This window comes from Rhodobacter sp. SY28-1 (assembly GCF_005222785.1).
GTDB lineage: Bacteria > Pseudomonadota > Alphaproteobacteria > Rhodobacterales > Rhodobacteraceae > Tabrizicola.
In genome coordinates this window covers 111,990-224,886 of the sequence record NZ_STGH01000003.1, presented here as the reverse complement: position 1 = coordinate 224,886, position 112,897 = coordinate 111,990, and the positions used below count along the sequence as shown (strand labels likewise).

General features: G+C 65.8%; 109 protein-coding genes and 2 tRNA genes (2 of these 111 only partly in view). 73 read left to right on the top strand and 38 right to left on the bottom strand.

The genetic code is table 11. From position 1 onward, the window contains the following. The 3 genes in view from E8M84_RS15195 to E8M84_RS15185 are tightly spaced (at most 16 nt apart) and all read left to right on the top strand, a layout consistent with a single transcriptional unit that may run on beyond the window. Positions 1–774, top strand: partial view of a hypothetical protein gene (locus tag E8M84_RS15195; protein WP_137112064.1) — the end only. Its footprint begins 801 nt before the window's first position; only the last 774 of its 1,575 coding nucleotides appear in the window; the start codon falls outside the window, past its left edge; its stop codon occupies positions 772–774. Positions 775–777: 3 nt separating this feature from the next. Next, the gene (locus tag E8M84_RS15190; protein ID WP_137112063.1) at positions 778–1,722 is read left to right on the top strand and encodes a site-specific tyrosine recombinase XerD; all 945 of its coding nucleotides are present in this window, start codon (positions 778–780) and stop codon (positions 1,720–1,722) included. A gap of 16 nt (positions 1,723–1,738) precedes the next feature. After that, the gene (locus E8M84_RS15185; protein WP_137112062.1) at positions 1,739–3,043 is read left to right on the top strand and encodes an HlyC/CorC family transporter; all 1,305 of its coding nucleotides are present in this window, start codon (positions 1,739–1,741) and stop codon (positions 3,041–3,043) included. Here the strand turns inward: E8M84_RS15185 and E8M84_RS15180 are convergent. Together E8M84_RS15180 and E8M84_RS15175 are read right to left on the bottom strand one after the other, a co-directional pair. Further along, the gene (locus E8M84_RS15180; protein ID WP_137112061.1) at positions 3,018–3,581 is read right to left on the bottom strand and encodes a flavodoxin domain-containing protein; all 564 of its coding nucleotides are present in this window, start codon (positions 3,579–3,581) and stop codon (positions 3,018–3,020) included. The two genes, E8M84_RS15185 and E8M84_RS15180, sit on opposite strands and share 26 nt — an antisense overlap. Positions 3,582–3,649: 68 nt before the next feature. Then, positions 3,650–4,468 (bottom strand): gamma-glutamyl-gamma-aminobutyrate hydrolase family protein, encoded by an 819-nt coding sequence (locus E8M84_RS15175; RefSeq protein WP_276607125.1) that lies wholly within the window; start codon positions 4,466–4,468, stop codon positions 3,650–3,652. A 168-nt stretch (positions 4,469–4,636) separates the two neighbouring features. Between E8M84_RS15175 and E8M84_RS15170 the strand changes: the two genes are divergently transcribed. Together E8M84_RS15170 and denD are read left to right on the top strand one after the other, a co-directional pair. Beyond that, positions 4,637–5,005, top strand: coding sequence for a DUF305 domain-containing protein (locus tag E8M84_RS15170; protein WP_137112060.1), 369 nt, complete (start codon positions 4,637–4,639; stop codon positions 5,003–5,005). Positions 5,006–5,059: 54 nt separating this feature from the next. Beyond that, positions 5,060–6,013 carry a D-erythronate dehydrogenase gene (gene denD / locus E8M84_RS15165; protein WP_137112059.1) on the top strand — a complete coding sequence of 318 codons (954 nt, stop codon included), beginning with the start codon at positions 5,060–5,062 and terminating at the stop codon, positions 6,011–6,013. Positions 6,014–6,097: 84 nt separating this feature from the next. Here denD and E8M84_RS15160 read toward each other — a convergent pair whose 3' ends face one another. Beyond that, entirely contained in the window at positions 6,098–7,300 is a 1,203-nt protein-coding gene (locus E8M84_RS15160; RefSeq protein ID WP_137112058.1) for an alanine--glyoxylate aminotransferase family protein, read from the bottom strand. A 125-nt stretch (positions 7,301–7,425) separates the two neighbouring features. Here E8M84_RS15160 and E8M84_RS15155 point away from each other — a divergent pair, with 125 nt between their 5' ends. From E8M84_RS15155 to E8M84_RS15145, 3 genes are all read left to right on the top strand, one after another. Next, positions 7,426–9,177, top strand: coding sequence for an ABC transporter ATP-binding protein (locus tag E8M84_RS15155; protein ID WP_276607124.1), 1,752 nt, complete (start codon positions 7,426–7,428; stop codon positions 9,175–9,177). A gap of 42 nt (positions 9,178–9,219) precedes the next feature. After that, the gene (locus tag E8M84_RS15150) at positions 9,220–9,984 is read left to right on the top strand and encodes a folate-binding protein YgfZ (RefSeq protein WP_137112768.1); all 765 of its coding nucleotides are present in this window, start codon (positions 9,220–9,222) and stop codon (positions 9,982–9,984) included. A gap of 234 nt (positions 9,985–10,218) precedes the next feature. Continuing rightward, positions 10,219–10,545, top strand: a complete 327-nt coding sequence (locus E8M84_RS15145; protein ID WP_128514362.1) for a DUF6280 family protein — start codon at positions 10,219–10,221, stop codon at positions 10,543–10,545. A gap of 89 nt (positions 10,546–10,634) precedes the next feature. On the opposite strand, the gene E8M84_RS15140 is transcribed toward E8M84_RS15145, so the two are convergent. The 4 genes from E8M84_RS15140 to E8M84_RS15125 form a co-directional block, all read right to left on the bottom strand. Beyond that, on the bottom strand, positions 10,635–11,645 hold the full coding sequence (locus E8M84_RS15140; RefSeq protein ID WP_137112057.1) for a hypothetical protein: 1,011 nt from the start codon (positions 11,643–11,645) through the stop codon (positions 10,635–10,637). A gap of 72 nt (positions 11,646–11,717) precedes the next feature. After that, complete coding sequence (locus E8M84_RS15135; protein ID WP_137112056.1) at positions 11,718–13,091, bottom strand: TolC family outer membrane protein; 1,374 nt, start codon at positions 13,089–13,091, stop codon at positions 11,718–11,720. A 95-nt stretch (positions 13,092–13,186) separates the two neighbouring features. Beyond that, on the bottom strand, positions 13,187–13,840 hold the full coding sequence (locus E8M84_RS15130) for a protein-L-isoaspartate O-methyltransferase (protein WP_137112055.1): 654 nt from the start codon (positions 13,838–13,840) through the stop codon (positions 13,187–13,189). Positions 13,841–13,956: 116 nt separating this feature from the next. Continuing rightward, positions 13,957–14,883: a hypothetical protein gene (locus E8M84_RS15125; protein WP_137112054.1), complete on the bottom strand. Its 927-nt coding sequence runs from the start codon at positions 14,881–14,883 to the stop codon at positions 13,957–13,959. 149 nt (positions 14,884–15,032) lie between these two features. Here E8M84_RS15125 and E8M84_RS15120 point away from each other — a divergent pair, with 149 nt between their 5' ends. Beyond that, positions 15,033–15,212 carry a hypothetical protein gene (locus E8M84_RS15120; protein WP_137112053.1) on the top strand — a complete coding sequence of 60 codons (180 nt, stop codon included), beginning with the start codon at positions 15,033–15,035 and terminating at the stop codon, positions 15,210–15,212. Positions 15,213–15,237: 25 nt separating this feature from the next. Here the strand turns inward: E8M84_RS15120 and E8M84_RS15115 are convergent, their stop codons facing one another. The 8 genes from E8M84_RS15115 to E8M84_RS15080 form a co-directional block, all read right to left on the bottom strand. After that, positions 15,238–16,599, bottom strand: a complete 1,362-nt coding sequence (locus tag E8M84_RS15115; protein ID WP_137112052.1) for a phosphomannomutase — start codon at positions 16,597–16,599, stop codon at positions 15,238–15,240. A 4-nt stretch (positions 16,600–16,603) separates the two neighbouring features. Next, positions 16,604–17,476 (bottom strand): DmsC/YnfH family molybdoenzyme membrane anchor subunit, encoded by an 873-nt coding sequence (locus tag E8M84_RS15110; protein WP_137112051.1) that lies wholly within the window; start codon positions 17,474–17,476, stop codon positions 16,604–16,606. A 1-nt stretch (position 17,477) separates the two neighbouring features. Continuing rightward, positions 17,478–18,206: a 4Fe-4S dicluster domain-containing protein gene (locus E8M84_RS15105; RefSeq protein WP_137112050.1), complete on the bottom strand. Its 729-nt coding sequence runs from the start codon at positions 18,204–18,206 to the stop codon at positions 17,478–17,480. Further along, positions 18,203–21,058 (bottom strand): molybdopterin-dependent oxidoreductase, encoded by a 2,856-nt coding sequence (locus E8M84_RS15100; protein WP_240790410.1) that lies wholly within the window; start codon positions 21,056–21,058, stop codon positions 18,203–18,205. Before E8M84_RS15100 ends, E8M84_RS15105 begins: the two co-directional genes overlap by 4 nt. Continuing rightward, positions 21,055–22,131: an acetate/propionate family kinase gene (locus E8M84_RS15095; protein ID WP_137112049.1), complete on the bottom strand. Its 1,077-nt coding sequence runs from the start codon at positions 22,129–22,131 to the stop codon at positions 21,055–21,057. The genes E8M84_RS15100 and E8M84_RS15095 overlap by 4 nt, the downstream gene beginning before the upstream one ends. After that, on the bottom strand, positions 22,131–22,871 hold the full coding sequence (locus E8M84_RS15090) for a sulfite exporter TauE/SafE family protein (RefSeq protein WP_137112048.1): 741 nt from the start codon (positions 22,869–22,871) through the stop codon (positions 22,131–22,133). The genes E8M84_RS15095 and E8M84_RS15090 overlap by 1 nt, the downstream gene beginning before the upstream one ends. A gap of 36 nt (positions 22,872–22,907) precedes the next feature. Further along, positions 22,908–24,686 carry a sulfoacetaldehyde acetyltransferase gene (xsc, locus tag E8M84_RS15085; RefSeq protein WP_137112047.1) on the bottom strand — a complete coding sequence of 593 codons (1,779 nt, stop codon included), beginning with the start codon at positions 24,684–24,686 and terminating at the stop codon, positions 22,908–22,910. A gap of 87 nt (positions 24,687–24,773) precedes the next feature. Beyond that, positions 24,774–26,231, bottom strand: a complete 1,458-nt coding sequence (locus E8M84_RS15080; RefSeq protein WP_137112046.1) for a PLP-dependent aminotransferase family protein — start codon at positions 26,229–26,231, stop codon at positions 24,774–24,776. Positions 26,232–26,801: 570 nt separating this feature from the next. On the opposite strand from E8M84_RS15080, the gene E8M84_RS15075 reads away from it, so the two are divergent. Continuing rightward, the gene (locus E8M84_RS15075; RefSeq protein WP_137112045.1) at positions 26,802–27,833 is read left to right on the top strand and encodes a Hint domain-containing protein; all 1,032 of its coding nucleotides are present in this window, start codon (positions 26,802–26,804) and stop codon (positions 27,831–27,833) included. 74 nt (positions 27,834–27,907) lie between these two features. Here E8M84_RS15075 and tpa read toward each other — a convergent pair whose 3' ends face one another. Together tpa and E8M84_RS15065 are read right to left on the bottom strand one after the other, a co-directional pair. Further along, positions 27,908–29,287 carry a hypotaurine--pyruvate aminotransferase Tpa gene (tpa, locus tag E8M84_RS15070; protein ID WP_137112044.1) on the bottom strand — a complete coding sequence of 460 codons (1,380 nt, stop codon included), beginning with the start codon at positions 29,285–29,287 and terminating at the stop codon, positions 27,908–27,910. 92 nt (positions 29,288–29,379) lie between these two features. Beyond that, positions 29,380–30,393, bottom strand: coding sequence for an SDR family NAD(P)-dependent oxidoreductase (locus tag E8M84_RS15065; protein WP_137112043.1), 1,014 nt, complete (start codon positions 30,391–30,393; stop codon positions 29,380–29,382). A gap of 165 nt (positions 30,394–30,558) precedes the next feature. Here E8M84_RS15065 and E8M84_RS15060 point away from each other — a divergent pair, with 165 nt between their 5' ends. Then, entirely contained in the window at positions 30,559–31,815 is a 1,257-nt protein-coding gene (locus E8M84_RS15060) for an FAD-binding protein (protein WP_240790409.1), read from the top strand. An 83-nt stretch (positions 31,816–31,898) separates the two neighbouring features. Next, positions 31,899–31,972 (top strand) — tRNA-Cys (locus E8M84_RS15055). A gap of 438 nt (positions 31,973–32,410) precedes the next feature. On the opposite strand, the gene E8M84_RS15050 is transcribed toward E8M84_RS15055, so the two are convergent. Beyond that, the gene (locus E8M84_RS15050; RefSeq protein WP_137112041.1) at positions 32,411–33,520 is read right to left on the bottom strand and encodes a Gfo/Idh/MocA family protein; all 1,110 of its coding nucleotides are present in this window, start codon (positions 33,518–33,520) and stop codon (positions 32,411–32,413) included. Positions 33,521–33,529: 9 nt separating this feature from the next. Continuing rightward, positions 33,530–34,231, bottom strand: coding sequence for a GntR family transcriptional regulator (locus E8M84_RS15045; protein ID WP_137112040.1), 702 nt, complete (start codon positions 34,229–34,231; stop codon positions 33,530–33,532). A gap of 87 nt (positions 34,232–34,318) precedes the next feature. Between E8M84_RS15045 and E8M84_RS15040 the strand changes: the two genes are divergently transcribed. Genes E8M84_RS15040 through dctP form a run of 6 tightly spaced genes read left to right on the top strand, consistent with a single transcriptional unit; the run spans position 34,319 to position 39,892 of the window. Next, positions 34,319–35,476 (top strand): LLM class flavin-dependent oxidoreductase, encoded by a 1,158-nt coding sequence (locus tag E8M84_RS15040; protein ID WP_137112039.1) that lies wholly within the window; start codon positions 34,319–34,321, stop codon positions 35,474–35,476. Next, positions 35,476–36,366: an aldo/keto reductase family oxidoreductase gene (locus E8M84_RS15035; RefSeq protein ID WP_137112038.1), complete on the top strand. Its 891-nt coding sequence runs from the start codon at positions 35,476–35,478 to the stop codon at positions 36,364–36,366. The genes E8M84_RS15040 and E8M84_RS15035 overlap by 1 nt, the downstream gene beginning before the upstream one ends. Continuing rightward, entirely contained in the window at positions 36,366–36,875 is a 510-nt protein-coding gene (locus tag E8M84_RS15030; protein WP_137112037.1) for a flavin reductase family protein, read from the top strand. Before E8M84_RS15035 ends, E8M84_RS15030 begins: the two co-directional genes overlap by 1 nt. Before the next feature lie 32 nt (positions 36,876–36,907). Next, on the top strand, positions 36,908–37,504 hold the full coding sequence (locus E8M84_RS15025; RefSeq protein WP_170971960.1) for a TRAP transporter small permease: 597 nt from the start codon (positions 36,908–36,910) through the stop codon (positions 37,502–37,504). Next, on the top strand, positions 37,505–38,794 hold the full coding sequence (locus E8M84_RS15020) for a TRAP transporter large permease (RefSeq protein WP_137112036.1): 1,290 nt from the start codon (positions 37,505–37,507) through the stop codon (positions 38,792–38,794). A 36-nt stretch (positions 38,795–38,830) separates the two neighbouring features. Beyond that, on the top strand, positions 38,831–39,892 hold the full coding sequence (dctP, locus tag E8M84_RS15015) for a TRAP transporter substrate-binding protein DctP (RefSeq protein WP_137112035.1): 1,062 nt from the start codon (positions 38,831–38,833) through the stop codon (positions 39,890–39,892). Positions 39,893–40,135: 243 nt separating this feature from the next. Here the strand turns inward: dctP and E8M84_RS15010 are convergent, their stop codons facing one another. After that, complete coding sequence (locus tag E8M84_RS15010) at positions 40,136–42,040, bottom strand: MFS transporter (protein WP_205914630.1); 1,905 nt, start codon at positions 42,038–42,040, stop codon at positions 40,136–40,138. On the opposite strand from E8M84_RS15010, the gene E8M84_RS15005 reads away from it, so the two are divergent. The 8 genes from E8M84_RS15005 (at position 42,024) to E8M84_RS14975 (ending at position 50,293) form a co-directional block, all read left to right on the top strand. Next, positions 42,024–43,184 (top strand): ester cyclase, encoded by a 1,161-nt coding sequence (locus E8M84_RS15005; RefSeq protein WP_240790408.1) that lies wholly within the window; start codon positions 42,024–42,026, stop codon positions 43,182–43,184. The genes E8M84_RS15010 and E8M84_RS15005 overlap by 17 nt on opposite strands. Positions 43,185–43,382: 198 nt before the next feature. Beyond that, positions 43,383–44,630 (top strand): ABC transporter substrate-binding protein, encoded by a 1,248-nt coding sequence (locus tag E8M84_RS15000; protein ID WP_137112033.1) that lies wholly within the window; start codon positions 43,383–43,385, stop codon positions 44,628–44,630. Between the two features lie 133 nt (positions 44,631–44,763). Continuing rightward, a complete protein-coding gene (locus E8M84_RS14995; RefSeq protein WP_137112032.1) occupies positions 44,764–45,795 on the top strand; it encodes a carbohydrate ABC transporter permease in 1,032 nt (343 codons plus the stop codon). Position 45,796: 1 nt separating this feature from the next. Beyond that, the gene (locus tag E8M84_RS14990; RefSeq protein ID WP_137112031.1) at positions 45,797–46,675 is read left to right on the top strand and encodes a carbohydrate ABC transporter permease; all 879 of its coding nucleotides are present in this window, start codon (positions 45,797–45,799) and stop codon (positions 46,673–46,675) included. A 4-nt stretch (positions 46,676–46,679) separates the two neighbouring features. Then, on the top strand, positions 46,680–47,720 hold the full coding sequence (locus E8M84_RS14985) for an ABC transporter ATP-binding protein (RefSeq protein ID WP_137112030.1): 1,041 nt from the start codon (positions 46,680–46,682) through the stop codon (positions 47,718–47,720). 58 nt (positions 47,721–47,778) lie between these two features. Beyond that, the gene (locus tag E8M84_RS14980) at positions 47,779–48,795 is read left to right on the top strand and encodes a LacI family DNA-binding transcriptional regulator (RefSeq protein WP_137112029.1); all 1,017 of its coding nucleotides are present in this window, start codon (positions 47,779–47,781) and stop codon (positions 48,793–48,795) included. Continuing rightward, positions 48,792–48,941: a hypothetical protein gene (locus tag E8M84_RS21530; protein ID WP_170971959.1), complete on the top strand. Its 150-nt coding sequence runs from the start codon at positions 48,792–48,794 to the stop codon at positions 48,939–48,941. Before E8M84_RS14980 ends, E8M84_RS21530 begins: the two co-directional genes overlap by 4 nt. Further along, on the top strand, positions 48,938–50,293 hold the full coding sequence (locus tag E8M84_RS14975) for an amidase (RefSeq protein ID WP_205914629.1): 1,356 nt from the start codon (positions 48,938–48,940) through the stop codon (positions 50,291–50,293). Before E8M84_RS21530 ends, E8M84_RS14975 begins: the two co-directional genes overlap by 4 nt. Positions 50,294–50,432: 139 nt before the next feature. Here E8M84_RS14975 and hisD (E8M84_RS14970) read toward each other — a convergent pair whose 3' ends face one another. After that, on the bottom strand, positions 50,433–51,728 hold the full coding sequence (gene hisD / locus E8M84_RS14970; RefSeq protein WP_137112027.1) for a histidinol dehydrogenase: 1,296 nt from the start codon (positions 51,726–51,728) through the stop codon (positions 50,433–50,435). 209 nt (positions 51,729–51,937) lie between these two features. Here hisD (E8M84_RS14970) and hisD (E8M84_RS14965) point away from each other — a divergent pair, with 209 nt between their 5' ends. The 13 genes from hisD (E8M84_RS14965) (at position 51,938) to E8M84_RS14905 (ending at position 66,448) form a co-directional block, all read left to right on the top strand. Continuing rightward, positions 51,938–53,248, top strand: a complete 1,311-nt coding sequence (hisD, locus tag E8M84_RS14965) for a histidinol dehydrogenase (RefSeq protein ID WP_137112026.1) — start codon at positions 51,938–51,940, stop codon at positions 53,246–53,248. Then, positions 53,245–54,009, top strand: coding sequence for an SDR family NAD(P)-dependent oxidoreductase (locus tag E8M84_RS14960; RefSeq protein WP_137112025.1), 765 nt, complete (start codon positions 53,245–53,247; stop codon positions 54,007–54,009). Before hisD (E8M84_RS14965) ends, E8M84_RS14960 begins: the two co-directional genes overlap by 4 nt. A gap of 10 nt (positions 54,010–54,019) precedes the next feature. Then, the gene (locus tag E8M84_RS14955; protein WP_137112024.1) at positions 54,020–54,997 is read left to right on the top strand and encodes an ester cyclase; all 978 of its coding nucleotides are present in this window, start codon (positions 54,020–54,022) and stop codon (positions 54,995–54,997) included. Between the two features lie 5 nt (positions 54,998–55,002). Continuing rightward, on the top strand, positions 55,003–55,971 hold the full coding sequence (locus E8M84_RS14950; protein WP_137112023.1) for a cupin domain-containing protein: 969 nt from the start codon (positions 55,003–55,005) through the stop codon (positions 55,969–55,971). Positions 55,972–56,023: 52 nt separating this feature from the next. Next, a complete protein-coding gene (locus tag E8M84_RS14945; RefSeq protein WP_137112022.1) occupies positions 56,024–57,145 on the top strand; it encodes a cobalamin-independent methionine synthase II family protein in 1,122 nt (373 codons plus the stop codon). A gap of 54 nt (positions 57,146–57,199) precedes the next feature. Beyond that, positions 57,200–57,883, top strand: coding sequence for an alpha/beta fold hydrolase (locus E8M84_RS14940; RefSeq protein ID WP_137112021.1), 684 nt, complete (start codon positions 57,200–57,202; stop codon positions 57,881–57,883). 12 nt (positions 57,884–57,895) lie between these two features. Further along, positions 57,896–58,681: an HpcH/HpaI aldolase/citrate lyase family protein gene (locus E8M84_RS14935; protein WP_137112020.1), complete on the top strand. Its 786-nt coding sequence runs from the start codon at positions 57,896–57,898 to the stop codon at positions 58,679–58,681. 305 nt (positions 58,682–58,986) lie between these two features. After that, positions 58,987–59,550, top strand: a complete 564-nt coding sequence (msuE, locus tag E8M84_RS14930; RefSeq protein ID WP_137112019.1) for an FMN reductase — start codon at positions 58,987–58,989, stop codon at positions 59,548–59,550. 82 nt (positions 59,551–59,632) lie between these two features. Beyond that, a complete protein-coding gene (locus tag E8M84_RS14925; RefSeq protein ID WP_137112018.1) occupies positions 59,633–61,000 on the top strand; it encodes an LLM class flavin-dependent oxidoreductase in 1,368 nt (455 codons plus the stop codon). A gap of 3 nt (positions 61,001–61,003) precedes the next feature. Continuing rightward, positions 61,004–61,843: an ABC transporter permease gene (locus E8M84_RS14920; protein WP_137112017.1), complete on the top strand. Its 840-nt coding sequence runs from the start codon at positions 61,004–61,006 to the stop codon at positions 61,841–61,843. A gap of 27 nt (positions 61,844–61,870) precedes the next feature. Further along, the gene (locus E8M84_RS14915) at positions 61,871–62,842 is read left to right on the top strand and encodes an ABC transporter substrate-binding protein (protein ID WP_240790407.1); all 972 of its coding nucleotides are present in this window, start codon (positions 61,871–61,873) and stop codon (positions 62,840–62,842) included. A 7-nt stretch (positions 62,843–62,849) separates the two neighbouring features. Beyond that, positions 62,850–63,620 carry an ABC transporter ATP-binding protein gene (locus tag E8M84_RS14910; RefSeq protein ID WP_137112015.1) on the top strand — a complete coding sequence of 257 codons (771 nt, stop codon included), beginning with the start codon at positions 62,850–62,852 and terminating at the stop codon, positions 63,618–63,620. 740 nt (positions 63,621–64,360) lie between these two features. Beyond that, entirely contained in the window at positions 64,361–66,448 is a 2,088-nt protein-coding gene (locus E8M84_RS14905) for a divergent polysaccharide deacetylase family protein (protein ID WP_137112014.1), read from the top strand. A gap of 92 nt (positions 66,449–66,540) precedes the next feature. On the opposite strand, the gene trpE is transcribed toward E8M84_RS14905, so the two are convergent. From trpE to E8M84_RS14890, 3 genes are all read right to left on the bottom strand, one after another. After that, positions 66,541–68,049, bottom strand: a complete 1,509-nt coding sequence (gene trpE, locus E8M84_RS14900; protein ID WP_137112013.1) for an anthranilate synthase component I — start codon at positions 68,047–68,049, stop codon at positions 66,541–66,543. Then, positions 68,049–69,920 (bottom strand): peptidylprolyl isomerase, encoded by a 1,872-nt coding sequence (locus E8M84_RS14895; RefSeq protein ID WP_137112012.1) that lies wholly within the window; start codon positions 69,918–69,920, stop codon positions 68,049–68,051. Before E8M84_RS14895 ends, trpE begins: the two co-directional genes overlap by 1 nt. 97 nt (positions 69,921–70,017) lie before the next feature. Next, positions 70,018–71,196, bottom strand: a complete 1,179-nt coding sequence (locus tag E8M84_RS14890; protein ID WP_137112011.1) for an aminotransferase — start codon at positions 71,194–71,196, stop codon at positions 70,018–70,020. A 139-nt stretch (positions 71,197–71,335) separates the two neighbouring features. Between E8M84_RS14890 and E8M84_RS14885 the strand changes: the two genes are divergently transcribed. Together E8M84_RS14885 and E8M84_RS14880 are read left to right on the top strand one after the other, a co-directional pair. Beyond that, positions 71,336–71,593 (top strand): type II toxin-antitoxin system ParD family antitoxin, encoded by a 258-nt coding sequence (locus tag E8M84_RS14885; RefSeq protein WP_137112010.1) that lies wholly within the window; start codon positions 71,336–71,338, stop codon positions 71,591–71,593. After that, a complete protein-coding gene (locus E8M84_RS14880; RefSeq protein WP_346763694.1) occupies positions 71,562–71,789 on the top strand; it encodes a type II toxin-antitoxin system RelE/ParE family toxin in 228 nt (75 codons plus the stop codon). Before E8M84_RS14885 ends, E8M84_RS14880 begins: the two co-directional genes overlap by 32 nt. Positions 71,790–71,882: 93 nt before the next feature. Here E8M84_RS14880 and gpt read toward each other — a convergent pair whose 3' ends face one another. The 3 genes from gpt to fabI are packed head-to-tail and all read right to left on the bottom strand — an operon-like array spanning position 71,883 to position 73,860. Then, complete coding sequence (gene gpt, locus E8M84_RS14875; RefSeq protein ID WP_137112009.1) at positions 71,883–72,407, bottom strand: xanthine phosphoribosyltransferase; 525 nt, start codon at positions 72,405–72,407, stop codon at positions 71,883–71,885. An 11-nt stretch (positions 72,408–72,418) separates the two neighbouring features. Continuing rightward, positions 72,419–73,033, bottom strand: a complete 615-nt coding sequence (locus E8M84_RS14870) for a LysE family translocator (protein ID WP_137112008.1) — start codon at positions 73,031–73,033, stop codon at positions 72,419–72,421. Further along, positions 73,030–73,860 (bottom strand): enoyl-ACP reductase FabI, encoded by an 831-nt coding sequence (gene fabI, locus E8M84_RS14865; RefSeq protein WP_137112007.1) that lies wholly within the window; start codon positions 73,858–73,860, stop codon positions 73,030–73,032. The genes E8M84_RS14870 and fabI overlap by 4 nt, the downstream gene beginning before the upstream one ends. A 119-nt stretch (positions 73,861–73,979) precedes the next feature. Between fabI and pdxH the strand changes: the two genes are divergently transcribed. The 16 genes from pdxH to lexA all read left to right on the top strand — a co-directional run bounded on the left by pdxH (position 73,980) and on the right by lexA (position 86,642). Beyond that, complete coding sequence (pdxH, locus tag E8M84_RS14860) at positions 73,980–74,582, top strand: pyridoxamine 5'-phosphate oxidase (RefSeq protein ID WP_137112006.1); 603 nt, start codon at positions 73,980–73,982, stop codon at positions 74,580–74,582. A gap of 116 nt (positions 74,583–74,698) precedes the next feature. Beyond that, positions 74,699–75,232 (top strand): cold-shock protein, encoded by a 534-nt coding sequence (locus E8M84_RS14855; RefSeq protein WP_137112005.1) that lies wholly within the window; start codon positions 74,699–74,701, stop codon positions 75,230–75,232. Then, on the top strand, positions 75,229–75,705 hold the full coding sequence (locus E8M84_RS14850; protein ID WP_137112004.1) for a DUF192 domain-containing protein: 477 nt from the start codon (positions 75,229–75,231) through the stop codon (positions 75,703–75,705). The genes E8M84_RS14855 and E8M84_RS14850 overlap by 4 nt, the downstream gene beginning before the upstream one ends. A 40-nt stretch (positions 75,706–75,745) precedes the next feature. Then, positions 75,746–75,822 (top strand) — tRNA-Pro (locus E8M84_RS14845). Between the two features lie 143 nt (positions 75,823–75,965). After that, a complete protein-coding gene (locus E8M84_RS14840) occupies positions 75,966–77,372 on the top strand; it encodes a YdiU family protein (RefSeq protein WP_137112003.1) in 1,407 nt (468 codons plus the stop codon). 116 nt (positions 77,373–77,488) lie between these two features. Then, a complete protein-coding gene (locus tag E8M84_RS14835) occupies positions 77,489–78,040 on the top strand; it encodes a helix-turn-helix domain-containing protein (protein WP_137112002.1) in 552 nt (183 codons plus the stop codon). Positions 78,041–78,125: 85 nt separating this feature from the next. Beyond that, positions 78,126–79,319 carry a glycine C-acetyltransferase gene (locus E8M84_RS14830; RefSeq protein WP_137112001.1) on the top strand — a complete coding sequence of 398 codons (1,194 nt, stop codon included), beginning with the start codon at positions 78,126–78,128 and terminating at the stop codon, positions 79,317–79,319. Then, a complete protein-coding gene (locus E8M84_RS14825) occupies positions 79,316–79,921 on the top strand; it encodes a bifunctional 2-polyprenyl-6-hydroxyphenol methylase/3-demethylubiquinol 3-O-methyltransferase UbiG (protein WP_137112000.1) in 606 nt (201 codons plus the stop codon). The genes E8M84_RS14830 and E8M84_RS14825 overlap by 4 nt, the downstream gene beginning before the upstream one ends. 20 nt (positions 79,922–79,941) lie before the next feature. Then, positions 79,942–80,967: an L-threonine 3-dehydrogenase gene (gene tdh / locus E8M84_RS14820; RefSeq protein ID WP_137112764.1), complete on the top strand. Its 1,026-nt coding sequence runs from the start codon at positions 79,942–79,944 to the stop codon at positions 80,965–80,967. A 244-nt stretch (positions 80,968–81,211) separates the two neighbouring features. Further along, positions 81,212–81,586, top strand: coding sequence for a phosphomannose isomerase type II C-terminal cupin domain (locus tag E8M84_RS14815; protein WP_170971958.1), 375 nt, complete (start codon positions 81,212–81,214; stop codon positions 81,584–81,586). Positions 81,587–81,811: 225 nt separating this feature from the next. Further along, the gene (locus E8M84_RS14810; protein ID WP_137111998.1) at positions 81,812–82,399 is read left to right on the top strand and encodes an aminodeoxychorismate/anthranilate synthase component II; all 588 of its coding nucleotides are present in this window, start codon (positions 81,812–81,814) and stop codon (positions 82,397–82,399) included. Beyond that, positions 82,396–83,409, top strand: coding sequence for an anthranilate phosphoribosyltransferase (trpD, locus tag E8M84_RS14805; RefSeq protein WP_137111997.1), 1,014 nt, complete (start codon positions 82,396–82,398; stop codon positions 83,407–83,409). The genes E8M84_RS14810 and trpD overlap by 4 nt, the downstream gene beginning before the upstream one ends. 12 nt (positions 83,410–83,421) lie before the next feature. After that, positions 83,422–84,234 (top strand): indole-3-glycerol phosphate synthase TrpC, encoded by an 813-nt coding sequence (gene trpC / locus E8M84_RS14800; protein ID WP_137111996.1) that lies wholly within the window; start codon positions 83,422–83,424, stop codon positions 84,232–84,234. Further along, the gene (gene moaC / locus E8M84_RS14795) at positions 84,231–84,707 is read left to right on the top strand and encodes a cyclic pyranopterin monophosphate synthase MoaC (RefSeq protein WP_137111995.1); all 477 of its coding nucleotides are present in this window, start codon (positions 84,231–84,233) and stop codon (positions 84,705–84,707) included. The genes trpC and moaC overlap by 4 nt, the downstream gene beginning before the upstream one ends. Next, positions 84,707–85,876, top strand: coding sequence for a gephyrin-like molybdotransferase Glp (gene glp / locus E8M84_RS14790; RefSeq protein ID WP_137111994.1), 1,170 nt, complete (start codon positions 84,707–84,709; stop codon positions 85,874–85,876). Before moaC ends, glp begins: the two co-directional genes overlap by 1 nt. 79 nt (positions 85,877–85,955) lie before the next feature. Beyond that, on the top strand, positions 85,956–86,642 hold the full coding sequence (lexA, locus tag E8M84_RS14785; protein WP_137111993.1) for a transcriptional repressor LexA: 687 nt from the start codon (positions 85,956–85,958) through the stop codon (positions 86,640–86,642). On the opposite strand, the gene E8M84_RS14780 is transcribed toward lexA, so the two are convergent. Beyond that, positions 86,636–88,762, bottom strand: coding sequence for a ComEC/Rec2 family competence protein (locus E8M84_RS14780; protein WP_137111992.1), 2,127 nt, complete (start codon positions 88,760–88,762; stop codon positions 86,636–86,638). The genes lexA and E8M84_RS14780 overlap by 7 nt on opposite strands. Positions 88,763–88,826: 64 nt before the next feature. On the opposite strand from E8M84_RS14780, the gene gltX reads away from it, so the two are divergent. The 3 genes from gltX to E8M84_RS14765 all read left to right on the top strand — a co-directional run bounded on the left by gltX (position 88,827) and on the right by E8M84_RS14765 (position 92,374). After that, positions 88,827–90,230 (top strand): glutamate--tRNA ligase, encoded by a 1,404-nt coding sequence (gene gltX / locus E8M84_RS14775; protein ID WP_137111991.1) that lies wholly within the window; start codon positions 88,827–88,829, stop codon positions 90,228–90,230. A gap of 97 nt (positions 90,231–90,327) precedes the next feature. Beyond that, positions 90,328–91,617, top strand: coding sequence for a citrate synthase (locus tag E8M84_RS14770; protein WP_137111990.1), 1,290 nt, complete (start codon positions 90,328–90,330; stop codon positions 91,615–91,617). 133 nt (positions 91,618–91,750) lie between these two features. Continuing rightward, complete coding sequence (locus E8M84_RS14765) at positions 91,751–92,374, top strand: alternative oxidase (protein ID WP_137111989.1); 624 nt, start codon at positions 91,751–91,753, stop codon at positions 92,372–92,374. Between the two features lie 56 nt (positions 92,375–92,430). Here the strand turns inward: E8M84_RS14765 and aguB are convergent, their stop codons facing one another. From aguB to E8M84_RS14750, 3 genes are all read right to left on the bottom strand, one after another. Beyond that, on the bottom strand, positions 92,431–93,303 hold the full coding sequence (aguB, locus tag E8M84_RS14760; protein WP_137111988.1) for an N-carbamoylputrescine amidase: 873 nt from the start codon (positions 93,301–93,303) through the stop codon (positions 92,431–92,433). 31 nt (positions 93,304–93,334) lie between these two features. Further along, entirely contained in the window at positions 93,335–94,378 is a 1,044-nt protein-coding gene (locus E8M84_RS14755; protein ID WP_137111987.1) for a DUF2235 domain-containing protein, read from the bottom strand. Positions 94,379–94,567: 189 nt separating this feature from the next. Further along, positions 94,568–95,713 carry a type III PLP-dependent enzyme gene (locus E8M84_RS14750; RefSeq protein ID WP_137111986.1) on the bottom strand — a complete coding sequence of 382 codons (1,146 nt, stop codon included), beginning with the start codon at positions 95,711–95,713 and terminating at the stop codon, positions 94,568–94,570. Between the two features lie 214 nt (positions 95,714–95,927). On the opposite strand from E8M84_RS14750, the gene E8M84_RS14745 reads away from it, so the two are divergent. After that, on the top strand, positions 95,928–96,359 hold the full coding sequence (locus E8M84_RS14745; RefSeq protein WP_128516412.1) for an Lrp/AsnC family transcriptional regulator: 432 nt from the start codon (positions 95,928–95,930) through the stop codon (positions 96,357–96,359). Positions 96,360–96,384: 25 nt separating this feature from the next. Here the strand turns inward: E8M84_RS14745 and E8M84_RS14740 are convergent, their stop codons facing one another. Then, positions 96,385–97,968, bottom strand: a complete 1,584-nt coding sequence (locus tag E8M84_RS14740; protein ID WP_137111985.1) for an NAD(P)H-hydrate dehydratase — start codon at positions 97,966–97,968, stop codon at positions 96,385–96,387. Positions 97,969–98,138: 170 nt separating this feature from the next. Between E8M84_RS14740 and E8M84_RS14735 the strand changes: the two genes are divergently transcribed. From E8M84_RS14735 to E8M84_RS14725, 3 genes are all read left to right on the top strand, one after another. Further along, positions 98,139–98,477: a P-II family nitrogen regulator gene (locus tag E8M84_RS14735; protein ID WP_103255696.1), complete on the top strand. Its 339-nt coding sequence runs from the start codon at positions 98,139–98,141 to the stop codon at positions 98,475–98,477. Positions 98,478–98,547: 70 nt separating this feature from the next. Then, positions 98,548–99,957, top strand: coding sequence for a type I glutamate--ammonia ligase (glnA, locus tag E8M84_RS14730; protein ID WP_137111984.1), 1,410 nt, complete (start codon positions 98,548–98,550; stop codon positions 99,955–99,957). Between the two features lie 196 nt (positions 99,958–100,153). After that, positions 100,154–100,876: a hypothetical protein gene (locus E8M84_RS14725; protein ID WP_137111983.1), complete on the top strand. Its 723-nt coding sequence runs from the start codon at positions 100,154–100,156 to the stop codon at positions 100,874–100,876. Between the two features lie 15 nt (positions 100,877–100,891). On the opposite strand, the gene E8M84_RS14720 is transcribed toward E8M84_RS14725, so the two are convergent. Both E8M84_RS14720 and E8M84_RS14715 read right to left on the bottom strand, forming a co-directional pair. Continuing rightward, entirely contained in the window at positions 100,892–101,767 is an 876-nt protein-coding gene (locus tag E8M84_RS14720; RefSeq protein ID WP_170971957.1) for an alpha/beta hydrolase, read from the bottom strand. A 25-nt stretch (positions 101,768–101,792) separates the two neighbouring features. Continuing rightward, positions 101,793–102,590: a DUF3445 domain-containing protein gene (locus E8M84_RS14715; RefSeq protein WP_240790405.1), complete on the bottom strand. Its 798-nt coding sequence runs from the start codon at positions 102,588–102,590 to the stop codon at positions 101,793–101,795. 121 nt (positions 102,591–102,711) lie between these two features. Between E8M84_RS14715 and dddP the strand changes: the two genes are divergently transcribed. Beyond that, on the top strand, positions 102,712–104,046 hold the full coding sequence (gene dddP, locus E8M84_RS14710; protein WP_240790404.1) for a dimethylsulfonioproprionate lyase DddP: 1,335 nt from the start codon (positions 102,712–102,714) through the stop codon (positions 104,044–104,046). Positions 104,047–104,217: 171 nt separating this feature from the next. Here dddP and E8M84_RS14705 read toward each other — a convergent pair whose 3' ends face one another. The 3 genes from E8M84_RS14705 to E8M84_RS14695 form a co-directional block, all read right to left on the bottom strand. Continuing rightward, positions 104,218–104,553, bottom strand: coding sequence for a hypothetical protein (locus E8M84_RS14705; RefSeq protein WP_137111981.1), 336 nt, complete (start codon positions 104,551–104,553; stop codon positions 104,218–104,220). A gap of 74 nt (positions 104,554–104,627) precedes the next feature. Continuing rightward, complete coding sequence (locus tag E8M84_RS14700; protein WP_137111980.1) at positions 104,628–105,521, bottom strand: endonuclease/exonuclease/phosphatase family protein; 894 nt, start codon at positions 105,519–105,521, stop codon at positions 104,628–104,630. Between the two features lie 33 nt (positions 105,522–105,554). Then, the gene (locus tag E8M84_RS14695) at positions 105,555–106,127 is read right to left on the bottom strand and encodes a TetR/AcrR family transcriptional regulator (RefSeq protein WP_137111979.1); all 573 of its coding nucleotides are present in this window, start codon (positions 106,125–106,127) and stop codon (positions 105,555–105,557) included. A gap of 75 nt (positions 106,128–106,202) precedes the next feature. Between E8M84_RS14695 and E8M84_RS14690 the strand changes: the two genes are divergently transcribed. From E8M84_RS14690 to E8M84_RS14665, 6 genes are all read left to right on the top strand, one after another. Beyond that, positions 106,203–106,571 carry a hypothetical protein gene (locus E8M84_RS14690; protein ID WP_137111978.1) on the top strand — a complete coding sequence of 123 codons (369 nt, stop codon included), beginning with the start codon at positions 106,203–106,205 and terminating at the stop codon, positions 106,569–106,571. Then, positions 106,568–107,137 carry a hypothetical protein gene (locus E8M84_RS14685; protein ID WP_137111977.1) on the top strand — a complete coding sequence of 190 codons (570 nt, stop codon included), beginning with the start codon at positions 106,568–106,570 and terminating at the stop codon, positions 107,135–107,137. The genes E8M84_RS14690 and E8M84_RS14685 overlap by 4 nt, the downstream gene beginning before the upstream one ends. A gap of 61 nt (positions 107,138–107,198) precedes the next feature. Next, positions 107,199–108,503: an adenylosuccinate lyase gene (purB, locus tag E8M84_RS14680; protein ID WP_137111976.1), complete on the top strand. Its 1,305-nt coding sequence runs from the start codon at positions 107,199–107,201 to the stop codon at positions 108,501–108,503. Between the two features lie 98 nt (positions 108,504–108,601). Continuing rightward, positions 108,602–109,150 (top strand): tetratricopeptide repeat protein, encoded by a 549-nt coding sequence (locus tag E8M84_RS14675; protein ID WP_240790403.1) that lies wholly within the window; start codon positions 108,602–108,604, stop codon positions 109,148–109,150. A gap of 38 nt (positions 109,151–109,188) precedes the next feature. Beyond that, on the top strand, positions 109,189–109,353 hold the full coding sequence (locus E8M84_RS14670) for an adenylosuccinate lyase (RefSeq protein ID WP_137111975.1): 165 nt from the start codon (positions 109,189–109,191) through the stop codon (positions 109,351–109,353). A gap of 63 nt (positions 109,354–109,416) precedes the next feature. Further along, entirely contained in the window at positions 109,417–110,493 is a 1,077-nt protein-coding gene (locus tag E8M84_RS14665; protein WP_240790402.1) for a flagellar motor switch protein FliG, read from the top strand. Between the two features lie 33 nt (positions 110,494–110,526). On the opposite strand, the gene E8M84_RS14660 is transcribed toward E8M84_RS14665, so the two are convergent. Beyond that, entirely contained in the window at positions 110,527–111,093 is a 567-nt protein-coding gene (locus E8M84_RS14660) for an outer membrane beta-barrel protein (protein ID WP_170971956.1), read from the bottom strand. A gap of 182 nt (positions 111,094–111,275) precedes the next feature. Here E8M84_RS14660 and E8M84_RS14655 point away from each other — a divergent pair, with 182 nt between their 5' ends. Together E8M84_RS14655 and E8M84_RS14650 are read left to right on the top strand one after the other, a co-directional pair. Then, positions 111,276–112,157, top strand: a complete 882-nt coding sequence (locus E8M84_RS14655; protein WP_137111973.1) for a DMT family transporter — start codon at positions 111,276–111,278, stop codon at positions 112,155–112,157. An 8-nt stretch (positions 112,158–112,165) separates the two neighbouring features. Further along, positions 112,166–112,897: the 5' portion of a lysophospholipid acyltransferase family protein gene (locus E8M84_RS14650; protein WP_137111972.1), read on the top strand. The gene runs 174 nt beyond the window's last position; only the first 732 of its 906 coding nucleotides appear in the window; the start codon lies at positions 112,166–112,168; its stop codon lies off the right edge, out of view.

Here is a 112,897-nt window from a genome sequence, read left to right as displayed (position 1 = left end):
GTCACGCCGCTGGACTGGATGATCTATTCCGCGATTGGCGAACCCCTGCCGACCGAGGGCCTGCCGATTGCGTTTTCCTATGCCGAGATCAGCCCCCGGTCGGGCTGGAAGGCGCGGATCGAGGCGGCGGAGCGGCTGACCAGGGCGGGGACGATCCCGCCGAACGTGATCCTGGGCCTCTATACCGAGCATGACCCTGCGGCCTCGGGCGGGGTGTGGGACCGGGTAGCGGCCTTCCAGGCCTTCGAGGCGGCGATCACGGCGAAGGATGCGGCGCGAGTGGCGGCCACGCTGCCTGCCGTCTGGGCAAAGATGCAGGAGGTGGAGCTGGAAGTGCCCTTCGCCATCCTGTTCAGCAAGGCGCTGATCGAGCTGCCGCTGGAGGGCGAGGCAGCCGACATCGCCTTCCGCGTCGGGCTTCTGTCGCCCTATGCCGAAACCGTGGCGAACCGGGCGCAGCCAGCCTCGGCCGAAGACGCGTTCCTGACGGCGATTGCGCTTGGCAAGGCGGCCTCGGCCCTGCCGCCCGACAGCCTGGCGCGGGCGATTTCTGCCGCGTTCCGGGCCCCGGCGGTGTCGGCCGAGGCGCAGGCGCTGCTGGACGGCAACCGCAAGGGCGAGGCGATCATCGCCGCCATGGACGACATCGGTCGGGGTGTGCAGGGCGATCTGCGGGGGGTGACCGAGGGGCTGTCGCTGCTGCGGCTGGCCGGTCAGGAAAGCGTGGCGCGGCGCACGGCGCTGGAACTGATGATCCTGGAACGGCGGGGCTAGCCCATGCCCGAGCCTGAGGCGAGCCGGTGGATCTCGACCTTTCTTGACGCAAGGGCGGCCGATCTGGGCGCGGCGCGGAACACGCAGCTGGCCTATGGGCGCGACCTTGTGGATTTCGCCGACTGGCTGGCGCGGCGCGGGGGCAACCTGGCGACGGCGGACCGCGCATTGGTCGAGGACTATCTGGTCCACTGCGATGCCCAGGGACTGTCCAAGGCAACCCGGGCGCGGCGGCTGTCCTCGATCCGGCAATTGTTCCGCTTTGCGTTCGAGGAAGGCTGGCGTGGCGACAATCCGGCGCTGCGGCTGACCGGACCGGGCAAGGCGCAGGGCCTGCCGAAAACCCTGAGCGAAGCCGAAGTCACCCGGCTGATGGAGGCCGCCCGGACCCGGGGGCGCAGCCAGGGCGACCGGCTGCGGGACACGGCGCTGTTCGAACTGCTTTATGCGACGGGCCTGCGGGTCAGCGAACTGGTCGGCCTGCCGGTGGCCGCGGTGCGGGGCGATCCGCGGATGATCCTGGTGCGCGGCAAGGGCGACAAGGAGCGGATGGTGCCGCTGTCCACCCCGGCGCGCGCGGCGTTGGCCTCCTGGCTGGCCCACCGGGACGCCGACGAGGAGGCCGGGCGCAAGGCGGGGCGGGTGCCGTCACGCTTTCTGTTTCCCGGCGACGGGCGCGAGGGGCATCTGACGCGGCAGTATTTCCACAGCCTGGTCAAGGACGTGGCAGTTCTGGCGGGCCTGTCACCTTCGCGGGTCACGCCGCATGTCCTGCGCCACGCCTTTGCGACCCATCTTCTGGCGCATGGGGCCGATCTGCGGGTGATCCAGACGCTTTTGGGGCACGCCGATGTTGCCACGACCGAGATTTACACGCATGTGCTGGATGACCACTTGAAGGACCTTGTCCTGACCAAACACCCGCTGGCCCGCAAGGGTCAGGCCTGAACACCATAAGGACCCCATGCCCGACGCCTCGCTTGACACTGCATTCTGGCTGACCTGCGCTGCCATTGTGGCGCTTCTGGTGATGTCGGCCTTCTTTTCCGGTTCCGAGACAGCGCTGACGGCGGCGTCGCGCGGGAAGCTTAAGGCGCAGGCGGACAAGGGGTCGATCGGGGCGAAGGCCGCGATGAAGGTGACCGAGGACCGGGAGCGGATGATTGGCGCGCTGCTGCTGGGCAACAACATCGTCAACATCCTGTCGGCCTCGCTGGCCACTGCTCTTTTGACCCGGCTGTTCGGCGACAGCGGGGTGGCGCTGGCCACGCTGGCAATGACGGCGCTGGTGCTGGTGTTCGGTGAGGTGATGCCGAAGACAGTGGCCATCACCTTCCCGGAGCCGGTCGCGACCAAGGTTGCCCCTCTGATCCGGTTTCTGATCATTCTGTTTTCGCCCATCGTGACCGTGGTGCGGGCGCTGGTGCGCGGCATCCTGCGGCTTTTCGGGCTGAAGGCCGACGAAGGCAGCGCGATGCTGGCGCTGCGCGAGGAGATTGCCGGGGCCATCGCGCTTGGCCATTCCGAAGGCGCGGTGGAGAAAGCGGACCGTGACCGCCTGCTTGGCGCGCTGGACCTGTCGCATCGCACGGTCGACGAGATCATGCGCCACCGCCGCCAGGTCGAGATGATCGACGCCGACCTGCCGCCGGGAGAGATCATCACCCGGGTTCTTGCCTCGCCCCACACGCGTCTGCCGATCTACCGCGAAAGCGACGACAATATCCTGGGCGTTGTCCATGCCAAGGACCTGCTGCGTGAGGTCGACCGGCTGGTGAGGGGGGAAGACGGATCGGTCCAGGGGATCGAGGCGCTGGACATCGTCAAGGTGGCGATGAAGCCCTATTTCATCCCCGACACGACCAGCCTTGACGAACAAATGCGCGAATTCCTGGCGCGGCGGACACACTTTGCCCTGGTCGTCGACGAATACGGCGCGCTGCAGGGGCTGATCACGCTGGAGGACATCCTTGAGGAGATCGTCGGCGACATCACCGATGAATTCGACGTGGTGCAGAAGGATTCGGGCCTGACGATGACCGAGGACGGCGCCTATCTGATCGACGGGGCGATGACGATCCGCGACCTGAACCGTGCGACCGACTGGCGGCTGCCGGACGACGAGGCGAACACCATTGCGGGCCTAGTGATCCACGAGGCGCAGATGATCCCGAACGAGGGCCAGGTGTTCAGTTTCCACGGCTTCCGCTTTACCGTGATCGCCAAGCGCGAGAACCGCATCGTCAAGCTGAAGCTGCGCCCGCTTTGACCCTGGGGGTGAGGCCTGCGACCCAACCGTCCAGCGTCTGACCCAGCGCTGCCCAGTCGGTGTATTCCTTGTCGCGGCCGGGCTCGACCGGTTCCCCCTTCTGATCCGCGATCCGGCGCATCGCCCAGGCACGGAAGAAATCGTATTCGGTAAAACGGAAGGCGCCGACGACATGTTCGACGCGACCGGGCGTCCAGCCGGTGTCGGCCTCGAACCCGGCAAGGCATTTGCGCAATCCCGCCCAGTCGTCAGGGTCCTGCCCGGCGGCCGACAGCGAGACGGCCAGGAACAGCGTCGGCATCAGCGCAAGGTCGATACGGGCTGCGGTGGCAAAGCGGGCGAGGGATTTCTGGTAACCCCCGGCGTGCAGGGACCCCGCCAGGATCGCGGCATCGAAGCGCGACAGGTCCAGCCCCTCGGCATCCTCGACGTTCAGAAGTTCCACCGCGTGACCCTGCCCCGCCAACCGGTCCGCGGCAAAGCGGGCGATCTTGCGGGTCTGGCCATCGGTCGTGGCATAGGCGATGAGCAGATACATCGTGGCCTCCTTTTGCGAAGGCCCTCTCTTACACCTTGCGGGACCCTCCCGCCCTGATCCGTGTCAAATCAGGCCGACCGCGCCATCGCGGCGGGGCGCTTGCCCGAGGCCCAGGCGGCGACCGCAGTGCCGAAGGCCTGGAACAGCGGGCGCGAGACCGGGTCGTTGCCTGCGTTCCATTCCGGATGCCATTGCACGGACAGGGTAAAACCTGGCGCGTCCTTGACATAGGTCGCCTCGGGCGTGCCGTCGGGGGCATGACCATCGACGACGATGCTGCCCGCCGGACGGGCGATGCCCTGCCCGTGCAGCGTGTTGGTCATCACCTCGCGCGCGCCCATCAGGCGGTGGAAAACCCCGCCCTCGGTGAAGGTCACCGTGTGGCGCAGGGCAAAGCATTCCTCAAGCGTGCCGTCGGGCGGCATACGGTGGTTCATCCGGCCCGGAAGCTCGCGGATTTCGGGGTGGAGCGTGCCGCCGAGGGCCACGTTCACCTCCTGAAAGCCGCGGCAGATGCCGAGGAAGGGCTGGCCCCGGTCTACACAGGCGCGGATCAGGGGCAGCGTGATCGCATCGCGGCCCCGGTCGAAGGCGCCGTGGGCGGGGGTTTCCTCCTCGCCGTATTCGCTGGGATGGACGTTCGGGCGGCCCCCGGTCAGAAGGAAGCCGTCGCAAAGGTCCAGGAGTTCGCCCACACCGACATAGCGCGGGTCCGAGGGGATGATCAGCGGCAGGCAGCCTGCGACCTCGGCCACGGCGGCCGTGTTCATCGTCCCGGCGGAATGCGCCGGATAGCTGCCGTTGAGCATGTAGCTGTTGCCGATGATCCCGACGACAGGCCTGCACCCCTTGCGCTTCACCTCAAGCACCGCATCCTTGGTTCCCACTTTGACAAGGATACTCTTTGACCCGGGCAGCGGAAAGGGGGGCAAGGCGCACAGATCGCCTGAGGTCGTGCACAGCTGCGGCACAATCGCGCTTCACGGCGAAATGAGTTTCCTTCCCATGCGGGAAGGTCGGAAAAGAGGCGAAAGAGGAATGGAAGGAGATCCAACATGCTGAAACCGATGACCTTGGCCCTGGCCCTTGTTGCCGCCGCCGCTGGCGTTGCCGCCGTTGCGCAAGATACGACAACCGGCCACGAGGGCCACACGATGATGGGCGACATGGGCCCGGCGTCGATGGCTTTCATGGACGCCAACACGCGGATGCATGAACAGATGGCGATCGAATACACCGGCAATGCCGATGTCGACTTCATCAAGGGCATGATCCCGCACCATCAGGGCGCGGTCGAGATGGCGCAGATCGTGCTGGAGCATGGCACGGACCCCGAGGTCCGCAAGCTGGCCGAGGGGATCATCGCGGCACAAGAGGCCGAGATCAAATGGATGGAGGAGTGGCTGGCCAAGAACGGCGGCTGATCCGCTTGGCTTTGGGCGGCTGATATGGTCCCCTGCCGGGAAACGGAGGGGACCATGCATATCCTGATCCTGGGCGCGGCGGGCATGCTGGGCCGCAAACTGACGGCGGCGATCACCGGCGGCGCCCTGCCCTTTTCGCGGCTGACGCTGGCCGACTTGGTGGCCCCGCCCGATGTGCCCGGTGCCAGCTCAGTTGCGGTGAATCTTGCCGATCCCGGCGCAGCCGAACTTCTGCTGCAGGACCGTCCGGACCTGATCTTCCATCTGGCCGCCATCGTCTCGGGCGAGGCGGAGGCGGACCTTGCCAAGGGCTATGCGGTCAACCTTGACGCGTCACGCGCCTTGTTCGACGCCATCGCCGCCCGGCAAGGTTACTGCCCCCGGCTGGTCTTCGCCTCGTCGCTGGCGGTGTTCGGCGCACCGTTCCCGAAGGTCATCCCGGATGATTTCCACCTGACCCCGCGCACGAGTTACGGCACGCAAAAGGCAATGACCGAGCTTCTCTTGTCCGACTATTCGCGCCGGGGGCTGCTGGACGGGGTAGCACTTCGCCTGCCGACGATCTGCATCCGGCCGGGCAAGCCGAACCGGGCGGCCTCGGGCTTCTATTCCTCGATCCTGCGCGAGCCGCTGAACGGGTTGCCCGCCATCCTGCCGGTCCGCGATACCTTGCGCCACTGGTTCGCCAGCCCCCGCGCTGCCACCGGGTTCTTCCTGCGCGCGGCTACGCTGGACACCGGCAAACTTGGCCCTAGCCGCGCGCTGTCGATGCCCGGCCTGTCGGCCAGCATTGCCGAGATGATCGAGGCTCTGCGTCGCGTCGCCGGACAAGGGGCGGTCGACCTGATCCGCCGCGAACCCGACCCGGTGATCCAGGCCATCGTCGAACCCTGGGCCGAGGCCTGCGAGGCCACGACGGCCCGCGCCTTGGGCTTTGCAGCAGAATCCAGCTTTGACGAGATCATCGGAGTCTATCTGAAAGACGACTTTCCGACGCGCAGCATCTGAGTCAAATTGTCTTTCTCTTCTCAAAATATCCCACCGGAGGTCCGGAGGGTGTGAAACCCTCCGGGGTCTGCCAAGGGTGCGCGGTCAGGCGTTTGCGGCGATGATCCGGGCCGCGTTTGCCAGTGCGCCCGGCCCATGCGGGATGTCCAGCGCGACCAGTCCAGCCTCCATCACCGCCAGCGCGCCCAGGGTCATGTGGGCGTTGACGTGTCCCATGTGGCCCACCCGCAGGAAGCCGTGGTAGGCCGGGTCGGTCGAGGGCGCCATGCCAAGGCCGATGCCCAGGGTAAGGCCCGCCTTCGTCTCGCACCACTGCCGCAGGCGCGTGGCATTGGGGGCACCCAGACGGGCGGCGGTGACCGACCAGCCGCGATTCACGGGGTCGGCGACGTTCATCGCAATGGCCGGGTTTCCCGCGCCCCAGGCGTCGAACGCCGCCCAGACCGCGCTGGCAAGCGTCTGGTGCCGCTTCCAGACCTGCGGCAGGCCTTCTTCGTGGATCATGTCCAGCGCCTCGCGCAGGCCGTAGAGGTGGCTTGTGGGCGCGGTGCCGTCCCAGATCTGCCAGAACTCCTCCGGCTCGGCGCGCGGACCCCAGGCCCAGTAGGGTGTGGCAAGGTCGGTCCTGCCGCAGCGCTGGCGGGCGGCTTCCGAGAACCAGACAAAGGCGAGGCCCGGCGGGGTCATCAACCCCTTCTGGCAGGCGGCGACCATCACATCGACGCCCCAGTCGTCCATGCGGAATTCGTCACAGCCCAGCGAGGCGATGCAGTCCACCGCCAGAAGCGCGGGATGGCCTGCCGCGTCGATGGCCTTGCGCAGGGTCGGGATGTCGGTCTTGATCGAGCTTGCTGTATCGACATGCGTCGTCAGCACCGCCTTGATCTTGTGACCGGTATCGGCGCGCAGCGCGGCCTCGACCCTTTCCATGTCGGCGGGCGATGACTTGCCGAAATCCAGCACCTCGACCTCGATCCCCATCGCGCGGGCCGAGTTGGCCCAGGAGAGGCCGAATTGCCCCACGGCCAGCACCAGAGCCTTGTCGCCCCGGTTGAATAGGTTCGCGTTCGCCGCCTCCCACCCGGCATGGCCGTTGCCGATATACAGCGCCACATGCCCCGTGGTCCCGGCGACCATCCGAAGGTCGGGCATCAGGCTGGCCACCATCTCGATCAGCGGGCCTTCGTAGATGTTGGGCGATCCGCGGTGCATCGCCTGCAGCACGCGGTCGGGGATCACCGAGGGTCCGGGAATGGCCAGATAGGGGCGACCGGCGGCAAGGCTCATCTGTTTCTCCAAAAGCTGTCCGCCATGGCTAGGCCCGCCCGCCGTCAGCGTCAACCGGCCCGGCTTGAGACGGCGGCGCTTTCCGGATAAACCCCGGGCCTGATCCCAAGGCAAGGCAGGCGGTTTTGCAGCCCACGCGCGACTATCCGACAAAAGACCTGCTGCGTCGCTTCTGGCACCGTTACCTGCGGCCGCATCTTCCGGCGCTTCTGCTTGCGACGCTGGTCATGGTCATCGAAGGGTCGACGCTGGGGCTTCTGTCCTACATGCTGGAGCCTCTGTTCGACGAGGTCTTCAAGCCGGGCGGATCGGCAGGGCTGGTCTGGGTCGGCGGCGCGATCCTGGCGCTGTTTCTTGTCCGCGCGGTGACCTCGATCATCGGGCGCAGGATCACGGCGCAGGTCAACCTGCAGTCGGCAGGACGCATGCAGTCCGATCTTGTGCGGCATCTTCTGACACTTGATGCAAGCTTTTTCCAGGCCAACCCGCCCGGCACGCTGATCGAGCGCGTCCAGGGCGATACGCTTTCGGCGGCGACCGCGACCATCGCGGTCTTCGGCGGGGTCGCGCGGGACCTGGTGTCGCTGGTCGGCCTCTTCGTCGTTGCCCTGATGATCGACCCGGTCTGGACGGCGGCGGCGCTGATCGGGGCACCGCTTCTGTTGCTGCCGGCCTTTGTCCTGCGACGCTATCTCTATCGCAAGGTGATGCTCAGCCGGCAGCAGGCAGGGTTGCGGGCCACGCGGCTGGACGAGATTTTCCACGGCATCCAGGCGGTCAAGCTGAACCGGATGGAGGCCTACCAGAGCCAGCGGTTCCAGCGCATCGTCGACACCATCGTGCGCGCCGAAGTGAAGGCCGCCACGGCGCGCGCGGCAATGCCTGCGCTGGTGGATGTGATCACCGGCATCGGCTTTTTCGCCGTCCTGATGCTGGGCGGTGCGGAAGTGGCCGCCGGGGATCGCACCATCGGGGAATTCATGTCCTTCTTTACCGCCATGGCGCTGACCTTCCAGCCGATACGGCGGCTGAGCGATCTGGCCGGGCTCTGGCAGGTCGCGAAGGCCAGTCTGGCGCGCATCTACACGCTGTTCGATACCGAAAGCACCAGCACCCGCCCGGCGCAAAGCCGTGCTGTCCCTTCACCCGGCGCGCCGGAGATCCGGTTCGAGAACGTCAGCTTCACCTACCCCGACCGCCCCGTCCTTGACGGGCTGACCTTCACTGCCGAGGCCGGGAAGGTCACCGCACTGGTGGGCAGTTCTGGGGCGGGGAAAACCACCGTGTTCCAGCTGATTTCCGCCCTGATCGAGCCGCAGGCGGGCCGCATCCTGATCGGCGGGGTTGATGCGCAGGAGATGAGCCTTTTCGACCAGCGCGCGCTTCTCGCCTCGGTCTCGCAGGATTCGGCCCTGTTCGATGAGACGCTGCGCGAAAACCTGCTTCTGGGACGGACCGGGATCGGCCCCGACCGGCTGGACAAGGTGCTGGCGGACGCCGAAGTCACCGGCTTCACCGAGGCGATGCCGCAGGGCCTTGATACCCCGGCCGGAACGCGCGGGTCGGCCCTGTCGGGCGGCCAGCGCCAGCGGATCGCCATCGCCCGGGCGCTCTTGGCCGATGCGCCGGTCCTGCTTCTGGACGAGGCGACCTCGGCGCTGGATACCCGGACCGAGGCTGCCGTGTCTGAGGCTCTGGCGCGCGCGCAGTCGGGCCGGACGACGCTGGTGATCGCGCACCGGCTGTCGACGGTGAAGGGGGCGGACAAGATCATCGTCCTCGACCGCGGCCGCCTGATCGAGGAAGGCACCCACGACAGCCTGATGGCACTGCAGGGGGCCTATGCCCGGCTGCAAGAGGCACAACTGCGTGACTGACCCTTCCCCCCTTCGGCACTGCACCCTATCCTGCCGCGCATGATGACCGGAGAGACCGCCCCCGACCGCACCGTGCTTGGCCTGACCGGCAAGGATGCCCTGACCTTCCTGCAGGGTCTGGTGTCAAATGACTTGCGGCCGCTTGAGACGGCGTCCGGCATCGTCTGGGCCGCGCTGCTGACGCCGCAGGGCAAGTATCTGGCGGATTTCTTCGTGGTCCGGCTGCCGGACGACCGGCTCTTGATCGACATCGCTACACGGCTGGCGGGAGACACGCTGCGCCGCCTGACGATGTACCGCCTGCGCGCCGATGTGCAGATCGCCCCGACCGGCCTGCATGTCCTGCGCGGGCTGGGCCAGCCCCCCGAAGGCGCCCTGCCCGACCCGCGCCATCCCGCGCTTGGCTGGCGGGCCTGGTCCGAGACACCCGGCACCGATCCGTCGATCGACTGGGATGCGATCCGGGTCGCGAACCTGATCCCGGAAAGCGGCGTCGAACTGATCCCGGACGACAGCTATATCCTGGAACAGGGGTTCGAGCGGCTGCACGGCGTCGACTTCCGCAAGGGCTGCTATGTCGGCCAGGAGGTCACGGCGCGGATGAAGCACAAGACCGAACTGCGCAAGGGGCTGGTCCGGGTGGTGGTGGAAGGCGCAGCACCGGTCGGGACCGAGATTCTGGACAGCGCGGGCAAGCCCGTCGGCACACTTTTTACGCAAAGCGGTGGAACCGGATTGGCGCAGCTGCGTTTCGAGCGGGCTGTGGGCGTTCTGCAGGCCGGTCACGCCCGGCTTCGGATGGCTTAGGCGCGCAGCGCGCGGATGCCCAAGAATATCTTAACCAAAGGTTGAAATCCTTCCGCCCGCTCCTAAATCTCGTCTCTGCCCCCGGCTGCGACCGACTATATCCTGATCTGTTCTGCATAAGCCATGCACGCAGCGCATGGCAGTCATTCCAAACCGGTAACCCCCGAATCGTCTTCAAACCGCTACAAACCCCGGACGCCCGGAAAGACAAGAGCAAGAATAAAGGAAAACATCATGCGTGACACCATCGACAGCACCGCCTTCAACTTCGAGCAGGGCCAACGTGCACGCAAACTTTTTGCCGCCGTCGTTCTGGCGGCTTTGGACGATGCCATCGCCGACGACAAGAAGTATGGCAACGGCCCGGACCAGATCGCCCGCTGGGCGCGGTCGCGCGATGGGCGCGAGGTTCTGTCCTGCGCCGGGATCGACCCGAACGAGCGGGTGGTCAAGGGCCTGATGGAATTCGTCGCCAAGGGCGTGCGGACCTCGGTCGCGCTGTCGCGCGAGGAATCCGAACGCCGCCACGCGCTGGAACTGGAACAGGCTGAAGCCGCCTGATCCGGCGGACAGCCACAATGACCGCGCGCCCCATCGGGGCGCGTTTTCATTTCCGGGGATCAAGGAAGCAAGCGGCGGGACGCCCGGGCCTAGTCCAGGTCGCGGGCCATCAGGGCGCGGTTGATCTCGGCCCGGACCAGCTTGCGGACATTGCGGGTGATGCGCTCGCCCAACTCTCCCTGCAGTTCGGCGCGCAGGGTCTGGCGCACGATCTCGTGCAGGGCGGCTTCGTCCAGCACAGCCAGGGCCATCCCATCAGCATCGACAAACTCGGTCGCCACGGTTCCGACCGACGCCTCTACCGAAGCCGCTGTATGAGGCGTGGCGGCCGGTTCCTGCGGCGTGTCGACCGTCAGCGAGACAATCTCGGCCTCGGCGTCGGCCTTCGGGGTTTCCATCACCTCGCCCGCCGCCAGCCGCGCGGCAAGATGCTCGGCCCGACGGCGCAGGGGCACAAAGGGGATCGGCTCGTCATCGCCAAGGTCGCTGCCAGCCTGGGCCCAGGGTTCCGCAGGATCGTCCATCACGTCCCCGCTGGGCATCGCGTCATCCGGCGCGGGTCCAGTCAGCACCTCGGCCTCTTCGGCGGCAAGGGCTGCCTCGCCCAGAGACACGGTCGCGGGCTCGACCCAGATCTCGTCTTCCCATTCCACTTCCGGCTCTTCGGCAACGGCCTCGGCCAGATCGGCGGCAAGCTCGGGGTCGACACCGGGCAGGACGACATCGTCGGGATCGGCATCCGGGTCGCTGTCGGCGGCCACATACAGCAGGGTCGTGCCCTCGTCATCCTCGGCCGGCGTTTCGGCCAGACTGTCGGCCTCAGTGGCAGGTTCGACGGGCGCCTCCGCAGGCGCTTCCGTGACATCGGACGCCCGCGCCTCTTGCAGCGAGGCGTCAAGCATCAGCGGGGCCAGCGGGCTGGTTTCCGGCATCACCCGCTGCGCCGGGGTCAGGAGCAGCCGTTCGGAATTCAGGTCGCGGCTCAGCGTGCGGGGGCGTTGTTCGTTCGACACAAGCCGACGCACCGAGGAAACGACATCCTCAATCTCTTCCGAGCTTAGGGGTCCGGCCATCGAGAAGATCCGCTCGCCTGCGCGCATTGCGGCCTCAACTTAGCGCCACAAACCCCGGAATAGCAACACTAATCACGGATTCCCGTGACAGATGTGGCTTCAGTTCCCGATCTTTTCCAGAATCCGGTCAAGCTTCTTGCCCTGTGCACTGTGCGAGGGCGCTTTCTCGACGGCGCCGAAATAGGCTTCGGGATCATAGGTCGGAATACCCAGTTGCAGGTGGTCGACCGTCAAAAGACCCATGGTCGCCAGCACCTGATAGACCGCCACATAGCGCTGCGCTTCGGCCTCAAGCCGGGCGTTGCGGGCATCGAGAAGCTCCTGTTCGGCGTCCAGCACGTCAAGCGTGGTGCGGGTTCCGGCGGCGGCCTCTTCGCGGACACCGTCAAAGGCCGCCTGCGCGGCACGGATCTGCAGGTCCGACGCCTCGATCGACGCGGCAGCCACGGCAAGGTTCGCCCATGCGACGCCCACGTTCTGCAGGATGCCGACTGCGGTCTGCCGCAATCCGGCCCGCGCTGCATCCTTGCCTGCCAACGCCTGCCGTTGCAGGGCTGACAGCCGACCCCCGGCGTAAAGTGTCTGGTTCAGCGTCAACCCGTAGGACTGCGCCTGCTGGTCTTCGTCGTCGGTGCGCAGTGTCGCCCCCAGCCCCAAGGTCGGCTTGCGGTTCGCGTTCGCCAGTTCGACCTGCAGGTCGGCAATCGTCACCTGATGCTGGGCCTGCTTCAGCAGCGGATGGGTCGCCCGCGCGACAGATTGCGCCTCTTCCTGGGTGCGCGGCAGGGCCGGAGCGCGCGGCAGCGCGGCCAGGGAATGCGGGTAGGCCCCGGTCGCAGCCTTGTAGGCCTCGCGCGCGATCATCAGCTGCCCCTCGGCCGAGGCCAGCGCGGCGCGCGACGCAGCCAGGCGCGCTTCGGCGATGGACACGTCGGTGCGGGTGATCTCGCCCACGTCAAAGCGGTCCCGCGCGGCGCGCAGTTCCTGGGTGATCAGGCGCAGGTTGCTTTGCCGAAGCGCCACGACCTCTTGCGCCAGGCGCACGTCGACATAGGCGCCGACAGCCGCGAGCAGCACGTTCTGTTCGACATCGATCAGGGCCTGGCGCGTGGCAAGCACGCTTTCCTTCGCGATCTCGATCCCGATGCGACGGCGGCCAAAGTCGAGAAGCGTCAGATCGGCGCTCAGCGTCAGCGAGGCCGACAGGCCCTCGGACACGCTGGGGCCGAAAATCGTGGTGATATCGGCGCGCTGCCATTGGCCCGACAAGGTATAGGACACGACCGGACGCAACGAGGACACCGCGACAGCCACATCCTCATCAGCGGCGCGCAGCACCGCGCGGTTCTGATCCAGCAGGTTCGAGTTCTTGTAGGCCGCGATCAGGGCATCCGCCAAGGTCTCGGATCGGGCCGTCGGCGCGGCCACCACGCCCGCCAGAGCCACGACTGCCGACAGAAGCCATGCACGCATCTTGATTGCCTTCCAAGGGCCCGCACATCCGGCGCAGGCGTTACGAACAGGGTCCGGACGGCTTGGGGCCGGGCCGGACAGGGCCCACTCGGGCCTTACAACACGAAACTGCGCTTGGCCTGAAAGCCCGGCAGGACCGGCGCCGAGGCGTTGAACACCGGGCGCCAGGACACGCGGCCTTCGGTCTTGTAGCCGATCCGGGCGGTTCCAACGGCGCCTTCCATGAAGACGGCGCCGATCCGGCCGCCGTCCTTCAGTTGCGAAAGGATCGTCTCGGGCATGGTTTCCACGCCGCCCTCGACGGTGATCACGTCATAGGGCGCGCATTTGGCCGAGCCTTCGGTCAGCTTGCCAGCAATCACCACCGCGTTGTCGACGCCCTCTTCGGACAGAAGCCGCTGCGCCTCGGCGGCAAGGGCCTCGTCCTCTTCGACGGCGACCACGGTTTCGCCCAACCGCGCGATGACGGCGGCCGAATAGCCCAGCCCGCAGCCGACATCCAGAACCAGCTCACCCGGCTGAATATCCAGCGCGTCCAGCAGCTTGGCCAGCGTCCGCGCCTCAAGCACGACACGCCCGGGGGCCAGCGGCAGGTTCTCACCCATGTAGGCGGCCTCGCGCTTGTCTTCGGGCACGAAGGTCTCGCGCGGGACAGTCAGCATGGCATCGATGATCGGGAACTTGGTCACGTCCGAGGGGCGGACCTGCGTATCCACCATCATCACGCGTCGGGTGGCGAATTCGCTCATTCTGAACTCATCGGTCTGATTGGCTGTTGCCGTGAGTCTTGCCACAGTTACCGGGTTGCCGCAACCGGCCTTCGGTGCATTTTCATGGGCTTGGAACCGGCAGTAGAGGCCAGTTTTCAGGGGACTGCCGCCAGGTCCGGCGACCAGCCGACTGCCTGGTCGCCGAGATCGCGAAACGGCGCCGAAACCTGCGTCAGGCGGCCGCGCCATTCACCCAGCGGCTCTTGCCCCGCGGTGATCCGCAGGAAGGCCTGCCACAGACAGGCGAGTGTGAGGGGCTGGATCAGCGCGGCACGCAGGGCCAGCGCGGCAAGACCGGCGGCGATGGCACCTGCGGTGGGCCCGGCGGCGGGCCACAGCGCGGCAAGACCGACAAACGGCGGCAGCAGCAGCAGGAAGAGTGTCAGCGTCAACAGCCAACCCACACCGTTGATCCGCCCCGCCGTCCCCAGAAGGTCGCGGGCGTTCTGGGTGGACATGACCAGACCGTCATGCGCGGCTTCCCATGCGTTTTCCGGCCGCGCGCGGTAGGCATGGGCCAGCACGGCCTGGGTCACCAGCCCCCCGCTTGCCAGCCGCCCCAGAAGCGGCATCGACATCAGCGGTCCGACACCCTCGGCCACTGCGGGGACCTTGCCCGCGACACCGCGGACGAAGCGGTGGATCGCCCAAAGCTGGCTGGAGGAGCCGAACCGGGCAGCGACCGCACTGCGCGCATGGGCAATCTGCCCCTGCCCCATCGGCACCCGCACCCCGTCCACGAGGTCAACGACAAGCGCCAGAAGCTGTGACCGCAGCATCTGCAACCGGGCCCGACCCCAGATGGCCAGCGCCACCGCCGCCAGCAGAAACGCGGCCGACCCGCCCAGGACCGCATCCGCCGTCCCGCCCACGAGCTGAAAGCGGATGCCGATCCAGGCCCCAAGACCGATCGCGATCCCCAGTACAAGCGCGACAAGGCCGAACATGACAAGGCGGACCACCATAAGCGGCGCAAGCCTGCCCCAGACAGCCAGGGCCTTCAGAAGGCTGAAATTCCACATGCAAGCAGTCCAGTATTTTTTCCCAGAGTGGCCGCGCCAAGCTGCCAAGACAAGCCATCAGGATGGAAACAGACTGCAAACGCTCTGGCGCTTAGGAAAGTCTTCAGATTTCGAGTCGATGCTGACCGGGAAGAACAAAGGAGGACCAAATGGCTGCTTCCCGCCTGACACTCGCCGACGAGCTTGTTGAAATCCGTGCCGAAATTGCGCGGCTCAAGCGGCGTGAGGCGTCGCTTCAAGCCCTCGCCGACGATCTGCCGCCGATCCCGGTGTTCCGGCGCGGCTGGCCGATCCTGCGCAAGACCGGCGCGTCCGCAGTGAACGCCTAAGGCTGTCGGGCGCTGGCATCGGGGTTCAAGCCTCGATCAGCGCCCGCACCCCGGTCACCGCCTCGGCGACCAGACCCGCGTCGCCCCGGGCCTCGACATTCAGCCGGAGAAGCGGTTCGGTGTTCGAGGCCCGCAGGTTCAGCCGCCATTCGCCGAAATCAAGGCTGAGGCCATCGGTGCGGTCGACGCCGCGTGCCTGTCCAGACAGCTCTGCCTCGACCCGTGACACCGTTCCAGGCACATCGGCGACGCGGAAGTTGATCTCGCCTGACGACGGGAAATCCCGCCGCATTGCCCCCACAAGATCCGTCAGGTCGCGCCCGGACTGCGACACCAGCCGCGCCACCAGAAGCCAGGGGATCATTCCGGAATCGCAGGCCATGAAGCCGCGGAAGTAATGGTGGGCGCTCATCTCGCCCCCATAGACCGCGCCCTCGCGGCGCATCGCGGCCTTGAGGAAGATGTGCCCCGTGGGCGTCAGGACAGATCGCCCCCCACCCCGACGCACCGCATCCTGCACCGCCCAGATGACACGCGGGTCGTGGATGATCGTCGCCCCGGGTTCCGCCGCCAGATGGGCTGCGGCCAGAAGCGCGACCACATGCTCGCCATCGACAAAGCCGCCCGCGCCGTCGAACAGGAAGCAGCGGTCGAAATCGCCGTCGAAGGCGACGCCGAAATCGGCACCCGCCGCCGTCACCGCCTGGGCCGTTGCCGGACGGTTTTCCGGTAGAAGGGGATTGGGGATGCCGTTCGGAAAGCTGCCATCGGGGTCGTGATGCATCCGGACAAGATCAAGCCGCGCGCCGCGGCTGGCCAGCCCTTCGGCCAGTGCATCCAGCGTCGGCCCCGCCGCACCGTTCCCGGCATTGACCAAAAGCCGCAAGGGGCCAATCCCCTGCCCGACCAGCCCAGACACATGCGCCACATAGTCCGCCCTGACGGCCGAGCGATCCTCCCGCGCGCCGCCCTTGGCCGTGGCGAAGTCCGAACTGCCTTCCGTCAGCGCCCTGATCCGCGCGAAATCGGCATCTGGCAGCGGCACCGCACCGCGGCCGACCAGCTTCATCCCGTTGTATTCGAGCGGATTGTGCGAAGCAGTCACGCAGATCCCACCCCCTGCCCCAAGATGGGCAGTGGCGAAATACATCTCCTCGGTCCCGGCCATCCCAAGGTCGAGGACACGGACGCCTTGCGCCATCAGCCCCGCCGCCACCGCATCGGTAAGCGAAGGTGAGCTTTCCCGGCAGTCGCGCGCCAGCACCACGGCATCCGCGCCAGTCACCGTGGCGAAGGCGCGGGCGATCCGGTGGGCAATGGCTTCGGTCAGGTCCGTCCCGAGACGGCCGCGGATATCATAGGTCTTGAACGCGCTCATGGCGCGCAAAGGATCATCCCCGCGCGCCGTAGTAAAGCCCCACGACGTGCTCGGCCTCGGCGAAGAACAGCCAGCGGGCGGCAAGGGCTCCGGCAAGGTGCAGGATGGCGGCCAGAGCGATCCCCCAGATGCCGAAGGGCATGAGCAGGACCAACGCGGGCAGGACCGAGGCCAGCGCCAGCGCGATCTTCCGCAGCTTCGCCGCATGCTTGCGCCCCACGACGAAGATCATCTCGCGTTTCAGGTAGTTCCCGGCGGTATGGGCTGGATCAAGCACCGAGGGAACGCCCAGCCGGTCCAGCCCCGTCGCCGTCCCCATCGTCTGACCGGCGCGCGCGAAAGCTTTGTCGCCGACCCGCCAGACCGCCCAGAGGATCGCACCCACCGCCAGCAGAAGCACAGGCGCAAGCCCCATACCGGCCAGCATCGCACCCCCGGCGACAGCGAAGGTCAGGAACATCACCGGCGTCAGCCAGTGATGCCAGCGCGGGACCGCCTTGATCTGCGTGTAGATCATCGCCGTGGTGAAGACGGTCAGGATCGCGAGCGTCCCGCCGATCTGGCCGATGATGCGCGGCAGGCCGAGGGTGAAAATGTCCGAGAGCGCGACCGGCGCGAGGATCAAGAGGGTGGCGACCGAGGCCCAGGCCTCACGGCTCAGCCAGCTGGTGCGGCATTGCGTGAAGGCTTTCAGGGCGTTCTTCGGGTTGCCGAGGTGGAAGGTGGCGGCCAGCAGCCCCGCCACGGCCAGCCCGTAGCCGAGGCCCCAGAGAAAGAACGCATGCCAGCCCGAAGGCAGCAGCGCCCCCCAGCCGAGGAAGGCGAGGAAGCCGAAGCCCAGACCCGAGAGGGTGGAAAACAGGATGACCGAGGGCGCGGGATGCATCTCAGAGCTTCCCCAGCATCCGGTCGAGCCACCCTGCGATCCCGGTGGCCTTGATGTCGAGTAGGGGCGCGAGCGGGCTTGCCGTTCCCGGCCCTTTCTTGCGCGGCGGCAGGTACTTGTTGGTGGGCTTCGTGCCCATGTCGGGCATCAGGTCATAGCCGCCCCTGCTCGCCACCAGTTGCGACACTGCGCTTTCCGGGTCCGCCAGGTCGCCGAAATGCCGCGCGTTCGTGGGGCAGGTGCGGACGCAGGCGGGCTCACGATCTTCTTCGGGCAGGGTCTCGTTGTAGATCCGGTCGACGCAGAGCGTGCATTTCTTCATCACGCCTTGCGCTGCATCCATCTCCCTCGCGCCATAGGGGCAGGCCCAGGCGCAGAGGCCGCAGCCGATGCAAGCGTCCTCGTTGACCAGCACGATGCCGTCCTCGGCCCGTTTGTAGCTGGCCCCGGTCGGGCAGACGGTGACGCAGGGCGCGTTGTCGCAGTGGAGGCAGGACCGCGGGAAGGTCACCACCTGGGCGGGGGCATCAGGGATCGCCACCTGGTAGGAGTGGACCCGGTTCAGGAACGTGCCCGAGGGATCGGCGCCGTAGGGGTCCTGGTCGGACAGGCCGATGCCCCCATCGTTCCAGCCCTTGCAGGCGGTGACGCAGGCCTGGCAGCCGACGCAGGTGTCGAGGTCGATCACCAGACCCAGACGTTTTTCGGTGGACTGCGGGAGGGACGTCATCGCTCCGCCTCCCCGCCGGGGACCAAAAGTTTTCGAAAACTTTTGGCAAAATTCTTCGAAGAACTTTGGCCTCGGCCGCCACCGGCGCGCGGCGGGTCGGGAAGGCGTTCGAACATCGGCTCCACCGTGCTGCGCGGGTGATCGGTGGCCGCAACGCGTTCTACCCGCACCCGCTGGTCAAACCAGGCGGCCTGCCCCGTGACCGGGTCAGAGTTCGACAGCCGCACCCCGTGCCGGTCGGGCAGAAGCTCCGAGATCAGATGGTTCAGAAGGAACCCCGTCGTCGCCTCTGGCGCATCAGCATCCAGCGCCCAGGCCCCCTTGCGCTTGCCGATGGCGTTCCAGGTCCAGACGGTGTTCTCGTTCAGCGCCGCCATATGGGCAACGGGCACCACGATCGTTCCGGCGCGCGAGGACACCCGCGCCCAGTCGCCGTCCTCAAACCCCTGCGCCTCCCAGATCTTCGTCGGCAGATACAGATAGTTATGCCCCTTGATCTGCCGCAGCCAGGCGTTCTGGCTGCCCCAGGAGTGGTACATGTCCATCGGCCTTTGCGTCAGCGCGTGGACCGGATAGCCGAAGGCCGCGTCCTCGTCGCCGAAGGGGGCATACCAGATCGGCAGCGGGTGCATCGCCTGTTTCAGGCGCTCGCGCAGGTGGTCGGGCGGCTGGCGGGGGCCGAAGCCCTCGGCGGCCAGCTGGAAGCGGCGCATGGGTTCGGACCAGATGTTGAAAAGATAGGGCTGCGGAGTCTCGTAAAGCCCGAGCTTCACCGCCCAGTCCTGGTAGGCCGTGTTCCACGGTTTGTAGAAGGCCGCTTCCTCGGGGACATGGGCCTGGTAGAAGGCTCCGTTCTGGATGTAACGGGCCAACTGATCGGGGTTTGGGGCACCCCGCCCTTCCGCCTCGCCATCCCCCCGGAAGCCCATCAGCGGACCCACACCCGGGCGGCGTTGGTGGTTGGCGATGTAGTCGGCGTAGTCCTTGAACTTCGCCGTCCCATCCTCGTTCACCATGCCCGGAAGTCCGAGCCTTGCGCCCAATTCCAACAGCACTGACTGGAAGCAGCGGACGTCGCGGTCCGGTTCCAGCACCGGCCAGCGGATCGCATCGCCCGCTGCGTCGGGCTCGCTGATGGGGCGGTCCAAGAGGCTGATGCAGTCGTGGCGTTCGAGGTAGGTCGTGTCGGGCAGGATCAGGTCGGCATAGGCCACCATTTCGGAGGCATAGGCGTCGGAGTAGATGATCCGGGGGATGACGTATTCGCCATCGCGCTGTTCCGTCAGCATCTCCATCACGCGGGCGGAGTTCATGGATGAGTTCCACGACATGTTCGCCATGTAGAGGAACAGCGTGTCGATCCGGTATGGGTCCCCGGCATGGGCGTTGGGGATGACCATGTGCATCATCCCATGCGCCGAGAACGGGTTTTCCCAAGAGAACCCCTTGTCGATCCGGGCCGGCTGGCCATCGGGCAGAAGGCACAAGTCGTCGGGCGAGCGGACATAGCCCAGATGCGGGCCAGTCAGGGGCTTGCCGGGGGTGGTGACGAAGTGGGGCGTCGGATGCGCCTCGATGGGTTTCGGATACGGCGGTTTCAGCCGGTAGCCGCCGGGGGTTTCCAGGCTCCCAAGGAGGATCTGAAGGAGATGCAGCGCGCGGGCCGTCTGGAACCCATTGGAATGCGCCGAAATCCCGCGCATCGCGTGGAAGCTGACCGGGCGACCGGGCATGTTCGGATGCTCGTTGCCGCGGAAGTCGGTCCAGGGGCGGTCGAGGGTGATCGCCTGATTGAAGGCCACATCAGCCAGTTCGGCGGCCAGTTGGCGGATGCGGGTTGCCGTCACGCCGCAGCGCGCAGCCACCGCCTCGGGCGCGTAGTCGGGCTTCAGATATTCCTCGACCATGTGGCGAAAGACAGTGCGGCTGCCCTGCCATTCGGCCCCGAGGTCCGGTTGTACCCCCTTGCCGTCCCAGGGCGCGGGGTGGCCCGTGCGGCGATCGATGACAAAGGGCTGGCTTTCGGCGTTGCGGACGAAAAGGCCTTTCTCCGCCCCCTCCGCCTCGGTCACCAGCAGCGGCGCATTGGTCCATTGTGCGAGGTAATCGAGGTCGATCTTCCCCGCCTCCAGCAGGCAATGGATCAAGGACAGGATCAGCAGCCCGTCGGTCCCGGGCGTGATCCCGATCCAATCGTCGGCTACAGCGGAATAGCCCGTGCGCACAGGGTTCACGGAAATAACCCGCGCGCCCCGGGCCTTCAGCTTGCCAAGGCCGATCTTGATCGGGTTCGAGTCGTGATCCTCGGCCACCCCGAACATCACGAAGAGCTTCGTCCGGTCCCAATCCGGCTGGCCAAATTCCCAGAACGCCCCACCGATGGTGTAGATGCCGCCCGCCGCCATGTTGACCGAACAGAAGCCCCCATGCGCCGCATAGTTCGGGGTGCCGAAGTTTTGCGCCCACCAGCCGGTGAGGCTTTGGCTCTGGTCGCGGCCGGTGAAAAAGGCCAGCTTCTCGGGGGCCGTTTCGCGCAGCGGCTTCATCCAGGAAACGGCGGTGGAGAGCGCTTCCTCCCAAGTGATCTCCTCGAAAGCCCCCGAACCGCGCGGCCCCACGCGCCGCAGGGGTGCCTTCAGGCGGCTGGGCGCGGTGACCTGCATGATCCCGCTGGCCCCTTTGGCACACAAGACGCCCTTGTTGATCGGATGGTCCCGGTTGCCCTCGATATAGGCGACGCGGCCGGACTTCAGATGCACGTTGATCCCGCAGCGGCAGGCGCACATGTAGCAGGTGGTCTGGCGAACTTCGTCGCCAACCTCGCGCTGCGTCTCCACTCTCGGCTGGTTCACGCGCCCTCCCCGGCCATGACGGCCTGCGCTTCAAGGGCAATCTGCCGTTCCTCATCAGCTTGCACAAGAAGGATAGCGACACCGGATGTCGCATCATGCAGGGTGGTTTCGTTCCGGGCATTCGCCTCCGGGTCGGAAGAAACTCCCAGATAGGCGAGCCCGGTCAGGATTTCGTTCCGCATCCACGCGTCGTTTTCCCCGATCCCGCCGGTGAAGACCACGGCGTCAAGGCCGCCCATCGCCGCCACCATCGACCCAGCATGGCGCACCGCCCAGTAGGCGAAATGTTCCAGCGCGAAGCGGGCCTCAGGGGTTCCTGCGGCATGCAAGGCCCGCAGGTCGCTGGCCCCGCCAAGACCCAGGAGCCCGCTTTGCCGGTTCAGGATGCGCCCTGCCCTTTCCACGCCGTGCACCTCGGCCAGACGCAGCACGGCATTGCCGTCGATGCTGCCCGTCCGCGTGCCCATCGTCAGCCCGTCCAGCGGAGAATAGCCCATGGTCGTCGCAACCGAACAACCGTTCACAATCGCCGCAAGCGAGCAGCCATTGCCCAGATGGCAGGCCAGAATCCTTTGCGGCAGTTCCCCCCTGCCCCGCAGGATGCGGACCAGCGCGGCATAGCTGATCCCGTGAAAGCCATACCGGCGCAGGCCCCGGTCGCGTTCCGCCTTTGGCAGGGCATAGGTCACCGCCACCTCAGGGTTCGTCGCATGGAAGGCCGTGTCGAAGGCCGCAAATTGGGGAAGATCCGGAGCAAGGGCTGCAACAGACTGAATTCCCACCAGATTCGCCGGATTGTGCAAAGGAGACAGCGGCACACAGTCCTGGATCTGTTGCACCACGGAAGGTGTCACCCGACAGGTTGCCGTCAAGCCCGCCCCGCCATGCACCACCCGATGCGCTGCGGCCGTCAGCCGGTCAATGGACACCCCGGCCTGAGCGAGCCCCGCTGCCATCGCGGCCGCGTGACCGTCCGGACCGATCTCGCTGATGCTGGCCTTTGCAACCTCGCGTTCGCCTTCAAACACCTTCAGCTTCAGCGAAGACGAACCAGCGTTCACAATCAGCCACATCAGAGCAGCGCCTTCCCAAGGCCGAGTGCCGCAAGGCCTGCCAGAAGGACGATCGCAAAGCGGCGGAACTCCTGCGGGTCGGTGCCGAAGAAGTGCCGCCCGCCCAGCCAGTTGCCCAGAAGTGTGACCGGAAGGGCGATGAGCGCGGCCCAGAGCGTGTCCCAGTTCACCAGCCCTGCCAGCCAGTAAAGCGGCGCGGAGTAAAGGTCGAGAAGCGGGAAATAGGCGATCAGTGTCGCCCGAAAGACGCTCGCCGACATCGGTTGCGCGGCGAAGAATGCCGCCACCGGCAGCCCCCCCATTCCGGGCGCGTTGGAAAGCCCTGAGATCACGCCCGCCACGCCGTTCGGTGCGCCCCTGACTTCCGCCGCAAGCCGCCACCCCGCGAGCAGGACGACGCACATGAGGAGGACATAGCCCGAGATGACCGCCCGCGCCGTGTCCTCGCTGACCCCGGTCAGGACCCACAACCCCAACGGCAGTCCGATCGCCGCCCCACCCAGAAGCCAGCCGACACGTCGCCAGTCGACGTCCGGCCCGGCGCCCTTTGCGTGCTGCAGAGACATCACTGTTTCAAGAATGACGACAACAGCCACGAAATTCAGTGGATTGGTCACTAAGCTGGAGGCCGCGATCAGCAGGGCCGAGAAGCCAAAGCCAGAGTAGCCCCGGACGAACCCGGCGACGAGGCAGGCCACGGCGAGCCAGGCCAGCGCGCCGGGGCCAAGGTCATAGGGCACCGGTCAACTCCAGAATTCTCGACGAAGATTCGCGCTTCACCCCACCACCTGCGGCCGCATGTCGGCCTTCGAGATCCCCGCGACCTCGACCGGCTTCTTCATCGCGTCGCGGCGGAAAGGCTCGCCCAGTTCCTGGTTGATCAGCGCCTCGATCAGCGTGGTCTTGCCGTGGTGCATCTGGTCGTCGATGGCCTTGTGCAAGGCCGCCGTCAGCTCCTCCATCGTCCGCGCCTGCACGCCCTGCAGCCCGCAGGCCTTGGCGATACCGGCGTAGCTGACGTCGGTGTCAAGCTCGGTGCCGACGAAGTTGTCGTCATACCAGAGGGTCGAGTTCCGCTTTTCCGCGCCCCACTGGTAGTTGCGGAAGACGACCATGGTGATCGCAGGCCATTCCTTGCGGCCAATCGCCGTCAGCTCCGTCACCGCAATCCCGAAGGCCCCGTCTCCAGCGAAACCGACGACAGGGGTGTCCGGGCAGCCGATCTTGGCACCGATGATCGACGGCAGGCCATAGCCGCACGGCCCGAAGAGACCGGGTGCCAGATACTTCCGCCCCGCCTCGAACGACGGATAGGCGTTGCCGATGGCGCAGTTGTTGCCGATGTCCGAAGAAATGATCGCCTCTTTCGGCAGCGCCGCCTGGATCGCGCGCCAGGCCATGCGGGGGCTCATCCACTCCGGCTTGGCCTTGCGGGCACGTTCGTTCCAGGTGGTGCCGGGATCATCCTGTTCGTGATCCATCGACGACAGTTCCTGCGCCCAGGCGGATTTCTTTTGCGCGATCAGCGCCTTGCGCTCCGCCCGCCCCGCGTCGCCCGCAGTCTTCGACAGCCGCGCCAGGATCCTCTCGGCCACCTTCTTCGCGTCACCGACAATGCCCACAGTCACCGGCTTCGTTAGCCCGATCCGGTTCGGGTTGATGTCGACCTGGATCACCTTGGCCGCCTTCGGCCAGTAGTCGATCCCATAGCCCGGCAGGGTCGAGAACGGGTTGAGTCGCGTTCCCAGCGCCAGCACCACGTCGGCCTGGGCGATCAACTCCATCCCCGCCTTCGACCCGTTGTAGCCCAGCGGCCCCGCGAACAGCGGATGCGAACCGGGAAAGGCGTCGTTGTGCTGGTAGCCGACGCACACCGGCGCCGTCAGCCGTTCCGCCAGCGCCATCGAGGCCGGGATCGCGCCGCCGATCACCACGCCCGCGCCGTTCAGGATCACCGGGAACTTGGCCGACGACAGCAGTTGCGCCGCCTGGGCGATGGCCTCCTCACCGCCCGAGGGCCGCTCGAACTCCACCACGGCCGGCAGGGGCACGTCGATGACTTGGGTGAAATAGTCCCGCGGCATGTTGATCTGCGCCGGGGCCGACTGGCGCTTGGCCTGCAGGATGACGCGGTTCAGCACCTCGGCCACGCGCGAGGGATCGCGGACCTCCTCCTGGTAGCAGACCATGTCCTTGAACAGCGCCATCTGCTCGACTTCCTGGAAGCCGCCCATCCCGATCGTCTTGTTGGCGGCCTGTGGGGTAACCAGAAGTAAAGGCGTATGGTTCCAGTATGCGGTTTTCACCGCAGTGACGAAGTTGGTGATCCCCGGTCCGTTCTGGGCAATCATCATCGACATCTTTCCGCTGGCGCGGGTGAACCCGTCTGCCATCATCCCGCCAGAGCCTTCATGGGCGCAGTCCCAGAAATGGATACCGGCCTTCGGGAAAAGATCCGAAATCGGCATGAAGGCCGAGCCGATGATCCCGAAGGCGTGCTCGATGCCGTGCATCTGCAGGACTTTCACGAAGGCCTCTTCGGTGGTCATCTTCATCGCGCTACTCCATGTCCCATGCGGCCCGATAAGGCCAGTTGCGTGCAACCTATCCCTGCGGCGGGCCCGGCCTTAGGGCCAGTTTCATCAGCCCGCTAAGGCCAGCGCTTTCGCGATCCGCGCCACACCCTCGGGGATGCGCTGCGGGGCGATGGAGGAATAGGCGAGGCGGTAGAAATTGCGGGGTCCGTCCCCGGCAAAGAAGGCGCGGCCGGGTTCGATGAGGACGCCTTCGGTGCGCAAGGCTAGCGCCAGTTGTTCGGCGTCCACCCCTTCGGGCGCGCGCATCCAGAAGCTCGATCCGCCAAAGCCGCCCTGCCCGGCCACGGTCAGGCCTTCGGCCGAAATGGCCTCGGCCATGACCTGGCGGCGGCGGCGGTAGGCGTTCTTCATCCGGTTGACCAGCGCGTCGTAGTGGCCGAGGCCCAGGAAATAAGCCATCGTCCGCTGGATGTGGCCGGGCGGGTGCTTCAGCATCAGGCCCCGCAGGGCGCGCGCCTCGGCGATGAAGCCGGGGGGGCCGACAAGGTAGCCAAGGCGCAGGCCGGGGAAGACGGATTTCGAGAAGCTTCCGGCGTAGATCACCCTGCCCCCACGGTCGAGCGACTTCAGTGCGGGGGCGACGGGTTTCAGGAAGGACATCTCGAATTCGTAGTCGTCCTCGATGATGACGAAGCGCTTGGCCTCGGCGGCCTCCAGCAGCGCCACGCGGCGGTCCACCGGCATGGTGGCGTTGGTGGGGCACTGGTGCGAGGGGGTGGTGAAAACCACATCCGCGTCAAGCACTTGCGGCGGCAGGCCTTGGGCGTCGACATCTACCGGGACGGCGGTGGCTCCGGTGGCCGCGACAATGGCGCGCCAGGCGGGGTAGCCGGGGTTTTCGACCACCGCGCGGCGACCGGGGGACAGGAGCGCATTGGCGGCGATCCAGAGGGCGTTCTGGGCACCCATCGTCAGCAGCACCTCATCCTCGCGCGCCGCGATGCCCCGCCGGGGGAGGATGGTGCGGAGAAGCTCCTGAATCAGCAGGGGGTCGTCGCGTTCGTAATAGTCGGTCGTCAGCGCCGCGAAGTCCCGCTTGCCGAGCGCGCGGAGGGCGCATTGCCGCCAGTTCTGGTGGTCGAACAGCGTCGGGTCGGCTTGGCCGTAGATGAAGGGATAGGGGTAGCGGTCCCAATCCTCGGGCCGTTCGACCTTGGGGACAAGGGTGAAGCGGCCTTGCGTCAAGCCCTTGAAATCGATGGCTTCCGCGCGGGGTTCGGACTGTGGGAATTCGGGCGCGAGGGGGGCGGTGTCCGAGACGAAGTAGCCCGACCTACCTTGCGCCGTGAGGTAGTCCGAGGAGACGAGGTCGGCGTAGGCGAGCGTCACGGTGATCCGGCTGACCCCGAGGTGTTCTGCCAGCCCCCGCGACGACGGCATCCTGGCGGCGGGGCGAAAGCGCCCCGTGAGGATGCCCTGCGTGACCATCGCGCGGATCTGCTGTTGCAGGGACCCAGTGGCCCCTGGGGTCAGGTAGAAAGCTTCGACGGGGATGGTGGCCATGAGTCCAGATTAGGGGGTTCCGCGCACTGGATCAACGGGGCGGAATCCGGGATTTCGCGGTGTCTGGAATGCGTCTGGCATCCGTCTGGCATGCGTCGGGCGCTCTGTCAGGCGTTCGGGGGCTACCCATGTCGGGTCAGTCGTGAGAGAAGGTGCGCTTTCGCGCGCCTTATGATGCAACGCAATGCGTGAGCCCCACGTTTCAAATTGTTATATTTATATGTGAATTTGGTGTCAGACTACATTTACACACTGAGTTTTGGGCTTTCCCGCGCCGTTCGCCCATGGAACCGGTCAGTACGCGGAAGCAATCGTCTAGAATGACATGTTTCACTGTTGATTTCGTCAAAATTGAATCGCCCGCCTCTCGCCCAAATCCGAAAATCGGCTGACAGATGGCTGTGTCAACTTCGATTCACATACATTTGCCGAGCAGACAAAAATATTAATATTTTTCCAATACTTGCAGATCATATCACAATTATCTTGGCGCAATTCGTTGTGATAATACTCAACCTCGGGTATAGTGATTCCATCAACACAGTGAAACCATGATTTGAAGGAGGGCCTATGGCTACTCAGTCATACGCATTATTTACTCCGGTAATCGCGATTGGCTCTGGCGTTGCAACGTTAACGTTGACCGATACAAATGACGGAACTTTCGAGGTTCCCGATATCAATCCCGGCGGCCAATCCGCCTTGATCAATGGCAGCCCGGTCGTAATCAACTCGGTTGAGGCCGCAATAGGGCCGCAGATCATCATTGCAAATGTCGGTGGCCTTGTTGTCGAGCTGAGCATTACGCCAGTTAGAATCGTCGTCGAAGATGGGCTCTTCGACGACGTGTACATCGTGTATCCGGGCCTGCCACCCGGTGCCGAGGTCATCAGTGTGTCAGTGCCCCTGATCTTCCCCAATCCGGTTGGCCTGCCCGTCTGCCTGACCGTCGACACCCGGGTCAAAACCAGCAAGGGGTGGGTGAAGGCAGGGGACCTGCAATTGGGCGACCTTGTGGTCACACGCGGCGCCGGACTGCAGCCAGTGCGCTGGATCGGCAAGCAGCAGCTGCGGTTCGTTGACAGCCCCTTGCTGGAGAAGTTCCGCCCGATTCACTTTGACGCCGGCTCTTTGGGTGACGGGGTTCCGCGTTGGCCACTGACCGTATCTCCGCAACACGCAATTCTTCTGCGCGACCGATTTGCCAGCTTGCTGTTCGGAGAATCGGAAGTGCTTGTCGCAGCAAAGCATTTTGTGAACGGCACAACCGTACGGGTTGATGCAGAGTGTGACGAAATCACCTACTGCCATATCCTGCTGGATCTGCACGCAATAATTCTGGCAGAAGGTGCAGAGGTTGAAAGCCTGTATCTGGGCGAACAGACACTTGCATCAATCGGATCGGAGGCCCGTGCCGAAGTGTTGGCGATCTTTCCCGAGCTGGCCAACCGCTCTGACACGAGAATGGAACGGGCGAGGATGCTACTCCGCGAGTTCGAAGCCCGAGTCTTGATTGACCGGATGTTTGGTTGGAAGAAGCCAGCAACTGATCAGACAGAGGCACCACGACAGCAGCTGCGCCTGGCTTCTGGGAAAGGCTGAGCCGGTATATCAGTCCCCACGGGGAAGATGTGCACCACCGCACATCTTCCCCAAGCGGCAAAGGGCCTCAGTGCCTACCCGAACACCCTTCCCAGCGCGCCATCAATCGCCGTGGTGATCTCGTCGATGTCGTCCTTCGTCGCGATCAGCGCGGGGCTGAGGCACAGCGTGTTGTTCAACCCCGGCAGGCTCCGGTTCGTGGCCCCGATGATCACCCCCTGCGCCATGCAGTCGGCAACGACGGCCTGGACCATCTTCTCGGGCGCGGGTTCCTTGGTTGTGCGGTCATTCACCAGCTCGGCCCCGAGGAACAGGCCCTTGCCGCGGACGTCGCCGATGATCTTGTGCTTGTCCATCAGCGCCTGCAGGTTCCCAAGGCAGTAGTCGCCCATGTCGAGGGTGTTCTGCAGCAGCCCCTCTTCCTCGATGATCTTCATGTTCTCCAAGGCCGCCGCCGGGCCGGAGGTGCAGCCGCCGAAGGTGGAGATGTCGCGGAAGTAGCTCATCGGGTCCGAGGGGTCGTCCTTGAACATCTCGAAGATGGCTTCGGTGGTCACGGTGCAAGAGATCGCGGCATAGCCCGAGGCGACGCCTTTGGCCATCGTCACGAAGTCGGGCTTGATGCCGTAGTGCTGGTAGCCGAACCAGGTGCCGGTGCGGCCCACGCCGCAGACGACCTCGTCAATCGCCAGCAGGATGTTGTATTTCTTGCAGATTTCCTGAACGCGGTCCCAGTAGCCCTGGGGCGGGACGATGACGCCGCCGCCGGCGGTGACGGGTTCCAGGATCAGGCAGCCGACGGTGTCGGGGCCTTCGCGCAGGATGACTTCCTCGATGGCGTCAGCGGCACGCTGGCCGTAGTTTTCCACGTCCCACTGCTTGCGATATTCCAGGCAATGCGGCACGCGGACGAAGCCGTCGGGGAACGGGCCATACTGCATGGCGCGCTGGTCCTGCCCGGCGGAGGCAAGCGCGGCAATGGTGGTGCCGTGGTAGTCGCGGTCGCGATACAGGATCTTCCACTTCTTCCCGCCGTGGTGCCGGTGCGCGATCTGGCGCACCATCTTGTAGACCTTTTCGTTCGCCTCGGACCCGGAGTTGTTGTAGTAGACGCGGGAGAGGCCCGGCATCTTCTCGATCAGCGCCTTGGAAAACATGGCACCCGGGATCGACCCGGCAGAGCCTGCGAAGTAGTTCAGCTTGACCAGCTGGTCGCGGACGGCGTTGGCGATGCTTTCGCGACCATAGCCCACGTTGACGGTCCAGACCCCGCCGGAGACGGCGTCGATGTGTTCCTTGCCCTTGGCGTCCCAGACCCGCATCCCCTTGCCTTCGACGATGACGCGGGGGTCGACGGTTTCGTACTGCTTGTGCTGGGAAAGGTGGTGCCAGACATGGGCGCGGTCGGCCTCGACCACGGCGCCGATGTCGTTCATGCCTGCATAGTCTTCCATGACTCGTCCTTTCGGTTCGATTTGCGCGGCATGATCCTGCATATTGCCGGTCGCCGTTAGGACCAGACACATGCCGCCGTTATAGCCAGGTTCTACACCCGGTAGTAGTCGCGATACCAGTCGACAAAGGGCTTGAGGCCGGTGGCAAGGTCGGTGCGCGGCTGGAACCCGGTAAGCTGCTGCAAAAGCGAGCAATCCGCCCAGGTTGCGGGCACGTCGCCAGGCTGCATCGGCATCATGTTGAGAGTGGCCTTGCGGCCCAGGAGGCCTTCCAGCGTGTGGATGAAATCCATCAGGTGGACCTTGTTGGTGTTCCCGACGTTGACGATCCGGTGCGGCGCGACGGGGGACAGGCTGTCGCCCTCGACCGGGGTCCCCCGCGCGCCGGGGAGTGGCGGGGCAAGCGGGAGAAGACGGCTTACGCCTTCGACCAGATCCTCGACCGCGGTGAAGTCGCGCCACATCTCGCCGTGGTTGTAGACGTCGATGGGCTGGCCTTCCAGGATCGCCTTGGTGAACTTGAAATAGGCAAGGTCGGGGCGGCCCCAGGAGCCGTAGACGGTGAAGAAGCGGAAGAGCGTAACCGGCAGGCCCCAGAGATGGGCGTAGGAATGGGCCAAGCCCTCGACCGCTTTCTTCGTCGCTGCATAGACGGTCAGGGGGTGGTCGGTTTGATCGGTCTCCTGGAACGGCATCTTCGGGTTGGCGCCGTAGACCGATGAGGTGGAGGCGATCATCAGGTGACGCACGCCTTGCGCCTTTGCGACCTCCAACACGTTGAAACTGCCAGTGAAATTCATCTCGATGTAGGATCGGGGATGTGTCAGGCTGTAGCGGACCCCGGCCTGGGCAGCCAGGTGGATGATTGCGTCGGGTGCGAAATCGGCGGCCACGCGGGACAGCGTCGCCATGTCCTCCAGCATCGCCTCGGTGGCGGTGAAGCCGGGCAGGTCGGCCAGCTTCGCATGGCGTTTGCGCTTCAGGGACACGTCGTAATAGGGCGTCATCCCGTCATAGCCGTGCACCTTGTGCCCCGCAGCCAGCAGAGTCTGCGCAAGGTGGAAGCCGATGAACCCGGCCGTTCCGGTGATGAGGATCTTCTGCACCAAAGCCCAACCTTCCGCGCCTGCAGCGGACAATCCCCGCGCCCCCCGGTCAAGTCAACCCTGCCCGCGCCACCGCCTCAGCCCCATGGGCTGGGGATGGCGATGGCGGGTCCGGCGCGGAACATGCAAGATCGGCACAAGTGAATCGGAACCAGAGGTCCCATCTTGCGCACGAACTGGGCGGGCAACGTCATCTTCACGGCCCCTGACCCGCGGACAGCGGGGACGGTGGCCGAGGTCCAGTCCATCGTGGCGGCGGCGCGTCAGGTCCGGGTGCTGGGGTCGGGGCACAGCTTCAACGACCTTGCCGACAGCGCGGCGGTGCAATTGTCGCTGCAGGGCATGAACCGGGTCCTGTCGATCGACCCTGACCGGCGGCGCGTCACGGTTCAGGGCGGGATCCGCTATGGCGAGCTTGCGCCCGTCCTGCATGCGGAAGGCTGGGCGCTGAAGAACCTCGCCTCGCTGCCACATATCTCGGTCGCAGGGGCGGTGGCAACGGCGACGCATGGGTCGGGCTCGCGCATCGGGAACCTGGCGACGGCGGTCACGGGGCTGGAGATCGTGACGGCCGGGGGCGAAGTCGCCAGCCTGTCGCGCGACCAGGACGGCGACCGCTTTGCCGGTGCCGTGGTCAGCCTTGGCGCGCTTGGCGTGGTCACGGCCCTGACGCTGGAGATCGAGCCGACCTACCAGGTGCGCCAGAATGTCTACACCAGCCTGCCCTTCGCCGTGATCGAGGGCGATTTCGACGCGGTCTTTGACGCGGGCACCAGCGTCAGCGTCTTCACCGACTGGCGCGGAGCAGCGGCACATTCAGTCTGGGTGAAGGACCGGGTTGCGGACCACGAAGCTGCGTCCAGACCTGACTTCCATGGAGCGCTCCCGGCGACGCGCAAGATGCACCCGCTTCTTGGTGTCGACGGCGCGGATTGCACGGATCAGATGGGCATCCCCGGCCCATGGCATGAGCGTCTGCCGCATTTCCGCATGGGCTTTACCCCAAGCAACGGAGCAGAGATCCAGACGGAATACTTTGTCCCACGCGCCGCTGCGCCCGAGGCCGTGGCCATCATGCGCAGGCATGGCGACCGGCTGGCACCCATCCTGATGACATCGGAACTGCGCAGTGTGGCAGCCGACGATCTGTGGCTGAGCCCCGGCAACCGGGGGCCTTATGTCGGGCTTCACTTCACCTTCCGACGGGACAGCGCCGCCGTGAGGACGGTGCTGCCGCCCATCGAGGCCGATCTGGGGTCCCTTGGCGCGGTGCCGCATTGGGGCAAGGTCACGACGATGAGCCCGGCCACGATCCGGTCGCGCACGCCGCGGCTGGCGGCTTTCCGTGATCTGGCGCAAAGCTTCGACCCCGAGGGCAAGTTCCGCAACGCCTATCTTCGCCGCCTGTTCGACGAAGCGTGAGACGCGGGCAGCGACGCGCCGGACGGCCACGACAACCGCCTTGACCCCCCCGGCAGGACCCTCTAAGGAACGCTCACCTTCGCGGCGGGTTGGCGGAGAGGTTACGCAGCGGATTGCAAATCCGTGAAGACCGGTTCGATTCCGGTACCCGCCTCCAAGGTTCCACTCAATCTCCAGAAGACACACGCTTTCTTCCAGTTGGAACCAAAGCACCCATCACAGGCCAGCCAAAAGTTCTGCGCTTGGTTGCGCCCCATGGCGACTGAATTTCGGACATCACTTCCTGATGTCGTGACGACAACCTGAATTCGCTCGCCGCCCTCGGCTCCTCATTGAAATCACACAAGGCGGGGATTCTTCTCCCGAAGAAGGGCAGCTTGCGCCTGAACCGTGCGCTCCAGTCGTGAGGACAAATGCAGGCGTGTCCGGCAACAAGGTGAATGAACCGAGGCGCTGCCTGTGTTTGCCAAGAGCCCACAGCGGATATCGCACAGGTCACCGCTTGGGGCCGCACGACAGCACAGGTCGCGGACAAGCACCATGTTCAGCGTCCCTCGGCCAGTGCGAGTGTTTACCGAGAGCCTTAACCGGCAGGTTAGCCACCCGGGGCGTAGTCGAGATTGCCAAGACCAACCACTTCGCCCGTCTCGGCGCTTTGCTGGGCTGCCAAACCCATCGTGACCGCCCACCAGCCATCTTCCAGCGACACCTCGGGTCGCTGCAGGCCGGTCGCTGCCCGCTGAAAGCCCTGGTGCTGGAAGAAGGTCGATCCGTTGTGGTCACCCGCCGCCAGCAAGGCAGGATCCACGGGGATGTCCAGTTCCACCGGGCCCGCAGGGTTGCGCGGGCTGACGATGACCTTGGGCACGGGAGGCGCGCCCAGATGCATGGGCCAGAACCGGCCCGGCCCGGGCACCAGGCATTCGATCTTGCCCTTCGATCCGACGGCCGAGATCTCCTCCTGATAGCGGCTGCCTTCCGCGAACATGCACAGTTCCAGCATCGCCCGCATGCCGTTTGCGAAATCGACGATGACATAGGCATGGTCCCAGATGTCGGACCGCTGTCCGTCATAGACCTCGTCCAGATGGTTCACCGCCTGCCCGCCACTGGCCATCACGCGGACCGGGTTGCAGCCGGCGACCAGCCGCATCAGGTCGAAGAAGTGGCAGCACTTTTCCACGAGCGTCCCGCCCGAGTTGCGGTTGAAGCGGTTCCAGTCGCCGACCTTCTGCAGGAAGGGAAAGCGGTGCTCGCGGATCGTCAGCATCTTCACACCACCCGTCGCTGCCTGTGCCTCACGCAAAAGGTGGGCCACGGGCGGCATGTAGCGGTATTCCATCGCCACCCAGATCGGGGCCGGGTAGGCCGCGCGCAGGGCCGCCAGACGCGGCGCATCGGCCGGGTCAGTGAACAGCGGCTTCTCGCACAGCACCGGCAGCGGGCGGATGCGGGCGATCTCTTCCAACTGGCCAAGGTGCAGGTGGTTCGGGCTGGCGATCAGCAAGCAGTTCACCTCGGGCACGGCCAGGACGTCGGCCACCGACCCCACCATCCGTGCCCCCGGCACCAATGCCGAAGCCGCGGCGCGCATTCCCGGGTCGGGTTCGAAGATCGCGGCGACTGAAGCCGCCTCCAGCAAAGCAATGTTGCGCAGATGCTCCTGCCCCATCATTCCGCAGCCGATGATCCCGTAGCGCAGCATTTTGAAATCCTATTTCAGGCGCGCCACATAGCGCACGGTTTCAGGGTCATACCAGGTCAGCGAGGCCTCGACCGACCGGCCATCCTGCGCCCAGCTGACGCGGGTGATCAGCGGCAAGGGCGTGCCGGGCGGGTGCGGAAATTCGGACGGCGCCCAGTCCGGCAGCGGGCCTTGGCCGATGCTGTCCTCGGCCCGCGAGATCCAGATGCCCAGGCGTTGGCGATAGAAGAGATAGAGGGACTCCAGCAGGTCGCCGGGGGCGATCCGGTCGACCTCGGCCCCATCCAGCCAGATTTCCTCGACCGCCGCGACCTGGCCGGACAGAAAGCGCAGACGTCGGATGCGATGACCCTCGGCACTGGCGCCAAAGGCCGGAAGGACGGGGTTCTTGGCACCGCGATCGACTGAAAGGACCCGCGCAGTGGGCAGGCCGCCGCCTTCCACCCGCTCCAGCCGGAAGAGGGCATAGACCGACGCCGCGTCGGCCTTGGCACGGATATAGTTGCCCGACCCCTGCACCCGGTCGAGCAAGCCCTTTTCCGTCAGCGACTTCAGCGCCTGACGCAAGGTCCCCACGGCAATTCCCATGTTTGACGCCATGTCCCGTTCCGGCGGCAGGCGTTCCCCATCGATCAGGCGGCCCGCGGCGATGTCGCGGATCAGAAGTTCGGCGATCTGCTGATACAGCGGCAGCGATCCGGGGTGAGCCATTACGTCGCATCCGAAATTGATACATGATTGATCTACATCAAAGCCAGTGCTACGCAAGAGGAAAGCAACCGCCGGAGACACAGAATCATGTCGGTCGTGCCGATCACCTCACCTGACCTGGATGCCTGCGAGGTCAGCTGGTTCGCCGCGCTCTGTTCCGACGACTACCAGTTCCTTGGCGTGCCGGACGGCGACCTGCGGTCCAGCTGGGCGCATTGCTCTGACATCGTGAAACGCGCCGAAAGCCACGGATTCCGCAACATCCTTTGCCCATCGTCGTATCAGGTGGGGCAGGACACGCTCTCCTTTGTCGCGGGCTGCGCCCCGATCACCGACCGCATCAATTTCCTCGCCGCCATCCGCTGCGGCGAGATGCAGCCCGTCATGCTGGCCCGCACGGTCGCCACTTTGGACCACATGCTGCAGGGCCGCCTGACGCTGAACGTGATTTCCTCGGACTTCCCCGGTGAAGTCGCCGACAGCGCCTATCGCTACAAGCGCAGTCATGAGGTCGTGGAGATCCTGCGCCAGGCCTGGACCCGCGACCACATCGAATATTCGGGCGAGGTCTACCAGATTTCGAAGATCACCACCGATCCCGCGCGCCCCTACCAGCAGAACGGTGGCCCGCTTCTGTACTTCGGCGGCTATTCCCCCGATGCGCTCGAACTCTGCGGCGCGCAGTGCGACGTCTATCTGATGTGGCCCGAGCCGATGGAGATGCTGGCCAAGCGCATGCGGGACGTCCACGCCCGCGCCGAAGCGCATGGTCGGACGCTGGACTATGGTCTGCGCGTCCACATGATCGTCCGCGATACCGAGGCCGAGGCACGGGAGTACGCCGATTACATCGTGTCGAAGCTGGATGATGAGTACGGCAAGCTGATTCGCGACCGGGCGCATGACTCGATCAGCCTAGGCGTCGCGCATCAGGCCCGCGCACGGGAGCTGGCCGACCAATTCGGCTATATCGAACCCCACCTCTGGACCGGGATCGGCCGTGCGCGGTCGGGCTGCGGCGCGGCGCTTGTCGGATCGGTCGATCAGGTTATGTCCAAGCTTGAGGAATACCAGGCAATGGGCATCCGGGCCTTCATCTTCTCAGGCTATCCGCATCTGGACGAATGCGACCATTTCGGCACGAAGGTGATGCCCCAGCTGAAGACCTGCTCACTGCCCCACGCCTACGGCCGGGTCCCGGCCACGACCCCCGCCACCCCCCTGGGCACCGGAGTGCGCCGCTAATGGAACGTCTCACCCTTGGTCCGATCACCATGTCGCGCCTCGTCTACGGCATGTGGCGGTTGGGCGATGACCCCGACACCTCTCCCGCCCATGTGCAGGCCAAGGTCGAGGCTTGCCTCGCGCAGGGCATCACCACGATGGACCAAGCTGACATCTATGGCGGCTACACAGCTGAGGCTTTGCTGGGTGCGGCCCTCCGCGCGGCCCCTGCCCTGCGTGACAAGATCGAGATCGTCACCAAATGCGACATCGTCGCGCCCGTGGGTCGCCACTCGGCGGCGCGGGTCAAGTACTACGACACCTCTGCCGCGCATATCACCGCCTCGGTCGAGGCCTCGTTGCGCGAGATGGTCACAGACCGGATCGACCTGCTGCTGATCCACCGCCCCGACCCGCTGATGGACCACCACGAGACGGGCCGCGCGCTGGACGCCCTTGTCGCCAGTGGCAAGGTCCGTGCTGTCGGCGTGTCGAACTTCCGGCCCTGGGATTTCACCCTGCTGCAATCGGCCATGACGCAGCCGCTTGTCACCAACCAGATCGAACTGTCGCTGAACTGCCGCGCGCCCTTCACCAACGGCGACCTTGCCTTCCTCCAGGAACGCGGGATTGCGCCAATGGCCTGGAGCCCGCTGGCCGGCGGCCATCTGCGGGCCGAGGCGAACGACGGCCTCAGCGCCCGGATGGACGCCATCGGCAAGGCCGCTGGCACCGACTGGACCGCCGTGGCGGTAGCCTGGCTCTTGCACCATCCGGCAAAGATCATCCCGGTTCTGGGCACCAACACCCCGTCCCGCATCGCCGCGATCTCGGACGCCGCCCGCGTCCCGATGGACCGCCAGACCTGGTTCGAGCTTCTGACGCTCGCCCAGGGGCATGAGGTCGCGTGATGGCGGATGGCGGCCTCCAGTCCACGGGGATTGTGCCGGACGCGGGCAATGCGCGCCTTTTCCGCGATGCGCTGGGGCGCTTTGCGACCGGCGTGACACTGGTCACGATCCAGGGTCCGGACGGGCCGATGGGCTTTACCGCCAACAGTTTCGCAAGCCTTTCTCTGGACCCGGCGCTGGTCCTGTGGTCGCTGGCCCGCTCATCGCGGCGCTACGACTTTTTCGCCGCGGCCCGGCACTATGCCATCCATGTGCTCGCACAGGATCACGCGGACCTGCCGACCCGGTTCTCCAGAACCGGCGCGGGGTTTGCTGGCCTCAACTGGCAGCCGAACGCCGAGGGCGTGCCGGTCCTGCCCGGGGCGCTGGCGCGGTTCGACTGCGCCCAGCATGCGACGCATGATGGCGGCGATCATCTGATCATCGTGGGACAAGTCCTGCGGCTGGCCCTGGAGGAGGGCGAGCCGCTGGTCTTCGCGAAAGGCAGGTACGGAAGATTTGACGGCTGACCCCCGGGGAGAGGGGGGCAAAGGGAGGAGACGTGACCGCACTTCTGGCCATCTGCAACGGCCTGGCCCTGGTTAACGGCGCGCTTCTGGCGCTTGGCCGCTGGATCGGGGCTGTCTGCCTTGGCCTGATGGTGGTGGCGATCCTGGTGCAGGTCTTTTTCCGCTATGTCCTGAACAACGCGCTGCCCTGGCCCGAGGAGGCCTCGCGCTTCCTGATGCTCTGGTCAACGGGTCTCATGGCCCCGACCGCCTTTCGCCGGGGCGGGTTCGTCGCCATCGACATGGTGATCCGCATGCTGCCGCGCGCCGTGGCGACCGGGCTTTCGGTCTTCCTGATGGCGGTGACAATCCTCGTCCTCTGGATCGCCCTTGGCATTGGCTGGTCCGAGGTCACCGGTCTGGGTGGCCGATTCGAGACGGACTCTCTGCGCGTCCCGGTCAGCCTGGACCTGACGACCTGGATGAAGGTCCCGAAGTCCTGGATGATGGCATCCCTGCTGGTCGGCGTGGCACTGTTGCTGCTGGTCGCCATCGAACTGGCCTTGCGCAACATCTATGCGCTGATCCGGGGGCCGGAGGGCCTGCGCGACATTCCCGACGCCGTCATGCTTGGATCGGGGGCCGAATAGATGCTCAGCTTCTTCCTGCCTCTCTTCCTCGTCTTCCTGATGCTGGGCCTGCCGGTGGTCTTCGGCCTGCTGGCCGCGCCCGCCATCCTCTTGTGGCTGAACGGGCAGGAGCGCGACATCGTCCTGCTCTACCGCAACGTCTACGAGGGGATGAACTCCTTCCCCCTCATGGCGATCCCGTTCTTCATGCTGGCCGGAGAGCTGATGAACCGCGGCGGCATCTCGGCCCGGATCGTGGGGTTCGCGCAGTCGATGGTCGGCCATTTCCGCGGCGGTCTGGCGCAGGTGAACGTGGTCGATTCCATGCTGTTCGCGGGGATCTCCGGCTCGGCCGTGGCCGATGTTTCGGCGCTGGGGTCGATCATCATTCCGCAGATGGAAAAGAAGCGCTATCCAAAACCCTTCGCCGCCGCGATCACCGCCGCCAGTGCGATCATCGGGCCGATCATCCCGCCCTCGGGCATCATGATCATCTACGCCTATGTGATGGGCGAAAGCGTAGCCGCGCTGTTCCTGGCCGGGATCGTGCCGGGCATCCTGATCGGGGTCGCGTTGATGATTACGATCAAGTTGATGGCGAACCGGTACCGCCTTCCCGAGGCGCTGCCCCGCGCAAGCTGGGCCGAGGCGGGCCGCGCCGCAGGGGCCGCCTTCTGGCCGCTGATGACCCCGGTCCTCCTAATGGGCGGCATCCTGTCGGGGGTCTTCACGCCCACCGAGGCCGCCGCCGTCGCCGTGGGCTACAGCTTTGTCATCTCGATCTTCATCCTGAAGACCCTGACCTGGCGCGACATCCCGGGCGTGCTGACCCGGGCGGGGATCACCAGTTCGGTCGTGATGCTGCTGGTTGGTGCTGCGATGGCCTTCAAGACAGTCGCGGCCCTTGCGCATACGCCGGAGCTTCTGGCATCGACGCTCCTCAGCATCACCGAGAACCCGCTGCTGCTGCTCCTGCTCGTGAACCTCCTCCTCTTCATCGTCGGCATGTTCCTCGACGCAGGTCCCGCGATCATCATCCTGGGGCCGATCCTGGGGCCGATCTTCGTCTCGCTTGGCGTCGATCCGGTGCATTTCGCCATCGTGATGGTCGTCAACCTGACCGTGGGCCTGCTGACGCCGCCGATGGGACTGGTGCTGTTCGCCACCTCGGCCGTCTCGGGCCTTAGGGTGGAAACCATCGCCCGTGCCGTGATGCCATTCCTGGCCGTGGAGTTCCTGGTGATCCTTCTCATCACCTATGTCCCGGCCATTTCCCTGACCCTGCCCCGACTTCTGGGGTTCGTGGACTGACCTTTCAACACCGACAAGAAACCAACAGGAGGAACCATGTTGACATCATCCCTGAAATCCCTCGCGCTGGCCGCGCTTCTGGCGGGCACCGCCGGGGCAGCCTTTGCGCAGGACATCATGCTGCGCGCGACCGCCAACTCGAACGAACAGGACGAGGACTATGACGGCCTCGTCGTCTTCAAGAATTACGTCGAGAATGCCTCGAACGGCGCGATCGGCGTCGAAATCTTCATGGGCACCCAGCTTTGCGCCAAGGGTGACGAATGCCTTGCCGGGGTGGCCGATGGCACCATCGACATCTACATTTCCACCTCGGGCGGGGCTGCGGGCCTGTTCCCCTATATCCAGGTCCTCGATCTGCCGTACCTGATGTCGGACGACCGCGTGGCCGAGGAAGTGCTGACCGGCACCGACTTCACGGCCAAGCTGCGCGCAATGGCGCTGGCGGATTCCGGCGACAAGATCCGCCTGATGACCATCGGCAACACCGGCGGCTGGCGCAACTACGCCAACACCAAGAAGCGAATTGCTGCACCCGGAGACCTGGCCGGCCTGAAGATGCGGACCGTTCCTGCCGACCTGCCGCAGACGCTGGCCACCACCCTTGGCGCATCGCCGACGCCGATCCCGTGGCCGGAACTGTTCACCTCGCTGCAGACCGGCGTCGTCGAAGGCACGGCGAACGGCATCACCGACATCATGTCGATGAAGTTCACCGATGCCGGGATCAAGTACCTGACGCTCGACGGCCACAGCTACATGGGCGCCTTCTGGTGGATGGGCAACGACCGCTTCAAGTCGCTGACCCCGGAACAGCAGCAGATCGTGGTCGACGGCTTTGCCGCGCTCCAGCAAGCCACCTTCGCCAGCCCCAAGCGCAAGGAAATCCAGGCCTATGCCGACTTCCGCGCCGCGGGTGGCGAGATCTACGTGCCCACCGCCGAGGAAAAGGCAGCCTTCAAGGCCGCAGTCGAGCCGGTGTTCGAGTGGTTCAAGGCCAATGTGAAGGGCGGACCGGAAGTGCTGGACGCATTCACCGCTGCTGTAGCAACAGCGGAAACGGCTGTCGCGGCCGACCGTGCCGGTGAGATGAACTGATGCACCCGGTCGCGGGCAGGCAGCACTTGCCCGCGACCCCTTGCTGACGCCAATCCGGATTCTCCGCGGGTGGTGCGTGGTGCCGTCGGGCGAATGCTGACCGGTCTCGGTGACAAGGGCGCAGCGGGACTGGGCTGCATACACATTGTCTCCTGCGGCAAGGGACCGAAATGGACGGACGTGTGATCGCTCAGATGCAGGATCGCGCTGCAGGTGTGACGGTCATCCTGTCAACTTGACCAGCTAGACGTCCGAGGGTGTGTCCGCATGCAAGTAGCGCGCGGACAACAAGCGATACGGGCGCGATCGCAGCGCAAGCACTGCCACCAGAACGCCAACAAGCCCAGCCACGGTAAAGACCAGCGCGATGCCGCGGTCCGGCCCGGTGCCGAACCAGCCGCCGATAGTCTGCGCGCCCGCGCCATCGGTCATGAAGGGGATCACGACAAACTGGGTAAGGGGGCCGATCAGAAAGGCAGTCAGGGGCGAGGCAGCCTGTTCCATCGACTGGGCGAAGCCGAACACACGACCTTGCCGCTCTACCGGCACGACCTTCTGCAGGGTTGTCTGCTCGGCGGCCTCGGCCACGGGGCCAAGAGCCATCCATAAGAAACATCCCGCAACCAAGAGTGCGAAAGACGGCTGGATGGCAAAGACACTGGCCCCGGCCCAGACCACCACATTCACAAGCAGCAGTGTGCGTACCGGGTTCCTGCCCAGCCCGAACTTTGTCACGGCCATGCCGCCCAGGATGAAGGCAGATGACAGGATGGCGAAGGTCAATCCCCAGACTTCGACCGAGACCAGGCTCAGGCCGTAGGCATCGAGCAAGGCCATGAAGATGCCACCGAGGAAGTTGTTGAACATGGAAAAAAGGATCAGCGCAATAAGACCCGGAACCCCCGCCACAACCCTTATTGTTCCGCGCAGGTCGACCTTGCGGCCGGTCGGAAGGGTGTCCTTCCCTGCGGTTTCGCCATTTTCGACCGGCGCGGGTTCGGTGAAACGGATCGTGCGGATGTCGATCAGCGCCAAGAGTGTCGCCACAACGCAGACGATCAGGGTCAGCTTCATCCCGCCCCAGGCGACCAGAAAGCCCGAAACCGCCGATGTGACAAGGAAGCCAACGCCAGAGACCATGCCCACCAGACCGTTGGCCTTGTCGCGCTCATCTTCGGGGATCAGCAGTGTCACGACAGTCGGCAGGGCAATGCCGCGGATGTTGCCAGCGATGACGCCGCCCATGACCATCAGCACCAGCGCCCAGAGCCAAACGCCGTAGGGATTGATGAAGGCCTGATCCGGCACCATCTGCATCAAGACAAGCGACAAGGAAAAGAAGATCAGCGAGACCAGCGATGAGCCTGCCATCACGGCAATCTTTCCGTGATGATCGACCAGCGCACCCAGCCAGATGCCCAGAAGACCGGTGAAGGTCAGGAAGATCCCTGCAATCATGCCGGTGGCGAAGACTGATCCGGTCTCCAGGAAGACCCAGAATGTTATGGCGAACCACGCGGTAAAGTTGGTGATGTTCGCCAACAAATTGTTCGCAAGGATGCGATGAAAGACTGACATCAGGGGTTCTCGCACGCGTCTTACCGGGCCAAGAGTCGATAGTTGGCACGGCTCCCTGGCCCGGACAAGCTGCCAGCGCGCAACGTTCCAGGCGGGCTTCCCTGCCCAACTGAGCGTTCCAATGATGAAAATGCCAGACCGCACATGGCTATTGGAGGGTTGTGCGCTGACACCTTGGACCGCCGTGATCGAGATGACGTTGGCCACCTTCATGACTTGGTACAGCATTTCCACCAGTCGTTCGGGGTATTCCCTATTGCGCTCTTGGCCCATGGCGGACAGTCCGCACCGCGCATCGGAAGAAGTGCGTGGACGTGCGGCCACGACGTGTGCGGAGCCGATCCCAAACCCGGGTCCAAGGGCTGCAGACTTGCGCTCACGTACCGATCCGCCGCCGATCCTCCACTCATGCAGGCACGCCCCCGGGGAAGAATTCTGCCCAAGCCACGAATAGTGCTTGCATACGTATGCTAAACGCATCACTTGTTGCACGACCCGGAAGGATGCTTTGCTTTTCCATGAGTCGGAACGCGGCACAGTTGGAGAAATGAGAATGTCGGAAAAATCCACCAGCCCCAAAGGCGGCGATCTCACGCCGGCCACGACCGGTCGCGTCATGCAGGTCGAACGCCACGACTACACCGACCTCGCCCCGCAGAACGCCAAGCGCACCCAACCGATGCGCGGCTTCGACGCGATCTACACCGACATCGTCGACTACATCGTCCGCTGCACCCACCTGATCTGGGACGAACGCGACATCGGCCTGATCTACAGCCACTACACCCACAACTGCGTGCTCTACGGCACCACCGGCACGCTTTACACGCGCGAGGAAGTCGTCCGCGACACGATCCAGCGACTTGTTTCCTTCCCCGAACGCCGCGGCATGGCGACCCATGTGATCTGGAAAGGGAACGAGGACGACGGCTTCTACACCTCGCACCTGGTCACCGGAACAGGGCGGCACAGCCAGAACGGCCACCTCGGCCCGGCCACCGGGCGCATGTTCACCAGCCGCACCGTTGCCGACTGCATGATCTATGAAAACAAGATCTACCGCGAATGGGTCGTCGCCGACACCACCGCGATCCTGCAGCAACTGGGGATCGATGTGCAGGGCTATGCCGAGCGCATCGCCAAATCCGCCTTCGACAAGGGCATGGTTTCGCTGGATATCGGCGAAAACCGCGCGCAAGTAGGCCAGTACCCGCCCGAGGCTGAGCCGGACCTCAGCCTCGCCACTTCAGACCTCGAACGCCACACGCTGCGCTGGCTGCATGACGTCTTCAACCGCAAGATGCTGGGCACAATCGCCAAGGTCTACGCGCCCACCGCCCAGTATCACGGCCCCCTGATGGCCGAACTTTACGGCCACGCCGCGATCATCCATCAGACCCTTGGCCTGATCGGCAGTATCCCCGACGCGGCCTTCACCGTGCACCACATCTGCTCCACCCCGTGCGAGGAAGGCGGCGAAAAGGTCGCCGTCCGCTGGATCATGGAAGGCCACCACATCGGCTATGGCATCCTGAACCACCTGGGCAGCCCCACCGGCAAGCGGGTGCAGATCATGGGCATCACCCACTTCCACTACAAGAACGGCAAGATCGTCGACGAATGGCGCGTCTATGACGAAGCCTCGGCCCTGGTCCAGGTCAAGCTGGCGCAGATGGCCGACGTCAAGGCCGCGGGCCTCACCGCGCAAACCTGACCAACCTCCGCCCAATGACTCAAGCGGCCCGCCCCACCCGGCGGGCCGTTCGCTTTTCCGGCCCTGCGGGCCAGCGCCGCACATAGTGTTTGCAATCGTATGCAAAAGATGCTTACCTGCCCCGAAGGCCGGGACCAATCGAGTCCCGCGCCATCCGACAGGTCAACCGGCGAGCATCGCCAGCAGAGGGGAACACGAATGAAACTCACCAGAACCTTCGCGGCGGGCGCAGTCAGCCTGGTCGCGCTGATCGCCGCCTCCACCGCCTTCGCCGATTGCGGGATCGAAGGCAAAGGCTCGGTCCGCATCCTGTCCAACGACTTCGAGGCGCTGCGCATCGTCAACGACGTGGCCCTCTCCTGCGCCACTGCCGACGTGACCGTCACCGCCAACGCCACGGCGGAGCACAAGAACATCCAAGGGCCCGCCCTGACCGTGAACCCGGCGGAATACACCGTCGCCGTGGTCGCCAACAACTCCATCGTGCCCTTGCTGAACGACGACCTGATCCGCCCGCTGGACGACCTGGTGGCCAAGTACGGTCAGTCGCTGCAGCCGAACCAGCTGATCAAGATCGACGGCAAGGTCATGGCCATCGCCTTCATGGGCAACGGCCAGCACATGTTCTACCGCAAGGACATCCTGGAAAAGGCCGGCGTCGCCGTGCCGACCAGCTATGAGGAAGTCCTCGCCGCCGCCCAGGTGATCAAGGACGCGGGACTGATGGAATACCCGCTGGCCGCCTCGGACAAGCCCGGCTGGGACCTCGCCGCGGAATTCGTGAACATGTATCTCGGCACCGGCGGGGAATTCTTCGCCCCCGGTTCGGCGGAACTGGCCATCGACAACGACAACGGCCGCAAGGTTCTGGAAACCATGCGCGCCATGACCGGCTTCATGAACCCCGACTACCTGACCTACGACGCGAACGAGTTGAACAAGCTCTGGGACGCAGGCTCGGTCGCGATCATGAACCAGTGGGGCTCGTTGGCCGGTGCGGCCATCGACCCGGCCACCGCCAATGCCGAAGTCGCTGCCAACACCGCCTTTGCCGCAGCCCCCACCATCGGCGGCGGCACTGTCCCGGCGGCTGCGCTGTGGTGGGACGGCTTCACCATCGCCAAGAACATCTCGGACGAAGATGCTGCCGCCTCGTTCCAGGCGATGGTCAAGGGCATCAGCCCCGAAACCGTCGCAGCGAACCCGACTGCCGCCACCTGGCTGGTTGCAGGGTTTGAACCCGGCCCGACCGCTGTCGGCGTGATCGGCAATGCGAAGGGTGGCGCGCGCGCCTATCCGATGCAGCCCTACATGGGTCTCCTCCACACCGCGCTGTCCGCCGAACTCGCCGACTTCATCGCCGGCAAGGAAGACGCCGACCAGGCCCTTGCCGATGTGAAAGCCGCCTATGACGCCGCTGCCAAAGAAGGCGGCTTCCTGAAGTAACGGCGCCTTTCGCGCCCCGGCCCGGCTGCAATTCCTCCTTGCGGCCGGGCCTTCCTTCCCCGCACCCTGTCGACGCGTCCACCGGGGCCCCGCTTGGCCCCGCGCACCGGCCCATCTTTACTGGAACCTCCCGATGCCGCATCGCACCTTCTTCTTCTTCATCTTCCCCTCAATCCTGGCGATGGTGCTGTTCATCACCCTGCCCATCGTCTCGGTCGTGGTGCAGTCGCTGTTCGTCCAGCATGAGGCCGTGCTGATCACGGTGGAAAACTGCGATCCCTTCGGCTGCTCCGAACAGACCCGTGTCGATACCGAGGCGATGGCAAAGCTAGAGGCGGAACAGCCCCTTGGCCAGTTCGCAGGCTTTTCCAACTACCTGAACCGCAACCACCTTGCCGTGGACGAGATCGGGGCGATCTTCGCCGACAATCAGGGCTTCGGTGACATCGTCAGCCGCATCTTCAACCTGCCCTTCTACAAGGCTTTGTCCTTCACGCTGGTCTACTGCTTCCTTGTGACCCCGCTTGCGATGGGTTTGGGCTTTGCCATTGCCCTGGCCGTGAACACGCTGCCTGGCCTTCTGAAAGGCCCCACCATCTTCGTTTCAATCCTGCCGATGATCATCACGCCCCTCGTCGGGTCGCTGATCCTCGCCTGGATGTTCAACCCCTCCGGCATCCTCGGCGCGAGCCTACAAAGCCTGACCGGAGACCCGGGCCTGTCGCTTCGCGCCTCACCGGTGCTGACCTGGATCGTCCTTCTGGTCTACGGCGTCTGGACCAACGGCCCCTTCTCTTTCGTCGTCTTCTACGCAGGCCTCCAGACCGTGCCGCAGGACACCGTGGAAAGCGCCAAGATCGACGGCGCAAGCCGGTGGGAAGTCATCCGCCACGTCATCATCCCCCACCTCGCGCCCCTCGCCACCTTCGTGGCGCTCGTGCAGCTGATGGACAACTTCCGCGTCTTCGAACCCATCGTCGGCTTCTCGGCCGAGGCGAACGCGACCTCTCTCAGCTGGCTCGTCTTCAACGACCTCGTCGGCCAGGACTCCCAGCTCTTCGGCTCCGCCGCCGCCACCTCGGTGATCACCATCGTCGGCGTCCTGATCCTCCTCGCCCCCGTCCTCCGCCGCACCTGGCGCGAGTTCAATCAGAAGGCGGTGTAAGATGTCCGTTGCCACCCGCCGCCCCGCAGCCCTGAACGCCCTGATCCTCGCCTTCCTGGTGATCTGGGTGATAGCCGCCGCCTTCCCCTTCGCCTGGACCGTCTGGGGCAGCTTCAAGGTCGAGGCCGACTTCTTCTCGCGCCAGTCCTGGTGGATGGCGATCGAGGGTACGCGCACCCAAGCCCAGACCGGGTCGGCATTCACCCTCGCCGGCTACGAAGGCGCATGGGTGAAGAACGAATTCTGGAAGGCCGCGATCAACACCCTGATCGTGACGCTGTCAGTGACAATCATCTCCCTGACCATCGGCACCTTGGGCGGCTACGCGCTGGCCCGCTCCGGCTATCGCTACGCCTTCTGGATCCTGATCGCCGCCCTGATCTTCCGCGCCATGCCGCATATCACGCTGGTCTCGGGCTACATGCTGCCGTTCTTTCAGCTGAACATCTGGGGCGTCCTGCCGACCACGATCATCGTCCTCGTCGCCATCAACCAGCCCTTCACCCTCTGGATGCTGCACTCCTTCTTCCTGTCGATCCCCAAGGACCTCGACGAAAGCGCGATGGTCGACGGCTGCACCCGCTTCCAGGCCTTCCGCATGGTCATCATCCCCGTCATGTGGCCCGGCGTCATCACCACTGGCCTCTTCTCCTTCCTCCTCGGCTACAACGACTTCGCCGTGACCTCGATGCTGCTGGCGCAGGAAAACCAGACCATGGTCCCAAAGATCGCCAGCTTCCTGGGCAGCATCCAGAACGAGGGCAACGTGATGTTCGCCGTCGCCGCCGTCGTCTCGGCCACCGTGCCGCTTTTCATCCTCGTCCTCTTCTTCCAGCGCCAGATCGTCTCCGGTCTGACCGCCGGCGCCGTCAAAGGATAACCCCATGGCCCAGATCCGCCTGAACAACGTCTCCAAACGCTGGGGCTCTTACGTCGCCGTCGACAACTTCACCCTCGACATCGCCGATGCCGAATTCCTCGTCCTCCTCGGCCCCTCCGGCTGCGGCAAGACCACCACCATGCGGATGATCGCTGGCCTCGAAGACGTGACTGAGGGCGAAATCTGGATCGGCAACCGTAAAGTCAACGACCTTGAACCCAAGGACCGCGACATCTCGATGGTCTTCCAGTCCTACGGCCTTTATCCGAATCTCACCGTCTACGAAAATATCCGCTTCCCCCTGAAGGTCCGCCGCATCCCGGCCAACGAACACCACGACCGGGTGATGAAAGCCGCCCAGATGGTGGAGCTCGGCCCCTTCCTCGACCGCCGCCCCGCCGCCCTGTCGGGTGGCCAGCGCCAGCGCGTCGCCCTCGCCCGCGCCATCGTCCGCGAGCCGAACGCCTTCCTGATGGACGAACCCCTGTCGAACCTCGACGCCAAGCTCCGCGTCTCGACTCGCGCCCAGATCAAGCACCTGCACCACACCCTCCGCCGCACCACGATCTACGTCACCCACGACCAGATCGAGGCGATGACCCTCGCCGACCGCGTCGTCGTGATGAACCACGGCCTCGTCCAGCAGCTTGGCACCCCGACCGAGATCTACGACCGCCCCGCCAACACCTTTGTCGCCAGCTTCATCGGCTCCCCCGCGATGAACCTGATCGCCGGTAACATCCAGGATGGCACTTTCCGCGCCGAGGGCATCGCCGTCCCCGCCCAAGGCCAAGGCCCCGTCACCCTCGGCTTCCGCGCCGAAGACGTCCGCGTCAGCGACACCCCCGCACAACTCACCGCCCCCGTTTACTCGATGGAACTCCTCGGCGACGCCACCCTCGTCTCCGTCCGCATCGGCGAGGCACTGGTGTCTGTCCGCGCCCACAAGGACTTTCGCATCGACATCGGCGCGCTGCTTCATGTCGCCATCCCGACCGACAAGATCCACCTCTTCGACGCAATGACCGGCAGCCGCCTGGCATGACACCCTTGCCCGCCAGGACGTTCTCCCCCAAGACTTGGCCCCCAAGGCAGGGGACGACATGGCTGAAAAGGTAACCTCACTCGAAGTGGCCGCTCTCGCGGGCGTCAGCCAATCCGCCGTCAGCCGCGTCTTCACCCCCGGCTCGTCCGTCTCGAAGAAGACCGCCGACAAGGTCCTCGCCGCTGCCGCCCAGCTTGGCTACCGGCCGAACGTGCTTGCCCGGGCGATGAAGTCCGGCAAAAGCCGCATCATCGGCCTCGTCGTCGCCTATCTGGAAAACTACTTCTACCCCGAGATGGTCGAACGCCTGTCGGTCGAACTGCAAAAGGTCGGCTATCACGTCCTGATCTTTCTTTCCCCCGTCAACGTCGACAACGTCGACAAGGTCGTCAGCGAGATCATGGATTATCAGGTCGATGGCATCGTCCTTGCCTCGGTCTCCCTTTCCTCCGAACTGGCCGCGCGCTGCCAGTCGACCGGCATCCCTGTGGTCCTCTTCAACCGGGGCCATGCCGACAAGAACATGTGCTCGGTGACATCTGATAACCACGCCGGGGGCAAGGCCCTCGCCGACTACCTCTGCTCCCTTGGGCATAAACGCATCGCCTATATCGCCGGTTTTTCCGGGGCCACCACCCAGATCGACCGTGAGGCTGGCTTTCGCGCCGGGCTGGCCGAGGCGGGGCAAGACCTATTCGCCCGCGCCGAAGGCAATTTCGACTACCGCACCGCCCAATCCGCCGCGCGCGAGCTTTTCGCCACCTCCCGCCGCCCCGACGCCGTCTTCGTCGCCAACGACCACATGGCCTTTGCCGTGATGGATGTCCTGCGCTTCGAGCTTGGCCTGAAGGTGCCCGAGGATGTCTCCGTCGTCGGCTTCGACGATGTCCCCCCCGCCGCATGGCCCGCCTACAACCTCACCACATTCCGTCAGCGCGTCGACGTGATGGTGGCCGAAACCGTGTCGATGCTCACCGCCTGGATCGCCGCCAAGGAACCCGAAACCGCGCATGTCGTCCTGGGGGGTGAACTGATCATCCGCGGCTCTACCCGCCGCTATGGGGACGCGCGATGAAAACCGATTTCACCAAGGACGAGTTCCGCGCCCGTCTCGCTGCGCTTGGCCTCACCCTCGATGACAAGGCCTTCGCCGCCGCCTGGGCCGGGGCGCAGCATCTGCGGGGCGAAGTCGCAAAGGTCGAAGCCTACCTCAAATCATGACCAACCCCGCCGACCTGTCCCTGCCAGAGGCTGCCGCTGCCCTCCGAGCCCGAACCTTCACCTCCCGCGCGCTGACCGACGCCGTCCTTGACCGCATTGCGGCCCGCAACCCGACGCTCCACGCCTTCACCCACATCGCCGCCGACGCATTGGCCCAAGCCGACCGCGCCGACGCCCTCCTCGCCACAGGCGAAAACCCCGGCCCCTTCTGCGGCATCCCCATCGCCGTAAAGGACCTAATCGACGTCGCAGGCCAGCCCGCCACCTCCGGCTCCCTCGTCCTGCAAGACCGGATCGCCGAAACCGACGCCCCCGCCATTGCCCGCCTTCGCGCCCAGGGCGCTGTCCTTATCGGCAAGGTCGCCACCTACGAATTCGCGATGGTCGGTCCCGACCTCACCCTGCCTGATCCGCCCGCCCGCAACCCCTGGAACCCCGCCCACATCACCGGTGGCTCTTCCTCCGGTTCCGCCGCAGCCGTCGCTGGCGGCCTCGTCCGCCTTGCCATCGGCACCGACACGGGCGGCTCGATCCGCTCCCCCGCCGCCTACTGTGGCTGCGTCGGCCTGAAACCCACCTACGAGCGGGTTTCCCGCGCCGGGGCCTTCCCGCTCTCCTCCAGCCTCGACCACACCGGCCCCCTCGCCGCGACGGTCGAGGAAGCCGCCTTCGCTCTCGACGCGATGTCCGAAGGCGACTGGCGCCCCGCTTCCGCCCGGATCGGCCAACCCATCACCGGTTTGAAAATCGCCTACGCCCGCGACTGGTTCGCGGATGACCCGCAGGTCAGCCCCGCTCTGATAAAGGCGATGGATGAGGCCGCTTCGACCCTCTCCCTCCTCGGCGTGCAGATCACCCTCGTGACGCTCCCCGACTACGCCCCATACGAGGCCGCCGCCTCCGTGATCCTCCACGCCGAGGCGCTGGACGAACACCGCGCCCTGATCCGCGACCACGCCACAGATTACGGCCGCCCTACACTGCAATGCCTCGCCTTCGGGGCTGCCATTGACGCGGAGGATGTGGCGAAGGCCCGCGAAGCCCAAACCCGCCTCACCGCCGAAATGTTTGCGGCGATGGATGGCCACGACCTCATCCTGACCGCCACCACCCTGACCCCGGCACTGCCATTCTTGGCCTTCGACGGCGAAAAGGCCGTCTGGACCCCGATGCGGACCATCGCCTTCAACCTGACCGGCCAGCCTGCCTTGTCGCTGCCCGCAGGGTTTGAAGACGGCCTTCCCCTTGGCCTGCAACTCATCGCCCGCAATGGCGATGAGGACCTTCTGTGCAGGACCGGGCACGCCTTCGAACGCGCCACCGACCATTCCGTCCAGCGCCCGGCCCTCTGACCCGACGCTCTCGGCGCCAAGGCCCGAAAGCAATCGAGGAGGCGCCAGAACGACACCTCCCCAAAAGTTAACACCACCCTAACAGAAAACGCCAACCCGTTGATTCAGAACGGATCACAACGTTTGTCCACCGTGGACACTATCTCACCTGCATCCGGTCCAGCCGCAACTGCGCCGCCCGCCGGTGCCCTTCCAGCGTCTCCGAAGCCGCCTGCCGCGCCGCTGGGGGGGCGACCTGCTTCACCCCCTCTTCGGTCAGCCACTGATGCGTCGCGATCTTCACATAGGCCCCGACCCAGAGGCCCCCCGTATACCGCCCCGCCGCCATCGTCGGCAGCGTATGGTTCGTCCCGGAACACTTGTCCGAATAGACCACGCTGGCGAGTTCCCCGATGAACAGCGACCCGTAATTCGTCAGCTTCGCCGCCATCCCGTGCGGGTCCCGGGTATGAACCTGCAGATGCTCCGCCGCGATGAAATCCGAATAGGCGATCATCGCCGCCTCATCCTCACACACCGCGACCTCTCCGTAGTCCCGCCATGCCGGAGCCGCGACCGAGGCCGTCGACAACCCCTCTAGCTGCCGCTCCACCTCGACCACCACGGCCTCGGCCAGCTTCCGGTCCGTCGTGATCAACCCGACCCTAGTTCGCACGTCATGCTCGGCCTGCGCCAAGAGGTCCGTCGCGATCATCTCCACATCCCCGGTCTCGTCCGCCAGGATGTAGATCTCCGACGGCCCCGCCAGCTGGTCGATCCCCACCGGCCCGAAGACCTGCCGCTTCGCCTCGTTCACGAAGGCATTGCCCGGCCCCATGATCTTCATCACCGGCGGCACCGACTCTGTCCCGTAGGCCATCGCCGCAATCGCCTGCGCGCCACCGATCCGGAACACCCGATCCGCGCCAGATAGATGACACCCGGCCACCATCGCCTGATGCGCGTTCGGCGGGAGACAAGCGATGACCTCCTTCACCCCCGCGACCTTGGCCGGGACGATGGTCATGATCGGAGCTGACAAAAGCGGGAAGCGCCCGCCCGGCACATAGCACCCCACCCGGGAAATCGGGATCACCCGGTGGCCCATGAAAACGCCGGGCAGCGATTCCATCTCCAAAGGCAAGATCGTCGCCAGCTGCGCCTCGGCAAAACGCCGGACGTTGGCGATGGCGAACTCCGTGTCCTTGCGGGTCTGCGGGTCCAGCGCCGCCACGGCCGCCTCCCGCTCTGCCACGCTGATCTCGAGCGCGCCAACTTCGGCCCTGTCGAACTTTACCGAGTATTCCCGCACCGCCGCATCGCCCCGTGCCTTCACATCGGCCAGTACCCCCGCGACCAGTTCAGCGACCGGCTTGTTGTCATTTTCGGCACTGCGGGTCGGGGACTTGACCCAAGAGACTTTTGCGGAAGGATAGGCTTCGGACTGGGCGGACATCTTGGCTCCTTTCGACCCGATGGTCGGGCGTGATTGTCGGATGAGTTGTAGCCCTTCTTGCATACGTCTGCAATTGCTGATTGGAGCCGCGTCAAGGCGGGAAACCTCCCGTGAAGGTAACTTGGCTCACACGGCCGACAGAAGTCTCTTGCCATGCCATCCGCCAATGCACTAAGCCTATTGCAAACGTATTCAAAGCGAGTCCTCCCATGTCAATCACCTGGCTCAAACGCGGCAAGCCCGAGGCGGAACGGGCTGCGGACGATGCTCAGGTCCGGGCCACCGTCGAATCCGTTCTTGCCGATATCTCGGCCCGGGGCGATGCCGCTGTCCGCGCGTTGTCGGTCAAGTTCGACAAGTACGACCCGCCCGCCTTCCGCCTCACCCCCTCCGAGATCGAGGCCGCGATCCAGAAAGTCGCCCCCCGCGACATCGAGGACATCCGCTTTGCCCAGACCCAGATCCGCCGTTTTGCCGAGGCGCAGCGCGCCTCGATGACCGATGTCGAGGTTGAGACCCTCCCCGGCGTGATCCTTGGTCACCGCAACATACCGGTCCAGTCCGTCGGCTGCTACGTCCCCGGCGGCAAGTTCCCGATGGTCGCCTCCGCCCACATGTCGGTCCTGACCGCCTCTGTCGCCGGTGTGCCCCGCATCATCGCCTCGGCTCCCCCAGTCAACGGCGCCCCCCACCCCGCCATCGTCGCCGCCATGCACATGGGCGGCGCGCACGAGATCTACGTCCTCGGCGGCATGCAGGCCGTCGGCGCCATGGCCATCGGCACCGAAACCATCAAGCCGGTGGACATGCTGGTCGGCCCCGGCAACGCCTATGTCGCGGAAGCCAAGCGCCAGCTTTACGGCCGCGTGGGCATCGACCTTTTCGCCGGTCCGACCGAAACCATGGTTATCGCCGACGACACCGTCGATGCCGAGTTGTGCGCAACCGACCTCCTAGGCCAAGCCGAACACGGCTATAACTCGCCCGCCGTGCTGGTGACGAACAGCCGCAAGCTGGCCGAAGCCACTATGGCCGAAATCGACCGCTTGCTGAAAATCCTCCCAACCGCCGCGACCGCCTCGATCAGCTGGCGCGACTATGGCGAAGTGATCCTCTGTGACAGCCATGAGGAAATGCTGGAGGTCGCCAACGACATCGCCAGCGAACACGTCCAGGTCATGACCGACCGCGACGATTGGTATCTGGCAAACATGCACTCTTATGGCGCGCTGTTCCTTGGGCCGCGCACAAACGTGGCAAACGGCGACAAGGTAATCGGCACCAACCACACGCTGCCGACAAAGAAGGCCGGGCGCTACACCGGCGGCCTTTGGGTTGGCAAGTTCCTGAAAACCCACAGCTATCAGCGCGTGACCACCGACGCTGCCGCCGCCCTGATCGGCGAATACGGCAGCCGTCTCTGCATGCTGGAGGGCTTCGTCGGCCACGCCGAGCAGTGCAACATCCGCGTCCGTCGCTATGGTGGCCGCAACGTGGAATACGGAACCGCTGCCGAATGACACTGCCCCGCACCCCTTCCTTCCGGCTTGACGGCCGCCGCGCGCTGGTCGCCGGGGCGTCGTCCGGGATCGGGGCGGCCTGTGCGGTTGCGTTGGCAGAACAGGGCGCGCAAGTAACCCTTTGCGCCCGCCGCGAGCCGGAGCTGACGTCGCTGGCGGAGGAGATGCAGGCCGAAGGCTGGCAGGCCGATATCCTGCCGCTCGACATCACCGATCTTGCCGCGACCGAGGCCGCCATTTCCGCCCGTCCGGCGTTTGACGTGCTGGTGAACTCGGCGGGCCTCGCGCGACATTCCCCGGCCATCAACACGACGGCCGAGGATTACGACGCCGTCACCAACCTGAACGTCCGCGCGGCCTATTTCCTGACCCGCTCGGTCGCAAGACGTCTGTTGGCCGAGGGCAAGCCCGGCTCGCTTATCAACATCACCAGCCAGATGGCGCATGTCGGCGGGATTGACCGGGCGGTCTATTCGGCCACCAAGCACGCGGTCGAGGGGATGACCAAGTCCATGGCCATCGAATGGGGGCCGCACGGCATCCGTGTGAACACGATCGCGCCGACCTTCATCCGCACTGCGCTGACCGCCGCCACCTTCGCCAACCCCGAACGCGCCGCCTGGATCGCGTCAAAGATCAAGCTGGACCGGGTGGGCGAGGTGACGGACATCATGGGCGCGGTCGCCTTCCTCGCCTCGGACGCCGCCGCGCTGGTGACCGGGACCTCGCTGATCGTCGACGGCGGCTGGACCGCAGACTGAGGGACTCCCAATGACTTCGCGCTTTGCAACACTGCCCGACTACATCCAGGGCGTCACTTGGGAAATCTGGGAAGGTCGCCAGATCGCCTCGCTGCACCAGGCTTATGCCAAGGATATGATCGCCCGCAGCACGCTGGGCGTGATGACCGGCAACGTCGATGTCATCAACGACACACTGGCCTCGCTGGCCGCCTTCCCGGACCGGCAGATCTACGGCGATGACGTGATCTGGTCGGGGGATGAGGCGACCGGCTATCTCTCCTCCCACCGCTCGATGATTATCGGCACCCATACGGGTCACGGGGTCTTTGGCCCACCGACCGGCAAGGTGGTGGCCGCCCGCTGTATCGCGGACTGCTACGTGCAGGACGACGTCATCACCGACGAATGGCTCTGCTATGACATGGGGTCCATGGTCCGGCAGCTGGGCCACAGCCCGGAAGCCTGGGCGCGGGCTTCGATTGCGCGCGAGGGCGGCACCGACAAGGCCCGCCGCCCCTATACGCCCGAGATCGACCTGCCCGGCCCTTATACTGGGCTTGGCAACGACCACCCGTTGGGGCAGAGGCTGGCCGATATCCTGACCGGCATCATGGCCAAGGACGTGGCCGTCATCGGCCGAAGCTATGACCGGGCAGTCCACATCTCGCACGCGGGCGGCGTCACCGGCTGGGGCATCCCCTTTGCCGAAGCGCAGTGGATGCAGCTTCGCACCTGCTTCCCCGACGCCACTTTCACCATCCACCACCAGATCGGCCGCGCCGATCCCGGCCAGCCCGACCGCGCGGCGGTGCGCTGGTCGCTGGACGGGCATCACACCGGCTTTGGCCTGTTCGGCGCCCCGACCGGCGCAAAGGTCCACATCATGGGTTTCACCCATGCCGAGTTCGGGCCCTGGGGCCTGCGCCGCGAATTCAGCCTGTGGGACGAGGTTTCCATCTGGAAGCAGATCCTGCTCAGCCACCCCGACCACTCCTACCAAGGATAAAAGAAATGACCCCGCAAGAGATGGAAGCCCGCATTGTCCGCTATGGCGACCTCCGGCCCTGCAAGACCGCCTTCATCGACGCCCATACCCCGGGCAGCGACCGGAAGGAGAACTTCACCATCATCGGCGGCGGGGTGTCGGAATCTCCCGACCAGCACGTCCACATTCGCGAGACACCCGGCTTCAACATCGGCGCGGCCGGCCAGCCTCCGGGGTGCCGGAACTCGCTGCACTCCCACCGGACGGCCGAGGTGTTCTTCGTCCTGAAGGGCCGCTGGCGGTTCTTCTGGGGCCGCTGGGGCACGGCGGGCGAGTTCATCGCCGAGGAAGGCGACATCTTCAACATCCCGACCGGCATCTTTCGGGCGTTCGAGAACGTCGGCACCGACTACGGGATGATCATGGCGATCCTGGGAGGGGACGATGCCGGGGGCGGGGTGATCTGGGCGCCGCAGGTGATCACCGATGCCAAGGATTACGGGCTGGTGCTGGGCAGGAACGGCAAGCTTTACGACACCAAGAGGGGTCAGTCCTTGCCCGAGGGCGTGCCGCCGATGCCGCTGCTGACCGAGGAAGAGCTGAAGGCCTTCCCGGAACCGACGACCGCCGACGTGATCCCGAACCACGTCGCCCGCTACTGGGACCTGATGGCGCTCTCCGACCGGCAGCCCGCCAAGGTGATCGGCGCGAACGGCAAGCTGCGCGACCGCCCCGGCTTTGACGTGGACTTCCTGTCGCGCAATTCGATTCCCGACACGCCCTATACCTTGACCAAGCATGAGGTCCTGATGCCGATGCGCGGCCACTGGCGGCTGTCGTGGTCGGAAGGCTCCACCGTGCTGAATCCCGGCGATACGGCAGCGATACCGCCGGGCCTGGAACACTCTCTCGCACCATCGATGACCGGGGAAGCCAGCCTGTATCGCGTCGTCGCGACCGACGATCCCGCGGGCCTGACCGGCCGCCTGCTTTGACCAATGCAACGTAGGGTGGGCAATCTGCCCACCTGACGTGAAAGGACCAGCCATGACCCTTCTCGCCACCCATGTCGGATCGCTCCCCCGCCCGCAAAAGGTGGTGGACTTCCTCTTCGCCCGCGAACGGGGCGACGCTTACGACCCCGCCGCTTTCTACGCCTGCATGGCCGACGCGGTGATGGAAAACGTCCGGCGGCAGAAGGAGGCCGGGATCGACATCGTCTCGGACGGCGAGGCGTCGAAGATCAGCTACGCGACCTACGTCAAGGACCGCTACACCGGCTTTGACGGCGACAGCCCCCGGAATGCGCCCGCCGACCTGAAGCTGTTTCCGACCTTCCTCGACCGCCTCGCCAAGGAGGGCGGTACCCCGAAATACGCCCGCCCGCAATGCGTGGGGCCTGTCGCGACCAAGGGCCAGGGTGAATTGCAGAAGGACATCGCCAACCTCAAGGCCGCGATGGCCGCACATGGGGTAGACCGCGGCTTCATGAACGCAGCCTCGCCCGGGGTCATCAGCCTGTTCCTGCAGAACGCCTTCTACGGCACCCGCGAGGACTACCTTTACGCCCTCGCCGACGCGATGCGCGACGAATACCGCACGATCCTTGACGCGGGGCTGGACCTGCAACTTGACTGCCCCGACCTCGCCCTGTCGCGCCACATGCTTTTCACGCACCTCAGCGACGACGAGTTCCTGAAGACCGCCGCAACCCATGTCGAGGCCCTGCACATTGCGCTTACAGGGCTGCCGCAAGACCGCATCCGGCTGCATATCTGCTGGGGCAACTACGAAGGCCCGCATGTCTGCGACATCGACATGGCCAAGGTCTTCCCGCTCCTTATGTCGGTCCCCGCCCGCTATATCCTGTTTGAAACCGCGAACCCCCGCCACGGCCATGAATGGACCGTCTTCCGCGACCGCGCGGCCGAGATCCCGGACGACAAGGTCCTGATCCCCGGCGCGGTGGATACGACGACCAACTTCGTCGAACACCCTGACCTCGTCGCGCAGCGACTTGAACGGTTCACCAACATCCTGGGCACTGATCGCGTCATCGCCGGGTCGGACTGCGGCTTTGGCACCTTTGCAGGTTTCGGCGCAGTCGACCCCGAAATCGCCTGGGCCAAGCTTGCCACCCTCAAGGAAGGCGCGCGACGTGTCGGCTAAGGGCCAAAACTCTTCGAAGAGTTTTGCAAATTCCTTCGAAGGAATTTGGCCCCGTTGACCCCGCTCGTCCTCATCCCCGGCATGATGTGCGACACCCGGATGTGGGGCGGGATCGATGCCGACCTCGGCGTCCCGGTCCTCCACCACATCCCGACTGGCGCCGACAGCATGGCCGACCTTGCCGCGCAGTTCCTGGCGGATGCCCCGCCCCGCTTCGCCCTGGCCGGCCTCTCAATGGGCGGCATCCTCGCGATGGAGATCCTCCGCCAGGCCCCTGACCGCGTGACAAGGCTCGCCCTTCTCGACACCAATCCCCGGGCCGAGACTGCCGCCGCCCAGGCCCGCCGCGCCCCTCAGATCGACCGGGCGCTGGCCGGGGACCTGGAGGGCGTCATGCGCAACGACATGAAGCCGAACTACCTTGCCCCCGGACCCAACAAGCCCGCGATCCTCGACCTCTGCATGGACATGGCGTTGACCCTTGGACCGCAGGTCTTTGCCCGCCAGTCCCGCGCCCTGCGCGACAGACCCGACCAGCAGGCGACACTGGCGGCCTTCAAGGGCCCCGCCCTTGTCCTGATGGGGGCAGAAGACAGGCTGTGCCCGCTGGACCGCCACCAGTTGATGCACGACCTCATCCCGCACTCGCGGCTTCACATCATCGCCAACGCAGCACATCTGCCCCCCCTGGAACAACCCGAAGCCACCGCCCGCGCCCTGCGCGACTGGCTTGCCTGAAGGACGCCACCCATGCCGATCACCGACCTCAAGACCCACTTCGCCGACGGTGGCACCGCCGTGAACGGCTGGTGCGCCATCCCCTCCTCCATAACGGCCGAGATCGTGGGTCGGGCGGGCTTCGACATGGTCACGGTGGATCTTCAGCACGGGTTGATCGACTACCAGATGGCGGTGACGATGTGCCAAGTGCTTCAGGGCCTGCCTGCGCCTGTCCTGGCCCGCGTGCCGTGGAACGAACCCGGCATCATCATGAAATGTCTCGACGCGGGTTTCTCCGGCCTGATCTGCCCGATGATCAACACCGCCGACGATGCCCGTCGGCTGGTCGAAGCCGCGCGCTATGCGCCGCTTGGCGGGCGCTCGTTCGGGCCGACGCGGGCAAACATGGTCCATGGTGCTGCCTACGCCCGAAATGCCAACGGTAAGGTTGCCGTGTTTGCGATGATCGAAACCCGGGAAGCCCTGTCCAACCTTGATGCGATCCTTTCTGTAGAGGGCATCGACGGGGTCTATGTCGGCCCGTCCGACCTTGGCCTGTCTCTCGGCCATGAGCCAACCCTGGAACCGACCGCAGCAGAGGTGATCGAGGCGATTACCCAGATCGCGGCCCGAACCCGGGCGGCCAGTCGCATCGCCGGGGTCCACACCGGCTCGCCCTCCATGGTCCGGTCGATGCTGGACCAGGGCTTCCACTTCGCATCGCTTCTGACTGACGTTCGTCTCTTCACGAATGCGCTGTCCAGATCCCTGGCAGACGTCAGGGAGACAAAGGCTCGGACAGTCAGCAGTTACTAAATCGGCCGCAGATCGCTCTCGCGTCGGCCGAGCCTTGCGACTGTCCGCTTTCCGCCCATCACCTCCTCACGGTCGCCTTCGCCCCAGGGTTGCCGTTCCCTTGGACTATGCTTCAGCCCGTTCCTTTGGCTGCTTGGCGCTCCCGCAAGGGCTTGCGCTAGAATGTCGGCGAAGCAGTGCCATCCTATTCCGGGTCCCTGAAGGTACAGATTTCTTCCAATTTCCAATCCGACTATGGAATGGCCAGAGGCCCTCACAAGGCGCAAGCTAAATCACGATCAAACGAATCGAGATGAGGCCCGCTCATGACACGCACCATCATCGGACTGTCCGGAAACCTGGATCGCCCGTCGAAGACCCGGACACTCGTCCAGACGGTCGTCGCCACCGCCGCAAGCGAGTTCCAGGTGACGGGAACGGTCTATGACCTTGCCGATTTCAGCCCCTCTCTTGGCGCAGCGCGGCGGGTTTCCGACCTAGACGCCTCGGCGCGCACCGCGCTGGAGGTGATCCTCTCTGCCGACGCACTTGTGGTTGGCAGTCCTGTCTACAAGGGCAGCTACACGGGGCTTTTCAAGCACCTGATCGACCTGATCGATCCGCTGGCGCTGGCCGGAAAGCCTGTCCTGCTGACCGCGACGGGCGGTGGTGACCGGCACGCGCTGGTGATGGAGCACCAGTTGCGGCCACTGTTCGGGTTCTTCGAGGCGCAGACCCTGCCCACGGGTCTCTACGCTGCCGACCGCGACTTCACCGAAGGCCAGCCGTCCTCGCCAGCGCTTCTTGACCGCTTGGGTCGGGCTGTCGGCCAGCTTGCCCCCATCTTCGACCGCCGCGCGATACCCGAGGTCTACCTCGTCGGCGCCTGAGCCCCTGCCCCTATCAACATCCCGACGCCTCGCCCTGACCGGGCGGCGACCGGCCCTCCCGTGCCCGATGAAAGGACAGTCCATGACCCGCAAGATCCGACCCCAGAAAATCAGGCTGGGTGCCTTCCTGCCCGGTGGCGGCCAGCACATCGCCGCCTGGCGCCACCCCGACAGTCCAGCCGACGGGGCGACCAGCTTCGACTTCAACCTGAAGCTGGCACAAGAGGCGGAGAGGGGCCTGTTCGACGCCTTCTTCCTGGCGGACGGACTGGCCATCGCCTTCGGCGGCGGGATCGAGGGCGGCAATGCCAAGGTCGCGGGATTTGAACCCGTGACGCTGTTCTCTGCCCTCGCGCCGCTCACAAGGAACCTCGGCTTCATCGCCACGGCTTCGACGACCTATGAGGAACCCTACAACCTCGCCCGCAAGTTCGCGTCCCTGGACCTGATCTCGGACGGGCGGGCCGGGTGGAACTCGGTGACGACGGCGACGGAGTCGGCCGCGCACAACTTCAACCTTGAACAGCAGCACCCGCACGCCTTCCGCTATCGCCGGGCCGCCGAGCATGTCGAGGTGGTCAAGAAGTTGTGGGACAGTTTCGAGGACGATGCCTTCCTGCGCGACAAGGAGACGGGAAGGTTCTTCGACCCGGAAAAGGTCCATTACGCCGATCACAAGGGCGAGCATTTCAAGGTGCGTGGCCCCCTGAACGTCAGCCGCAGCCCCCAGGGACATCCGGTGATCGTCCAGGCCGGACAGTCCGAAGACGGGCGCGGGTTGGCAGCGGCGACGGCGGAAGTGATCTTCACCGCCCACCAGCGTCTGGACACCGCGCAGGAGTTCTACCGCGACATCAAGGCACGGGCGCGGGGACTGGGGCGGAACCCGGACCATATCCTCGTCATGCCCGGCGTCTCGCCGTTCGTCGGCCGCACGGAAGCCGAAGCGCGCGAGAAGTATGACCGCCTGACCGGCCTGATCCTGGAAGAGGACGGCATCGCGCTGATCAAGGGTCTGACCGGCGGCACGCTGGACCTGGCCGGCGTCGACCTTGACGGTCCTCTGCCGCCCGTGGGCCCGACCGAGGGAATGAAGTCCCGACAGGCGCTGATCCGCCAGATCGCGGACGAGAACGGCTTCACGATCCGCCAGCTTTACCAGCATGTCGCCTCCGCCCGCGGCCATTTCACCGTGGTCGGCACCGCGACCCAGATCGCCGACATCCTGGAGGACTGGTTCCAGAACGAAGGTGCCGACGGCTTCAACATCCTTCCACCGTGGTTGCCTACCGGCCTGACCGACTTCGTCGATCTGGTGATCCCCGAACTTCAGCGCAGGGGCCTGTTCCGCACTGCCTACGAGGGCCGGACCCTGCGCGAGAACCTCGGTCTTCCTTTCCCCGAAACCCGCTGGGCGGCCGCGCGTCGCTCGGCTCATGCGGCGGATTAGACCATGACCTTCCAGAGCCTCGACTCCTCCCCTGTGGCTTCTGTCGAAGTCCCCCCCGGCGCAGCAATCCTTCGCCGGGGGGCGGTAGCCGCAAGGACCAAGTTCAACCGCTATGGACTGCTTCTGGCTTTCCTTGCGTTCTGGCAGATCGGCTCCACCCAGGGCTGGATCAACCCGACCGTGTTCCCGCCGCTCGACAAAATCCTCGCTGCGACGTGGGAGGGCCTCGTCGGGGGTGCACTCTTGGACGACATCGCGATCAGCCTGCAACGGTCGGGCCTCGCCTTCGCCGCCGCCGTGGGCCTGGCCATTCCGCTGGGCCTTTTCATGGGCCAGATCCGGGCGGTCGAGCAGGCTCTGGACCCGATCCTGCAGTTCTTTCGCCAGACCTCGGCACTGGCCCTCTATCCGGTGTTCATCCTCCTCCTCGGTCTCGGCGAGGCGTCAAAGGTCTTCGTGATCTTCTGGGCTACCCTCTTTCCGATCCTCCTCGCCACCATCGGCGGGGTGAAGGAAGTGGACCGCAAGCTGATCGAGATGGCCGCGACCTTCGGCGCCTCGCGCACCACGATTTTCCGCCGCGTGGTCCTGCCTGCCAGCGTCCCCTCGATCTTCGTCGGGCTGCGCCTTTCTGCCACCACCGCGCTCCTCCTCCTGATCGCGGCCGAGATGATCGGCGCGAACAAGGGCCTGGGCTTCCAGGTGATGAACGCCCAATACAACTTCCAGATCCCGCAGATGTTCGCGGCGATCCTCCTCCTTGCCGCGCTTGGCCTGACTGCCAACGCCCTTCTTGTCACGCTCCAGCGCCGTCTGTGCCGCTGGGCCGACCTGACCCACTGATCCCCTCCGCACCCAAAGGAAATGACAATGAAACACCTTCGCACCCTTACGCTGACCACGGCACTCGGTTTTTCCGTCACACCCGTCTGGGCTGACGTCACCATCCTCTATCTCGCCAGCCAGGGCGGCCTGTCCGCCCACGAACTCGCCGCCGAACTTGGCTACTTCGATGGCACCGGCATCACTCTGGAGAACGTCGGCTATGCCCAGGGTGGCCCTGCCTCGCTGGTGGCCCTTGCTGGTGGCAGCGTTGAACTCGGCTCGGCCGCCACGGCCGCCGTCCTGAACTCCATTTCAGCGGGCAACGACTTTGTCGCCGCGTACCCATCGAACGGGATCAACGACGACGCACAGTCGATCTTCTACGTGCTGGACGACAGCCCGATAAAGTCCGTCGAGGACATCGTCGGCAAGACCATCGCGGTGAACACCCTTGGGGCGCACCTGGACTACGTCGTGCGTGAGGCCTTGCACCAGAAAGGCCTCCCCGAGGACAGCGCCAATCTGATTGTCGTGCCGGGACCGCAGCTGGAACAGGTCCTCCGGTCTGGTCAGGTCGACGTTTCGGCCTTCGGCTACTGGCAGTCCACCTTCACCGGGGCCGCGCTGCAGAACGGCGGCCTTCGAGCGGTGTTCGATGACACCGATGTGCTAGGCGAAATCGCGGGCGGCTTCGTTGTCCTGCGCCGCGACTGGATCGAGGCGCACCCCGAGGAGGCCAAGGCCTTCGTCGACGGCTCGGTCAAGGCGCTCGACTACGCCCGGGAAAACCCCGAGGAGACGAAGGCGATCTTTGCGCGCGTGCTGGCCGAACGCGGCGAAAACGCCGACGTCGCGCAGTATTTCGCGGGCTACGGGGTGCGCGAGGGCGGCTTGCCGGTAGAACGCGACATCCAGTTCTGGATCGATGTTCTGGAACGCCAAGGTGCCGTGCCGGAGGGCAAGCTGGTCGCCAGGGACATCCTCTATGTGACGGGCGACGCCCCGGTCACCAACTGAGGCGGTCATGAACGTCGTCGAGGATACCCGCCGAGGAGAGGTCACGGTTCGTGACCTCTCCAAATCCTTCGCGCTGAATGGCCAGCGCCTGCCCGTGCTGCGGAACCTGCAGCTCGACATCCGCGGTGGCGAGGCCCTGGCCATCGTCGGCCCGTCGGGCTGCGGCAAGACCACGCTACTGCGCATTCTTGCGGGGCTCGACCGGCCCGACACAGGCGAGGTCCTGATCGACGGCCATCCGGTCCGGGGCGTCGGCACCGAACGCGCGGTCATCTTCCAGGAGCCGCGCCTGCTGCCCTGGCTCACGGTCCTCGGCAACGTCTCATTCGGCCTGACCGTGCGCGGTCTGACCCAGGCCGAGGCCGAGACCCGCGCCCGCCACTACATTCGGCTGGTAGGGTTGGGCGACTTCGAGGCCGCCTATCCCCGCCAGCTTTCCGGCGGCATGGCGCAGCGGGTCGGTATAGCTCGCGCCCTGACGGTGCAGCCGGAGATTCTGCTCCTCGACGAACCGCTTGGTGCGCTGTACGCAATGACCAAACTCACCATGCAGGAGGAACTGACCCGGATCTGGCGCGAAGAAAAAGTGACGATGGTCCTGGTCACGCATGACCTGGAGGAGGCGATCTATCTGTCCGACTGGGTGCTGGTGCTACCCAAGGCCAAGGGCGCGCTGCCTCGCCTCATCGAGATCGACCTGCCGCGACCGAGGGACCGAAGCGAGAGCCGCTTCGTGGCAATGCGCAAGCGCCTGATGGCCGAGTTCGGACTGCACTGAAGCGACGCAGTCAAGCCTGCGTCTGCTCGTCCATAGCGTCCCGGACGGGAACGCGGATCGCCGTCCAGTTTCTGGCGAACGACCGCTTCCCGCACGATGATGACACCCTGGGCCGGAGGTGCCGCAGCCGAGGGTCCGGCGCGCCTTCCCGCATTTTCGACGTGCCGGTCAATGGCATCAGCGCTTCCACGACCGCATAGCTCTGCCGATCCCTCGAGGGCGGTCCTCTGGCGCTGATCCCGCCGTTGCAGTGCCCGCCCGCCATAGGCTGATGCTCGCCATCAACCGCGGTAAATGTGCACGCGAGACGGCGCGTTTCCGTCGCCTCGATGAGCCTTCGGTGCTGGCCAGGCTCGTCCACCAGTTCGCAGGACATGCGCTCGCCCGGGTTGCACGGGCGACCATAACATCACCGTACTGCCGCGGAAGGACGTCCAGAAGAACCTCGTCCAGCCTTCTGATTGCAACTTACGGATCAAGAAGCCTTGCGCCTGCCTTACGGCATTACTGGTGGTGCCCGCCTCCACTTCCGTCCCCGCTCCTGAATTCCCCAAACTGCGCAGCGATGCCGCAGTTTTCGCGCAAGATGTTGACGCCTGTACGAAAAGGGGTGAAGCCTTCGCAACCGCAGGCTATAGTGCGGCAAGTCAGAAGCAAGACGCCGGGCGAACCGGCGGGCGGGACTGTGCGGTGGCGGGACCTGGGTCCGGACCGCAGCGGGGCAAGAGCAGGAGGCACAGGTGGTCGGCAAATTCCTACTCGGCATGGTGTCTGGCGGCCTGTTGGTCGCGGGCGGCCTGGTGATCGGATCGGCGGTCTCGCCGCTGCAGCCGGCGAATGACAACGCTCCGGTCGCGGTGGTGGCCGAGGACGCGGTCACGGCGCCCGCGGCAACCGAGGTGGATGCCGGGGCGGCGACCGAGGCTGCAGATGCCGAGCCGGAGGCCGACGCTGATGCCGCCGAGGCAGAGCCGGAGGCCGAGGCCACCCCTGAGCCTCAACCCGAGGTCGCAACGACCGAGCCCGCCGCTCCCGAGGCTCCTGGGGTGGAAGTGGCCGAACCTGCGGCCCCTGCCGTGACCGATACGCCTGCCCCCGAAGCCTCCGAGACGCCCGCGCCGCTGTCCGAGACCACCGCAGATGCCCCTGCTGTGGCGCCTGATCCCGTAGCGCCTCCCGGGGCGAAGCTGGCCAACGCCGAAGCGGCCGAGGCACCGGCAGCCCCCGAACCTGCGGCTGAGACCGTGGAGGAAGAAGCCGCCGCCGAGGCGGTGGCTGAGGAACCTGTGGTCGAAGCAGCGGAACCCGCCGAACCCGCAGTCGCAGCTGCTGCGTCCGAAGACCCAGCCACGACAGAAACCGCCGCCGCAGAGCCTGAAGTCGAGCTTGCTCCGGCAGCCGAACCTGCGGCCGAGCCTGCGGCAGAGTCCGCACCCGCCGCCGAGACCGAAGTGGCCTCTGCCGCGGACGCCACTGCGCCGGAGGCAACCGAAGAACCTGCGCCCGCGCCGGAGGCGACCCCTGAACCCGCTTCGGAGGCTGTTGCCGAGGCGACTCCAGAGCCAGCGGCCGAGCTGACTGCGGAACCTGCGACAGAGGCCGCTCCGGCAGCGCCCGAAGCGGCAACCGAAGCGTCCGAGGCGACGGTCCCGGCGGCGGACCCGGAACCTGCCACGGAACAGACCCCGTCCACGACGGCAGAGACCACGCCCGAACCGGAGCCAGAGGTCACCCCTGCACCGGAAGCAGCACCGGAATCAGCCGCCGACCCTGCCCCGGATGCGGAACCAGAGGTTGCTCCGGCCCCTGCCCCGGAAGCAGCCCCAGAAGCAGCGCCAGAAATGGCCGTCGAGCCTGAGCCGGCCCCGCCCGCCGCGGACCCTATGCCCGCCCCGGAGATCCTTGCCCCCGAAGGCGAAGGCCCGGACATGCCGGGCCAGAAGCCCGAAGGCATGCCCGGTCAGGCTGCGACACCGGATCCGCTGGCCCCCGATGCCAGCACCGAGGCCGCGACCGAGGAGGAGGGCAGCGGCTCGACCTTTGCTCCCGCGCCGGGCCTGATCGGCAAGAAGGACGGCGTCGTCATCCGCCGCGGCAACGAGGCCGCTGCGGAGGAGGAGGTCGCAACCGATCCGGCCGCCGTCCCGACCGATCCGCGCCCGATCGCGCAGTTCGCGGCCAGCTTCGAGAACCCCGAGGCCAAGCCGCCGCTGGCCATCGTGCTGATCGACCAGGGCAATGCCGATCTGGACCGCGCGGCGCTGGCCGCCCTGCCCTTCCCGGTCAGCTTCGCGCTTGACCCGCTGGACCCGGCCACCCCCGACCACGCCGCGATCTACCGCGCTGCAGGGCACGAGGTGGTGATGCTGGTCACCGGCATCGCCGAGGGCGCGCAGCCTGCGGATGTCGAAGTGGCGTTCCAGTCGATGGAACAGGGCCTGCCCGAAGCTGTGGCCGCGATGGACCTTGCCGATCCGGCCTTCCAGAACAACCGTGGTCTGGCCAGCGCCGTGGTGCCGATCCTGAAGGCGCAAGGCCGGGGTCTTCTGACCCGGGACGAAGGGCTGAACGCCGCCGATCAGGTCGCCCGGCGCGAGGATCTCGAGGCCGCCGTGGTGTTCCGCGATCTGGATACGGCCGGGACTGACAAGGTCGCCACGCGTCGTCTGCTGGACCGGGCGGTGTTCAAGGCCGGACAGGATGGCCGGGTCAGCGTCGTCGGCACCGCCACGCCGGAAACGGTGGCCGCGCTTCTGGAATGGACGGTCGAGGGCAAGGCCGCGACCGTGGTGCTGGCGCCGGTCACGGCAGTGCTGCGGGTCGACTGATCTCCGTTCGTCGTTTGACTTCGTCCTCCTCGCTGGCGTCCGGCCGACGAGGAGACGGCGTCGAACGAGGAGGCACGCGAAAGAACGCCCCGTCAGCCGTTCCCGCGCCCGGCAAACCGGCCAGCGTCCTCGGCCGCCCGGCGCAAGGCGTTGGATTTATTGACGGTTTCCTGATATTCCGCCTCGGGGTCGCTGTCAAAGACCACGCCGCCCCCCGCCTGGATATACAGCGTCTCGTCCTTCAGGACCGCCGTGCGCAGCGCGATGCAGAAGTCCATCTCGCCGTTGGCCGCAAAGTAGCCCACACCGCCGCCGTAGACGCCGCGCTTTTCCGGCTCCAGCTCGTCAATGATCTCCATCGCCCGGACTTTCGGGGCGCCTGACACCGTGCCAGCGGGCAGCCCCGCTAGCAGCGCCGACAAAGCGTCCTCACCCTCGGCGATCTCGCCCACCACGTTCGACACGATGTGCATGACGTGGCTGTAGCGTTCGATGATGAAGGTTTCCGTGGGTCGCACGGTGCCGACTTTCGCCACCCGACCCACGTCGTTGCGGCCCAGGTCCAAGAGCATCAGATGCTCGGCCCGTTCCTTCGGGTCGGCCAGCAGGTCCGCCTCCAGCGCGCGGTCCTCTTCGGGCGTCGCGCCGCGCTTGCGGGTTCCCGCGATGGGGCGGACGGTGACTTCGCCGTCGCGCAGGCGGACAAGGATTTCCGGGCTGGCGCCGACAATCTGGAAGCCGCCGAAGTTGAAGAAGAACATGAAGGGCGACGGGTTGGTCCGGCGCAGCGAGCGGTAGAGTGCAAAGGGCGGCAGGGTGAAGCGCTGCGCCCAGCGTTGCGAGGGCACGACCTGGAAGATGTCGCCCGCGCGGATGTAGTCCTTGGCCTTCTCGACCGCGGCCTTGTAGCCGTCATGCGTGAAGTTGGACTCCGCCGGGCCGACCGGCGAAGTCTCGCCCAGGTCGCGCGCGGCCGAAGGCGCCCGGTCCAGATCGCGCAGGCTGTCCATCACCCGTTCCGCCGCCTGCGCATAGGCCGCCCGCGCCGAGAGGCCCGAGGAAACCCAGGCCGGTGCCACCACCGTCACCTCACCCTTCACCCCGTCCAGGACGGCCACGACCGAGGGCCGGATCAGTTCTGCATCGGGCAGGCCCAGCGGATCGGGGTTCACGTCCGGCAGATGTTCCACCAGCCGGATCATGTCATAGCCAAGATAGCCAAACAGGCCCGCCGATACCGCCGGCATCCCGTCCGGCATCTCGATCCGGCATTCCGCCAGCAGATCGCGCAGGGTCTGCAGCGGATGTCCCGGCAGATCGACAAAGGCCTGCCGGTCAAACCGCGCCTCGCGGTTGAGGGAGGCCTGCGTGCCCCGGCAGCGCCAGACGAGATCCGGCTTCATCCCCACGATGGAATAGCGGCCCCGAACCTCGCCCCCGGTCACCGATTCCAGCATGAAAGTGTCGGACCGCGCATCGCCCAGCTTCAGCATCAGGCTGACCGGCGTATCTAGGTCAGCCGCCAGCCGCGCCCAGACGATCTGGTTCTTGCCCGCGTTCCAGCCCGCTTCGAATTCGGCAAATCCCGGCGACAGCTGCATCAGGGCATGCTCGCATGGACGGCGTTGATCGCGGTCTGGTCCAGCGTGATCCCGGCCTCGGCGGTCAGGGCGCTGGTGAAGGCGGCGAAGGCATCGCCCGCAATCGCCTGTTGCGCCTGCGCGGCCAGCGCCTCCTGCATCGCCGCGGCATCCTCGCCCTCGGTCATCGCGGGCAGGATGCGGTCTAGCTTCACCACGGCGACGAAGCCCTCGGCCTCGAACACCTGCACGCCGCCCTCGTCCATCTTGAAGATATCGGCCAGGAAGGCATCCGGCACATTGTCGATAAAGCCGTTGCGCGCGGTCTCGGCCGTCACGTCGACGATGCCGAAGCTGCCGATGGCCGCGCCCCCTTCCAACGCCGTCTTGATCTCGGCCGCCCGGGCGGACAGGGCCTTGGCGACCGCGTCCTTGCGCCAGTCCTCGGCCACCTTGTCCTTTGCCTCGTCGAAGGGGATCGGTGCGGCGGGGACGATCTCGTCCAGCCGCAGAGCCACCACGCCGCCATCTTCCAGAAGGATCGCCTCCGAGAAATCCTCGGCCTGAACCGCATCCGCCGCCGCGCGGAAGGCCGGATACCCCTCGATCACCGCCTCGCCCTGCTGCCCCGGGACATGGTCCAGCGTCGCAAGCTGCAGGCCCGCTTCCTTGGTCAGGTCTTCCAGCGTCGCCCCCCCGGCGAGAAGATCGTCGATCGTTTCGACCTGGTCAGCGATCAGGCGGCGGGCCGCGTCGGTCTGGAACTCGATGGCCAGCGTCTCGCGCGCGTCCTCGAAGCTCGTCTCCTCGGCCGCAAGGACCGAGACCACGCGGTAAAGCGCCGGGCCAAGGTCGGTCACCACGGGGCCCACGACATCGCCCTCGGCCGCGGCAAAGACCGGCTCACCGGCCCCACCCAGCTCGTCCTTCGTCAGATCGCCCTGGTCGATATCCTCCAGCGTCAGGCCGCGCGCCAAGACCAGCTCTTCAAAGGGCTTGCCGCCGTCCAGTTCCGCCCGCGCCGCATCCGCCGCCGCCTGGTCGGGGTAGATCAGCCGCTCGACGATCCGGCGTTCGGGCACGACGAATTCGCCGATCCGGTCCTGGTACAGCTTCTGCAACAGCGCCTCGTCGACCGGCTGGTCCTTGGCGATCGCCTCAGGGAGCAGCGAGGCATAGGTGATCCGCTTCGCCTCGGGCTTGGTGAAGCGGTCGATGTTGGCATCATAATGCGCCTTCAGCTCTTCGTCCGTCGGCTCGGCCACGGGCGCGGTCAGGTCCGCCTCGGACAGCCGCAGGGTGGAAAAGCCGCGCCGTTCCCCGGCCCAGGCATAGATCGTGTCGGTCAGCGCCTTCGGCGCGGCAAACCCGCCCCCCACCGCGCCCTGCAACAACTCGCGGCTGATGTCGCGGCGCAGGTTGGTCTCGAACTCGGTCTCGGTCAGGTTGTTGCGGCCCAGCGTGTAGCGGTAGGCCTCGCGGTCAAAGCTGCCCGAGGCGCCCTTGAAGCTGTCCATCCCCATGAGCCTTGTCGCCACGACCTCGTCGCCCACCGAGACCCCGACGCGGGCTGTCTCGTTGTCCAGCGCCGCAAGGGTGATGACGCTTTGCAGCACCTGCTGGTCGATGCCGAAGGCCATCGCCTCTTGCAGCGAGATCTGCTTCCCGAACTGCTGCGACAACGCGTTGATCTGCGTCTGCAGCGCGCGGGCATAGTCGTCCGTGGTGATGTCCGTGTCGCCGACGCTTCCGACCCTGGTCACGCCGCCGCCGAAGCTGGTCACGCCAAAGCCGCCAAGGCCGAGGATCAGCATCCCCATCAGCACCCAGACCGCCGCCTCCTGCGCCTTGCCGCGGGGACGTTTGCCTTCTTCGGTCGGGGTCTTCGCCATGGCTCTGCCTTCGGAATGGTTCGATCAGGTGAATAGTGGGAAGGCCCCCGGGGGGCAAGGTCAAGATCGCCCGGGCCCTGGGCGGGTCAAATGACCGTCAGGGCCGGAAGGCCGCCAGCCGCCGGATCACCTCGGCGATGCCCTTGGCATCGACGTTTGCAAAGGCGATGCGGATCTGCCTGCGCCCGGCTTCGGACCCTTCGGGCTGGAACATCGTCCCCGGCAGCATCAGAAGCGAGGCCTCGGTCACCAGCCGCTTGCACAGCAAGTCCGACGCCATGTCGAACGGATGCTCGACATAGGCGAAATAGGCCCCGCAACCCAGAAGCTTCCAGCCCGGCAACGACTTGAACCCTTCGACCATCGCGGCGCGGCGGGACAGGATCTCGTCCCTTTCCCCCGCAACCCACTGGCCCAGGTTGCGCATCCCCCACAAGGCACCGATCTGGCCCAACTGGCTGGGGCAGATCGCGACGGTGTCGAGGAACTTTTCCACTTCGGCCAGCCGGGTCTCGCTGGCGATCACCGCCCCCACCCGATGCCCGGTCAGCCGGTAGGCCTTGGAGAAACTGTAGAGATGGATCAGCGTATCGGCCCAATCAGGATCGGCAAATAGATCATGCGGCGCACCTGACCGGCTGTCAAAATCGCGGTAGGTTTCGTCCACGATCAGGGCAAGGCCCTTTGCCCGGCACAGGTCACGGAAAGCGGCGAGCGTTTCCGCCGGATACTCCACCCCGCCCGGGTTGTTCGGGCTGACCAGCACGATGGCGCGGGTCCGGTCGGTGACAAGCCGCTCGGCCGCTTCGGCCGAGGGGATCAGCGTCGGTCCGGTGTCAAGCGCCACCGTCTTCACCGCCGCCATGTCCAGCCACATCTTGTGATTGAAGTACCACGGTGTCGGCAGGATCACCTCGTCCCCCTGCCCCGCCAGCGTCGCCATCACCGTGCAGAAAGCCTGGTTGCAGCCCTGCGTGATCGCAACCTGTGCGGGGGCAATGCTGCCGCCGTAAGAGGCCGACCACTGGCGCGCGATTTCCTCGCGCAAGGCGGGCAGCCCCAGGACGGGGCCGTAGAGATGCGCCTGCGGATCGTTCAGCGCGGCCTCCGCCAAAGCCTGCCGCAGACCCAGGGGAGGGCTGTCGACCGGCGCGGCTTGGCTGACGTTGATCAGCGGGCGGTCGGCAGGAAATGTGACGCCCTGGATCCAACGCCGCGCCTCCATCACCGGGGGCGGTTCCGTGGCGGCGAAGGCGGGGTTCAGCGGCAGGGTCATGCGGGTGTTTCCATTCCGGGTGGTCGCGCAAAGTGTCGCGGGATGGCGGCCAGTTGCAAGCCCTCTCATGCGGCGGTCGATATTGAATTTTGGTACATGTTGGTATAAGGATTGATCGAGCAAGAAAAGGACTGTGCCCATGCCCCGCAACACCTCGATTTCGCTTGGTGACCACTTCACGGCCTTCATCGACACCGAGGTCAAGTCAGGCCGCTACGGCTCGGCCAGCGAGGTGGTGCGGGCGGGCCTGCGGCTTTTGCAAGAGCATGAAGCGAAAGTGAAGGCCCTGGAAGCCGCATTGATCGAGGGGGAGGAATCGGGCGAGCCGCAGCCGTTTGACAGTGAGGCATTCCTGATGCGGATGCATGCGAAGTACGACGGCAAGCATGGCAGGTAAACCCTATCGCCTGTCACCAAGGGCCACTTTGGACCTCGAAGGCATCTGGGTCTACACATTCGACACTTGGTCCCGTGCCCAAGCGGACCGCTATCACCTCAGCATTGTCGCAGAGATAGAGTCCCTTGCTGCGGGGTTCCGAAAAGGACGCGCTGATACTGTGCGTCCCGGGTTGATGAAGCGGCCATGCGGCTAACACGTCATCTGGTGCCGCGACCTGCCCGACCGGCTGGACGTGATCCGCATCCTGCACGGCGCGCAGGACGTGGACCGCCACCTGCACGACTGATCAATCCGCCCCGCGCATCGGCTGGACGTATTGCAGCGCCATGTCCCAGGGGAAGAAGATCCAGGTGTCCTGGCTTACGGATGTGATGTAGGTGTCGGCCTGCTTCTCACCCTCGGGTTTGGCATAGACGCAGGCGAAATGCGCCTTGGGATACAGGCTGCGGATCAGCTCCAGCGTCTTGCCGCTGTCCACAAGGTCATCGACGATAAGCACGCCCGAGCCATCGCCCATCACGTCCGGGTTCGGAGCCTTGATGACCTGCGCTTCACGGCGCTGGTCGGCCTTGCCGCCGCCGGAGTGGTAGGACTTGACCGAGATGCTGTCGACCACGCGGATGTCGAGTTCACGGCTGACGATCATCGCCGGGACCAGCCCGCCCCGGGTAATGCCGACCACGGCCTTCCAGGTCCCGCCCTCGCCCGGCCCCTTGCCGTCTAGCCGCCAGGCCAGTGCGCGGGCGTCGCGGTGGATCTGGTCCCAGCTGACGTGAAACCCCTTTTCATGCGGCAGGCGGTCGGCGGACATCGGTCTCTCCCTCAGGTGGCGACGATCTTGACGCCCAGCAGGGCCAGCGCGGCCCCGAAGCAGCGGTCGATTACGGTTTTCAGGCTGATATAGGCCGCCCGTGTGCGGTCCATCGAGAAGATGCGGGCGACAAGGCTGTTCCAGGCGGTCTCCATCAGCAGGATCATCGCGATCAGGCAGGCCAGCACCCAGGTGGGCGTGCCGGGGCTGATGGTGCCAAGGAAGATCGAGGAATACATGACCACGGCCTTGGGGTTCGACAGGTTCGTCCAAAGCCCCAGACGGTAAGCCGCGAAGGGCGACCGGGGCACGGGCCGCGCGTCATCGGCGATGAAAGGCATTTTCGCGTCGCGCCACAGATGCCAGGCCATCCACATCAAGTAAGCCGCCCCACCAATCTTCAGCGCCCACAAAAGCGACGGCGCCGCATTGAAGATCAGGTGCAGCCCGAATATCGCCGCCAAGGCCCAGATCACCGCGCCCGAGGCGATGCCCAGCGCCAGCATGACCCCGGTGCGAAAGCCTTCCGTCAGACCCGTCCGCGCCGACATCAGCACCGCAGGCCCGGGCGAGACGACCGCGAACAACACCAGCCCCGCAAAGGCCAGGAAGGCGGCATTGCTCACTGGCCACCCTCTTTCCGGCCCGTCACCAGGTCGATGTCCGGCGCGTCGATCGCCTTCATGCCGACGGCGTGGTAGCCCGCATCGACATGCAGGTTCTCGCCCGTTGTGCCCGACCCCAGATCGGACAACAGATACAGCGCCGCCTTGCCGACCTCTTCCTGCGTCACGTTGCGGCGCAGCGGAGAGTTCAGCTCGTTCCACTTCATGATATAGCGGAAATCGCCGATGCCGCTGGCCGCCAGCGTCTTGATCGGCCCGGCAGAGATTGCGTTCACCCGGATGCCGTCACGCCCCAGATCCTCGGCCAGGTACTTCACTGAAGCCTCCAGCCCTGCCTTGGCGACCCCCATGACGTTGTAATGCGGCATGACCTTTTCCGCACCGTAATAGGTCAGCGTCAACAGGCTGCCCCCGGCCGGCATCATCGCCGCCGCCCGCTGGCACACGGCCGTGAAAGAATAGACCGAGATGTCCATTGCCAGCGCAAACCCCGCGCGGCTGGTATCCACATAGCGGCCCCGCAACTCGTTCTTGTCGGCAAAGCCAATGGCGTGGACCAGGAAATCCAGTTGCCCCCACTCCGCCTTCAGCGCGGCGAACAGCGCATCGATGCTTTCGTCGCTTGCCACGTCGCATTCGAACAGCTTCGGGCTGCCCAGGCTTTCCGCCAGCGGCTCCACCCGTTTCTTCAACTGCTCGCCCTGATAGGAAAACGCCAGCTCTGCCCCCTGCGCAGCCACCGCCTGCGCGATGCCCCAGGCAATCGACTTGTCATTGGCCAGGCCCATGATCAGCCCGCGCTTGCCCTGCATCAGTCCAGTTGACATTCCCGGCCCCTCACCCACTTTTCGTTGCCAAAGACGTGTAGGCGAAGCCGGGACTTCCTTCAAGGCAGGTCCTCCGCCTACGGCAAGCGTTCCCGTCACGCCCAGGGCAAGGAGTTTTCATGGACCGGACCGGCATCTTCGCGGGCAGTGACCCTTTCGCCATCGCGCGCGCCTGGCTGACCGAGGCCGAGGCGAGCGAGCCGAACGATCCCAACGCCATCGCACTTGCGACGGTCGACCCCGACAGCCTGCCCAACGTCCGCATGGTGCTGCTGAAAGAGATCGAAGCGGATGCCTTCGTGTTCTACACCAATTACGGCTCGAAAAAGGGGCAGGAGATCGCAGCCTCGGGCAAGGCGGCCTTCGTGCTGCACTGGAAAAGCCTGCGCCGCCAGATCCGCGTGCGCGGCAGCGTGACCCGTGAGGATGGTCCGAAGGCCGATGAATACTTTGCCAGCCGCAGCCTGAAATCGCGCCTTGGGGCCTGGGCCAGCCAGCAGTCGCAGCCCCTGACCTCGCGTGAGGCGCTGATGGCCGAGGCGGCAAAGGTTGCCATCACCAAGGGACCGAACCCTGCCCGCCCGCCTTACTGGGGCGGCTTCCGCATCCATCCGGTCGAGATCGAGTTCTGGGCCGACGGCGCATTCCGGTTGCATGACCGTTTCCGCTGGAGCAAACATGACGCAGCGGCAGACTGGGAGATCACCCGTCTGAATCCCTGACTTTTCGACGTAAAGAACAGTTTTTGTATCCCGGCTGCTGAATTGCCCTTGATCCCGGCAGGCCATTTCCGCCATCAGTGCGATCTAGGGCTCATTCTGGGGAGAAGGCTCTGTCAATGACGGAAGAAGAAGAGGTCATGCAACTCGTGCATGGTCGCGTAAAGTGGTTTGATCCATCCAAGGGTTTCGGGTTCATCGTTTCGGATCAGACTGACGCCGACATCTTGCTGCATGCCAACGTTCTGCGGAACTTCGGCCAGGGGTCCGTCGCTGACGGGGCCGGAATCGAAGTGCGCATCCAAAAGACGCAGCGTGGGGTTCAGGCGGTCGAGGTGCTGCGGATCGACCCGCCGGAAGGCGTCATCCTGCCGTTTGGCGAGGATGCGGCGCAGATGGTCAGCGAAGACATCCTCGCGCTCGATCTGGAACCGGCCCGGGTCAAGTGGTTCGACAAGGGCAAGGGCTTTGGATTTGCCAATGTTTTCGGACGGCCCGAAGACGTGTTCGTCCATGCCGAAGTGCTGCGGGTCTCGGGCTTTGCCGATCTGACGGCGGGCGAGGCGGTGGCCTTGCGCATCATCGACGGGCGGCGTGGGCGGATGGCCGTGCAGGTCGTCTCGTGGGAAGCCGCCAACCGCACCAAGACATGACAGGCGCGCGCCTCTGGGCGGCACTTGCGCTGATCGTTCCGGGCAGCGCCTGGGCCGATGCGGCCTGCGCCCCCGGCCGGCTTGATGTCCGCTGGGAGGGCGGGCGCGAGAATTTCGTGGTCGAAGTGGCCGATGACAATGCCGAACGGGCGCAGGGGCTGATGTTCCGCGAGACGATGCCGCTCTCGGAAGGGATGCTGTTCGTTTATGATTCGCCCCGGCGACCCAGCTTCTGGATGAAGAACACGCTGATTCCCCTGGACATGGTCTTTGCCGATGTGACGGGCACCGTCACCCGGGTCCATGCGAACGCGATCCCCGGGGACCTGTCTCCGATCGACGGGGGCGAGGGGGTGATGTTCGTGCTGGAAATCAACGGCGGCCTTGCGGCCAGGCTGGGCATCGCTCCCGGCGCCGTGCTGCGCCATCCGGCGATCCCGGCACAAACGGCCGCCTGGCCTTGCGAAGGCTAAGCCTTTTCATTCCGCTGCGATCCCGCTAAAGGGGCTGCGTCGGGGCGTAGCGCAGTCTGGTAGCGCGACGGTTTTGGGTACCGTAGGTCGAGAGTTCGAATCCCTCCGCCCCGACCACTTCCTTCCAGTCGCAACCGGGTCAGGCCAAATTTCTTTAGTAAGAAATTTGTCAAAATCCTTCCTTAAGGATTTTGTGCGTCGCGCCCCCGTCTTGCGAGCCGACCCCGGCGGCCCATATTCTGCCCGGAAAGGGGCCACCCATGACCATCGCCTTCGATCATTCCTATGCCCGCGACCTGCCGAACACCTTTCTGCGCGTGGCCCCCGACCCGGCCCCGGCGCCGAAGCTTCTGGTCCTGAACCGCAAGCTTGCCGCCGATCTCGGTCTTGATCTGACCGAAGCCGAAGCCGCCCTCTGGTTTTCCGGCGCCGAACTGCCGCCGGGCGCCGACCCCATCGCACAGGCCTATGCCGGCCACCAGTTCGGCGGCTTCTCGCCGCAACTCGGCGACGGCCGGGCGCATCTTCTCGGCGAGGTTATCACCCCTGATGGCCGCCGGTTCGACATCCAGCTGAAGGGCTCGGGCCGCACGCCGTTTTCGCGGGGCGGCGACGGCAAGGCCGCCATCGGCCCGATGCTGCGCGAATACCTGATCTCGGAGTTCATGGCGGCCGTGGGCGTCCCCACCACCCGCTCCCTCGCCGTCGTGGCGACGGGCGAGGAGATCTGGCGCGCGACAAAGCTTCCCGGTGCGGTCCTGGCCCGCGTGGCCGCCAGCCACTTGCGCGTCGGGACCTTCCAGTTCTTCGCGGCCCGGGGGGAAGGCGACAAGGTCCGGCAGCTTGCCGACTATGCCATCGCCCGCCACTACCCCGACCTTGCTGGCGCCGATAACCCCTATCTCGCGCTTCTCGACGCCGTCATCGCCCGCCAGTCGCGCCTGATCGCGGACTGGATGGGCCTTGGGTTCATCCACGGCGTGATGAACACCGACAACATGGCGATTAGCGGTGAGACCATCGACTACGGTCCCTGCGCCTTCATGGAAGGCTATGCGCCCGGCACCGTCTTCTCCTCGATCGACCACCAGGGCCGCTATGCCTATGCCAACCAGCCGCTGATCCTCGGCTGGAACCTTGCCCGGTTGGCCGAGACGCTGGTCCCGCTCCTCGACCCCTCGCGGGATACGGCCATCGACATCGCCAACGACCGCCTGACCGGCATCGCCGCCCGCTACCGCCGGGACTGGCTGGCCATGATGCGCCGGAAGCTGGGCCTTGTGGGTGAAGACGCGGGCGACGCCCAGTTGGCCGACGATCTGTTGACCGCGATGGCAGGCGCCGACTGGACCCTGACGTTCCGCCGCCTCGCCGATGAAGCCATGCTCCGCCCCCTCTTCGATGATTTCACCGCGATGGAGGCCTGGCTTCCGCGCTGGCGCACACGCGCGGGCGACGGCGTGGCCCAGCGCCTCGCCGCCGCCAACCCCGCCGTGATCCCCCGGAATCACAAGGTCGAAGCGGCGCTGACTGCCGCGACGGAGGGCGACATGGCCCCCTTCCACGCGCTCCTCGCCGCGATCCAGACGCCCTTCGCCGAAGCCGAGCCCTTCATGCTCCCCGCCCCCACCGGCTTCGGCCAATACGTCACCTTCTGCGGCACCTGACCGACCGCTCTCTGGTCGACGTCGTCTCCTCGTCGCGCGCCAGCGAGAAGCGGCGAAATCGACGACGAGCCTCCCCGCAGATTGACGCCCCCCTTGATCCCCGCCACCATGCCTGCATGGCCGACCGCTCCGACATCCACGACCGCCTCGCCGCCTCCCTCCGCGCCGCGCGGAAAGCCCGCGGCCTGTCGCTTGACGCCGCCGCGAAACTCTCCGGCGTCTCCCGCTCCATGGTCAGCCAGATCGAACGCGGCGAATCCTCGCCCACCGTCGCCACGCTCTGGGCGCTGACCCAGGCCCTGCAACTTGACTTCGCGGGCCTTCTGGAAGGCCGCCCCGCCCCCGGGATCGAGATCACCCGCGCCAGCGCCGCCCCCGTGATCCAGCGCAACGGCGTCACCATCCGCATCCTTTCCGCCCCCGAGTCCGTCGGCCATCACGAGGTCTATGAACTGGCCTTTCGTGAAGGCGCCAAACTCACCTCCGACCCCCATTCCCCCGGCTGCCGCGAGCACCTGACCGTCCTCGAAGGCCGCCTGACCGTCACCTCCGGCGATGCGACCGACGACCTGAATCCGGGAGACGTCGCCCGCTACCCCGCCGACCGCCCGCACGAGATCGCAGCCCAGGGCGCCGCCCGTGCCATCCTGATCGTCCAGGACAGCTGATTTCCACTATGGCGGACAAAAATCCGTCAAGTTGACACACGACCCACGATCTGCCATTTTCCGCCAAACCGGAAAGGGTTCTGCCATGACGGACGCCACTGCCTTCCTCGACCACATCACCGCCACCCTCGCCCAGATCGACGCTGACGGCTTGATGAAACGGGAACAACTGATCACTGGCGCCCAAGGCGCGCATGTCCGGATGGCCGGACGCGAAATGCTGAACCTCTGCGCCAACAACTACCTCGGGCTGGCCTCCGACCCCCGCCTGATCGCCGCCGCGAAACAGGCGATGGACGACCACGGCTTCGGCATGGCCTCGGTCCGCTTCATCTGCGGAACGCAGGACCTGCACCGCGAACTGGAAACCCGCCTCGCCGCCTACCTGGACCAGGACGACACGATCCTTTTCGCCGCCTGCTTCGATGCCAACGGCGGGTTGTTCGAGCCCCTCCTCGGCCCCGAAGACGCCATCATCTCCGACGCCCTGAACCACGCCTCGATCATCGACGGCATCCGGCTCTGCAAAGCGAAACGCTACCGCTACGCCAACAGCGACATGGCCGACTTGGAGACCCAACTGCAGGCCGCAAAGGCTGACGGAGCCCGCTTCATCCTGATCGCCACCGACGGCGTCTTCTCGATGGACGGCTACTACGCCAGACTCCCCGAAATCCGCGCCCTGGCAGACGCTTATGGTGCGATGGTGATGGTCGACGACTGCCACGCCACCGGCTTCACCGGCCCCAAAGGCGCAGGCACCCCGGCCCGTGCCGGAGTGAAGGTCGACATCCTCACCGGCACCCTCGGCAAGGCCCTTGGTGGAGCCCTGGGCGGCTACATCGCCGGCCCGCAGCCGGTGATCGACCTCCTGCGCCAGCGCGCAAGGCCCTACCTCTTCTCCAACGCCCTGCCTCCCGCTGTCGTCGGCGCCGCATTGGCCGCGCTCGACATCGTGGAACAAGCCGACGACCTCCGCGCCCAACTCACCGCGAACGCGACCTACTGGCGAGCGGGCCTCACCGCCGCAGGCTTCACCCTCCTCCCCGGCGACCACCCGATCATTCCCGTGATGCTCGGCGACGCCAAACTCGCGCAAGCCATGGCCGCCGACCTCAACACCCGCGGCGTCCATGTCGCGCCCTTCTTCTTCCCCGTCGTCCCCAAAGGCCAGGCCCGCATCCGTACCCAGATGAACGCGGCCCTGACCCGCGCCGATCTCGACTTTGCGCTGGACGCCTTCACCGCCGCCGGAAGAGCCACGGGAGTCCTCGGATGACCGAAGACCCTGCGCTTGCAATCTACGCCGCCAATGCCGCCACGATGGCCCGCCGCTATGACAGCGTGACGACCGACACGGTCCTCGCCGGGCTGATCGACCTCATCCCGACCCCACCGGCCCCGGTCCTCGACATCGGCGCCGGTAGTGGCCGCGACACCGACTGGTTCCTGTCGCGCGGCCATGCCGTGACCGCCGCCGAACCCGTCGCCCAGTTCCGTCAGATGATCGTCGCCCGCGCCCCGTCCGCTACTGTCGTGGACAGCGCGCTTCCTGATCTTGCGGGTCTCTCGGGACGTTTCGGCCTGATCCTTGTCAACGCCGTCTGGCACCACCTCGACCCTGCGGCGCGCGACCAGGCACTCCAGCGACTGGCCGCTCTCCTGACCCCGGACGGTCGCCTCTTCCTCGCCCTCCGCCGCGGCCCGGTCCCCGCTGGCGCCCCCCTGCACGACCTTGACCCTGCTGCCGAGACCGCCCGCGCCGCCGCCGCAGGGCTGGCGCTCCTCCGCCGTCATGACGCCCCCGCCCATGACGCCGAAACCGCAGCCGCCGGGATCAGCTGGACCTGGCTTGCCCTTGCGAAGGACACCGGAAGATGACCGACCACCGCCCCAACGAAATGACCGTCCTCGCCAAGTCCAAACCCGAAGCGGGCCTCTGGATGGAAACCCGCCCCGTCCCGGAGATCGGACCCGACGACGTCCTCATCAAGATCCACAAGACCGGCATCTGCGGCACCGACATCCATATCTGGAACTGGGACGCCTGGGCGCAGAAGACGGTCCCGGTCCCGCTTGTCACCGGCCACGAATTCGCGGGCATCATCGTGGACAAAGGCCGCAACGTCGAAGGGCTGGAGATCGGCCAGCGCTGCTCGGGCGAAGGCCACCTGATCGGCAAGACCTCCCGCCAAAGCCGGTCGGGCAAGTTCCACCTCGACCCCGAAACCCGCGGCATCGGCGTCAACGAACCCGGCGCCTTCGCGCAATACCTGCGCCTGCCTGCCTTCAACGTCGTCCCCCTCCCCGACGCCATCGACGACGAGATCGGCGCGATCCTCGATCCCCTCGGCAACGCCGTCCACACAGCGCTTTCCTTCGACCTGATCGGCGAAGACGTCCTGATCACCGGCGCAGGCCCCATCGGCATCATGGCCGCCGCCGTCGCCCGCCATGTCGGAGCGCGGCATGTCGTCATCACCGACATCAACCAGGCCCGGCTTGACCTTGCGGGTCAGGTTGCCGACGTGGTGCCGGTGAACGTCGCGACTACTGACCTCAAGTCCGTCTACCCCAGCCTCAAGATGTCCCAAGGCTTCGACGTGGGCATGGAGATGTCCGGCTCCCAGCAAGCCCTCGACCAGATGGTCGAACACATGGTCATGGGCGGCCGCATCGCCATGCTGGGCATCCCGCCGGGCAAATCCCCGGTCGACTGGAGCCGCATCGTCTTCAAGGCCATCACCATCAAGGGCGTCTACGGCCGCGAGATCTTCGAGACCTGGTACAAGATGATCGCCATGCTGGAAAACGGCCTCGACATCCGCCGCGTCATCACCCACCGCTTCAAGGTGGCCGACTTCCAGGAGGGGTTCGCCGCGATGCGCTCGGGTCTTTCCGGCAAGGTCGTGCTGGACTGGACCTGAAACCGGAAACGGCTTTCCCTTCGTCAAAATCCCCGCTGCAGTAAGACCCGGGCCACTCTGCGTCCTTCACGCAGAGTGGCCCGACAAAAGGCCTTCGCGCCGTCAGCCGCTCTGTTTGAAAGCTGCGGCAGCCCTTGCACCCGTCACCTCTGCCCCCAAAATGCCCTGAAATGACCCAGAGCCGTTAATCGGCGGTTCACCATCATGCTGCGACCCTGCCGACATGGGGAAAGGAGATGACACAATGGACGGATCGCCCGCCAAGGGCTTTGCCGAGACGTCCGCCACGGCTTTCGACGCTGAAGGCCAGGCCCGACCGGCGCCTGCCGTTGTGCTGGTCGAGGGTAGCCGCTTCCGCGTCCGGTCGCTGCGCCTTGCCCCGGGTGAGTCGACCTCTCTGAAATCCCACATGCATCGGTCGGAGCACTGGGTCGTCGTCGAGGGCACCGCCGAGATCACCATCGGCGTCCTGACCCGGCTGCTGGTCGAGGGCGAGGCCGCGCATATTCCGCTGGGCCGACCGCACCGCCTGGAAAATCCCGGACGGCTGCCGGTCGTGCTGATCGCCGTGGACTCGGGGACCTATCTTGCCGATGACGACGTGATCCACCACGACTGAGGCCTCCTCGCTCCCTCCGGTCGCTCCTCGGTGGTCCCCGCGAGGAACGACCGGAGGGAGCGAGGAGCTCGCCACATGGTAAAGACCACGCAAAGGCCGCCGCCCAACCCCTTGATTTCCCTAGGCCACAGAATCCGTCCGGCGTGGACAGCCGGCCAGAAACCCCGGTTTACACCGCCCCCCGCATCGGCGATAACCAGCCGGTAGCCGCGCCTAGGGTCCGCCATGCTCCTCCTGATCGACAACTACGACAGCTTCACCTACAACCTCGTCCACTACTTGGGCGAGCTTGGCTCAGACGTGGTCGTGAAGCGGAACGACGCGCTGGAAGTCCAGGACGTGATCGCGATGGCCCCGGAGGTCATCGTCCTTTCCCCCGGCCCCTGCGATCCCGCCGCCGCCGGGATCTGCCTGCCGCTCACCAAGGCCGCCGCCACTGTCGGCATCCCCCTCCTCGGCGTATGCCTCGGCCACCAGACCATCGGTGAGGCCTTCGGAGGCCACGTCGTCCGCTGCCACGAGATCGTCCACGGCAAGATGGGCACCATGTACCATTCCGGCAAAGGCGTATTCCGCGGCCTGCCCTCGCCCTTCCAGGCGACCCGCTATCATTCCCTCGTCGTCGACCGCGCCACGCTTCCCGCCGACCTCGAAGTCACCGCCTGGCTCGAAGACGGCACGATCATGGGCCTGCGCCACCGCCACCACCTGATCGAAGGCGTCCAGTTCCACCCGGAATCCATCGCCTCGGAACACGGCCACCAGCTTCTGCGGAACTTCCTTGACGAAGCGAAAGCCAAGGTCCCGGCATGAGCGACACCCTCAAGCCCCTGATCGGCATTGCCGCCAACCGCCCCCTCACCCGCGCCGAGGCCGAAGCCGCCTTCAATGCGCTGTTCGAGGGCGAAGGAACGCCCGCCCAGATGGGCGGCTTCCTGATGGCGCTTCGCACCCGGGGCGAGACGGTCGACGAATACGCCGCCGCGGCATCGGTGATGCGGTCCAAATGCAACGCCGTGAAGGCCCCGGCCGGTGCCATGGACATCGTCGGCACCGGCGGCGACGGCAAGGGCACGCTCAACATCTCCACCGCCACCGCCTTCGTCGTGGCCGGAGCCGGTGTCACCGTCGCCAAGCACGGCAACCGCAACCTCTCCTCCAAATCCGGCGCGGCCGACGCGCTGACCGAACTTGGCCTCAACGTCATGGTCGGCCCTGACATCGTGGAGAAGTGCCTGGCCGAAGCCGGGATCGGCTTCATGATGGCCCCGATGCACCACCCGGCGATCCGCCATGTCATGCCGGTCCGCGCCGAACTTGGCACCCGCACGATCTTCAACATCCTCGGCCCCCTGACCAACCCCGCCGGGGTCAAGCGCCAGCTGACCGGCGCCTTCTCCGACGCGCTCATCCGTCCAATGGCCGAAACGCTCCTCACCCTGGGGTCCGAGAAGGCCTGGCTCGTCCACGGCTCGGACGGCACCGACGAGATCACCATCTGCGGACCAACTTCCGTCTCCGCCGTCGAAAACGGGGCGGTGCGCGACTTCACCGTCCACCCGGAAGACGCCGGGCTGACGCCCCACCCGTTCGAAGCCATCCTTGGCGGCACCCCGGCGGAAAACGCGGCAGCCTTCCGCGCGCTTCTTGACGGGGCACCCGGGGCCTACCGCGACGCGGTCCTCCTCAACGCCGCCGCTGCCCTTTTGGTGGCCGACAAGGCGGGAACCCTGACCGAGGGCGTGGCGTTGGCCCGTGAGTCCATCGACTCCGGCGCTGCGAAAGCCAAGGTCGAGGCCCTGCGCCGCCTGACGAATGCCTGAGAAAGACCGCCGATGACCACGATCCTCGACCGCATCAAGGCCTACAAGCTGGAGGAAGTGGCCCAGGCCAAGGCCGCCGTGCCGCTGTCGGACCTCGAAGCCGCCGCCAGGGCCGCCGCCCCTCCGCGTGGCTTTGCCCGCGCGCTGAAGGACGCGACGCTGACCGGCTACGGCCTGATCGCCGAGATCAAGAAGGCGAGCCCCTCCAAGGGCCTGATCCGCCCCGATTTCGACCCTCCGGCGCTGGCGAAAGCCTATGAGGCCGGGGGGGCGACCTGCCTGTCGGTCCTGACGGACGCCCCCAGCTTCCAGGGCGCGGACGAATACCTTGTCGCCGCCCATGACGCCGTGTCCCTGCCCTGCCTGCGCAAGGACTTCCTCTACGATCCCTACCAGGTCACCCAGTCCCGCGCGCTGAACGCGGATTGCATCCTGCTCATCATGGCCTCGCTAGATGACACGCAGGCCGCCGACCTGGAAGCCGCCGCGATGGCCCTTGGCATGGACGTCCTGATCGAGGTCCATGACGAAGCGGAACTGGACCGCGCCGCGCTGCTTAAATCTCCGCTGATCGGCATCAACAACCGCAACCTCCACACCTTCGAGGTCACGCTGGAGACCACCCGCCGTCTGGCCCGCCGCGTCCCCGAAGACCGGATGATCGTCGCCGAAAGCGGGCTCTACACGGCGGACGACCTCGCCGACCTCGCCCAATACGGCGCGCGCTGCTTCCTGATCGGCGAAAGCCTGATGCGGCAGGCGGACGTGACGGCCGCAACCCGGGCGATCCTTGCCAAACCCTTGACCGCGCAGGGCGGGCTGTGACTGGCCTCTCGCACTTCGACGACCGGGGCCAGGCCCATATGGTCGATGTGTCGAGCAAGCCGGTCACCGATCGCGTCGCGGTCGCCGTCGGTGCCGTTCGGATGAGCCTTGAGACCCTCACGCTCATCACCGAAGGTCGTGCAAAGAAGGGCGATGTCCTGTCTGTCGCGCGGCTGGCGGGGATCATGGCGGCCAAGAAGACCTCCGAGCTGATCCCGCTCTGCCATCCGCTGCCCATCACCAAGGTCGCGCTGGAGCTGACCGCCGACCCGGGCCTTCCCGGTGTCAGGATCGAGGCGACCGTGAAGACCTCGGGCCAGACAGGAGTCGAGATGGAGGCGCTGACGGCTGTGTCCGTGGCGGCGCTGACGGTCTATGACATGGTCAAGGCGGTGGAGAAGTCGATGGTGATCGACGGCATCCGGTTGATCCTGAAAGATGGCGGTAAATCAGGCCGTTACGAGGCGACCTGATGATTTCGGTTGAAGAGGCGCTTGCCCGCTGCCTGGCCCTTGCCTCTCGCTTGCCGCCGCAAGCCGTACCGCTTGCGGAGGCCGCGGGCCGCTGGATGTGCGCCCCGGCTGTTGCCACCCGCGATCAGCCCCCGTTCCCGGCGTCGGCGATGGATGGCTATGCCGTCGCGGGCAACCCGGGACCGGACGACAATTTCCTGGTGATCGGCGAGGCGGGCGCGGGCCATGCGTTCGAGGGTCAGGTCGGCCCGGGACAGGCCGTGCGCATCTTCACCGGCGCCCCGGTGCCGCAAGGGGCCACGCGGGTCATCATCCAGGAGGATGTGGTCCGGCTCGACGACCGGATCCTTCTGAAGGAAGGCCTCGACACCGCCAGCCACATCCGCCCGGCGGGACAGGACTTCCGGTCCGGAGACAGCCTCTCACCCCGCCGCCTTCGCGCCAATGACCTGGCGCTGCTGGCCGCGATGAACGTCCCCTCGGTTCAGGCGACCCGCAAGCCCGTCGTCGCAATCATTGCCACCGGCGACGAGCTGGTGATGCCAGGGGAAGACCCCCGCCCCGACCAGATCATCGCCTCGAACAGCTTTGCCCTGAAGGCGATGGTCGAGGCCGAAGGTGGCCATGCCCGCCTGCTTCCCATCGCGCGGGACAATGCCGAGGAGCTGGCCACGGTCCTGGGCCTGGCCGAGGGCGCCGACCTGATCGTGACCATCGGCGGGGCCTCGGTCGGGGATCATGACCTGGTGGGAAAGACCGCCGGGCTGGAGCATGCCTTCTGGAAGATCGCCATGCGCCCCGGCAAGCCCTTGATGGCGGGGCGGCTGAACGGCGTACCGATGCTGGGACTGCCGGGCAACCCGGTCAGCGCCATCGTCTGCGGGCATCTGTTCCTTCTGCCCATGGTGCGCGCGATGCTGGGTCAGCCTGCCCCCGCACCGCAAGCCCGCAAGGCCCGCCTGGCGGTGGACCTGCCGTCGAACGGTCCCCGGGCGCATTACATGCGGGCACGTCTGACGCCTACCGACGGCATGCCCGAGATCGCGCCCTTCGACCGGCAGGATTCGGCGCTGCTGTCGATCCTTGGGCAGGCGGATGCACTCCTTATCCGGCCCATCGAGGCCCCCGCCTGTCGCGCCGGGGACACGGTTTCCTACCTGCCGCTTTAGACGCTTGTGGATATTTCTTGACACAAACCGGGAACACGGGCAGAACATTGTGTAAACGCATGATGTGGGAGTGAACCCCGTGCTGACACGCAAGCAGTTGGAACTTCTCGACTTCATCAAGACGCGGATGGACCGCGACGGGGTGCCGCCCTCCTTCGACGAAATGAAGGATGCGCTTGACCTGAGGTCCAAGTCGGGCATCCACCGGCTGATCACCGCGCTGGAAGAACGCGGCTTCATCCGCCGTCTCGCCCACCGCGCCCGCGCGCTGGAAATCGTGAAGCTGCCCGAGGCGATGGAGAAGACCGGCTTCTCGCCCAAGGTCATCACCGGCGACAAGGTCGATCCGCCGCGCGGCGCGATGCCGGTGTCGAACGTGCACGCGATGGAACTGCCCGTGATGGGTCGGATCGCTGCCGGTGTGCCGATCGAGGCGATCTCGGAAGTGTCGCACCACGTCGCGGTCCCCGGGTCGATGCTGTACGGCAAGGGTCAGCACTATGCGCTTGAGGTCAAAGGCGATTCCATGATTGAGGCCGGGATCAACGACGGCGACATCGTGGTGATCCGCGAACAGTCGACCGCCGACAACGGCGACATCGTCGTGGCGCTGGTGGAAGATCATGAAGCCACGCTGAAACGCTACCGCCGCCGCGGCAACATGATCGCGCTGGAAGCTGCCAACCCGGCCTATGAGACGCGGGTCTTCCCCGACCATCTGGTCAAGGTGCAGGGCCGCCTCGTCGGGCTGATCCGCAGCTACTGACCGGCCAGCGCGACGGGTTTCACTTTCAGATCCGGCAATTTCACCTGCGGCGCAGGCGGTGACCACAGTCTGTGAGCTAGCTTGGTGCGTTCAATCCGGACGCCGTCCTCGGCAATCCACAGCGCCAGAGGTCCTGTCGACGCAAGCACCGCCTCATCAATCAGTCGGCACCCTGCCGGAGCGGCCTCTGCCCTTGCGGCAAGGATCACCAGCGTTTCCCCCGTGCAGGCCTCGCCCAGACGCGCTTCGGCACCCTTGCCGCTCAGTTGGACGCCGCGCAGGCCCGCCAGTTCGAAGCGCCGCTCACCTTTCGGCCCATCAAACCCCGGCCGTTCCGCCGCTGCCCCCTGCTCCACCAGATCACCATCGTTCTGCAACCAGTTCTCCGCCGCGAAGCCCCCACCCTTTGCCGCCGACAGTGCCCGCCCCTCTGGACCGGCCAAGCCCAGAAGCTTGCCATCCCCCGAAATCAGCAGCGCCGGTCGGTCTGCCATCGCCCACAGCGCGAAGGCGGCCAGCACCGGCAGGACGCCGGCCAGTTGCAGTCGCCCGCGCCACAGGATCAGCCACAGCGCGCCCAGCGTGAACAGGGGCAGCACACCGGGGCCCGGCGCCGGGATCGCGGTGACCGAGCCTTTAAGCCCGCCAATCCAGTGCGCGACGAACAGAATCCAGCGCGCGCCCTGCTCCATCGCCCAAAGCGGCGGCCCCGCCAACCCGATGGGGGCCAGCAGCGCCGCCAGCGCGCCCGCAGGCATGATGACTGCCCCCATGACCGGGACGGTCAGAAGATTTGCCAGAAGCCCATAGTCCGTGAACCGGTTGAAGTGCGCCGCCGCATAGGGCGCGGTGGCAAAGCCGCCGATCACCGAGCTGAGCACCAGTGTGAAGACCGGCATCAGCCAGCGCGGCAGGCGTTGCCGGTAGACGCTGCCATCCAGTGCCGCAGAGCCCACGATCAGCGCGATGGTGGCGGCAAAGGACATCTGGAAGCCAGGGTTCAACAGGCTTTCCGGCTGGACCAGCAGCAGTATTGCCCCCGCAATCGCCACCGACCGCAGGGTCAGCGCGCGACGGTCCAACAGCACCGCACCCAGAAAGACGGCGATCATGATGAAGGCACGCACAGTCGCCACGTTTGCCCCTGAAAGCAGCAGGTAGAACAGGGCAACGGCAAGGCTGATGACGGCGGCCACCTTCTTGGTATTCACCCGCAAAGCCACGAAGGGGATCAAGGCCAGCCCATAGCGAAACAGAGCAAAGACGAAGCCCGTCAGGAAGGCCATGTTCATCCCCGAAATCGCCAGCAGATGCGCCAGAGAGGAGTCCCGCAACGCCGCGACGGTCTCTTCGGTGATGGCCGACCGGTCCCCGGTCATTGCCCCCGCCGCGAAGGCCCCCGCCTGCCCGTCCATATGGGCCAGCATCCCCTTGGTCAGATGGCTGCGCAGGCGGTCGATCGGCAGGGCGCCAACCTCCGGCTCTTCCAGGAGCAGGACGGGAGTCCTTGTATAGCCGACCGCCCCCAGCCGTTCGAAGAACGCCATGCGGCGAAAGTCGAAGCCCCCGGGCTCTACCGGCCCTTCCGGCGCGGCAAGCGAAGCGGTCAGGATCACCACCTGCCCCGGCACCGGATCAAGCCAGGGCTGATCGCCCTGAAGCGAGACCCGCACCCGATCCGGCGTCCGGTCCGGCGCCACTTCGCGCAGGACGACCCGGTCCAGCGTCAACCGCAGAGCGTCGGATTGCGAGCGGTCGATACCGACAATACGCCCTTCGACCGGGCCATAGTAACGAAAGTCCAGCATCGGGGCAGAGACCGAATGGGCGCGGATCCCGGCGGCCAGCCAGCCAACGGCCAGCGCTGCAGCGGCCAGCGCAAGCGGACGGGCCAGCGTGTCCCCGCGCCAGGCAAATCCCGCGCCCGCCGCCAGCACCAGCGCCGCGACCGCATAGCTTCCCGCACCCGGTTCCTGCAGGACCGAGAACCAAGCCCCGATCCCGCAGCCGATCAGGACGGTGATCCAGGGAAACAGCGTGCCGCGCGCGGTCTGCAGCGCCTCAAGCGGCCAAAGAAGCCTTCCCGCGATCCAGCCGTCGGGCGCCACCTTGTTTCCCATCCCGCGATTGCCTAAACCCGGGCCGATCCTACGCCTGCCATGGTTTCCGAAAGGTTAACGCCCGATGTCCGCCCAAGTCGTCACCCGCTTCGCGCCTTCGCCGACCGGTTATCTGCACATCGGTGGGGGAAGGACGGCGCTGTTCAACTGGCTTTACGCCCGCGGCCGCGGCGGCAAGTTCCTGCTGCGGATCGAGGATACCGACCGCGAACGATCCACCCCCGAGGCGACGGCGGCAATCCTGCGCGGCCTCACCTGGCTGGGCCTTGACTGGGATGGCGACGTCGTCAGCCAGTTCGAACGCCGCGACCGCCACGCCGAGGTCGCGCGCGAAATGCTTGCGCGAGGAACGGCCTACAAGTGCTTTTCTACCAAGGAAGAAATCGAAGCCTACCGCGCCGCGCGCGAGGCGGAAGGGGCAAGCTACGCCGTCTTCCAAAGCCCCTGGCGCGACGCCGATCCCGCGACCTACCCGGATGCCCCCTACGCCATCCGCATGAAGGCCCCCCGCACCGGCGAGACGATCATCGAGGATCAGGTCCAGGGCCGCGTGGTCATCAAGAACGAGACGCTGGACGACATGATCGTCCTGCGGTCCGACGGGACGCCGGTCTACATGCTGGCCGTGGTGGTCGATGACCATGACATGGGCGTCACCCATGTGATCCGGGGCGACGACCACCTGAACAACGCCGCCCGCCAGCAGATGGTCTATGACGCGATGGGCTGGACGGTGCCAGTCTGGGCCCACATACCGCTGATCCACGGGCCGGACGGCAAGAAGCTGTCGAAGCGCCACGGCGCGACCGGGGTCGAGGAGTATCAGGCGATGGGCTACCCGGCGGCGGGGATGCGCAACTACCTGACGCGGCTGGGCTGGGCGCATGGCGATGCCGAGATCTTCACCAGCGACGAGGCGATGAAGATGTTCGACCTGTCGGGCATCGGGCGCGCCCCCGCGCGGCTGGATTTCAAGAAGCTGGAAAACACCTGCGGCCACCACATGGCGATGGCCGAAGATGCTGCGCTGCTGCATGAACTGAAGGCCTTCCTGGCTGCATCGGGCCAGGAAGTGCTGACACCGATGCAAGAAACCCGGATGCAAGCCGCCCTGCCTTTCCTCAAGAAATCCGCGAAGACCTTCCCGGAACTCATGGAAAAGGCGGCATTTCTGCTGATCGAAAGACCCATCCGTCCCGACCCGAAGGCGATCGAGTTTCTCGATACGGTATCCCGTGGTATACTGAAATCGTTGACGCCGCGCCTGCAAAATGCTAGCTGGACAAAGGAGGCTCTGGAGCCGATCCTAACCGATGTTGCTGCCGAAAACGGCATCGGCTTCGGGAAGCTGGCAGCGCCTCTGCGGGCCGCACTTGCGGGTCGAACTGTTACACCTTCGGTTTACGACATGATGCTTACCATCGGTCGGGAAGAAACCGTCGCCAGGCTGTCGGACGCCGCCGAATAAGGCCCGCCCCCCGGCCTTGAACCCACCCCAGCCGGGGTGCAGGATAGCCAATGGCCGCCCCCCTGCCCGGGGACGACCGCCATGACCGGGGAGAACCATGTCGGACACCATCGCCAAGCTTGAACTGAACGGGAAGACCTACGATCTGCCCGTGCACAAACCCACTCTCGGCCCCGATGTGCTGGACATTCGCAAGCTCTATGGCGAGGCGGACGTCTTCACCTTCGACCCGGGCTTCACCTCGACTGCCGCCTGCGAAAGCGCGATCACCTACATCGACGGCGACGTGGGCGAGCTTCTGTATCGCGGTTACCCGATCGAGCAGTTGGCCGAGAAATCAACCCATCTCGAAGTCTGCTACCTGCTGCTTTACGGCGAACTGCCGACGGCAGCCCAGCTTGCCGATTTCACCAGCCGCGTGACCCGTCACACGATGGTGCATGAACAGATGCACTACTTCTTCCGCGGCTTCCGTCGCGACGCGCATCCGATGGCGACAATGGTGGGCGTGGTCGGCGCAATGGCGGCCTTCTACCACGACTCGACCGACATCAATGACCCCTGGCAGCGCGAGGTTGCTGCGATCCGGATGATCGCGAAACTGCCGACGATCGCCGCGATGGCCTACAAGTATTCGGTGGGCCAGCCCTTCGTCTACCCGAAGAATGCCCTAAGCTATGCCGGCAACTTCCTGAACATGTGCTTCGCCGTCCCGGCCGAGGACTATGTGGTCAACCCGATCCTGGAAAAGGCGATGGACCGCATCATGATGCTCCACGCCGACCACGAACAGAACGCCTCGACCTCGACCGTGCGTCTGGCGGGGTCCTCGGGCGCGAACCCGTTTGCCTGCATCGCGGCCGGCATCGCCTGCCTCTGGGGGCCGGCCCATGGCGGCGCGAACCAGGCATGCCTGGAGATGCTGAAGGAAATCGGCACCGTCGACCGGATCCCGGAATTCATTGCCAAGGCCAAGGACAAGAACTCGGGCTTCCGCCTGATGGGCTTTGGCCATCGGGTCTACAAGAACTTCGACCCGCGCGCCAAGGTGATGAAGGAATCGGCCGACGAGGTGCTGGGGCTTCTCGGCATCGAGAACAACCCGCTTCTCCAGGTCGCCAAGGAGCTGGAGCGCATCGCGCTGGAGGATGAGTACTTCATCTCGAAGAAGCTTTACCCCAACGTCGACTTCTATTCCGGCATCATCCTCGAGGCGATGGGCTTCCCGACCGCGATGTTCACGCCGATCTTCGCCCTGTCGCGCACCGTGGGCTGGATCAGCCAGTGGAAAGAGATGATCGCCGAGAAGGGCCAGAAGATCGGCCGTCCGCGCCAGCTGTACATCGGCCCGGCCAAGAGGGATTACGTCGATCTGCGGCACCGCTGAGGGCTGCTGCCAGACCGAAAAGGCCGCCTTCGGGCGGCCTTTTTCATGCGCTGTCACGCCGCAGGTGATGCCTGATGCTTTTCGTCGGGAACGCCCCATATCCACGCTGTGCTTTCGCTTGTGGAGTATGACCATGAAAGACACCTACCCCGACCTGACGGCCCACCACGCGCCCGCCAGTTTCGGTGACCGCGTCGCCCTGAAGACCGTCAAGTTCATGCGCCTCTTCGCCGATGCCTTTTTCTCCAAACGCTACGGCCACCGGGCCGTTGTTCTGGAAACCGTCGCGGCCGTCCCCGGCATGGTCGGCGGACTTCTCCAGCACCTGAAGGCCCTGCGCCACATCCGCGACGACCAGGGCTGGATCAGGGAGCTTCTGGAAGAGGCCGACAACGAACGCATGCACCTGATGACCTTCATCCACGTCGCCCAGCCCTCGCGGCTTGAACGCGGGATCATCATGTTCGGTCAGGCGATCTTCTATAACGCCTACTTCTGGCTGTATCTCTTCACCCCCCGCATCGCGCACCGGATCGTGGGCTACCTGGAGGAAGAGGCGGTGGTCAGCTACACCCAGTATCTCGCCCAGATCGACGCCGGTCTGGTGGAGAACGTCCCCGCCCCGCAGATCGCCATCGACTACTGGAACCTTGGTCCCAACGCCCGCCTGCGCGACGTGGTCGTCGCCGTCCGCGCCGACGAGGCCGGCCACCGTGACCGCAACCACGAGATGGCAGATCAGTTGAAGGCGGCCTGAAACGCCGTCCCGTCGCTGGCGCTTGCGAGGAGCGACGCGCCAGCGGAGCGAGGAGCTTATGCGTTCCCGTCCAGCGTCCGGACCGCGCCGTAAAGGTCGGTCCGGCGGTCCCGGAACAGGCCCCAACTCGCGCGCAGGGCCGCAATCGCATCCAGGTCGAACTGATGGACCAGCACGCCCTCGGTCTGCCGGTCGGCCTTGGCTACCAGCTGGCCGGTATGGTCGGCGATGAAGGACGACCCATAGAACGTCACCTCGCGCCCGTCCGGCGCAACCTCGGTCCCGATCCGGTTCGAGGCGACGACCGGCATCAGGTTCGCCGCCGCATGGCCGCGCTGGACCGTCTCCCAATGCGGCTGGCTGTCATAGCCCGGCGCGGGCGGTTCCGACCCGATGGCGGTTGGATACAACAGGACTTCGGCCCCTTGCAAAGCCATCGACCGCGCACATTCCGGGAACCACTGGTCCCAGCAGATGCCCACGCCGATCCGCCCATAGGCCGTCTCCCAGACCCGGAACCCGGTATCCCCGGGCGAGAAGTAGTATTTCTCCTCATACCCCGGCCCTTGGGGAATATGGCTTTTCCGGTAGACCCCCAGCACGCGACCGTCCGCATCGGCCACAGCGACCGAGTTGAAGAAGGCCTGCCCCCCGCGTTCGAACACGCTGACCGGGATCACCACGCCCAGTTCCCTTGCCAGATCAGCAAAGCGCACGACCAGCGGATGACCGTCGATGGGCTGCGCGAGGTCGAAGTATTTCGGATGCTGCTCGATGCAGAAATAGGGGGCGGCGAACAGCTCCTGGATCAGCACGACCTGTGCGCCCTGCCCCGCTGCCTGTCGCACCAGCGCCTCGGCGCGGTCGGCATTGGCGGGCAGGTCCCACGAACAGGCGAACTGGGTAGCAGCGACGGTGAGGGTTCTCATTGGCAGGCTCCGGCTTGGCGTCGCGCCCAGCCTATGTCTCTGGCGGGGCGGCTTGAAGCCCGATTCCGACCTCTCGCGGCCAACGCTTTCCCGCCGCCGCCATCGCCGTCGGATGCAGCCGTTCCGACCGGTCGCGACCGAACACCCGGCGACGGCGCAGCAGGAACCATTTGCCCCAGCTGCGAAAGGTCCCGACCATCGGCGCCTCGGGGTCGCAGGGGAACCGCGCCCGCCAGCCGTCGGGCAGGGCCAGCCCCAACGCCTCGGCCCGGTCCAGCATCCAGACCAGCGGGATGTTCGCCAGCGGCCGGGCCGCCGCGAAATCCCCCAGCTGCCCGCCCACATCGCCATGCGCGCCGCGGAACCAGACCTGTTCCACGTTGCCCTCCCAGCCTTCCGGGCAGTCCCACAGCACCGGCGCAAAGGCCTCGCGCGTCTCGTCCAGTGCCAGTGCGTGATAGCCGTGCCGGATCGACGCCCCCAGGTGGTGATTGTGAAACCCGTGCCTGTCCTTTGCAAACATCCAGAACAGCGGCAACCGCAGCCCCAGCGCCTTTACCGTGTCGAAAACGCCCACCATCTCGATCGGTGCATCGGCATGGCAGAAGCGGCGAACGAAGGCCTGCAACGACGGGCTGTCCATCGCCCTTTCATAGTGCCGCCAAGCCAGCCGCACCGCCCGTTCCGTGGCATGTTCGCGGCGAAGCAGTCCCACCCGGTCGATCACCCCCGCCAGCGACCGCACCGCATAGGCCCCGCGCGAATAGCCCAGAAGGAAGATCCGGTCCCCCTCACGGTAGCCAGAGGCCAGCCAGCCATAGGCCCGCTGGATCTGAGGGGCTGTCCCCCGCCCTTCAAGGATTGCGATACCGCGCAGCCAGCCTTCCCACTGCATCCCGGGCTCATAGTAAAGTCGCCGGTTGGCACTGTGACCCATCTCTTTCAGAAGCCGGAAGATCAGCCCCGCGTTGCTTTCCTGCCCGGGGTCCAGGCTCGACATCGTTCCGTCCAGGATCACCACATGATCGACCACGCCACGCACCCGGCCCGGCACTGGCGGGGAGGCCTGCTCCATCTCCGGTTCGACGGTGCGACGGAAGAAACTGCGAAGGCGGTCCAGAAGGCGCGTGGCGGGTCTCCCCTCGGCAAGCGGGCGGCACTCAAGGATCGCGCCGCGCGGGTTAAGGTTCCCTTGACCGCAATGCTAAACGCCCGGCGGAACATGTCCAGCCGGGCGTTCGGATTTCACAGCGTTGTCAGACAGTCAGAGCTTCAGGCTCAGGACCGTTGCCATCTGCAACTCACCAAAGCCGTTGAAACGGGTGTTGGTGACGGTCGAGTACGACCCCATCCCCTGCCAGATGACGAAATCGCCTTCGGCAAGGTCCGACGGCAGCGGGATTTCCCCCGGCAGCCGGTCGACCGAATCGCAGGTTGGACCGAAAACGATGCGCGGCTGCGCCTCGCCGTGGCGCTTCTCGCCCGAAGGTGCCAGCACCTCGATCCGGTCGATCACGCCGATCATCGGCAGTTCGGTCAGGGAGCCATAGACGCCGTCGTTCAGGAACACATGCGTCCCATCGCGCAGCGCCTTGACGCGGGCGGCCAGCGCGAAGGCATCACCGCACAGCGCCCGACCCGGCTCGCAGATCAGCGCCGGGCGGTCGGCGCCGAAAGCCTCGGTCGTCACGCGGTCGATCAGCTGGAACGTCTCCTCCAGCTGCGGGACCACGGCCTGCAGGCGATGGTTCGGGAAGCCGCCACCGACGTTCAGCCGCGCGATCTTGACGCCCGCTCCCTTGGCGATGTTCGCAGCCTCGCGGATATAGGCCTCCCAGGCATGGGGATCGGTGCACTGGGTGCCCGGGTGGAAGGTGATCGAGGGGATGTAACCCGCCTCGGCCACGGACTTCAGAAGCTCCGTCGCCAGTTCCACCGTCGCGCCGAACTTGGCCCCAAAGTTGTAGGCGGCACCCGCCACCGGCAGCTTGAAGCGGACGGAGATTTCGGTGCCCTGCACGGGAACCATCTCGATCAGCTTGGCCAGTTCCGACTTCGAATCGACCGAGTATGACTTCACGCCGCGTTCCACCGCGTAGGCGATCTCGTGCCGCGCGCGGACCGGGTTGTTGTAGTGGATCGCCGCATCGGGGGCGAGACGGCGGATCAGGTCGATCTCGAACGGCGAGGCGCAGTCAAAGCCGCGCACGCCCGCCGCCGCCAGGTTCTCGACCATCGCCTCGCCGGGGTTCGACTTCACCGCATAGGTCACCAGACCCGGGAAGCCGTCGATGAACCGCCGCGCCGCCGCCTGGGCTGCCGAAGGAGCGAAGAACAGGACCGGGTTCTCCGGCTGCTCTTTCTTCAGAAAATCAGTGGGGTTAGACCAGATTGTCTTGGAGAGTCCCATCGGCGTATTTCCCTTTGCCAACAAGACGCTTCGCCCTTCCCCGTGCAGCTATGGGATCGGGCACCAGCGTGGTTTCAAGTGAACCAGGCCAGGTGCGTATGAGCCGCCCTTTTCCTGCAATCGAGGATGCCGCATATGGGTTACAACTTCACCGAACAAAACTATATAAATGCGCCATTACGTCGTTATAATGACGAAAAGGATGGCAGATTGCATGGATGAACTGGATCGCAACATCATTGGGCTTCTCTCCGCCGATGCGCGGGTTTCGGTGGCCACCTTATCGCGCCGGTTGAAGGTCGCGCGGTCGACGATTCAGGCCCGGCTGGAGCGGCTGGAGACCTCTGGCGTGATCGCCGGCTACACGCTGAAACTCGGCGAAGCAGCGCGGGAAGGCCGCCTCCGCGCCTCGGTTCTCTTGACCATCGAACCCCGCTCGCAGGCGGCCGTGCTGGCCCGGCTGAAGTCGATTGCCGAGATCGAGCGGGTCTTCACCACCTCTGGCCGCTTCGACTTTCTGGTTCAGGTGGCGTGTCCGAACACCCAGGTCCTCGATTCGGTCCTGGACCAGATCGGCGCGATGACCGGGGTCCGGGCGTCGGAGAGCCTGATCCACCTGTCCACCAAAATCGACCGGGCGGTTTAGGCGTAGGGTGCGCTACAGCGCACCGTCACACGCCCAACACCCGGAACACCTTCGGTAGCTCCTCGGGCAGGTCCTCGGCAATCAGCCCCGGCCCGAAGCTGAGGGCACATTCCACATGCAGCCAGGCCCCGGTGCAGGCGGCGTCGAAGGGCGAGAACCCCCGCGCCAGCAGCCCGGTGATGAACCCCGCCAGCACATCCCCCGACCCGGCGGTCGCCAACCACGGCGCGGCGCGGTCGTAATGGGCGGAGTTGATGGCGCAGCGCCCCGTGGGGTCGGCGATCACCGTGTCGGGGCCTTTGAAAAGGACCACACAGCCCGCCCGCTTGGCCGCCTCCCGAGTGGCGTCGACCTTGGAATAGGCGGGGCCTTTGGTGGCGGGGGCGGCGAGTTTTTCGGCGATGTCTGGGAAGAGGCGGGCGAACTCCCCAGCGTGGGGGGTCAGGACGCAAGCCCCGTGCAAGGCGGCGAAGAGGTCGGGGTTTTGGGAGAGGATAGTCAGTGCGTCGGCATCGAGGACGACGGAACGCCGGGGCAGGCCCCGGCCTACGGTAGGTCGGGGCCTGCCCCGACTCTCCAATACCACCGCCACCACCTCCCGCCCCCGCGCATCCAGCCCCAGCCCCGGCCCGACGCACAGCGCATTGATCCGCCCATCCTCCAGTGTCTCCTCCAGCCCCAGCCCATCCGCCACCCCCCGCAGCATCACCGCATCCAGCCGCGCGGCGTGCTCGGGGATGGCGTCCAAGGGACACCCCACCGTTACCACCCCCGCCCCGATCCGCAGCGCCCCCCGCGCCGCCAACCGCGCCGCCCCGCCACGGCCAGAGGTGCCGGAGACGATAAGGGCGTGGCCGTGGGAGTATTTGTGGTGCTGCGGTTGCCTACTTTTCCGGAGAAATGTCTCATCGGCATTCGTGAGTGAGACACGACCGCGTTCAGAACGATCCGGAAGTCCGATATCCGCGATAACCGTTCGAAATGAATGGACTGGCCCCTCGCCAATCAAGTGCCCTAGCTTCTTCTTGTGGAAGCTCACGGTCAGAGTTGCTGGAAGCGCCCGCCCAAGGTCCTTACCACTGTCGGCACATATACCGCTGGGAATATCAATCGCCACGATGCGCCCTCTATGGATGCTTACATGCATCCATAGGGCCTCGGACGTTTCCCGTACAATCCTGCCTATGTCTCGCGTCAATCCCGTTCCAAAAAAGGCATCGACCACGAGGGATGGAGGCTCACGCTCGACAAGGTGCGCCGTAGCTTTGTCGTTGAAGGCGACCACCTCCCCCATCCCCCGCCACCGCTCATAATTCACCCGCGCATCTGGCGGCATCTTCTCTGGGTCGCCGTAGAGGAAGACCTCCACCTCCCAGCCCCACTCCTTCAACAGTCGCGCCACGACGAACCCGTCGCCGCCGTTGTTGCCCGGCCCGCACAGGACCACCGCGCGGTGCGACGTCGCGCGCAACTCCGGCCATTCCTCGAAAATCGCCTCGACCACGCCCCGCCCGGCGCGCTTCATCAGCTCCAGGCCCGTGACCTCGCCCGAGGCTATCGCCGCCGCTTCAATGGCCCGCATCTGCGCGGCGGTCAGGAGTTCGGTCATTCTGCAACCACCACAGTTTTCAAATTGCCCACCCAGAAGGCGCATTGCACAAATTTTAGGCACACCCCAAGGAATCCCCCCGGCCAAGCCTACAACCAAACCCTGTCACATTGTCCCCCCCGCGGGGAAGTGGTGTGACGGGCAAAGACGGAACCGGGGGGAGTCGGCCCATGAAGAAAGTCGAAGCGATCATCAAGCCGTTCAAGTTGGATGAAGTCAAAGAGGCGCTTCAGGAAGCCGGGATCCAGGGCCTGTCGGTCACCGAGGTCAAGGGCTTCGGTCGCCAGAAGGGCCATACGGAACTCTATCGCGGCGCCGAATATGTCGTCGACTTCCTGCCCAAGGTGAAGATCGAGGTCGTGCTGACCGACGACATGGTCGACACCGCTGTCCAGGCGATCATCGCCGCAGCGCGCACCGACAAGATCGGCGACGGCAAGATCTTCGTCACCCCCGTGGAACAAGCCATCCGCATTCGTACCGGCGAAACCGGCGACGATGCTGTCTGAACCGGGACACTGATTTTCGCAGAAAATCAGTCACCCCACCAACATCAACCCCAAACCGAAAGGCAGTCAGATGAGCGCCGTTGCCAAGGCTCTGAAACTGATGAAGGACGAGGAAGTCGAATATGTCGACATCCGTTTCACCGACCCGAAGGGCAAGCTCCAGCATGTGACGCTGGTGGCCGACCTCGTGGACGAGGACTTCTTCGAGGAAGGCTTCATGTTCGACGGCTCGTCGATCGCGGGCTGGAAGTCGATCGATCAGTCCGACATGAAGCTGATCCCGGATGCGGCGTCGGTCTACATCGACCCGTTCTACGCGGAAAAGACCATGTGCGTGCATTGCAATGTTGTCGAGCCCGACACCGGCGAGGCCTATGCCCGCTGCCCGCGCCAGATCGCGCTGAAGGCCGAGGCCTATCTCAAGTCCTCCGGCATTGGTGACGCGGCCTACTTCGGGCCGGAAGCCGAATTCTTCATCTTCGACGACGTCCGCTATTCCGTGACCCCCCGCAAGGTGGCCTACGAGATCGACGCTGAGGCGGCTGCCTGGAACACCGACACCGTGACCGAAGGCGGCAACTACGGCCACCGCGCGGGCCACAAGGGCGGCTACTTCCCGGTGAACCCGATCGACGAAGCCCAGGACATCCGCGGCGAGATGCTGTCCACCATGAAGCGCATGGGCATCAAGGTCGACAAGCACCACCACGAGGTCGCGACCTGCCAGCACGAACTGGGCATGATCTTCGGCGGGCTCGTGGAGCAGGCCGACAACATCCAGAAGTACAAGTACGTGATCCACAACGTGGCGCACGCCTACGGCAAGACCGTGACCTTCATGCCGAAGCCCATGAAGGGAGACAACGGGTCGGGGATGCACGTCAACATGTCGATCTGGAAGGGCGGCAAGCCGCTGTTCGCGGGCGACAAGTATGCCGACCTGAGCCAGGAAGCCCTGTGGTTCATCGGCGGCATCCTGAAGCATGCCAAGGCGCTGAACGCGCTGACCAACCCCGGCACCAACAGCTACAAGCGCCTGATCCCCGGCTTTGAAGCCCCGGTTCTGCGCGCGTATTCGGCCCGCAACCGGTCGGGCTGCGTTCGTATTCCGTGGACCGAGTCGCCGAAGGCCAAGCGTGTCGAGGCCCGTTTCCCCGATCCGTCGGCGAACCCCTACCTGGCTTTCGCGGCGCTGCTGATGGCTGGTCTTGACGGCATCAAGAACAAGATCGACCCGGGTCCGGCTTCGGACAAGGACCTGTATGATCTTCCGCCGGAAGAACTGGCCGAAATCCCGACCGTCTGTGGTTCGCTGCGGGAGGCTCTGGAAGAGCTGGAGAAGGACATGGACTTCCTGCTGGCGGGCGACGTGTTCGACCGCGACCAGCTGGAGGCCTACATGGCCCTGAAGTGGGAAGAAGTGTACGCCTACGAGCACACCCCCCACCCGGTGGAATACCAGCTCTACTACTCTTGCTGAGGGCGGGGACAGTGATATGGAAAGGGCGCCTTCGGGCGCCCTTTCTGCTGCCTGACCACGCAGGACAGCATGGGCAAGCCCTTGACATTGCTTGAAACACCTCAGCGACAATAACCTTTTGAAAACCCATCCGGGGATGGTTGCCGCCGCCCCGCGCCTCGACTAACCTGCGGTTGTAACAGGCGGCGGGTGAGCCATGGCAGACAGTCCCCTTGGAAATCGTCCCGGCAAGAACCGCCCCGAGATCTGGGCTTCGGGCGGGCAGCGTCCGCCCTTCGACCTGCGCGCCCTGGGCCGGGCTACGGTGTTCCTGTCGCGCGACCTGATCGCCCCGTTGCATGCCTGGTCCGCCCGCCGGATGCGCCGCGCGGCGATCAATGTGAAGAACGGCGCGGGCCGGATTCCGGCCGACAAGCTGGGCCGGGCCGAACGTTTCGTGCCGTCACACCTGCGCGTTGCCGCCTGGATGCAGAACCTGGCCGCGACGCTCTCCCATGCCAGCGCGACCGCCGACCCCGACGTCAAGCGCGGCAACGCGCTGGTGGCCGAGATCGGGCCGCATCTCTGGACCGAAGCGCCGCCCGCGCCCGAGCCCGAGCCCGCACCATCCCCCGACACCCCGGAAGCCGTGGCGCCGGTCGTCCTGACTGAACCGACGATCCCGCAACCGGGGGACGACCCGCTCGCCTCGATCCGCGACGAGATCGCGCCGGGAGTGGCGAGGCCGAAGGCAGGCCGCCCCGTGGCACCCGACACGCCACCCGCCCCGCCCGGCCCCGTCACGACGGGGGCGATCCAGGTCGGCGGCTATCTTCTGGGTTTGGCCAGCGTCGCCATCGCCCTGCCCTACGGGCTGGCCCGGTCGCTGTGGCTTTGGGTCGGTGGCCGCGACCTTAAAGGCATCGGGCGCGACGACTGACCGCCCCCAAAGGGCTCAGGCCAGCACCTTCTGCAGGAACGCCAGCACCTCGGCCTTGACCGGGTCGCTCTCGAACGCAGTACCACCATGCCCTGCGCCGGGGACCAGCTTGTAGTCGACCTCGGCCTGAGGATCGGCGGCCAGCCAGGCCTCACGCAATCGCTTGGCCTGCAGGTCGGCGATTAGCGGATCGGCATCACCATGGCGGATCAGGATCGGTGGCAGCGGTTCCTTCAGCTGATCCAGCCGCCCGACCGGACCCACCGCCCGCGCCGCATCGCGCCGGTCGCCCACCGCATAACCCAGAAGCTGGCTTTCCGCGCTGTCCGCCGCGTCGGTCCAGCCCATCTGCGGCGTCCGGCCCAGCGTCTTCATGTCCTGATCCATGGTCGAGAAATCCATCGGCCCATAAAGGCTGACCACGCCCCGCGGGCGCAGGCCCACCTCGACCAGGCTCAGCGCCGTCGAGACCGCCAGGAACGCACCCGCCGACTGACCCATCAGCACGATCCGCGACGGGTCAAGGCCCAGCGCCGCGCCTTGCCGCTGCAGATGGACGATGGCCGCCAGGCAATCCTCGCCCTGCGCGGGCCATTTCGCCGTGCCAGACAGCCGGTAGTTCACCCGCACCACGGCGATGCCTGCGTCCAGAAGTTCCGGCCAGACCGCAAGGTCCGACTTGTCGCCGACCTTGAAGGCCCCACCATGCACCATGACCAGGATCGGAGCCGCCCCCGTCCCCCGCGCATAGGTCAGATCCATGACCTGCCGCGGATCGTCACCATAGGCGATGTCGTTGGCCCCCGGCGTCCGCCAGCGCCACAGCGCCAAGCCCCCGGCGGCCGCCGCCGCGCCCCCGATCAGAAGGGTCCTGCGGATCAGTCCGGGCATCTCGCTCTCCATTCGGAAGGGTGGGTCAATGGACGGCCTCGCGCAGGGCGGCCAGCTCCTCGGCCGTGACGGTCGCGGCATCGACGACATAGGTGTGGATGGTGAAGACCACCGCCTGCGTCTTCGGCAGCCGCAACAGGCACTGGCGTTCGCACCGGATGAAGACGTGGTCGGTGGGCTGCGGGCGCCTTTCGCCCTCGACCCTGGGCTGGTGCAGGACGAAGTCGTCGTAGGTCAGGTAGTTCATCCGCCACAGCGCCTGTTCCGGCCGGATCGCATCGAAGAGGCGCGCGACGCGCTTAGCGATGTCGGCGTCATAGACCGGGACGGGGTCGTGGATGCCGGTCAGCGGGCGCCCAAGCTTCTGGGTCAAAGACCAGCTGGCCGGAAAGCACAAGATTCCGCCGGTCAGGGCATATTCCTCGCCCCTCCGCTCCATCAGGCAGAGGTCTTCCTGCACCAGACGGCCGAGCGTCAAAAGCGGCTCATCGGGGTCCAGCGGCACGGACACGCCATCGGGGCGGGTCACGGTGCTGTCACTCAGTCGGAAGCCGGGGGCTTCGCGCAACCAGTCCAGAACCGCCGCATAAAGCTCATCCGCCGCCGGGCGGGCCTCGGGCAAAAGCGCATGGACGACGGGGCCTTGTGCCGCGATCAGCCGGTCGCGCAGCGCCATCTGCGGGCCATAAGCCTCATCCACCCGCAGCCAGTCGCGCCCCTCCACCGGGAGGATGCCGGGCAACCGTCGGGTGCGCGGGTCGACCCAGGGCAGGTGCGGCAGGCGGTCCTGCAGGATGGGGCTGTCTTGCATCGGGTTCGGCATGACGGTCTTTGACCATGCGGGACTGGCGGCTGCAACCAACACATTTGCGACGATGCGTGTCGCGGATGGGGAAGCGGCGGTTCCCTGCCGGGGCAGTCTGTCAGGGACCAAAGGGGGCCTCATGGACTACACCCGCGACCGCCGGAAGATCGACCCCACGCGAGGGACCAGCTTGGGGGACGGGACACCCAACGACAACGACCGGGTCGAGATCGGGCCGACGCAGCTGGCCTTCCAGGAATGGGCGGCGGCGGGGCTGGAACTGCCGAACCTGGCCCGGATGCGCGAGGATCGGTGTCGAAAGCTGGTCGCAGGGCTGGTCGCGCGTGATTATGGCGGGCTTCTGATGTTCGACCCGCTGAACATCCGCTATGCGACCGACACCACCAACATGCAGCTGTGGAACACGCACAACCCGTTCCGCGCCTGCCTTCTGTGTGCCGACGGGCACATGGTGATGTGGGAGTACAAGAACTCGCCCTTCCTGGTGACCTTCAACCCGCTGGTGAAGGAGCTGCGGTCAGGGGCGACGTTCTTCTACAACTCGACGGGTGATCGGGGACAGCAGGCCGCACAGGGGTTTGCGGCCCAGGTGGATGAGGTGATGCGCGAACATGCGGGGGCGAACCGGCGGCTGGCGGTGGACAAGATCATGGTCCACGGGCTGCGGGCGCTGGAGGCGGCGGGATTCGTGGTCGAGGAAGGCGAGGAGGTGACCGAACGCGTCCGCGCGGTGAAGACACCCGACGAGATTCTGGCGATGCGCTGCGCCCATCTGGCCTGCGAGGCGGGGATTGCCGAGATGGAGGCGTTCACGCGGGCCAATGTGCCCTCGGGGACGGTGTCGGAGGATGCGATCTGGGCCGAGTTGCACGCGGCCAACATCCGGCGGGGCGGGGAGTGGATCGAGACAAGGCTGCTCGCCAGCGGTCCCCGCACGAACCCCTGGTTTCAGGAATGTGGCCCCCGGCTGGTGCAGAACAACGAGATCGTGGCGTTTGATACCGACCTGATCGGCGCCTACGGCTTCTGCATCGACATCAGCCGGACCTGGTGGGTGGGCGACGCGCGGCCCTCGAACGCAATGGTCAGCGCGTTCCACCACGCGCTGGACCACATCGCCGACCACAAGGCGCGGTTGCGTCCCGGCGTCACCATCGAGGAACTGGTGATGCAGGGCCACCAGCTGGCGCCGGAGTACTGGGCGCAGAAATATTCCTGCAAGATGCATGGGGTCGGGCTTTGCGACGAATGGCCCTATGTCCACTACCCGGACGGCTGGATGCCGGGGGCCTTCGATGCGGCGCTGGAGCCGGGGATGGTGTTGTGCGTCGAGGCGCTCGTCTCGCCCGAGGGCGGCGACTTCTCGATCAAGCTGGAGGATCAGGTGCTGATTACCGAGGACGGCTGCGAGACGCTGACGCGCTATCCGTTCGATGAAAGGTTGATGGGGTGACGCACCCCTCCTGCTGCGCCTTCGGCTTCTCGTTTGTGGACGCCTCAGCGAGGAGGGACGAAGTCTCCGACGAGCGGTTCCATAGCGTGAAGGCGGGCGTTAAGAAATCCCTAACGCCCGCGACCAAGCTCTTGAAAAGCCAAGACTATCTGGGAATGTCCACCGTGGACACTACAGGTCGACATACCGCCCCAGGCTGACCTCGCCGCCGTCCGAGGTGAAACGGACATCCAGCCCCTGCACTTCCACCCGGTAGCACGCCGCCACGTCCGAGGGTGGCCAGGAGGAGCAGTAGCGGTCGCCCTCGACCCACCATTTCCCCCAGGACACGCCGCCCCCGGCCCCATGGAGGGTCCGGCCGTCCTGGAAGAAGTTCTGGGTGGAGCCGTCCTGATACTGCAACACCCGGGCCGCCAGCGTCGCCGTGATCCCGGGGCCGTCCAGCACGCGCCAGTCTTCGGCCAGGGCGGGGGCGGCAAGGCAGAGCGAAAGCAGCAGGACACGCATCGCGACCTCTCCCATCTCGGGTCAGGCCCAGTCAGGCCAAGCCCGCCGCGCCAGTCAACCCGGCATGCACACGATCATATCTCGACCTGTGCCAGAAGCCCCAGATGATCCGACCCAAGCGCCCCGCGCGGGCTGACCTTGCCGCCCTTGGTGGCGAAGACATGGTCGATCGGCAGGCGGAACAGATCGCTCAGGCCGATGTAGCTGCCAAAGGTCGGCCCCGCCGGCCGGACACCCAGAATCTCGGCCATCCGGGTGACCGAGGTCGCCCAGCGCACCATGTTGAAATCGCCCGCCATGATCGCCGGCCCGTTGATCCGGTCCAGGACCGGCAGCAACTGGTCGACATGATCGGCCTGCTGGTGCGGCCAGGGCCAGTGCAGGTGCACCGAGACCAGCCAGAAGCGGTGCTGCCGTTCCTCTCCGGTCACGACCTGCATCGCCGCCAGCCCGGGGGCGCAGAAGGCGGTGCCCTCGACCGGGGTCAACTGGGTCAGGATCGCCGTGCCACCCACCCGCGAGCCCGGGCAGACATGCTGATGCGGATAGGCGTCCTTCAGTGCCGCAACGAGGGCGAGATTCGGGTCCGATACCTCTTGCAGGGTCACGATCTGCGGCGCCGCGGCGCGGATGTCGGCCTCGACCGCGGAAAGCTCGGCGTTCCGGAACAGCAGGTTCTTCTGATAGACCGAATACTGCCCGGCCAGTCCCGGCCAGGCATAGGCCAGAAGGACCTGGCCTCCGGTCAGCAGCGCCAGCAGCATCGAGACGAAGGCCGCCATCCGCAGCCCGGCGAAGGTGGCGAAAACCGCGATGACCAGGATGGCGGCAGCAGCGATCCCGCGCCCGACGGCGAGCGAATCCCCCAGGGGATGCAGCCAGCCAAGGTAGCCCCCGGCCAGGCCAAGGATCGCAAGGCCGAGGGCCAGTCCGATCACTGTCTGCCAGGTCCTGTCTTCCAAACTCATCTGCCTGCCCCACCGGCCATCGCCAGCGCCCCTTCAACCCGTTACCAGCCGCGCGACCAGGGCGCGGAGCGGCGGACCCATCTCATCCCCGGTGGTCAGCCGCAGGTTTTCTAATCCGATCACTGCGGCATAAATGAGTTGCGCCTTTGACAACAGTTCGGTTTCCGCAACCCCCGCGGCGCGCAAGAAATCCTGCAGATCGGCCAGCCGCTGGCGGTCGACCCGCTCCAGGACGGCGCGGGCACGCGGGTCGCAGCGTCCCCAGTCGCGGAAGGCGGGATCGATCTCCACGCCGCCAAAGGCTTCGCCCGGGCGGACCGACACCATGTCGACCAGCAGCATCAGCTGCCCGTAGGGATCGCGCCCCGAGGTCCGGACGGCCTGGGTGATGGCCGTGGTGGCCAGCGCCTCCCACAGTTCAAGCATCGTCTGATGAAGTTCGGCGAGATCCTTGAAATGCCAGTAGAAAGAGCCCTTCGTCGCCTTAAGGTCCCGCGCCAGGGGTTCCACCCTGACAGCCGCGATCCCGCCGCGCACCAGAGCTCGCAGTCCGGCCAGAACCCAGTCGTTGCGCCCCAGTCTCTGTCGCGGATCCTGCTCTGCCATGCGACAAACATACGCAGCCGTATGGACAAGGTCCAGCGGATCGGCTTATCCATACGCACCCGTATGGAGGATGACATGAACGCCTGGTTGCTCTCGGCCGGAATTGCGGCACTGCTTCTCGATCTGGTCCATATTTTCCTCGGCGGACGCGAGATTCACCGGCCGATGGTTGCCTCGCACTGGCCGGAACCTGCCAAGGCGGTCTGGTCGGTGGTCTGGCATGCGGTGACGGCGGTCATGGCGCTTGGTGGCCTGGCACTGATCGCGGCGGCCTTCCTGCCGGAGCAGGCGCTGGCCCTGTCGCTGTTGCCCATCGCGCTGTTCCTGTCGGCGGCGGGCCTCTTCATCGTCTACGGGCTGACGCGGCTGGGCACGCTGCGCATCCTGCCGCACTGGGTCGCCTTCCTGGCCATCTCGGCCCTTGGGCTGGCAGGTCTGGCATGACCCTGCGCAGGCTGCACCGAGGGCTGGCAATCCTGCTGGGCCTGTTCCTGCTGCTGCATCTGGGCAATCACCTGGCCGGGCTGTTCGGGCAGGAGGTCCATCTTTCGGTGCAGAAAGCCCTGCGGACGGTCTACCGAGCCCCGGTGATCGAGGCCCTCCTACTGGCCGCCCTGGCGGTGCAACTCGGGCTGGGCCTCATGTTGCTGGCCCGTCGTCGTCGCCTGACGCTGCAGACGGTCTCCGGAAGCTATCTGGCGCTGTTCTTGGCCGTCCATGTGGGTGTCGTCCTGTCAGCGCGCCAGCAGGGCGTCGAGACGGACCTGGCCTTTGCGGCGGCTGGTCTGCACGCCCCTGCCCCCTGGCCCGTGGTCTTTGCGTTGTACTACGGCCTGGCGGTGGCGGCGGTCTTTGCCCACTTTTCGGTGCCGCTGTCGCGGTCGTCTCCCGGCTTGGGCCGCGCAATGGTCGTTGCTGGCCTGGGGCTGGCGGTGGGTCTGGTGGCGCTGCTGGCCGGTTGGGTCACCCCCCTGACCATCCCGCCCGAACGGATCGCGGCCTTCCCCTGAGCCTTGCGCCCTGCGGCGACGCGGCGTAAGGGGGCGGCGTTCCCGCATTTGAGGCCCGACGATGATCCCGCGCTATTCCCGCCCCGAAATGGTGGCGATCTGGTCCCCGGAAACCCGCTTCAAGATCTGGTTCGAGATCGAGGCCCATGCCTGCGATGCGCAGGCCGCTTTGGGCGTGATCCCGAAGGCCAATGCCGAAGCCGTCTGGCGCGCGAAGGACGTAACCTTTGACGTCGCGCGCATCGACGAGATCGAGGCGGTCACCAAGCACGACGTGATCGCCTTCCTGACCCATCTGGCCGAACATATCGGGGCCGAGGATGCGCGGTTCGTGCATCAGGGCATGACCTCGTCGGACGTTCTGGACACCACGCTGAACATCCAGCTGGTGCGGGCGGCGGACCTGCTGCTGAAGGGGCTGGACCGGGTGCTGGCCGCGCTGAAGACCCGCGCGTTCGAGCACAAGGATACGGTCCGTATCGGCCGGTCGCATGGCATCCACGCGGAACCCACGACGATGGGCCTGACCTTCGCCCGGTTCTATGCCGAGATGAAGCGCAACCGTGACCGGCTGGAGAACGCGCGGAAAGAGGTGGCGACGGGCGCGATCTCCGGCGCGGTCGGCACCTTCGCCAACATCGACCCGGCGGTCGAGGAACATGTCTGCAAGATGCTGGGTCTGGCGCCCGAGCCGATCTCGACCCAGGTGATCCCGCGCGACCGGCACGCGATGTTCTTTGCGACGCTGGGCGTCATCGCCAGCAGCATAGAAAACGTTGCCATCGAGATCCGCCACATGCAGCGGACCGAGGTGCTGGAGGCAGAGGAGTTCTTTTCGCCCGGCCAGAAGGGGTCGTCCGCGATGCCGCACAAGCGGAATCCGGTCCTGACCGAGAACCTGACGGGCCTTGCGCGGCTGGTCCGCATGGCCGTGGTTCCGGCGCTGGAGAATGTGGCGCTGTGGCATGAGCGGGACATCAGCCATTCCTCCGTCGAGCGGATGATCGGGCCGGACACCACGATCACGCTGGACTTCGCGCTGCACCGGCTGGCGGGGGTCGTCGAGAAGCTGGTGGTCTACCCCGAGAACATGCTGAAGAACATGAACAAGTTCAAAGGTCTGGTCATGTCGCAACGCGTGCTTCTGGCGCTGACCCAGGCGGGCGTCAGCCGAGAGGACAGCTACCGGCTGGTCCAGCGCAACGCGATGAAGGTCTGGGAGAAGGGCGCGGATTTCAAGACCGAGCTTCTGGCAGACCCCGAGGTGACGGCAGTCCTGTCCCCGGCAGAGATCGAGGAGAAGTTCGACCTTGGTTACCACACCAAGCACGTCGATACGATCTTCGCCCGGGTTTTCGGCAGCTGACGCAAGCGTGATCGGGTCCTAAGGGCCGGTCGGCACATTCCGTTCTTGCCTTGGCGACAATCATGCTACCTTTCGGAAAATATCCGAAAGGCCGCTTCATGCGCATGATCCTTGCCGCGACGCTTGCCATTGCCGCCTTCGCGCTGGCTCCCTCTCCCCTGCGCGCAGTGGGCAGTGACGACAGCGAGCCGCCGAAGCCTACCGAGACGACGACGCAATGCGAGGAAGGTCTGGTCTGGGACGAAAAGACCAAGACCTGCGTCAAACCCGAGGACACCAGCCTGAACGACGACCAGCGTTTCGACGCGGTGCGCGAACTGGCCTATACCGGGCGCTATGAGGCCGCTCAGCTGGTGCTTGCCGCGATGACCGAGGGCGAGACGAGCCGGGTGATGACCTACCAGGGCTTCCTTCTGCGCCAGACCGGCCAGATCGAGGAAGGGATCGCCGCCTACGAACGGGCGCTTGCGCTGGACCCGGCAAACATCTTGGCGCGCAGCTATTACGGCCAGTTGCTGGTCCAGATGGACGAAATTGCGATGGCCGAAGACCAGTTGACCCAGATCCGGGCCCATGGCGGGCAAGGCAGCTGGGCCGAACGGTCGCTGGCCAGTGCCATCGCGACCGGAGTGACCTACACGTTCTGACCCGACGCTATCCGACGACCAACCCAAGGAGGACGACCATGAAGACGACGACGACCCTCGCCGCCCTGGCGATTGCCCTTCTCCCCGGCTTTGCCTTCGCCCAGTGCGCCGGGAAGCACACCGAACAGACCGCCGCCAGCTGCATGGCCGGCACGACCTGGGACGCCGTCAAGGGCACCTGCGTCGAAACGCCGTCCAGCTGATCCGGTCAAGCAGCCGTTAACCGGGGGCGCCTAGGCTGGCCTTGTCGAATCGATGAGGACCCGATGCCGCAAGACATGGTGCCCCTGGCCCGGATCACCCCGGAACGCCGGATTCTCACTGTCCCCCCCCTTCCCCGCCGGGTGCTGACGCCCCGGCAGAAGGCAGCGGTGATCGTGCGATACTTGCTGACCGAAGGCACTTCGCTGCCCCTGTCCTCGCTGCCCGAACACATGCAGGCCGCCCTGGCCGAGCAGATGGGGCAGATGCGGCTGGTGGATCGCTCTACCCTGGACGACGTTGTCGCCGAGTTCCTGGGCGAGCTTGAATCGGTGGGCCTCGCCTTCCCCGGCGGGATCGAGGGCGCGCTGTCGATGATGGACGGCCATATCTCGCAATCGGCGGCGCAGCGGCTGCGGCGAATGTCCTCAACCTCGTCCAAGATCGACCCGTGGGAGCGGATCACCCAGCTGCCGCCCGACCGCCTGCTGCCGATCCTTCTGAACGAGGCGGTCGAGGTCGGGGCCGTCATGTTGTCGAAATTGCCGGTCGGCAAGGCGGCAGAGCTTTTGGGCAAGTTGCCGGGCGAACGGGCGCGGCGGGTGGCCTATGCGGTATCGCTGACAGGGAATGTCGATCCCGAAACCGTGCGCCGCATCGGCGCGGCGCTTCTGGCGGAACTCGACAACCAGCCGCCCAAGGCCTTTGACCAGGGCCCGGTGGAACGGGTCGGCGCGATCCTGAACATCTCGCCATCACTGACCCGCGACGACGTGCTGCAAGGGCTGGAGGCCGAGGACGCGGCCTTTGCTGCCGAAGTGCGCAAGGCCATCTTCACCTTTGTCCATATCCCTGCTCGCCTGAACCCGCGCGACACGCCGAAGATCACCCGACTGGTGGAACAGCCGCAGCTGGTGACCGCACTGGCGGCGTCGATGGGCAAGCCGGGGCTGGAGGAGGCGGCGGAGTTCATCCTGGCCAACATCTCGCAACGACTGGCGCAGGGCCTGCGCGAGGAGATGGGCGCCCGTGGCCGGGTCAAGGACAAGGACGCCGAAGAGGCGATGAACGCGATCATCGGCGCGATCCGGACGCTGGAGGCCAGCGGCGAGATCACCCTGATCCAGCCGGAAGAGGCTTAGGCGAGGCCGCGCGGGACGGCCCCGCCAAAGTCACTAGAAACGATAGTCGAGCCGCAGCGACAGTTCGCTGTTTTCCATGTCGAACCCGGCGTTGTCGAAGTTGCTCTTGTTCTCGACCAGGTATTCCAGCCCGACGGCGATTTTCGGCGATACGGCGAATTTCGCACCCAGACCGTAGATCGTCACGTTGTCCGAGAATTGGGAGGCGCCGCCCACGTCGTACTTCGACATGCCAACGAAACCGTACGGCAGCACCCGCCCGGCATCAAAACCACCGATCAGCTTCAGCCGCGTCGACGTCCAGTCGTTCGCGGGGAAGGCGTCATAGTCGCCCTGGGCGTAGGCAAGTTCGCCGCCGACCACGAATTTACCCAGATCACGCAGATAGCCGGCCTGCAGGCCATAGCCAGAAGTACCGCCGCTGGTCAGGCCGCCATCGTCGCTGAACGTTCCGGTGATGGCTGACAGACCGACGTAAAACCCGGTCCAGTCATAGTCGACCGCAGCCTCAGCCGGGGCAACGACCACCGGGTCGTCGGCAACCACAACCGGACCCCCGGCCTGTGCGGCACTTGCAGACAGCATCAGCGTCGCGATCAAGACGTTTCTCATCATTTCACTCCAAACAAGGTCATCAATAGGTAAGCGTTATATTCATATCTGCGGCATTTTGAAGGCCAGTATTCCGGACCCGATCTCTTTCCGGCTGCGACATCTGCGCCCGACCAAAGCGTTTTCCGCCGCCCCTTGCCGCGCCCGCTGTCCCCGCCTAGAAACGCGCCATGTCCTCCCCTCCGATCTCGCAGGTCACGCGCGGTGTGGCGTTGATGATCCTCGCGATCTTCTTCTTCACCGCGATGGATGCCACCGCCAAGGGCCTGATCGAGCGCTACCCCGCGCCGCAGGTGATCTGGGTGCGTTTCGTCGGGCAACTGCTTCTGGTTCTGGTGATCCTGCGCCACCACCTTGGCCCGGTGCTGCGGACGCGCTTTCCGGTGCTGCATTTCTGGCGCTCGGCCTCGCAGTTCGGGGCGACCACGTTCTTCTTCCTGTCGCTGCCCCACATCGGCCTGGCCGAGGCGACGGCGATTGCCGACATCAACCCGGTCCTGATCACGCTGGGGGCCGCGCTGTTTCTGGGTGAAAAGCTGGGGCCTCGCCGCATCGCAGGGGTCGTCGTCGCGCTGATCGGCGCGCTGATCGTGATCCGCCCCGGCGCGGGCGTCTTCAGCTGGGCCGCGATCCTGCCGCTGTTCTGCGCGCTCTCCTATGCCACCAGCGCCCTTCTGACCCGCAAGATCGGTGCGCAGGAAAGCGTCTGGGCCTCGATGGTCTATGCCGCATTGTTTGGCACCATCGTCGCGGGTGCGGCGCTGCCCTTCGTCTGGCAGCCGATCGCGGCCGGGGATATCTGGCTGTTCGTCCTGATCGGCTGCCTCGGCACGGTGGCGCAGCTGTGCATCATCCGCAGCTTCTCCATCACCGAGGCCGGGATCGTCGCGCCCTTCGCCTATCTGGGGATCGTCTTCGCCACCTTCTGGGGGGCGGTGCTGTACGACCAGTGGCCGGACCGCTGGACGGTGATCGGTGCGCTTGTGATCGTGGCGGCGGGACTTTATGTCTGGCACCGCGAGACCCGCGCCGCCCGCGCGCCCAAGTCCTGAAAGCCCAGATGCCCTCGGACAGCCCCGATTCCGTCCAAGACCGCCCGTCCTTCCGGCCCGACCACTTCCTGGTCAACCTGGCCGCGCGCGGGCTGATCGGGCTGGCGCTGGCGCTGCCCTATGCCTGGCGGGTGGCCTTTGTCGGCTGGCTGATGCGGCGGGTGATCGGCCCCCTGGCGGGCTATGATGCCCGGGCGCGGGAAAACCTGGCGCTGGTCTGGCCGGACCGGCCTGAGGCCGAGCGTGCGGCGATTGCGCAAGGGTCGCTGGACAATGCCGGCCGCACCCTGATCGAGAACTACTCGACCCGCCCCTTCACCGCCCGCGCCACGGCAATCGAGCCGCAGGGTCCGGGCTATGCCGCCCTGATCGCGGCGCGCAATTCCGGGCGCCCAGTGATCCTGGTATCGGGGCATTTCGGCAATTACGAGGCCGCCCGGGCCGCACTGGTCGCGCGGGGCTTCGACATCGGCGGGCTCTATCGCAACCTGTCGAACCGCTATTTCAACGCGCATTATGTGCAGACGATGCAGGCCTTCGGCGGGCCGGTCTTTCCGCAGGGTCGCGCGGGGACGGCGGGCTTTGTGCGGCACCTGAAGGCCGGAGGGCAGCTGGTTCTCTTGTTCGATCAGGACGTTCCCGGCGCGCCCGCCCTGCCCTTCCTGGGCCACCCGGCCAGGACGGCACTGTCGGCGGCGGAACTGGCGCTGCGGCTGAAGGCGGACCTCATTCCCTTCTTC

Bases quoted from the DNA above. Each gene is read 5' to 3' on its own strand.
- E8M84_RS14825 (WP_137112000.1), top strand. From the start codon at position 79,316: ATGACCGAAGACCCTGCGCTTGCAATCTACGCCGCCAATGCCGCCACG.
- E8M84_RS14695 (WP_137111979.1), bottom strand. From the start codon at position 106,127: ATGGCAGAGCAGGATCCGCGACAGAGACTGGGGCGCAACGACTGGGTT.
- E8M84_RS14765 (WP_137111989.1), top strand. From the start codon at position 91,751: ATGAAAGACACCTACCCCGACCTGACGGCCCACCACGCGCCCGCCAGT.
- E8M84_RS15020 (WP_137112036.1), top strand. From the start codon at position 37,505: ATGCTCAGCTTCTTCCTGCCTCTCTTCCTCGTCTTCCTGATGCTGGGC.
- E8M84_RS15180 (WP_137112061.1), bottom strand. From the start codon at position 3,581: ATGTATCTGCTCATCGCCTATGCCACGACCGATGGCCAGACCCGCAAG.
- E8M84_RS15005 (WP_240790408.1), top strand. From the start codon at position 42,024: ATGTCGGAAAAATCCACCAGCCCCAAAGGCGGCGATCTCACGCCGGCC.
- E8M84_RS14770 (WP_137111990.1), top strand. From the start codon at position 90,328: ATGTCGGACACCATCGCCAAGCTTGAACTGAACGGGAAGACCTACGAT.
- E8M84_RS15150 (WP_137112768.1), top strand. From the start codon at position 9,220: ATGACCGGAGAGACCGCCCCCGACCGCACCGTGCTTGGCCTGACCGGC.
- E8M84_RS14975 (WP_205914629.1), top strand. From the start codon at position 48,938: ATGACCAACCCCGCCGACCTGTCCCTGCCAGAGGCTGCCGCTGCCCTC.
- E8M84_RS14755 (WP_137111987.1), bottom strand. From the start codon at position 94,378: ATGGAGCAGGCCTCCCCGCCAGTGCCGGGCCGGGTGCGTGGCGTGGTC.
- E8M84_RS14920 (WP_137112017.1), top strand. From the start codon at position 61,004: ATGACCTTCCAGAGCCTCGACTCCTCCCCTGTGGCTTCTGTCGAAGTC.
- E8M84_RS14815 (WP_170971958.1), top strand. From the start codon at position 81,212: ATGGACGGATCGCCCGCCAAGGGCTTTGCCGAGACGTCCGCCACGGCT.
- trpC (WP_137111996.1), top strand. From the start codon at position 83,422: ATGACCACGATCCTCGACCGCATCAAGGCCTACAAGCTGGAGGAAGTG.
- E8M84_RS15135 (WP_137112056.1), bottom strand. From the start codon at position 13,091: ATGCGTGCATGGCTTCTGTCGGCAGTCGTGGCTCTGGCGGGCGTGGTG.
- E8M84_RS14995 (WP_137112032.1), top strand. From the start codon at position 44,764: ATGCCGCATCGCACCTTCTTCTTCTTCATCTTCCCCTCAATCCTGGCG.
- gltX (WP_137111991.1), top strand. From the start codon at position 88,827: ATGTCCGCCCAAGTCGTCACCCGCTTCGCGCCTTCGCCGACCGGTTAT.
- E8M84_RS15145 (WP_128514362.1), top strand. From the start codon at position 10,219: ATGCGTGACACCATCGACAGCACCGCCTTCAACTTCGAGCAGGGCCAA.
- E8M84_RS14780 (WP_137111992.1), bottom strand. From the start codon at position 88,762: ATGGGAAACAAGGTGGCGCCCGACGGCTGGATCGCGGGAAGGCTTCTT.
- E8M84_RS14685 (WP_137111977.1), top strand. From the start codon at position 106,568: ATGACCCTGCGCAGGCTGCACCGAGGGCTGGCAATCCTGCTGGGCCTG.
- E8M84_RS14690 (WP_137111978.1), top strand. From the start codon at position 106,203: ATGAACGCCTGGTTGCTCTCGGCCGGAATTGCGGCACTGCTTCTCGAT.
- E8M84_RS14850 (WP_137112004.1), top strand. From the start codon at position 75,229: ATGACAGGCGCGCGCCTCTGGGCGGCACTTGCGCTGATCGTTCCGGGC.
- E8M84_RS15045 (WP_137112040.1), bottom strand. From the start codon at position 34,231: ATGGCTCACCCCGGATCGCTGCCGCTGTATCAGCAGATCGCCGAACTT.
- E8M84_RS14735 (WP_103255696.1), top strand. From the start codon at position 98,139: ATGAAGAAAGTCGAAGCGATCATCAAGCCGTTCAAGTTGGATGAAGTC.
- dddP (WP_240790404.1), top strand. From the start codon at position 102,712: ATGGACTACACCCGCGACCGCCGGAAGATCGACCCCACGCGAGGGACC.
- E8M84_RS14725 (WP_137111983.1), top strand. From the start codon at position 100,154: ATGGCAGACAGTCCCCTTGGAAATCGTCCCGGCAAGAACCGCCCCGAG.
- gpt (WP_137112009.1), bottom strand. From the start codon at position 72,407: ATGTCCGCCGACCGCCTGCCGCATGAAAAGGGGTTTCACGTCAGCTGG.
- E8M84_RS15035 (WP_137112038.1), top strand. From the start codon at position 35,476: ATGGAACGTCTCACCCTTGGTCCGATCACCATGTCGCGCCTCGTCTAC.
- E8M84_RS14960 (WP_137112025.1), top strand. From the start codon at position 53,245: ATGACACTGCCCCGCACCCCTTCCTTCCGGCTTGACGGCCGCCGCGCG.
- E8M84_RS14910 (WP_137112015.1), top strand. From the start codon at position 62,850: ATGAACGTCGTCGAGGATACCCGCCGAGGAGAGGTCACGGTTCGTGAC.
- E8M84_RS14885 (WP_137112010.1), top strand. From the start codon at position 71,336: ATGCCCCGCAACACCTCGATTTCGCTTGGTGACCACTTCACGGCCTTC.
- E8M84_RS14670 (WP_137111975.1), top strand. From the start codon at position 109,189: ATGAAGACGACGACGACCCTCGCCGCCCTGGCGATTGCCCTTCTCCCC.
- E8M84_RS15095 (WP_137112049.1), bottom strand. From the start codon at position 22,131: ATGTGGCTGATTGTGAACGCTGGTTCGTCTTCGCTGAAGCTGAAGGTG.
- E8M84_RS14750 (WP_137111986.1), bottom strand. From the start codon at position 95,713: ATGGGACTCTCCAAGACAATCTGGTCTAACCCCACTGATTTTCTGAAG.
- E8M84_RS14740 (WP_137111985.1), bottom strand. From the start codon at position 97,968: ATGACCGAACTCCTGACCGCCGCGCAGATGCGGGCCATTGAAGCGGCG.
- trpD (WP_137111997.1), top strand. From the start codon at position 82,396: ATGAGCGACACCCTCAAGCCCCTGATCGGCATTGCCGCCAACCGCCCC.
- E8M84_RS15080 (WP_137112046.1), bottom strand. From the start codon at position 26,231: ATGGCCACCATCCCCGTCGAAGCTTTCTACCTGACCCCAGGGGCCACT.
- E8M84_RS15125 (WP_137112054.1), bottom strand. From the start codon at position 14,883: ATGTGGAATTTCAGCCTTCTGAAGGCCCTGGCTGTCTGGGGCAGGCTT.
- E8M84_RS14980 (WP_137112029.1), top strand. From the start codon at position 47,779: ATGGCTGAAAAGGTAACCTCACTCGAAGTGGCCGCTCTCGCGGGCGTC.
- trpE (WP_137112013.1), bottom strand. From the start codon at position 68,049: ATGCAGCTGTCGCCGGGATTTGCCGAATTCGAAGCGGGCTGGAACGCG.
- E8M84_RS15185 (WP_137112062.1), top strand. From the start codon at position 1,739: ATGCCCGACGCCTCGCTTGACACTGCATTCTGGCTGACCTGCGCTGCC.
- msuE (WP_137112019.1), top strand. From the start codon at position 58,987: ATGACACGCACCATCATCGGACTGTCCGGAAACCTGGATCGCCCGTCG.
- E8M84_RS15105 (WP_137112050.1), bottom strand. From the start codon at position 18,206: ATGACGTCCCTCCCGCAGTCCACCGAAAAACGTCTGGGTCTGGTGATC.
- E8M84_RS14700 (WP_137111980.1), bottom strand. From the start codon at position 105,521: ATGAGTTTGGAAGACAGGACCTGGCAGACAGTGATCGGACTGGCCCTC.
- glnA (WP_137111984.1), top strand. From the start codon at position 98,548: ATGAGCGCCGTTGCCAAGGCTCTGAAACTGATGAAGGACGAGGAAGTC.
- E8M84_RS14915 (WP_240790407.1), top strand. From the start codon at position 61,871: ATGAAACACCTTCGCACCCTTACGCTGACCACGGCACTCGGTTTTTCC.
- E8M84_RS15120 (WP_137112053.1), top strand. From the start codon at position 15,033: ATGGCTGCTTCCCGCCTGACACTCGCCGACGAGCTTGTTGAAATCCGT.
- denD (WP_137112059.1), top strand. From the start codon at position 5,060: ATGCATATCCTGATCCTGGGCGCGGCGGGCATGCTGGGCCGCAAACTG.
- E8M84_RS14810 (WP_137111998.1), top strand. From the start codon at position 81,812: ATGCTCCTCCTGATCGACAACTACGACAGCTTCACCTACAACCTCGTC.
- E8M84_RS14745 (WP_128516412.1), top strand. From the start codon at position 95,928: ATGGATGAACTGGATCGCAACATCATTGGGCTTCTCTCCGCCGATGCG.
- glp (WP_137111994.1), top strand. From the start codon at position 84,707: ATGATTTCGGTTGAAGAGGCGCTTGCCCGCTGCCTGGCCCTTGCCTCT.
- purB (WP_137111976.1), top strand. From the start codon at position 107,199: ATGATCCCGCGCTATTCCCGCCCCGAAATGGTGGCGATCTGGTCCCCG.
- E8M84_RS14890 (WP_137112011.1), bottom strand. From the start codon at position 71,196: ATGACCCTGCCGCTGAACCCCGCCTTCGCCGCCACGGAACCGCCCCCG.
- pdxH (WP_137112006.1), top strand. From the start codon at position 73,980: ATGGACCGGACCGGCATCTTCGCGGGCAGTGACCCTTTCGCCATCGCG.
- E8M84_RS15140 (WP_137112057.1), bottom strand. From the start codon at position 11,645: ATGCGCGCAGGCGAGCGGATCTTCTCGATGGCCGGACCCCTAAGCTCG.
- E8M84_RS14985 (WP_137112030.1), top strand. From the start codon at position 46,680: ATGGCCCAGATCCGCCTGAACAACGTCTCCAAACGCTGGGGCTCTTAC.
- E8M84_RS14830 (WP_137112001.1), top strand. From the start codon at position 78,126: ATGACGGACGCCACTGCCTTCCTCGACCACATCACCGCCACCCTCGCC.
- fabI (WP_137112007.1), bottom strand. From the start codon at position 73,860: ATGTCAACTGGACTGATGCAGGGCAAGCGCGGGCTGATCATGGGCCTG.
- E8M84_RS21530 (WP_170971959.1), top strand. From the start codon at position 48,792: ATGAAAACCGATTTCACCAAGGACGAGTTCCGCGCCCGTCTCGCTGCG.
- E8M84_RS14705 (WP_137111981.1), bottom strand. From the start codon at position 104,553: ATGCGTGTCCTGCTGCTTTCGCTCTGCCTTGCCGCCCCCGCCCTGGCC.
- E8M84_RS14955 (WP_137112024.1), top strand. From the start codon at position 54,020: ATGACTTCGCGCTTTGCAACACTGCCCGACTACATCCAGGGCGTCACT.
- E8M84_RS14655 (WP_137111973.1), top strand. From the start codon at position 111,276: ATGTCCTCCCCTCCGATCTCGCAGGTCACGCGCGGTGTGGCGTTGATG.
- E8M84_RS14720 (WP_170971957.1), bottom strand. From the start codon at position 101,767: ATGCCCGGACTGATCCGCAGGACCCTTCTGATCGGGGGCGCGGCGGCG.
- E8M84_RS15050 (WP_137112041.1), bottom strand. From the start codon at position 33,520: ATGCTGCGCTACGGGATCATCGGCTGCGGAATGATGGGGCAGGAGCAT.
- E8M84_RS14675 (WP_240790403.1), top strand. From the start codon at position 108,602: ATGCGCATGATCCTTGCCGCGACGCTTGCCATTGCCGCCTTCGCGCTG.
- E8M84_RS15000 (WP_137112033.1), top strand. From the start codon at position 43,383: ATGAAACTCACCAGAACCTTCGCGGCGGGCGCAGTCAGCCTGGTCGCG.
- tdh (WP_137112764.1), top strand. From the start codon at position 79,942: ATGACCGTCCTCGCCAAGTCCAAACCCGAAGCGGGCCTCTGGATGGAA.
- xsc (WP_137112047.1), bottom strand. From the start codon at position 24,686: ATGAAGATGACCACCGAAGAGGCCTTCGTGAAAGTCCTGCAGATGCAC.
- E8M84_RS14880 (WP_346763694.1), top strand. From the start codon at position 71,562: ATGCGAAGTACGACGGCAAGCATGGCAGGTAAACCCTATCGCCTGTCA.
- E8M84_RS15040 (WP_137112039.1), top strand. From the start codon at position 34,319: ATGTCGGTCGTGCCGATCACCTCACCTGACCTGGATGCCTGCGAGGTC.
- E8M84_RS15075 (WP_137112045.1), top strand. From the start codon at position 26,802: ATGGCTACTCAGTCATACGCATTATTTACTCCGGTAATCGCGATTGGC.
- E8M84_RS14925 (WP_137112018.1), top strand. From the start codon at position 59,633: ATGACCCGCAAGATCCGACCCCAGAAAATCAGGCTGGGTGCCTTCCTG.
- E8M84_RS14945 (WP_137112022.1), top strand. From the start codon at position 56,024: ATGACCCTTCTCGCCACCCATGTCGGATCGCTCCCCCGCCCGCAAAAG.
- E8M84_RS15030 (WP_137112037.1), top strand. From the start codon at position 36,366: ATGGCGGATGGCGGCCTCCAGTCCACGGGGATTGTGCCGGACGCGGGC.
- E8M84_RS14835 (WP_137112002.1), top strand. From the start codon at position 77,489: ATGGCCGACCGCTCCGACATCCACGACCGCCTCGCCGCCTCCCTCCGC.
- E8M84_RS14990 (WP_137112031.1), top strand. From the start codon at position 45,797: ATGTCCGTTGCCACCCGCCGCCCCGCAGCCCTGAACGCCCTGATCCTC.
- dctP (WP_137112035.1), top strand. From the start codon at position 38,831: ATGTTGACATCATCCCTGAAATCCCTCGCGCTGGCCGCGCTTCTGGCG.
- E8M84_RS14665 (WP_240790402.1), top strand. From the start codon at position 109,417: ATGCCGCAAGACATGGTGCCCCTGGCCCGGATCACCCCGGAACGCCGG.
- E8M84_RS14840 (WP_137112003.1), top strand. From the start codon at position 75,966: ATGACCATCGCCTTCGATCATTCCTATGCCCGCGACCTGCCGAACACC.
- aguB (WP_137111988.1), bottom strand. From the start codon at position 93,303: ATGAGAACCCTCACCGTCGCTGCTACCCAGTTCGCCTGTTCGTGGGAC.
- hisD (WP_137112026.1), top strand. From the start codon at position 51,938: ATGTCAATCACCTGGCTCAAACGCGGCAAGCCCGAGGCGGAACGGGCT.
- E8M84_RS15130 (WP_137112055.1), bottom strand. From the start codon at position 13,840: ATGAGCGAATTCGCCACCCGACGCGTGATGATGGTGGATACGCAGGTC.
- E8M84_RS15170 (WP_137112060.1), top strand. From the start codon at position 4,637: ATGCTGAAACCGATGACCTTGGCCCTGGCCCTTGTTGCCGCCGCCGCT.
- E8M84_RS14855 (WP_137112005.1), top strand. From the start codon at position 74,699: ATGACGGAAGAAGAAGAGGTCATGCAACTCGTGCATGGTCGCGTAAAG.
- E8M84_RS14895 (WP_137112012.1), bottom strand. From the start codon at position 69,920: ATGGCGAAGACCCCGACCGAAGAAGGCAAACGTCCCCGCGGCAAGGCG.
- E8M84_RS15110 (WP_137112051.1), bottom strand. From the start codon at position 17,476: ATGCATCCCGCGCCCTCGGTCATCCTGTTTTCCACCCTCTCGGGTCTG.
- E8M84_RS15160 (WP_137112058.1), bottom strand. From the start codon at position 7,300: ATGAGCCTTGCCGCCGGTCGCCCCTATCTGGCCATTCCCGGACCCTCG.
- E8M84_RS14950 (WP_137112023.1), top strand. From the start codon at position 55,003: ATGACCCCGCAAGAGATGGAAGCCCGCATTGTCCGCTATGGCGACCTC.
- E8M84_RS14935 (WP_137112020.1), top strand. From the start codon at position 57,896: ATGCCGATCACCGACCTCAAGACCCACTTCGCCGACGGTGGCACCGCC.
- hisD (WP_137112027.1), bottom strand. From the start codon at position 51,728: ATGTCCGCCCAGTCCGAAGCCTATCCTTCCGCAAAAGTCTCTTGGGTC.
- E8M84_RS14715 (WP_240790405.1), bottom strand. From the start codon at position 102,590: ATGCCGAACCCGATGCAAGACAGCCCCATCCTGCAGGACCGCCTGCCG.
- E8M84_RS15190 (WP_137112063.1), top strand. From the start codon at position 778: ATGCCCGAGCCTGAGGCGAGCCGGTGGATCTCGACCTTTCTTGACGCA.
- tpa (WP_137112044.1), bottom strand. From the start codon at position 29,287: ATGGAAGACTATGCAGGCATGAACGACATCGGCGCCGTGGTCGAGGCC.